The sequence below is a fragment of the Vibrio sp. MM46 genome (genome assembly GCF_027587135.1).
Taxonomy (GTDB): domain Bacteria; phylum Pseudomonadota; class Gammaproteobacteria; order Enterobacterales; family Vibrionaceae; genus Vibrio; species Vibrio harveyi.
On sequence record NZ_JAPPTO010000003.1, the window covers coordinates 115,344 to 230,686 of the forward strand.

The window sequence follows — 115,343 nt, forward strand, 5'->3', positions numbered from 1 at the left end:
ACTGGCCAAAAGGTGAACTGGTTGTATGGGAAGAAGATTTATAATCTCTTACTCACACTCCGAGAACCAACAATTCAAACGCTCCCATAAAGGGAGCGTTTTTCATTTTGGACGATGATCAATCACGCCAAAATGGTTTCTGAATTTCCTTTTGGACTTCAGTTTCGTTGTAGCCGATATCATCCAAAAGGTGGGGAGGTAACTCAGACAAATGACGGCGTGTACGGTAGTTTTTTCTCCATACGGCTAATTTAGAAAAGATATACTGAACTAAGCTCTTGCGTGGCTTCGATGCTAGGTGACCACAGGTTTGCGTTGCATTGTTCATATACCCTCCTTGATTCATTCACATTGACCACTTAATAATCAGTGACTACCCTGTTATTCTCAAACGATAGAATCTGACATTGAGTTAAGGAAAACTAATGTGAAAGAACGCATGCCTCCGCTACAAGGGCTGTATTATTTCTACATCGCGGCAAAGGAAGGCAGTTTTAAAGCGGCTGCCAAATACTTATTTGTCACACCAGCAGCGATTAGCCAACAGATACGTCAATTGGAAGAATTTCTGGGTACCGACTTGTTTGTGCGCCAACATCGAAAGATACTGCTCACCGCAGAAGGCGACTTGCTGTTTGCCCAAGCCGAACGAGGTTTCAATCACCTCCAACAGGGTGTGCGATTAATTAACCAAGATCCCAACCCAAATCATCTCTCCATCTCAACACTGCCTTCTTTTGCTCATCATTGGTTAGTACCAAGGATTGCTGCATTTCGACAACGACATCCAGATATCTCGCTACTCATGGAGCCAACGAATGAACTGGTTTCATTTCAAGATAGCCAGATAGATCTCTGTGTCCGTTATGGTCATGGATACTACCCGAATCTGGAATCACAATGGCTGATGGATGAAGTCTTCTACCCTGCCTGCCATCCCATCTACCAAAAAGAACATGGTATCTCCAGCGTCCAAGATTTAAATAAAGCGGAGTTGATCGAAGACTTATGGCCGGACTTAGACTGGAATATGTGGCTCAACACATTAGGTCATAAAGCGGCAAAACCAACACTCAAGTACAGTGGCTCGCATTTGGTTTTAGAAGGTGCTCTTTCGTTACAAGGCGTAGCGTTGGTCAAGCACAGCTTGGCTTATCGATACATCCAAGAAGGAAAACTGGTAAGAATTGGTGACATAGGCATTCAGCCTAAGTATGCCTATTACCTTTGCGCGCCGACAGGATATTTGAAGCGTCAAAAAACACAGTTATTTAGTCAATGGATAAAAGAAGAGATTGCTGAATTTGAACGCAGTACCGTTCGAGACTTTGAAACGATTCAATTAAAAGAAGAATGAAGTAAGCAATAAATTTTGGAAAACACCAGCTCCGTTCAGATAGACAAGTAAACAGATGCTAGATAGTAAAAAGCCCCGCACTAGGCGGGGCTTTGATGTCTTACAGAGTTAACTTAAGAATTACTTCTTAGCGTTACGCTCTTTAACGTCAGCAATTACTTGCTCAGCAACGTTGTTTGGACATGGCGAGTAGTGTGAGAACTCCATAGAGAACTGACCACGGCCAGAAGTCATAGTACGTAGAGTACCGATGTAACCGAACATTTCTGATAGAGGTACATCACCCTTGATACGTACGCCAGTAGTACCAGCTTGTTGGTCTTTGATCATACCACGACGACGGTTAAGGTCACCGATTACGTCACCAACGTGATCTTCTGGAGTGAACACGTCAACTTTCATGATTGGCTCAAGAAGTTGCGCGCCAGCTTTAGGCATAGACTGACGGAATGCGCCTTTAGCAGCGATTTCGTAAGCGATAGCTGAAGAGTCAACTGCGTGGAAGCCACCGTCGAATAGTTCAACTTCTACGTCTAGAGTTGGGAAGCCAGCTAGAACACCGTGTTCCATCATGCTAGCGAAGCCTTTCTCTACTGCAGGCCAGAATTCTTTAGGTACGTTACCACCAACAACTGTTGACTTGAACGTGAAGCCTGAACCAGTTTCGCCTGGTTTGATACGGTAGTCGATCTTACCGAACTGACCAGAACCACCAGACTGCTTCTTGTGCGTGTAGCTGTCTTCGATTGCTTGAGTGATTGTTTCACGGTAAGCAACTTGAGGAGCACCTACTTCTAGCTCAACGCCGTAAGTACGTTTTAGGATATCTACTTTGATATCTAGGTGAAGTTCACCCATACCACGTAGGATAGTTTCGCCAGATTCTTCATCAGTCTCTACTTGGAATGATGGATCTTCTGCAACCATCTTACCGATCGCGATACCCATCTTCTCGCTGCCGCCTTTATCTTTAGGCTTAACTGCGATAGAGATTACTGGATCTGGGAAGATCATTGGTTCTAGAGTACATTCGTGCTTAGGATCACATAGAGTGTGACCAGTTTGAACGTTCTTCATACCAACTACAGCGATGATGTCACCAGCTTGAGCTGAATCGATTTCGTTACGCTCGTCTGCGTGCATCTCAACCATACGGCCGATACGCTCAGTTTTACCAGTTGCAGAGTTAAGGATTGTGTCACCCTTCTTCATGCGGCCTGAGTAAACGCGGATAAACGTTAGAGCACCGAAGCGGTCGTCCATGATCTTGAACGCAAGCGCTTTTAGTGGCTCGTCTGCAGATACTTTTGCTACTTCGCCAGTTGGCTCACCAGTTTCTGAATCTGTTAGAGGCTGTGGATCAACTTCTGTTGGTGATGGTAGGTAATCTACTACCGCGTCAAGAATAAGTTGGATACCTTTGTTCTTGTACGCTGAACCACAGTAAGTTGGGAAGAATGCTAGGTCACGTGTACCTTTACGGATACAACGTTTGATGTCTTCTAGAGATGGCTCTTCGCCTTCTTCTAGGTAAGCCATCATTAGATCTTCGTCTTGCTCTAGAGCAGTTTCGATTAGCATTTCACGGTATTCAGCCGCTTTCTCAACTAGATCAGCAGGGATGTCTTGAACTTCGTAGTTCTCTGGCTGGCCAGACTCGTCCCATACGTAAGCTTGTTGGCTTAGTACGTCAACAACACCTACGAAATCTTCTTCGATACCGATAGGTAGAGTCATTACTAGTGGAGTAGCACCTAGAACGTTTTGTACTTGGTCAACAACTTTGTAGAAGTCTGCGCCCATACGGTCTAGTTTGTTAACGAAGATCAGACGAGATACGTGTGATTCGTCAGCGTAACGCCAGTTAGTTTCTGACTGAGGCTCAACACCACCAGAACCACAGAATACACCGATACCACCGTCAAGTACTTTTAGAGAACGGTAAACTTCGATAGTGAAGTCAACGTGTCCAGGAGTATCGATGATGTTTAGACGGTGATCGTTCCAGAAACAAGTTGTTGCTGCAGACTGGATTGTGATACCACGCTCAGCTTCCTGCTCCATGAAGTCAGTAGTAGTTGAACCGTCGTGAGTGTCACCGATCTTATGGATCTTACCAGTTAGCTTTAGGATACGCTCTGTAGAGGTAGTTTTACCCGCGTCTACGTGAGCAAAAATACCAATGTTTCTGTATTTTGATAAATCAGTCATTGTCTTACTCTGTTAATAAGGTATAAAGTGCGCGCAGAGTATATCACATTCTGTCAATACTGATACCCTTGCGTGCGGATGGAAGAAAAAAAATTTTAACGTCGATTTTCCGTCCTCAAATAATAGTCAAACTTCGCAATATGTGTGCTTAATTCGACAATAATGAGGACAGATTCAACATTATTGTTACCCCTAGAATTGGGGCACAAGATAGCGTTTACAACTCATCAAATGCTTCGATAGCTTCCGATAGTTTTTTCACGCCGTGGATTTGCATACCAGGAATACCGCCCTTGGGCATATTCGCTGCAGGAACGATTGCTTTCTTAAAGCCGTGCTTAAACGCTTCATTCAAACGCTCTTGCCCACTTGGTACAGGTCGAATCTCACCCGCCAAGCCCACTTCCCCAAACACCACCACATCTTTTGGTAGTGGACGGTCGCGGAAACTCGATAAAAGCGCCATAACTAACGCAAGGTCAGCACTGGTCTCTGTGACTTTGACGCCACCAACGACATTCACAAATACATCTTGGTCTGCCATTTGTAGACCACCATGCTTATGCAGTACCGCTAGTAATAAAGAGAGACGGTTTTGTTCTAAGCCAACCGCGACACGACGTGGGTTTGCCAGTTGTGAATAGTCTACTAGCGCTTGAATCTCTACTAATAGAGGGCGCGTACCTTCCCAAACAACCATCACGGAGGAACCCGACGTCTCCTCTTCACCACGAGAAAGGAAGATCGCCGATGGGTTGTTCACTTCTTTTAACCCTTGCCCTGTCATGGCAAAAACACCGAGCTCGTTCACTGCACCAAAACGGTTTTTGTGACTACGAAGCGTACGGAAACGGCTATCAGTCCCACCATCTAGCAACACGGAGCAGTCAATAATGTGCTCAAGTACTTTAGGTCCCGCAAGGGTACCATCTTTTGTTACGTGACCAACAATAAAGACAGCAACATTGTTTTGCTTTGCGTAACGCGTCAAGGCGGTTGCCGATTCACGTACTTGAGCGACACTCCCCGGTGAGGATTGAACATCAGAAACGTGCATAACCTGTATCGAGTCGATAACCATAATGCGTGGTTGCTCTTTCTCTGCAATTTGACAGATCTTATCGACATTCGTTTCTGACAGCATCTTTAAATGCTCTTTTGGCAAACCAAGACGGGAAGCACGCATCGCAACTTGCTGAAGTGATTCCTCACCCGTTACGTACAGCGTAGGCATTTGCGCCGACAACAAACACATGGTTTGTAGAAGTAACGTTGACTTACCTGCCCCTGGGTTACCACCAATCAAAATCGCCGCACCAGGAACCACACCACCGCCAAGTACACGATCGAGTTCTTTAAACCCACTGGTGAAACGCGGCACTTCTTGCAGATCAATCTCGGAAAGCGTCTGAACTTTTGATTCCGTCGCTGAGCCTGCATAACCAGATAAGCGTTCATTGCGCGCTACCGTTGGCGATGCAGCAATACGAACTTCAGTAATCGTGTTCCATGCACCACACGCATTACACTGCCCCTGCCAACGTGGGAAATCTGCGCCACAATCATTACAAACATACGCTCGTTTTGCTTTCGCCATGATGCCTCGATCTTTTCAACACTCGGTTTTTTCAACAAATGTGACCAAGCACTGCCATGTCTGACCTTATTGGACATGAACTCTTGATATACTCAAGTTTTGCTTTGCTTAGCCGATATAATTCGAATAACGACATACTTTAACAGAAATAATGCAGCAATCTGAAATTCTCTCGCTCGCAGAACGACTCATCCCAGTTTATGGCTCTGATGACTTTGACTTCGTCCTTGGTCAATTGACCGAGGGGGAACCGCCATCGGCCAAAATTCTTGTAAAGATGGAACTCAACCGTGTCATGGCACCTTGCAAGAAAAGCATTGATTTGCGAGGTCGAGTGAAAGGTGAATGTCGTGAATACTTATTAGGTGGCATCCCTCATTGGTTGGATGACGTCGCTTTCAACGCTTACCACAAAAACTTAAAAAAATTCGGTGCTTACACTGAAGGCATGTGGGAAGCCTTGGTCAATACACGTAACAACTTTCGTGTAATGAGTAAAAACAACGGTAAGAATGAAGAACAATCGCTGACCGACCCTAAAAGTCCATTCCTTGCCGAACCGGTTCATCTTGGTTACGACTTAAAGCGCCAAGAAAAGCGCTTAAAAGTACAGTCTCAGGTAGAAATCATTCGCTCAAAAAGCCAAGTGATCCACGGTCTGAGTATTGACCTTTCTAGCTCTGGAGCAAAATTCAAAGTCCCAAGTGCATTCAAATACAGCTTGGGCGAAGTCATTCAAGTTACCTTTACCGAGTTTGCCAGCAAATCTCAGGTTGCCGGCGTTGAAAAGCCAATCACTTATCGTGTGCTCGCAGTGGATGATTGCTACGAGAACGATGCTGTTCGTTATCTAAGAACCATTCGCTTGACCGAGACCAATGTCGTTGCTCGCTTGATTGATGAAGCTCTCAACAGCGCTGCAAAACGTGCTCGTCATGATAACCAAGATAAAATCATTCGCGCTCGCACGCGTGGTTACGAACATATAGCCCTGAAGCACACCAGCAACCTCCCTCTGTTTTTTGAAGGCAGCGAACTCAAGCTCGCAATGCTGACACCAAATAACCAAAAGATGTGGCAATACTGGCATGATGAGCGTAACCAGCAAGTATTTGGTTCGTTGTTCAATCCGAAAAGGATGGCTTCGTTAATTGCGCCGGGGGTCAAAGGGGCAACCAACGTGCTCTATTCCTTTACTCATGAGCATGACAACAAAACGTACTTCTATTCAATGCTGCGCCCAGAAGCGACCAGAGAGCAGCGTCAATTGTTCTGGCACCTGGGAGCCAAACGCGCCAGTTGGCGTGCTTTCCGCATTTCGATTTTTGAACTGTCTCAACAAGAAAAAGAAGACCTTGCTGCGTTTTCTTCTGAGTTAGCCGAAAGTTCGCAAAAACTGACCCACGTAGGCATTTTGCAAGAAATTGCCGATGAGAAGTCTGGACAGGATTATTTGCTTACTGAAAAACCTCGCGTGCCCGCGAATACACTTAATGCTTTTCGCCATCCACGTAAGATCATCGGCAATCCAAAAGGTATTTACTTTGACGCCCAATCTCGTCGAAAAGAGCCCCGTTATCGCTTCAAAACCCCTTTAGTGCTTAATACCGGAAGTGCGAAAGCTGCAGGCTTTACCATGGATATCTCTAAGCGAGGCTTGGGCTTACGCTTGGATGAGCCGACGGAATTACGCTCAGGGCAAGAAGTACGCATCAACTTCCGAGAGCTACAGTTATACGATAAGAAATTGCCTCTTTCAGAAGTCCCTTATCGGATTATTCGGGTGAGTCCCGATGGTCGTAGCGTGCAACTGGTCATAGATGAAGACAGCAAAACCATGCGTGTTATTGCTTTCTTCAATAGCATTATCGAGCACAACCAAGACAAACTCATCCCACAAAAAGAGATGCTGCCAAGTAACGCATTGTTGGAAAGGCTGCACAGTGTCCTACTCTCACGTATTTTGAGTACGCCAATCTTTATTAGTAAAAGCGCAGCCTCTTCGGTGAAAACTCCCGTTATTGGTGTCAACTTCCCATTAGCGAAGCACATCGAGTTATATGCACGCCTTGGTCACAATCAGCAGTTCTCTCTCGAACCATTATTTAAGGGACGATCTAGCACTCTGATCGCCGAACCAATTAAACGTATTGATGGCGCTCAGGCGAGACATCAAGATGTTTACATCAGCGTGGCGAAAGTTGGTAGCAAAATCACTGGGCTAGAGTCGAAGCTGCAACAAGATTTTACCAGTGTCAAAGAACGTATTCAGTTCATAAAGAAAGCCCGCATGATGGGTGAGTTTTACGCAACCCGTATTTCTACCGCGCCAATCTTTGATCCGATGACTTCTTTGCTGCGCCAAGATTTGAGTGATTTAACCCAATTTGGGGTTCATCAAGCCAGTAAACTAGAAAAAGAGCTGACCGCACTAGTTGGCTACAGCGAATTTGAAGACATTACTGAAGAAGTGATCGTGCGATTAGAACTGACTGAATAACAAAACACCGCCAAACTGGCGGTGTTTTTCTATCGTGTTTCGTCGTGAAAACCCAGATTATGGTTTCGCTTTCCAACTGATTTTCTGCTGCTTAACTAAAGCACCAGAAAGAATACACAGCACACCACCTAGACCTACGAATCGAACGGCAGTTTGCGCTTGCTCTTCAACTTTAGGTTTAGCGTGATAAGCCACACCCAGCCCTGCAGCAGACATCATCACCAGATCATTTGCACCGTCACCGACTGCGACGGTATTGTGTTGTTCAATCTCGTACTCTTCTGCAAGCTCTACCAAAATGTCAGCTTTGGTTTGGGCAGATACAACATCGCCAAGCACTTCACCCGTCAATTTGCCATCAACAATTTCTAGTTGGTTGGATTGAGCAAAATCCAATCCCACTTTGTCTTTAACAAAGTCGGAGAAGTAAGTGAATCCACCAGAGGCAATCGCAGTCTTCCAACCCAATGCATTGAAGGTTGTAATCAACGCTTCGAAGTCTGGCATGAATGGCAGTTGGCTTCGTACCTGCTCAAGAATGGCTTCATCAGCCCCTTTCAGCTTACCAACGCGCTGACGTAAACTTTGTTCAAAGTCCAGCTCACCTTGCATGGCTCGTTCGGTGACTTCGGCGACTTCTTCGCCTACACCGGCAAGTTTAGCAATCTCGTCGATACACTCGATTTGAATCGCAGTTGAATCCATATCAAACACAACCAAACCCGGCGCAGAAAGATCCGGTACTTCGTTTAAAGAAGCGTAATCCAGATTTAAGCTTTTCAGAATGGTTTCATGCTCTGGCGTAAGGTTACCCGCCATCAATGCCACTTCATACTGACCTACCTTCCAAGTATCTAAAATTGGGTTGTAGAAGCCGGTAAAAAAATCGATGTCTTCAAAATTGCGAGGCTCAAGGTGCTCACCAAATACAATCCAGTTAGCCTTGGCTTTATCGAGCTGAGTAGCAAAGCGAGTTTCGGGTAGTCGTTTTAAAAGAGTCGTATGCCTTCTGATAGGCAAGCTTTTTGACGCGTCCATGTATATAATCCCTTGTGACTTTGCTAAAACGTTACCTCAACAAGCTAAAAAGGCAAGTCTTTGTTTTGTTTTGAATGGACGAGTAAAGAGCATGAGTGAATCCTTATTCTCAGTAAGGAATGCCCTACGAATTCTGGCGCTGATACTGCTGTGTGTGATGCTATTTGTCACCATCAAAAACAGTGTCGTGATCAGTAAGGGTAATGAGAAGATACAAGCGCAGCAGCTTGAAACCCTGACCAAAGTTTTGATTTCACAGGCGTCGTTATCTGCCAGTGAAATGATCATAAATAAAGACCAAGAACGTCTGCTTAAACTGACGAATCAGTTAGCACAAGACCGTCTGGTATTCGATGCGACCATCTATGACGCGCAAGGTGTGCGTCTTGCATCCAGCAAAGAAGCGCTGTCTGTACGAGAGGTACTTGGATTAGATACGCCACTTGCGACAGCGTCGATTGGACGTCAGCAGCTCGTTGAACCGGTACTGGCAGATGGCGCAGTGATTGGCTTTGTACGAGTGACTTTTGAAACCGGTCGTGTAACGGCAATCTCTGATCATCACTACCGTAAAAGTGATCGTTACATGTACATGATGGTACTGATGAGCTTTGCATGTGGCATGCTGTTCATCATGATTTTACGCAGACAGCCGATCCGCCGTAAAAAAGGTGAAAACCTATTGCTAACCAAGTAGTTCAAAAACCAATTTATCAAAATAAAACAGCCCGCATGATGCGGGCTGTTTTTTTATGCTGATAAGCAAAAGAATAGAAGGCTGTTCGCCCTTACTCTTCATCACCTAGCAATACTGAGTCAAGTGCGATTAGCATCATGTCGTTGAACGTAGTTTGACGTTCGTCAGATGTGGTTTGCTCGCCAGTTTTGATGTGGTCAGAAACAGTACAGATAGTCAGAGCTTTCGCACCGTACTCAGCAGCAACGCCGTAGATACCAGCCGCTTCCATTTCAACACCTACGATACCGTACTTGTCCATTACGTCGAACATTTCTGGATCTGGCGTGTAGAACAGTTCTGCTGAGAACAGGTTACCTACTTTTACGTCTACGCCGCGAGCTTTCGCTGCTTCTTCTGCTGCGCGAACCATTTTGTAGTCAGCAATAGCGGCAAAGTCATGACCTTTAAAGCGGATGCGGTTAACTTTAGAATCAGTACAAGCGCCCATGCCGATAACAACATCACGTACTTTGATATCTTCGTTCACTGCGCCACAGCTACCTACACGAATCACTTTCTTCACACCGAAGTCTTTGATTAGCTCAGTCACGTAGATTGAACATGATGGAATACCCATACCGTGACCCATTACTGAGATCTTACGACCTTTGTAAGTGCCGGTGTAACCGAACATATTACGAACGTCACATACTTGAACTACATCTTCAAGGAAAGTCTCTGCAATGTATTTAGCACGTAGCGGGTCACCCGGCATTAGAACGACGTCTGCGAATGCACCCATTTCTGCGTTGATATGTGGAGTTGCCATGTTTCTTTTCCTTAACCTGTCTCTAGCGATCCGCACTGCTACTGGCGGTTTTGGCTAGAATATTCTCATTTCCGACAAGCAACATTTTCATGCTGCCAACATAAAACTAGGAGCAATCAAGCTCCTAGTTTTCAAAACCTACCTAATTATAGGAAGTTCTTACCGTAATCCATTGGTGATGTACCGAAGTAACTTGCCAATGTTTGACCGATATCTGCAAAGCTATCACGACGACCTAGTGAGCCCGCTGGTACTTTCTTACCATAAACAATTACTGGAATGTGCTCACGAGTATGGTCAGTACCAGGCCATGTTGGATCACAACCGTGGTCTGCCGTTAGGATAAGAACATCGTCTTCTTCCATTAGCTCTAGCACTTCGTTGATGCGACCATCGAAATACTCAAGTGCCGCAGCATAACCCGCTACGTCACGACGGTGACCGTACGCTGAGTCGAAGTCTACAAAGTTAGTGAATACGATAGTGTTGTCACCCGCTTCTTTGATTTGCTCTAGTGTTGCTTCGAACAATGCAGGGATACCTGTCGCTTTCACTTTCTTAGTGATGCCGCAGTTCGCGTAAATATCAGCGATCTTACCGATAGAAACCACATCACCTTGCTTCTCATCAACTAGCTTCTGAAGAACAGTTGCTGATGGTGGCTCAACAGAAAGGTCACGACGGTTACCTGTACGTTCAAATTGACCTTTACCAGGACCAATGAAAGGACGCGCAATAACACGACCGATGTTGTAATCTTCTAGCTCTTCACGTGCAATTTGGCAAAGCTCTAGTAGACGGTCTAGACCGAAAGTCTCTTCGTGACATGCAATTTGGAATACAGAGTCAGCAGACGTGTAAAAAATTGGCTGACCTGTCTTCATGTGCTCTTCACCAAGGTCATCCAATACTTGAGTACCTGATGCATGGCAGTTACCTAGGAAGCCGTCTAAACCCGCACGCTCAAGGATGCGGTCAGTCAGCTCTTTCGGGAAGCTGTTTGCTTTATCAGTGAAGTAGCCCCAATCAAACAGAACAGGCACACCAGCGATTTCCCAGTGACCAGATGGAGTATCTTTACCTGAAGAAAGCTCTGCTGCGTGACCGTACGCACCAATGATTTCTGCATCTGCGTCTAGGCCAGGTGCGAAGCGACCTGTTGACTCTTTATGTGCCATTGCCAAACCTAACTTAGATAGGTTTGGAAGACGAAGTGCACCTTTACGTTGATCGTTATCTGCTAAGCCTTGCTCACACTGGTCTGCAATATGACCTAATGTGTCTGAACCTACATCACCAAATTGTTCTGCATCTGCAGCTGCGCCGATGCCGAATGAGTCTAGTACTAAAATAAATGCTCTTTTCATTGCTCGTTCCTTAGGCCCACTCGGCTTCTTATTATGGTTGAGTAGGCCTTGTGTAATTACTTATTCGATTAAAGATCTTCTGCACGGATTTGACGGTAAACCTCTGGAGTTGGTGTGTACTCACCACCTACAGTGATTGCACTGCGAAGTGCTTTAGCGGCTTCTTCCCATTGCTCTTCAGTGCGAGCATGAATAACCGCAAGAGGTTTATCGCTATCTGCTACTTCACCTAGACGGATGAAGTTATCGAAACCAACTGCGTAGTCGATTTCATCTGTCGCAACGCGACGACCGCCGCCCATTGAAACAACAGCCATGCCGATAGCACGAGTGTCCATCGCAGATACAACGCCAGTTTCTGTTGCGTATACAGGTTTAATAATTTCTGCTTTTTCTAGGTAGTTATCGTAGTTTTCTACGAAGTCCGCAGGACCACCTAGACCAGCAACCATCTTACCGAAGCACTCAGCAGCTTTGCCGTTGTCTAGCGCTTCCATCAGTTTTGCACGTGCGTCTTCTGTGTTCTCAGCAAGTTTGCCAAGTACCAGCATTTCTGCACATGACGCCATTGTTACTTCAAGTAAACGTGGGTTACGGTATTCACCTGTTAGGAAGCGAACCGCTTCACGTACTTCCACTGCGTTACCCGCAGAAGACGCCAAGACTTGGTTCATGTCCGTGAGGATAGCGGTTGTCTTAGTGCCTGCACCGTTTGCTACCGCAACGATTGATTTTGCTAGCTCTTCAGACGCTTCATAAGTTGGCATGAATGCACCAGAGCCAACTTTTACGTCCATCACTAGAGATTCAAGACCAGCAGCAAGCTTCTTCGATAAAATCGACGCCGTGATTAGTGAAATGTTGTCTACAGTAGCCGTGATATCGCGAGTCGCGTAAACACGCTTATCCGCAGGAGCAAGATCACCCGTTTGACCGATGATAGCCACACCAGCATCTTTGGTCACTTGACCGAAAACATCGTTTGTTGGCGTGATGTTGTAGCCAGGGATAGACTCAAGCTTATCCAGCGTACCGCCAGTATGGCCAAGACCACGACCAGAGATCATTGGTACGAAACCACCACATGCAGCCACCATTGGACCAAGCATTAGAGAAGTTACGTCACCCACACCACCGGTAGAGTGCTTATCGACAATTGGACCACCAAAGTTCATGTGGCTCCAATCGATAACCATACCTGAATCACGCATTGCACACGTTAGTGCGATACGTTCTGGCATCGTCATTTCATTGAAGAAGATTGTCATAGCAAATGCAGCGATCTGACCTTCAGATACACTGTTGTTCGCTACGCCTTGAATGAAGAAGTTGATTTCGTCGGCTGTTAGAACTTCGCCGTCACGTTTTTTACGGATAATTTCTTGTGGTAAATACATTAGTGCCTCCCAAGCTCATTTTGAGCCATGGTATAAGTAGGATAGAAGAGGTTTGGTAGCACCAAAGTTGGTGCTACCGTTCAGACGTATTGTTGGAATTAGTACGCTGTTGGATCAGCGACTTCGTCCGATACTTCTAATGTATTTAGTAGGTTTGTAAGCAGGCTAGACGCACCGAAACGGTAATGACGAGCATCAACCCAGTTATCACCTAGGATTTCGTCAGCCATTGCTAGGTATGCCGCTGCATCTTCAGCAGTACGCACACCACCTGCTGGTTTGAAACCAACAGTTTCTGCAACCCCCATGTCACGAATAACTTCAAGCATCATACGAGCGTATTCAGGCGTTGCGTTTACTGGCACTTTACCAGTTGAAGTTTTAATGAAGTCAGCACCTGCTTCAATACAGATTTGAGATGCTTTCTTGATTAGCGCTTCTTCTTTAAGTTCACCAGTTTCGATGATCACTTTAAGAAGGATGTCACCACAAGCTTCTTTACATTGCTTAACTAGCTCGAAGCCCACTTTCTCATCACCCGCCATTAGAGCGCGGTATGGGAAAACTACGTCAACTTCGTCTGCACCGTAAGCGACAGCCGCTTTTGTTTCAGCAACAGCGATTTCAATATCGTCGTTACCGTGTGGGAAGTTCGTTACTGTTGCGATACGAACTTCTGGCGTGCCTTGCTCACGAAGTGTCTTCTTAGCAATAGGAATAAAGCGAGGGTAAATACAAATTGCAGCTGTGTTGCCTACTGCAGATTTCGCGTCATGACATAGTGAGATCACTTTTGCATCAGTGTCATCATCATTTAGCGTAGTAAGGTCCATAAGTTTCAGTGCACGTAGCGCTGCTGCTTTTAAATCGCTCATTTCTATCTCCGATCAATATTCAAAAAATTCACTACTCAGCCTCACATCACTTCTCTAACTATAATCAACAAGTCGAGACAGTGTGAGAAATTGGCTAAACAGTCTATTTATGAACGGACTTGGTTCCCTGAAGACTCGGCATATACTGCGAAAAAGTCATATGCCAATTGCTATCCTTGTCACCGCACAGTACCAGTTTGGCCTATGGCACAACAATCTATGATTGCGGTGTCTTTAATATCACATCAAACAATAAAACGCTTGTTTGATTTGATATTGAGGGCAATTCATTTGCCCATCGAGTATGTAATATTCACTCTATGATTAAGTGGTTATCATAACCACGATCTCGTGATTACTACATTATAGATATTCACCGCAAAACTGTAGCACCAAATAGAGCGCAAACGGTTTGTATCTCAAAATTTTCCAGCCCCTATTCCACCGACTGCGTAAGCCACTCACGTAGACCTACGTGCGGTTAAGTTTTCAGGTCCAAAAAACGAAAAATGCCCCGCAGCAATCTCTTGCTACAGGGCATGGTTTAAAACGGCGTCTATATATTAAGAACCGATTCTAATTAAAATGCTGCAAGGCTAAGGCAGAAGCCTGCGATAGTCGCTGCCATTAGGTTAGACAACGTACCAGCAAGAACTGCTTTAATACCCATGCGAGCGATATCTGAACGACGGTTTGGTGCAAGGCTACCTAGACCACCAAGTAGGATCGCGATAGAAGAAAGGTTCGCGAAGCCACATAGTGCGAATGAGATGATAGCTGTAGTCTTCTCAGACATTACTTCACCAGTTGCCGCAACTACTTGAGCGCTGTCACCTAGGTAAGGTGTGAAGTTCAAGTAAGCAACGAATTCGTTAATAACTAGTTTCTGACCGATGAATGAACCAGCAACAACTGCTTCGTCCCAAGGAACACCGATTAGGAATGCTAGTGGAGAGAACGCGTAACCTAGGATTAGTTCTAGAGTCAGTTCAGGCATACCGAACCAACCGCCGATGCCACCTAGCATACCGTTAACAAGCGCAATCAGACCTACGAACGCGATTAGCATTGCACCAACGTTTAGTGCTAGTTGTAGACCAGAAGCCGCACCGCCCGCTGCTGCGTCGATTACGTTAGCTGGTTTGTCGTCGCCACCGTCCATTGCTTCTTCGATGTCTTCGTGAGGCTGATCAGTCTCTGGGTGAAGAATCTTAGCGAATAGTAGACCACCTGGTGCTGCCATGAATGATGCTGCTACTAGGTACTCTAGAGGTACACCCATTGAAGCGTAACCTGCTAGTACACCACCAGCTACAGATGCTAGACCACCACACATTACCGCAAATAGCTCAGACTGAGTCATTTTTGGAACGAAAGGACGAACAACAAGAGGTGCTTCAGTTTGACCTACGAAAATGTTAGCTGCTGCAGACATTGATTCCGCACGAGAAGTGCCAAGCGCTTTTTGTAGTGCACCACCAAGAATCTTGATAACCCACTGCATTACACCAATGTAGTAAAGAACTGAAATCAGTGCTGAGAAGAAGATCAGTGTAGGAAGAACGCGGAATGCGAAGATGAAGCCGCCGCCGCCGAATACTTCGAACATCTTGTCAGAAACAAGACCACCGAATAGGAATGATGAACCGTTGTTACCGTAGTTGATAACGTTAGAAACACCAGTAGAGAAACCGTTTAGTAGATCACGGCCCCAAGGTACGTAAAGAACGAATGCACCTAGGATGAATTGGATAGCAAATGCGCCACCCACAGTTCTTAGATTGATAGCTTTACGGTTATTGGAAAATGCAAATGCGATAGCAAGAAGCACTACCATACCGACTAGGCTCATAAACAGGCTCATAGTTTATGACTTCCTTATAAGTTATTTGTTGGCGTGTTACAAAATGGAGCTATAAAGCGGGGGCAATTATACTCATGCAGAATCAATTAAAGTAATGCCACCCTCACACTTTCTTATAAGATTCATCATTGATTCACTCTCGTTTGTGAGTCAACTCACAATAAGCAGGAAAACGTTTTCGCTTTTAAACAGCTTCTTTAGATTTTATTCACATATAAAGAAAGCAGAATTGCTATTTTCCCACAGCTGAGAAGCAATCGATTGCTTACTTTTGCTATGTAAAGAAGTCAATTCATTGAGAACATGAATAAGTTGTGAGGGATGATTCGGCTCCCCCTGATAGCCAAGTATAGGCATATCTGGGGCATCCGTTTCTAAGACGAGATGTTCAAGGGGTAATCTTTGAATTGCGTCGCGAGTTTTGTTAGCTCTCGGATACGTAATGGTGCCTCCGACGCCAATCGAAAAGCCTAATCGAACCCATTCCATCGCCTGTTGGTAGCTGCCTGAGAACGCATGCAACACCCCACCTTTTGGTAAATGTGCCGCTTTAACCATCTGAATAAGTCGATTGTGCGCTTTGCGGCTGTGCAGGATCACCGGTAAATCAAACCGCTTTGCTAGCTCAAATTGCAACTCAAGCGCGCGCTCTTGTCGCTCAACTGGCACTTCGATGGCGAAATCCAAACCGCACTCTCCTATTGCAACGCATTGTTGGTTGGACGAAGAAAGCAATGATTCCAACTCTGGAGCAAATTGCTCAAACTCTTGTTGGAGAAAATAGGGATGAAAACCCAGTGCATAATAGAGATGAGAATATTGATTGGCGAGGTCTTGAATGCGAGTCCAATTACTTGGCCCGACAGACGGAATAAGGATGCGCTCTACTCCTTGCTCACGCGCAAGCTCAACTTGATATGCAAAGTCATCTTGGAAGACATCGAAGTCAAAGTGGCAATGAGTATCAAATAGTTTCATTACTTGGCTTCTCTTGCTCTTCTTTCTTTGTTGAAGATGGCTCATTAGCTGGGTCTTGTTTGTACGGCACGCAACTGCGCTTTTGATCGGGTGTTAGTCCCATCTCTTTGCACCAATCATCGTAGCGTTTAAGTCCTTTTTTAAACCAGTTCATTGCCCACCCTTTTTTAGCTCGTAGAGTTCTTTGTAAACCAAATAAAAAAACCGCCGTTAACTAAGTGTATAGCTAACGGCGGCTTATAATCTAGTACGCGATGTAAAGCGAGTTAGATTCGATTAGTGCTCACGTGTCGCACGGAAATCGATATCAGGGAAACGCTCTTGCGCTAGGTTTAGATTAACCATGGTCGGTGCAATGTAAGTTAGGTTATCGCCACCGTCCAATGCTAGGTTCGTTTGGTTCTTACGCTGGAACTCATCCAGTTTCTTCGCATCGCCACACTCAACCCAACGAGCAGTTGCCACGTTCACGCCTTCATAGATCGCTTCAACGTTGTATTCTGACTTCAAACGAGCTACAACCACGTCAAACTGAAGTACACCAACCGCACCTACGATAAGGTCGTTGTTTTGCAATGGACGGAATACCTGTACCGCACCTTCTTCAGACAGCTGAACCAGACCTTTTAGTAGCTGCTTCTGCTTCAATGGATCTTTTAGACGAATACGACGGAACAATTCCGGAGCAAAGTTTGGAATACCAGAGAACTTCAGCGCTTCACCTTGAGTGAAAGTGTCACCAATTTGGATAGTGCCGTGGTTGTGTAGACCAATGATGTCACCCGCGTAAGCGTGCTCTGCACGAGAACGGTCACCCGCCATAAAGGTTACCGCATCTGAAATACTCACTTGCTTGCCAAGACGAACGTGGTTCATCTTCATGCCTTGCGTGTAAGTGCCCGATACGATACGCATGAAGGCAATACGGTCACGGTGTTTTGGATCCATGTTTGCTTGGATCTTAAATACGAAACCAGAGAACTTGTCTTCTGTTGCTTCAACATCACGCTCAACTGCTTGACGCGTTTTCGGTGCAGGAGCCCACTCCGTCAGACCATCTAGCATGTGGTCAACACCAAAGTTACCCAGTGCCGTACCAAAGTAAACTGGCGTTAGTTCACCCGTTAGGAATAACTCTAAGTCAAACTCAGGGCATGCGCCCATGACAAGTTCAAGCTCTTCACGAACGCTTTCTGCTAGGCTTTCACCTACTTTTTCGTCTAGCTCTGGGTTGTCTAGACCTTTGATGATGCGAACTTCTTGGATCTCATGACCATGACCTGATTCGTACAGAATCGTTTCGTCACGGTGAATGTGGTAAACACCTTTAAACTCTTTACCACAGCCGATTGGCCATGTGATTGGCGCACACATCATGCCCAATTCGTTTTCTACTTCATCCAATACTTCCATTGGATCACGAACGTCGCGGTCAAGTTTGTTCATGAAGGTTACGATTGGCGTGTCACGTAGACGTGTAACTTCCATTAGTTTACGAGTACGGTCCTCAACACCTTTCGCTGCATCGATAACCATCAGACATGAGTCAACTGCCGTTAGAGTACGGTAAGTATCTTCCGAGAAGTCTTCGTGTCCAGGAGTATCAAGTAGGTTTACCAGACAATCGTTGTAAGGGAACTGCATTACAGAAGTAGTAACCGAGATACCACGTTCCTTTTCCATTTCCATCCAGTCTGATTTTGCGTGCTGTGCGTTACCACGACCTTTAACCGTACCTGCTTTTTGGATCGCGTTTCCGAATAACAGTACTTTTTCAGTAATGGTGGTTTTACCCGCATCCGGGTGAGAAATAATAGCGAACGTTCTACGCTTAGAAACTTCGCCTAGAAAAGGTGTATTTGACATGAAACTGGTCTTCTTTGATGTCTGATGACTTGCTCGAAATTCAAACAAGCTTTATTCGATTCAATATTGCGCGGTATTCTCGCTTATTATTGCTTTAGGGGCAACTTTCCTCGTGAGTTTGTCCTCGCGAGTTTATAGATAACTACGTTGCTGAGCTTCGTCCTGCCAGTCCAGCAATTCGACTTCAGCAGCAATGGTAGAAGCCACTACAATTTGGTCCCGCCCATTTTGCTTTGCATCGTACAAAGCAATGTCAGCACGCTTTAGCCAAAGATCTGGTGTGTCATCATCGAGCAAGCACTCAGAAATGCCCACACTCAAAGACACTTTTGCATGGCGAGGATAATGTTTGGCGCGCACCTTATCGCTGATGCTACTCATCATAAATTGCGCGGTTTGATCGGAAAGTCCTTCAAACAAGATCAAGAACTCATCTCCCCCCAATCGAAACAGCAAATCGTACTCTCTTGAATAGTCATTGAGCGTTGTAACGATCTGACTGATCACCTCATCCCCAACATCATGACCGTACAAATCATTTACCTGTTTAAAATGGTCAATATCAATGACTGCTATTGAAGAGGTGGTACCGCTTCTTTTTTCATCTAAGGCTCGTAGAAGAAAAGCTTCTAACTGCCCTCGATTAAGAGCACCTGTCATCGAGTCTCTAGTAGAAAGAAACTTCAACCTATCCTGCAACTCAACAATTTTATGCACTGCCACATGCGCAACTATGGCGCAGCAAATTACCGCAACAACAAAACGTAAAGTGATGCTCCATTCAAGTTGATACCAAGCCGAGAATGTACAGCCAGCTATGATCCACCCATTGGTAACCAACGCATCTTTACTCGGGATGATAAATACCAAAGCCACAATGACCGGAAATACCCAATACGTCGCGATGATGCCAAAGATATGCACACTTAAAACCACTGATAACCAAAGCAAAAACAGTGGAATACGATATCCAATTTTACTTTCACCAAGGATAAACAATGCAGCAAACTCAATAATGAAACTCAGTTGGAAAGCCAGTAAAACACACCCAAGGAATGTCTCCCCAATCAGGAGATTTTTAATACCAAGTGGCACAAATGTCGCCAAGGTCACCAACATTAAGACTGTTAGAACAGTTCCCCTACTCTGCTCATCAAACAACTGAGCAACAGGAGTATCGAATTTTTGCGGATACGGCATCGTAAATTCTTCCTCCCGACAAGATCTTGTTTCATATAATTTATAAACTTATAACCTACATGGTAATAAAGCGAACAAAAATAAGCTTGGCAAATCGGTCAAAAGGATGAAGTAAAATGCCAGAAAGTAAAAAGCCTCGGGAATTCCGAGGCTTATTAATGTGACGATGAACTTAAGGTGTGTGCAATTTATTTGCTATCCACAGACCTTACTCATTAAAAAACAGGTAGCTCATGATGATGGCATCTTCTTTCCCATTACCCGTTTTAGCTGGGTAATAGTTATAACGACGATCCACTTCATTAAAACCCGCTTGCTCATAAATATGGATTGCCGGGTGGTTGCTTTCACGTACCTCCAACCAAGCGCTTTCTGCTTTGGCTTGCTCGCAGTATTCGATAAACGCATCTAGTAATTTTTGCCCAAGCCCTTTGCCTTGATGAGATGGCGCAACAGCAATATTCAATAACGTCACTTCCCCAACAATATTCTGCCCATAGAAGTAACCCACCACCTGAGTACCTTCCAGCATCACATGATGACAAGCACCGCGACTGGATAAATCACGAACCAAAGATTCTGCCCAAGGGTGAGAATGCGCTTGCTGTTCGATTTGCCAAACTTGGTCAAGGTGCTCCGCACCCATCGGCATAATTTCAATTGTCACGCGTTAGCTCCGTTAAGAGTACGAACAGATTTGTTGCCACAATGCACGGCGTTGTTCGTTGTTGCCATCAATATCTTGTAATAGCGGTGAAGTCAGTTGCTTGGCATTGATGCTGGCATCTGCCTCACAGCCTGCGAACCACACCCACTCTAGTTGATGCTCCCCCAGCATGGATAAGCGTTCAGGCTCTAGGTGCAGCGCGTCGTCAAGCGTGAGCTTAATGCTTTTTAAAACACGCTCAAACATCAAAGCTGTCTCGTTTTCTGGACACATTGGCGATACCAATAGGAGTTTACAAGAACTTTGCAAATCCAATAATGGCGATTGATAGCCTTCCAGCCTTTCTGGGTGACTCAGCTCCCAAGTGCTGATCCCCATTTCATGTAAATATTGTTTCTCGTTAATTGACATCTTTTGTCACCTATTTGAACGAGGCAATCCTATCAAAATTTCGCATTTAAAGTCAGAGGTGTTATGAAGCTTTTCCAATCAATCGCTATTACGTTACTTATCGCCACCACCAGCTTTACCGCATTCGCTAAGGATAGCAACGATGGTTGGGAGCTGATCGCAGAGAAAACCGTGAACTTCCAAACAGAAACCGACACAGTAGAGCCAAACGGTCTGTTTCAAAACCGTAAATTCAGCAAGATCAAAATTAAGTGCACTCAAGGCACCATGAGTATTAAGAACATGAAAGTGACCATGACCGATGGCAGCGAGAAAAAACTCAAAACCATGGTTGGCACTCTGACCAAAGGCATGTCGACGCGCGCTTGGACACTGCCGGGTTCTGAAGATGCGAAATTCAAACGTTTAGAGATGGAATACAAAAGCTGGGGTAACATGACATTGAATGCTGCTGGCATGAGTAAAAAGGCAAAAATCGAAGTTTGGGGTAAAAAACGCGTCCAAGAACAGGATTAATCCACCTTTCCTCTTTTGCCAGTCAAAAAATCGGCTCAAAAACAAAGCCCGCTTTTTTCAGCGGGCTTTGTCATTCAATATTGGCGATTATAGCTCAGAAAACTCTGGCGAATAATCGATGCGACCAGAGCGTCCGTCACACTGACCTTCGACCAATTCTGCTACACGGAACGCACCTTGCGGTACTTCCCACGCACAGTCGAAGCCCATCTCTTCGCTGGCTGTAAAGCCTTGGCGCGCATAGTAATCCGGCTCACCCAATACCACACACACTGGGTAACCAAAATCACGCAGTGAATCAAAGCCTTCTTTGATTAACTCAGCGGCAATGCCTTGGCGGCGGTAATCTTCATGTACAGCCAAAGGCGCAAGACCTTGCCATGACAAATCTTCACCATTCAACGTCACAGGGCTAAACAACGCGTGACCAACCACTTCACCTTCATCGGTACATGCCACCAAAGACAGAGTGAGCTTACCGTTTTCACGTAAACGCATCACTAGGTTGGCTTCCGCATCCGTTGGGAAAGCGTGTTTTAATAAGCGGTCAATGGTGAGAATGTCCGCAGGGGCTTCAGTTCGAATAAGCATTCGCTACTCCGGTTTCTTGTGCAGGCGCTTGAACCCCTTTCTGAACAAAGTCAGCCAATTGGTTCAGTGCTACTTGCATCGCTTTTGGTAACTGCTCTAAGTCGACACTGTCCATCAGGTTTTTCACTTCTAAGCCAAGCTCAGTGTCGCCCTCGATAGAAAGACGACGTTGGAAGAACAGCGTATCAGGGTCTTCTTTGCGACCAGCAATAAGTACTAGGTCGTTAAGGTTACCACTAAAGCTTACATCTTCCTGAACCGGTTTCTCTGCTACCACTAATTTTTCATCTTGGTAGCTGATGTACCATGCTAAGTTCAAGTCTTTAATCGCAACTTTTAACCACTTGTCTTCAAGGAACTCAAAATCGCCATCTTCTAGGGCTTCTTTGAACACCATTTTCAAACCTTCCAATAAGGCTTTTTTCTGAACAGTTTGTGGCAATAACTGGACTGGAGATCGCAAAATTGATGCTGCGTTCTTTACTAGTTGACTGCGAATCTTGTTTAACACGCTAATTATCCGTTACTTTGTCATAAGGTTGTCTATCTTACGCAATAGAGTAATACCAGTACCTGTTATGTATCAATAAATCTGTTTGTTTTAGAAATAGGCAGTTTTACTCACCCAAGCGTCGTTTTTTTGACCTTACGTGTATTATTGACGCGAAGACGTGGATAAACGCTTTAATAACGGTATGTTCAAAGTTATAGTTATCAAAATAGCGTTTTTATTACACGGACGAATAATCAGGCTCATTGGAGATCGGTAACACCTTAATGCCTTCCCAGCAATTACAACATTGGTTTGCAACGCTTACCTCAAATAGCCCATTCTTTTTTGCCATTCTTGATAAGAAACACAATTATCGAATGGTAAGTGATCGCTATTGTGACATTGCAGGCTTAGGACACGACGACATCGTTGGTCTGAACGACAGCCAAGTACTGGGAGAGCAGTTCTATAAGAAGCTCGCGCCCTACTACCAACGCGCGTTCAAAGGCGATCATGTTGAAGCGGAAATCACGCTTGACGAAACGGACCTTGAAACCAGCCTCCACTTTAGCCTTTCTCCAGTTCATGAAGAAAATGAAATCCGCTTCGTGGTCTTCCACGCCATCGATACGTCTGAGAAACAAATTCTGGTTCGTTCTTTAGAAGAGTCAGAAAGTAAGTTCGCCAAATTAACCCAATTACTGCCTGACGGTTTGTTATTGGTAGAAGATGACATCATCATCTCTGCCAACCCAGCCTCCGCACGTTTACTCGGGTTGAACTCGCCTCATGAGCTACTTGGTGAAGAGCTGACTCGCTTGTTTATCGATGAAAACAGCAAAAAAGTCTTCACCCATCGCATCAGCACATTACTTTCTGAAAAACCTTTTGTGTGTCTGACCAGCGCCCGCTGTGGCTTCGAACGGAAAGTTCAGTTGCATGCTGATACCACGGCAATTCTTGGGAGTGAATCTCAAATCATTTTGATCCAAGATGCCGATGACGCACCCAAGCTGCTCTCTTCTAATTCCAATGAAGACGCACACATCGATTCACTGACCAAACTGTATAACCGCTTTGGCTTTACGAAACGATTAGAGCAACTTATTAAGAGCCAGACACCGTTGCTGGTTTTCTACCTCGACATCGATAACTTTAAGAACATTAACGACTCACTTGGTCACCACATCGGTGACAAAGTGATTCAAGAAGTCTCCGCCCGCTTAAAACGATCTTTACCTAATCAAGCCATCATTGGGCACTTGGGCGGCGATGAGTTTGGCATCATTCTGCCTGAGCCAGAAAACACTCGCATGGCGGAGATTCTCTCTGAGCGCATTATTTCTCTGATTAACCAACCTTTCGATCTCCATCACTTCAGTAAACGCCTTGCATGCTCTATCGGTAGTGTACGTTACCCAGAAGATGGGCAAGATGCACGCATTCTGCTGCAAAATGCTGACACTGCAATGTATGAAGCGAAAGATCGCGGTCGGAACCGTCTGATTAAATTCAACGATCAGATGAACAAAGAAGCGCGCATGCGTTTATGGCTAGAAATTGAACTGCAGAAAGCCTTGCAGCAAAACGGGTTGGAAGTCTGGTACCAGCCGAAGGTTAACGCGCGCGACTTCAGCATTAACGGCGCCGAAGCGCTTGTACGTTGGAAGCACCCAGTCGAAGGCTACATCAGCCCGGGCGCATTTATCCCTGTCGCCGAGCGTGCAGGCTTAATTGAACACCTTGGTCGCGTGGTCATGCGCGATGTGTTTAACACAGTAAAACGCTGGAAACTGCAAGGCATTCTACCGGGACGCGTGGCAATCAACCTCTCTCCAGAGCAGTTCGGTAATCCACAACTGATCGACTATATGGAGAAGTTACTGCGCACTACTGAACTTGACCCAAGCTGCATTACCTTTGAGCTCACCGAAAGTGCGGTAATGAGCGATAGCGAACACACTTTGCAAATGCTTAATGCGATCAAGAAGCTTGGTTTCGCGCTGTCTATCGATGATTTCGGTACTGGTTACTCTTCCCTTTCCTACTTAGCACGCTTCCCTATCGATGAATTAAAAATCGACCGTGCGTTTATCAACGACATCGATACACTACCGAAACAGGTGACGGTGATTGAGAACATCATCAATCTTGGTAAATCATTAGATTTGACCGTTGTTGCCGAAGGTGTCGAAACCCACCAGCAAGCAACACTGCTATCGAACCTACAATGTAACTCGATTCAGGGCTTCCATTTCTACCGTCCTCAACCTAAACACGAAGTGGAAGAGTTGTTTGCGCAAAACCGCCGTCATAAGAACTGATCTCAACAGCAACAAAATCTGAGATTTACCCCTTACTCTCAAGGGGTAAATCTCAACTTTATTGAGCTAAACCTAACTTAGGTCAATTTCGCTATTCATAATTCTTCATAAAATGCGGACACCTTTTTATTCTCTATGATTGTGAGCATATGGAACTCTTGTGTCCTGCGGGTAACCTGCCTGCGTTAAAAACTGCGATTGATTGCGGTGCAGATGCCGTATACATCGGCTTTAAAGACGATACCAACGCGCGTCACTTTGCTGGTCTGAACTTCAACGGCAAGAAGCTAGAAAAAGCGGTGCAATACGTTCATGACCGCAACAAAAAGATCCACGTTGCACTCAACACCTTTGCCCATCCAAATGGTTTCGAACGTTGGACAAACGCTGTCGACAATGCAGCAGCACTGGGTGTCGATGCACTGATCGTGGCTGACATTGCGGTACTTGAGTACGCTGCTCGCAAATACCCAGAGCTCGAGCTGCACCTTTCTGTGCAAGCTTCAGCAACCAACGTTGCAGCCGTTGATTTCTACAAACAAAACTTCAACGTAAAACGCGTAGTACTGCCTCGCGTACTGTCTATCCATCAGGTAAAACAGCTTTCTCGCAATATCACCAGTGATGTCGAGCTAGAAGTCTTTGCTTTTGGTAGCCTGTGCATCATGTCAGAAGGTCGTTGCTACCTATCGTCATACATGACAGGTGAATCACCAAACACCGTTGGTGCATGTTCTCCAGCAAAATACGTCCGCTGGCAAGAGACTGAGAATGGTCTGGAGTCTCGTCTTAACGACATTCTGATCGATCGCTACAGCGCAGGTGAAAACGCGGGCTACCCAACCTTATGTAAAGGTCGTTTTGAAGCTGAAATTGAAGGCGAGAAAAAACGTTATCACGCACTGGAAGAACCAACCAGTTTGAACACCCTGTCGATGCTGCCAGAGCTATTTGCCGCTAATGTCGCTTCAGTAAAAATTGAAGGTCGCCAACGGAGTCCTGCGTACGTAGAACAAGTAACGCGCACATGGCGTGCAGCGATTGATCGCTACCAAGCAAACCCAGAAGCTTACCAAGTAGAAGCGGCTTGGGATGCAGCGTTGGCAAACGTGTCTGAAGGCACGCAAACCACTCTTGGTGCTTACCACCGTAAATGGCAGTAGAGGTTAAAATGGATAACTCAATGAAATACGCGCTTGGTCCACTGTTGTACTTCTGGCCAAAGCAAGACGTTGAAGCGTTTTATGAACAAGCAAAATCAAGCTCTGCGGACATCATCTACCTTGGTGAAACCGTATGTTCGAAACGTCGTGAAATGAAGCCTGCACATTGGTTCGATATCGCGAAAGAACTCTCTGCATCTGGCAAACAAGTCGTGCTATCAACGATGGCACTATTAGAAGCGCCAAGTGAAGTGAACATCATGAAGAAGTACATCGACAATGGTGACTTCGCGATTGAAGCCAATGACGTGTCCGCGGTTCAACTGGCTTCTGAGCATAAAGTGCCTTTCGTCGTTGGCCCTGCAGTTAATACTTACAACGCTCACACGCTTAACTTGTTTCTAAAACAAGGCATGATCCGCTGGTGCATGCCAGTAGAACTATCACGCGAATGGCTCAGCAACACGCTGGTTCAATGTGATGAACTTGGTATTCGTAATAAGTTTGAAGTAGAAGTCTTCAGTCATGGTTATCTGCCTCTGGCTTACTCGGCGCGCTGCTTTACAGCTCGTGCAGAAAACAAAGCCAAAGATGACTGCGAAACCTGCTGTATTAAGTACCCAACGGGCATTAAAGTAAGCAGCCAAGAGGGTCAGGAAGTATTTAACCTAAACGGTATCCAAACTCAGTCTGGTTACTGCTACAACCTGATCAACGATCTACCAAGCATGGAAGGTCTGGTTGACGTGGTACGTTTGAGCCCACTTGGTCTTAGCACCTTCTCTGAACTGGATCAGTTCCGTTCCAATGAGAAAGGTACTAACCCAGGCAAGATCCAAGACCGCCAATGTAACGGTTATTGGCATCAGCTTGCGGGTCTGGAAGTGAAGAACATCTAACTCTTTCTCACGGGCTTCAAAGCAATAAAAAAGCGAGGTTATAACCTCGCTTTTTTATTTTTATTCGTCGTTAAGACGCTTGAATACTTGGCTCTACAGAGCTCTCGTTCATTAGCTTCTTTATATCGCGCCACAGCATTGTCATCACCACTAAGCTCAAAGCTATGTTAGACAATGGGAACGCAATCCAGATACCAGTAACACCGAATAGCTTTGGCATAATGAATAAGAACGGCAATTGAATCACCATATTACCAATGGTCACGAACATCGCTTTGCTGCCTTTGTTCACCGATTGGTAGTACGCTGCGGCAACCACCAAGAAGCCATCTAAGAACAGCGCAAACATATGGAGACGAATCCCCACTACCGTCGCATCAATAAGATGTTGGTCGGCGTTGTTAAACACGGACACAAACTCGTATGGGAAAATGTTCATCAGAATAACAAACGCAACCCCACCTAGCACCGAAGTCCCCATTGCAACCTTCAACAGCTTACGAATATTGTCTTGATTACGCGCACCATGGTTGTAGCTCACTAGAGGTTGCATACCATTGGCAATGCCTTCCGCAATCAAATAGTAAACCGTCACTATGTAGCCCAAGATAGCGTAAGCGCCAATAAGCAATGCACTGCCGTATTGGGCAAATAGCGCATTGTGAAGTGCCACCATCATTGAGCCATAGGCATACATAAAGAAGCTCGATGTGCCGATCATGACAATCTTAGGGATGACATCAAACTGCATTTTCAGATCGCCAGTCGACAGGCGCATCTTCGCTCTTGCAGTAAAGAAGTAACCAACACCAAGAATCGTCACCACCATCTGCGCTAACGCAGTTGCGATTGCCGCTCCTTTAAGCTCCCAGCCAAGCCAAGCAATAAAGATATAATCGAGCACGATATTGATGACGGCACCAATCACCATCAAGATGGTGGCTAAATTCGGGCTATCGTCATTGCGCAATAAGAACGGCACCGCAATTGACCCAAGCGAGAACACACACGCGACGCTTAAGATGTGCAGATACTGCAAACCAAGTTCATAAACACGACCTTCCGCGCCTTGCCAGCGAATAAAATCATCGGCGAAGAAGAACAATGTTGTTGCTACAACTGGCATCAAAGCGACTAAAAGCAATAAACCAGTAGAAAGGATGCGTTTCGCGCCCTCACGGTCTTTTTCACCCTGCTTGATAGAGGCTAGAGCGCCCGTACCCACGCCCACCATCATACCAATACCGAGTATCGAGCCAATGATCGGCCACGCAACGTTGATCCCCGCTAATCCATCAGCACCTACATAACGACCAATAAAGATACCATCAACGACTTGGTATAAACCGTTGACCAGCATGGCTGCGACGGTCGGAATTGTGTATTTCCAAAACTGTTTATAAATAGAGTTTTGCATGACTACCACCAATAGTTAGCAAGGCTAACTAAATAGATAAAAGAATAAAAAATAGGTTTAGTTTCCGAGCGCTTTATCTAATAGCGCTTTCAATTGCTGTGCTTCTTTCGCATCCAACTTACACATAAGCTGCTGTGAAATGTCTTTATATACCACCTGTTCCAATGACATTTCTTCGATCACTTCTTCTGTTAGCAGCACGCGCTTAGAACGAGCATCTTCATTACAAGCAATACGCTTCACCAAGCCCTTTCTCTCCAAACGAACCACCATGTTTGAAGCCGAAGGCTTGGTAACTTGAAGCTCTTCCGCCAAGTCAGTAATGCGTATACCTTCTGAATGAAGCTGGATCACTCGCAAGTAATCAAACTCATTAAAGCTCAGGTGCGAAAGCGGATCTTCTTTGGCATACACTCGCCACGCCTTTGCACAAAAGCGTTCTAAATCGATCAGGCTCTTTTCTAATGCCATTACGTTTCGCCCATTTAGTTAGCAAGGCTAACTATTTTAGAGAAGCTCACCAAATTCTTCAAGCACAAAAAAGCCGCTCTAGTTGAGCGGCTAATGGCTATTTTTCTTCTTGCTTCTGTTGCTCAGCTTTGAGCTTAGCAAGTTGTTCTTGCTGCAACTGATCGTAGATTTGCGCCAGTTCCAAGAAGGAGTAACGGTGCTCTACGTATTCATAAACGTTGAAAGAGATTGCTAGCTTGTACAGTGAAATCGCATCAGCAATATCACCTTCTAGTTGGTAACGCTTACCAAGGTAGAAGTAAGTTTCTGTTAGACGCTCAGCAAGACGGTAGTTTTCACGCGTACCATCCATGATGGCTTTTAACGCTGCGTCATCAGACACATCACGCAACATGATGGCAACTAGAACCCAGCCCCACTCTTCACTGCGATCGCGTTGGTAACGCTTTTCTAGGTTCGCTTTCGCTTGCTCTGGATTTTGTTCTGCTTCGATAATGTACAACCATAACGCGCGGAATGGGTCGCTCGGCATTTCTTGGTAATGCTTGGTCATGTCTTCTAAAGCCAGATCGATACGACCACCATAGTAAAGCGCAATCGCGCGGTTACGCTCTGCGTATGAATTCTCTGGTGCAAGCTCTAATGTCGAATCAAATGCTTCGTAAGCCGCATCAAACTCACCAACTTGAGTGAAATACACCCCTAGTAGGTTAAAGATATCTGGTTGAGCAGGGTTAAGTTGCAAAGACTGATTAAAATCCAAACGGGCAAGATCACGCAAACCAACGCTGTCGTAGTAGTTACCGCGCTCGTAATGCATCTTAGCGCGAACTTCGTCACTCAAATCTGGACGTTGTAATAACTGAGAAAGACGAGCAATCTGGACTTCTTGTTGCACGCTTGGTTGTAGCGGTACCGCCATCGGAGGATAGATCCACTTTTGTGCCGATTGTTGAGAGGTGTTAGCACAACCGGTCAGCGCGATAGCGACACATAAACTTGCGGTTTGAAACCATTTCACTAATTGGTACTCCTGTTTGGACCGCTCTGGGTCTGTTTCTCTTTATGCACTATAGGATATTTAACTTCGCTTGAAGCTAAACTTGACGAAACAGGCCAAAAAAAAGGGGAGCGAAAATGCTCCCCTTTTATAGCATGCTTTCAGGCTCTTAAGCTAATAAAAGACCAAAAGTCGAATCTTAGATTACTCGCCTTTAGCTTCAGATGCGTCAGACGCTTCTTCTGCTGGCTTCTCTACTGCTTCTTTCATGCTTAGACGTACGCGACCTTGACGGTCGATTTCAAGAACTTTAACTTGAACTTCTTGACCTTCAGTTAGGTAGTCAGACACTTTCTCAACGCGTTTTTCAGCGATTTGAGAGATGTGTACTAGACCATCTTTACCAGGAAGAACCGTTACGAATGCACCAAAGTCAGCTAGACGTGCAACTTTACCAGTGTAGATACGGCCTACTTCAACTTCAGCAGTGATCTCTTCGATGCGGCGGATAGCTTCTTTCGCTGCTGCACCTTCAGTTGCAGCAATCTTGATCGTACCGTCGTCTTCGATTTCGATAGTAGTACCAGTCTCTTCAGTTAGAGCACGGATAACTGCACCACCTTTACCGATAACGTCTTTGATCTTCTCTGCGCTGATCTTCATTGTGTGAATGCGAGGAGCGAATTCAGAGATGTCTTCACGAGCACCAGAGATAGCTTCATCCATTACAGATAGGATGTGCTTACGTGCGCCTTGAGCTTGGTTAAGCGCAATTTGCATGATCTCTTTAGTGATACCTTCGATCTTGATGTCCATTTGAAGTGCAGTGATACCAGTGTTAGTACCCGCTACTTTAAAGTCCATGTCACCTAGGTGGTCTTCGTCACCAAGGATGTCTGAAAGAACAACGAAGTCGTCGCCTTCTTTAACAAGACCCATTGCGATACCCGCAACAGAAGACTTGATTGGCACACCTGCATCCATAAGAGCAAGAGAAGTACCACATACAGAAGCCATTGATGATGAACCGTTAGATTCAGTGATTTCCGATACAACACGTACTGTGTATGGGAACTCATCAACAGAAGGCATTACTGCTGCGATACCGCGTTTAGCCAGTTTACCGTGACCGATTTCACGACGCTTAGGAGAGCCTACAAAACCAGTTTCGCCTACACAGTACGGAGGGAAGTTGTAGTGTAGTAGGAAGTGATCTTTACGCTCACCCGTTAGTTCGTCGATAATTTGAGCATCACGCTGCGTGCCTAGAGTCGCAGTTACTAGCGCCTGAGTTTCACCACGAGTAAATAGTGAAGAACCGTGTGTACGTGGAAGAACACCAGTACGTACGTCTAGCGCACGAACCATGTCTTTTTCACGACCATCAATACGTGGGTTACCAGCGATGATGCTACGACGTACAACTGTCTTCTCTAGATCGTGGAAGATAGTGTGGATTTCTTTTGTGTTTGCTTCTGGATCTTCAGCAAGAAGAACTTCGTTAACTTCACCAGCAATCTCGTGGATGCGGTCGTAACGAGCCATTTTCTCAGTGATTTGGTAAGCTTCAACCAGTTTAGCTTCAGCAAGTTCAGCAATCTTAGTTACAAGCGCTGTGTTTTCTTCTGGTGCAACCCAATCCCAAGCAGGAGTAGCGACTTCAGCTTTGAATTCGTTGATTGCTTTGATTACCGCTTGTTGTTGATCGTGACCGAATACAACAGCAGATAGCATTTCTTCTTCAGTTAGGTTGTCAGCTTCTGATTCAACCATTAGTACTGCAGATTCAGTACCCGCAACAACTAGGTCTAGCTTAGATGCTTCTAGCTCAGTGTTGCTTGGGTTAAGTACTAGCTGACCGTCGATGTGACCAACACGTGCAGCACCGATAGGACCGTTGAACGGGATACCAGAGATAGCTAGCGCAGCAGACGTACCAATCATCGTTGGGATGTCTGGTTGAACGTCTGGGTTCACAGATACTACTGTCGCGATAACTTGAACTTCGTTTTTGAATGCATCTGGGAATAGAGGACGGATTGGACGGTCGATTAGACGAGCCGTTAGCGTTTCGCCTTCAGAAGGACGACCTTCACGCTTGAAGAAACCACCAGGGATTTTACCTGCTGCGTAAGTACGCTCTTGGTAGTTAACTGTTAGAGGGAAGAAGTCTTGACCTTCAACCGCTTCTTTTTTACCAACTACAGAAACGAATACTGCTGTATCGTCCATAGTAACCATTACTGCAGCCGTAGCTTGACGTGCGATAACGCCAGTTTCTAGAGTAACTGTGTGGTTACCGTACTGGAACGTTTTAACAACTGGTTTTTCGAACATTGTTATTCCTTGTTTCCAAGCGCATCGATTGATTTGCTTAGAGAGTATTGATTGATACCCAAGGCATTACGAATCGCGACTAGTAAAAACAAACTAACTTAGTATTCAGTTCACTTTTAATAGTCGCGACCTTTTGGTCGACGAGGTTGACTGTAATGCAATGAGCTTAGTGAAAATCTCTAAACGAGATTAAGCCGCGTGTAGTATAACGGCATAAGTCTGATTTGGCTAAGCTATAGCAGTCAAAATAAGTAACAGGCAACAAAAAAGGGGCATAAAGCCCCTTTTAGACAAACTGCTATGCAGTCGCTTATTAGCGACGTAGGCCTAGACGCTTGATTAGGTCTTGGTAGCGAGCTAGATCTTTACCTTTTAGGTAATCTAGAAGCTTACGACGACGAGAAACCATACGTAGAAGACCACGACGGCTGTGGTGATCGCCTTTGTGTGCTTTGAAGTGACCTTGTAGGTGGTTGATAGAAGCTGTAAGTAGAGCTACTTGAACTTCTGGTGAACCAGTGTCGCCTTCGCCTTGTGCGTATTCTGCAACGATTGCTGCTTTAGTTTCTGCATTCAGAGACATAATTCTCTCCTAATAAGAGTAGGTTAATATTTGTGCCAGCCAATCTCTGATTCAGCCGACACGAGGAGCGCGAATTATAAGGAAGTTTCCTCACTCGCGCAATATAAAAATACCGGCAATGATGCCGGTATTTTTTAAGCTTTGCGAAGTTACTCTTCGTCGCGGAAAACCACTAAACGTTTTGGTGCTACTTTTCCATCGTCGTTGACTTCTGCTACACCGATAAACAGCTTCTCTTCACCAGAAGTCATACGAATTGGCGTACCCTCTGGCGCACCAAACACCTGCACGGGCATACCGTGTTGTACTAGGTTAGTCAGCTCTGCGTTTAGGTTTACCTCGGGTAAATCTTCAACGGCAGTGTCCATTGGCAGTAGCAGGGGATCAAGCAACTCTTTTGGTGCCACTTCATCACGATGCGCTTGCTCAAGCAGCTCATTAAGTTGCTCTAGCGTCACCATTTTTTCGTACGGGTATTTAGCAACACCAGTACGACGAAGCATAGTCACGTGTGCGCCACAACCAAGCATCTCACCTAGGTCATCAACAATTGTACGGATGTAAGTACCTTTTGAGCAGTGCACTTCCATCTCAACTTCATCACCTTCAAAACGGTGAAGTACGATTTCATATACCGTGATCTTGCGAGATTCACGTGGTACTTCAATGCCTTTGCGAGCGTACTCGTACAACGGCTTGCCTTGGTATTTCAATGCTGAGAACATTGAAGGTACTTGATCTGATTCACCACGGAACGTATCAATGCACGCTTCTAGCTTCTCCAGATTCACATCAATAGGACGTGTCTCTACCACTTCGCCATCAGAGTCAGACGTATCAGTGCGCTCACCCAGTTTTGCGATTACACGGTAGCGCTTGTCTGAATCCAACAAGAACTGAGAAAACTTGGTTGCTTCGCCTAAGCAGATTGGCAACATGCCCGTCGCTAATGGGTCCAATGCACCCGTATGACCCGCTTTCTCAGCAAAGTAGATACGCTTTACTTTTTGCAGTGCATCATTTGAAGAAATACCTGTTGGTTTATCCAACAAGATAACGCCATTAATTGGACGACCTTTACGACGACGAGCCATTACTCTTCCCCTGCCTGATCTTCTTCACGACCAGAATCTTGTTGTTTGCGTTTATCTTCGCTCACAACTTCAGAAACTAGGTTCGACATGCGCATACCTTCTACTAGCGTGTTATCGTAGTAGAAACGGATTTCAGGCGTTAGACGTAGGCGAATACGCTTACCTAGCATCATTCGGATGTGCACTTCGTGCTCACGTAGCGCTGCTAGGCATGATTCTGGCGTCTGCTCACCCACGCATAGGAAAGTAACGAATACTTTTGCGTAAGCAAGATCTCGTGATACTTCTACATCTGAAATCGTAACCATGCCTAGGCGAGAGTCACGAACTTCGCGTTGAAGGATCATCGCTAGTTCTTTTTGCAGCTGCTGTGATACGCGCTGCGTGCGGCTAAATTCTTTTGACATATTCATTCTCTTAGATAGAAAGAATGGGGGGATGGTCAAGCCAGCCCCCCATGGTGTATTCAACAACCAATTACTATTTGTCTTTCAGACAGTTAGTAATTTTAGTCAATTAGTCTAGAGTACGTTTTACTTCAACGATTTCGAATACTTCGATCTGGTCGCCCACGCGAACGTCGTTGTAGTTCTTAACGCCGATACCACACTCGTAGCCATTCTTAACTTCTTGAACGTCATCTTTAAAGCGACGAAGTGATTCTAGCTCACCTTCGTAGATAACAACGTTGTCGCGTAGAACGCGGATTGGGTTGTTACGCTTAATTAGACCTTCAGTAACCATACAACCAGCGATTGCGCCCAGTTTCGGTGACTTAAATACGTCACGTACTTCAGCAAGACCAATGATTTCTTGCTTGAATTCTGGAGCAAGCATACCGCCCATTGCTTGTTTAACTTCGTCAATCAATTGGTAAATGATTGAGTAGTAACGTAGATCAACGCTTGCTGCTTCAATCGCACGACGAGCAGATGCGTCAGCACGTACGTTAAAGCCAAGGATGATTGCGTTAGAAGCTTCTGCAAGAACTGCATCAGTTTCTGTAATACCACCAACACCAGAACCAACGATGTTTACTTTCACTTCGTCAGTAGACAGTTTCAGTAGTGAGTCAGCAATCGCTTCCACAGAACCTTGTACGTCTGCTTTAAGAACTACGTTTAGCTCAGCAACTTCACCAGCAGTCATGTTAGAGAACATGTTCTCTAGTTTAGATTTCTGCTGACGAGCAAGTTTCACTTCACGGAACTTACCAGCACGGTAGTTCGCTACTTCACGTGCTTTACGCTCGTCACGTACTACTGTTGCTTCGTCACCTGAAGATGGTACGCCTGAAAGACCTAGGATCTCTACAGGGATAGATGGACCAGCTTCTGTGATTTCTTTACCTAGTTCGTCACGCATTGCACGAACACGGCCGTATTCTTGACCACAAAGAACGATGTCGCCTTTGTTTAGCGTACCTGATTGAACAAGTACTGTTGCTACTGGACCACGACCTTTATCTAGACGAGATTCAACAACAACACCAGACGCCATGCCTTCTGCTACAGCTGTAAGCTCTAGAACTTCAGACTGAAGAAGGATTGCTTCTAGAAGACCGTCGATATTTGTACCCTGTTTAGCAGAGATGTGAACGAACATGTTCTCACCACCCCATTCCTCAGGGATTACGTCGTATTGAGCTAGCTCATTCTTAACGTTGTCTGGGTTCGCGTCTTCTTTATCGATCTTGTTCACAGCAACAATCAGAGGAACGCCTGCCGCTTTCGCGTGCTGGATCGCTTCAACTGTTTGTGGCATCACACCATCGTCTGCTGCTACTACAAGAACAACGATGTCTGTCGCTTGAGCACCACGAGCACGCATAGCGGTAAACGCCGCGTGTCCAGGAGTATCAAGGAACGTGATCATGCCGTTATCAGTTTCAACGTGGTAAGCACCGATGTGCTGCGTGATACCGCCCGCTTCGCCTGAAGCAACGTGAGTACGACGGATGTAGTCAAGTGTTGACGTTTTACCGTGGTCAACGTGACCCATGATTGTTACAACTGGAGCACGAGGCACTGCTTCTGCGTTTGTATCACGATCAGATAGTACTGCTTCTTCCAGTTCGTTCTCTTTACGAAGAACTACCTTGTGACCCATTTCTTCAGCAACAAGTTGTGCTGTTTCTTGGTCGATCACTTGGTTGATAGTCGCCATAGCGCCCATCTTCATCATTACTTTGATAACTTCTGTCGCTTTAACCGACATCTTGTTAGCAAGTTCAGAAAGAACGATTGTCTCACCAATTACTACATCTTGTTTCGCTACAGTCGCAGACTTGTCGAAACCGTGTTGCATAGAAGTTGGTTTAGCAAGTTTGCCTTTGTTACGGCCTTTGCCACCACGTTGGTTACGACCACCGCGTGATTGTTCTTCTTTGCCAGCTGGTTTCTTCTTCTTACGACGTGCACCGCCTTCTTGTTGACGGTCAGCTGCATCTTCAGCTTCACGTGCGTAACGAGAAGTAGTTACGTGGTAGTCAGAGTTCTCTAGCTCTTTCTTCTTAGTCTCTTCTTCAGACCAACGAGCTTCGTTCTCTTCTGCAAGCTTACGAGCTTCTTCAACGAGTTTTGCAGCTTCTTGCTCTGCTTTACGTTGAGCTTCTTGTTCCTGACGTGCTTTTAGCTCATCAGCTTCTTTCTTAGCTTGCGCATTAGCATCCGCATTTTTTGCATTCATTTCTTTCTTAGCCTTATCAGCTTGTGCGCGTTTTGCCTTTTCTTCAGCTTCACGTTTTGCATCCGCTTCACGTTTCGCTTTCTCATCGGCTTCGCGCTGTGCTTTCTCTGCAGCTTCACGTTTGGCTTGTTCTTCAGCCTCACGCTTCGCAAGCTCTTCAGCTTCACGTTTTGCTGCTTCCTCAGCCTCACGTTTTGCGTCGTCTTCGATAGTGCTGCGCTTCACATATGTGCGCTTCTTACGCACTTCTACTTGAACATCCTTACTTTTGCCGCCACCTGCTGCAACACTTAGCGTGCTACGAGTCTTACGTTGAAGCGTCAGTCTAGTAGGTTCAGATTCGCCCGACTTATCGCCGTGCTCTTTCTTCAGGTGAGAGAGAAGCTTCTGCTTCTCCTCATCCGATACATGGTCAGAACTCGCTTTGTTCATGCCAGCGTCAGCAAGTTGTTCCATTAAGCGGTCGACTGGAGTACCAATCTCTTCACTCAGAGCTTTAACTGTTAATTGTGTCATGCCGCTTCCTCCTTGCTGATATTATGCTTCTTCGCCGAACCAACAGATGTTACGTGCAGCCATGATAAGCTCGCCTGCACGCTCTTCTGTCAGACCTTCAATACCTTCTAAATCGTCGATACCTTGGTCAGCTAGGTCTTCTAGTGTTGCCACGCCTTTAGCTGCCAGTTTAAACGCCATTTCGCGCTCTAGACCTTCAAGACCTAGCAGATCTTCAGCAGGCTCTAGACCTTCGAATGACTCTTCTTGTGCTAGAGCGATTGTCGTTAGTGCGTCTTTCGCACGGCTACGAAGCTCTTCTACAAGCTCTTCGTTCAGACCATCAACTTCTAGTAGTTCGTTAACAGGAACGTACGCAACTTCTTCTAGTGTTGAGAAACCTTCTTCAACAAGCAATTGAGCGAAGTCTTCTTCAATGTCTAGGTACTTCATGAAGTTTTCGATAGACGCTTGAGACTCTTCAGCGTGTTTCTTCTGAAGATCTGCCACAGTCATTACGTTCAGTTCCCAACCAGTTAGTTGAGACGCTAGACGTACGTTCTGACCGTTACGACCGATAGCTTGCGCTAGGTTGTCCGCTTCAACAGCGATGTCCATTGAGTGAGCATCTTCATCAACGATGATAGAAGCAACGTCAGCAGGAGCCATTGCGTTGATAACGAATTGAGCTGGGTTATCGTCCCAAAGAACGATATCAATACGCTCACCACCAAGTTCGCCAGATACTGCTTGAACACGAGCACCACGCATACCAACACACGCACCTACAGGGTCGATACGTTTGTCGTTTGTTTTAACAGCGATCTTAGCGCGAGAACCTGGATCACGTGCAGCGCCTTTCAGTTCGATGATTTCTTCAGCGATTTCTGGTACTTCTACGCGGAATAGCTCAGCCAACATTTCTGGCTTAGAGCGAGTGATGAACAGTTGGAAACCACGCGCTTCAGGAGCAACTTTGTACAGAAGACCACGAACACGGTCACCTGGACGGAAGTTTTCACGAGGAAGTTGGTCATCACGTAGGATTACCGCTTCAGCGTTGTTACCTAGATCAAGTACAACTGTATCGCGGTTCACTTTTTTAACAACACCAGTGATCAGATCACCTTCGTTGTCGATGAACTGTTCTACGATTTGTGCACGCTCTGCTTCACGTACTTTTTGTACGATAACTTGCTTAGCAGTTTGAGTCGTAATACGGTCGAATGTAACTGACGGGATATCGTCTTCTACGAAATCACCTAGTTGAATGTCTGCATCTTCGTATTGTGCAGCTTCTAGAGAGATTTCTTTTGTTGGGTTTTCAACGTCTTCTACAACCAACCAACGGCGGAATGTTTCAAACTCACCTGTTTTACGGTCGATAGCTACACGTACATCGATTTCGATTTCGTATTTTTTCTTTGTAGAAGTCGCTAGAGCAATCTCAAGAGCTTCAAAGATACGCTCACGAGGTACCGCTTTTTCGTTCGATACCGCTTCTGCTACCGCTAAAATTTCTTTACTCATTGTATTTAGCCTCTAAGCTTCAAATTTTTTAGGGAACTAAAATTTAGGGATCAGGTTAGCTTTTGAAATGTTACTTAGAGCAAACTCTTCTTGTTGCCCTTCACAAGTAACTGCGATTGTCTCACCATCTACGCTGTGGATAATACCTTTCCACTTACGACGGTTTGCAACAGCCATTTTCAATACGATGCTGACCTCGTGACCAATAAATTGCTCGTAATGTGCTGCTTTGAAAAGTGGTCTTTCTAAGCCTGGAGAAGAAACTTCTAGGCTGTAAGCAACAGAAATTGGATCTTCAACGTCTAGTACTGCGCTAACCTGATGGCTTACTTCTGCACAAGCATCTACGTTGATACCATTTTCATGGTCGATGTAGATGCGTAACGTTGAGTGCGCACCCGCACGAATAAATTCTAATCCAACCAACTCGTAGCCTGATGCCTCTACTGGAGCTTCAAGCATTTCAGTAAGTTGTCTTTCTAAACCAGTCATTTGAACCACTCCAGAAACAAAAAAAGGGCTCAGAGCCCAATCAAAAAACCAAGCAGTATCTGAGTTCATTTACAAAAACTCAGATAACAAAAAACCCCGAAAGTCGGGGTTTTATGCTGCTGGACCCTGATACGTTAAGAATAGCCAAGAAATGCTTTTCTTAACTCACAGTGTGGTTAGCACTGTGCAAACTTGCCAATCGAATCATCCTTTCCAACTGAAAGAAGAGATTGGTTGCGGGGGCCGGATTTGAACCGACGACCTTCGGGTTATGAGCCCGACGAGCTACCAAGCTGCTCCACCCCGCGTCCGACTTGATGAGCATTATACGCTCACACAAGTGATTTACAAGTTTGTAAATTCATGGTGCCGAGAGAGGGACTCGAACCCTCACACCTAAGGCACTAGCACCTCATGCTAGCGTGTCTACCAATTTCACCATCTCGGCTACATAAACCTTTACAGCTTATTGTGGAATCTCATCACCTGCTGGTGCTGGAACTTCACTTGCTGCATCTTTAACTTGTTCTACAACTGGTTGACCTAGTGTTGGGTCTACCCATTGTGACTCAGTCTTGTGCGTAGACATACGACCAAGTAGCAAGCTAACGATAAAAAATACGGTTGCTAAAATAGCAGTTGTTCGGGTTAAGAAATTACCTGAGCCGCTTGCACCAAACACTGTGTTTGAAGCACCTGCACCGAACGAGGCTCCCATATCTGCGCCTTTACCTTGTTGAATCAACACAAGGCCAATCACACCAAGCGCCGCCAACAGGTAAATCACAAGTAGAACTGAAAACATTTTTTTCCACCTATGTTCCAAATTGTTGAGCCAGCGCCGTTCAAAAACAATCGTGTTTATTCATGAACAAGGCTAGCGACCTCCTAACGGGAGGCGGAGCAATACTAGCGAAAGCCAGTAACGCTGACAAGGGAAAATTAGTAAAAAGTCACCACTAACGCATTAAGCGCTCAAAAAAAGGGCAAAAGATGCCCTTTTCTCTCGCAAAACAGGTTAAAGCAATGATTAACAACTTGCTTTTACAGCTTCTGCAATCTTAAGCGCAGAGCTTTGTACAAGTTCAGCATCTTCACCTTCTACCATGACTCGGATTAGAGGCTCAGTACCAGATTTACGTAGCAATACGCGACCTTTGTCACCAAGCTCAGCTTCCACTTCCGCTACTGAGTCTAGTACAACCTGCGCTTCAAGTGGGTTACTTTGACCTGCAAAACGCACGTTTTCTAGTACCTGAGGATAAAGCGTCATGCCTTGTGACAAGTCGTGTAGTGTCATATCACTGCCAACTACAGAAGCAAGAACTTGCAGTGCAGCAACAATTGCATCACCCGTAGTGACTTTGTCTAGTAAGATAACGTGACCTGAGTTTTCAGCGCCAATCTTCCAGCCTTTAGCAAGTAGTTGCTCCATCACGTAACGGTCACCAACTGCGGCACGAACAAATGGGATACCCAGTTGTTTTAGACCATTTTCCATACCTAGGTTGGTCATTAGCGTACCAACAACACCGCCTTTTAGTTCGCCACGACGCAGAGCATCACGAGCGATAATGTAGGCAATTTGGTCGCCGTCAATCTTGTTGCCCAAATGGTCAACCATCATGATGCGGTCGCCATCACCATCGAATGCAAGACCAAGGTGAGCTTGCTCTTCCACAACACGCTTTTGTAGGGCACGAACGTCTGTCGCACCGACTTCTGCATTGATGTTAGTGCCGTTTGGCTCAACACCCATAGCAATCACTTCTGCACCTAACTCTTTGAATACGTTAGGAGCGATGTGGTAAGTAGCACCATGTGCACAGTCAACAACGATCTTAAGGTTTGCTAGGCTAAGTTCTGACGGGAAGGTGCTCTTACAAAATTCAATATAACGACCCGCGGCGTCATTAAGGCGAGTTGCTTTACCAAGTTCAGCAGACTCTACACATTCGATATCTTTATCTAGCTCAGCTTCAATAGCCAGTTCGATGTCATCAGGAAGTTTAGTCCCCTCAGATGAGAAGAACTTAATGCCGTTATCGTAGTATGGGTTATGTGACGCTGAAATAACGATACCAGCTTCCGCTCGGAAAGTTTGTGTTAGGTATGCAACTGCTGGCGTTGGCATCGGACCAGTAAAGGTAGCCTTTAGACCTGCAGCAGCAAGACCAGCTTCAAGTGCAGACTCAAGCATGTAACCTGAAATACGGGTATCTTTACCGATGATAACTTTCTTAGTGCCTTGTTTTGCTAGTACACGACCAGCCGCCCAGCCAAGCTTTAGTACAAAGTCCGGAGTAATTGGGTATTGTCCTACTTTCCCGCGTACACCGTCAGTACCAAAATAACGTCTTTTATCAGACATAAAATTTCCTTAATTCTTTTAGATATTATTGTTCGTCATCTCAACAACTTTCATTGCCTCAATGGTTTCTTCAAAGTCATGTACTCGAATGATCTGCGCACCTTTCATCGCAGCAATTGTCGCGCAGACAACGCTAGCATTTGCGCATTCTGCTGCTGGTTTTTCCAACAATTTAAAGATCATTGATTTACGTGACATACCGGCCAAAATTGGCAGACCGAATTCATGAAACTTATCGAGGTGTGCCAGCATATGATAATTGTGTTCAATGGTTTTGCCAAAGCCAAAACCTGGATCAAGAATAAGTTGAGACTTATCGATGCCCACGGACTCACAGGCAGCAATGCGTTCTTGAAGAAATGCAGAGACATCATCCATCAGATCATCGTATTGAGGATTAGTCTGCATAGTGCGCGGTTGACCTTTCATATGCATCAAGCAAATAGGAAGGTTTGCTTTCGCGGCAACTTCTAACGCCCCCGGCTCTTGGAGAGCACGCACATCGTTAATCAAGTCTGCCCCAGCTTCAATAGCTTGACGCATGACTTCCGCTTTACTGGTATCAATAGAAATCCACACATCATGTTTTGCGCGAATCGCTTTGATTACAGGGACCACACGCTGCAACTCATCTTCTAATGCAACATCTGGAGCCCCTGGACGCGTAGACTCCCCGCCAACATCAATAATGCTAACGCCAGCAGCAATCATTTTTTCGACTTGAGCAAGTGCACGCTCTAACGAGTTGAATTTACCACCATCAGAAAACGAGTCTGGAGTGACATTGAGGATCGCCATAACATGCGGGTGGGAAAGGTCGAGAGATTTGTTGTTTGCTTTAATAATCATAGCTTTAATAATCACAACAGAAACAAAAACCCCGAGCCTAACTCGGGGTTTTTTATTAACGCTACTCTTTATTCAGAGTCTTTCTTTTCTGGAGCTTCACTTGAAGTCGCTTCTTGAGATGTTGGTTGTTCTACCGGTTTAGTCGGTTCAACTGGTTTCTCTTCCGCTTTCACTTCAGGTTTAGCCTGAGGCTTATCGTTATCTTCTGGTTTGTTTGCAGGCTTATCACCCCAACCAGCAGGTTCACGAATCTCAGTCTTACGCTCCATCAGGTCATCAATCTGGCCAGCATCAATGGTTTCATATTTCATTAGCGCATCTTTCATCGCATGCATGATGTCCATGTTGTCTTCCAGAATTTGCTTCGCACGGTCGTAGTTGCGGTCGATGATCTTACGAACTTCATCATCGATTAGCTTCGCTGTGTCATCAGACATATGTTTAGTCTGTGTCACGCTACGTCCTAGGAACACTTCACCTTCTTCTTCCGCATATAGAAGCGGACCAAGTTTTTCAGAGAAGCCCCATTGCGTCACCATCTTACGAGCAATATCAGTTGCACGCTCGATATCGTTCGATGCACCCGTCGATACTTTATCAGCACCGTAGATTAGCTCTTCAGCAAGACGACCACCGTACAAACTAGAAACCATAGATTCTAGGTGTTGGCGAGACATGCTCACACGGTCTTGCTCTGGTAGGTACATAGTCACACCAAGCGCACGACCACGTGGAATGATAGAGACTTTGTACACAGGGTCATGTTCTGGTACTAGGCGACCAACAATCGCGTGACCTGCTTCGTGGTAAGCTGTTGACTCTTTTACTTCTTCAGACATCACCATTGAACGGCGCTCTGCACCCATCATGATTTTGTCTTTCGCTAGTTCAAATTCAACCATAGAAACGTTGCGCTTGTTGCCACGCGCAGCAAATAGGGCAGCTTCGTTTACTAGGTTTGCTAAGTCAGCACCAGAGAAGCCAGGTGTACCACGTGCGATTAGAGAAGGCTCTACGTCACCTGCTAGAGGTACTTTGCGCATGTGTACTTTAAGAATCTGTTCACGACCACGTACGTCTGGAAGACCAACAACAACTTGACGGTCAAAACGACCAGGACGCAGTAGTGCTGGGTCCAACACGTCTGGACGGTTAGTCGCTGCGATAACAATGATACCTTCGTTACCTTCGAAACCATCCATTTCAACGAGCATTTGGTTTAGAGTTTGTTCACGTTCATCGTGACCACCACCTACACCAGCACCACGCTGACGACCTACTGCATCAATCTCATCGATAAAGATGATACAAGGTGCCGCTTTCTTCGCTTGTTCGAACATGTCACGCACACGAGACGCACCAACACCAACAAACATTTCTACGAAGTCAGAACCAGAGATAGTAAAGAAAGGCACTTTTGCTTCACCAGCAATGGCTTTCGCTAGAAGCGTTTTACCAGTACCTGGAGGACCAACCATAAGTACACCTGTCGGGATCTTACCGCCCAATTTTTGGAATCGGCTTGGATCGCGTAGGTAGTCAACCAGTTCTTTAACGTCTTCTTTTGCTTCATCACAACCTGCGACATCTGCAAAAGTCGTCTTGATCTGCTCTTCGCTCATCATACGAGCTTTGCTCTTACCGAAAGACATGGCGCCTTTACCGCCGCCGCCTTGCATTTGACGCATGAAGAAAATCCACACACCAATCAGTAAGATCATAGGGAACCAAGAAATGAAGATTGTGCCAAGTAGGCTTTGCTCTTCAGGAGGTGTACCTTGCACTTTCACGTTTTGGTTAATTAGGTCATCTAGAAGCTTTTGATCGTACACAGGCATGTAAGTGACCATTTTGGCACCGCCGCCACGACGAACAAAACTAATTTCACCGTCTTTAAAAGTTGCTTCTTGAATCTGGCCTTGGCCAACTTCCTGTACAAACGTGGTGTAATCCACGGTTCTGCCATTGCTCTCTCCAGGGCCAAAGCTCTGGAATACCGACATCAACACGACAGCGATAACAAGCCACAGAATTAAATTTTTTGCCATGTCACTCAAGGTGTCAGCCTCTCGATAACTAATTGTAATTAAAGGTAGGGTACTACAGTTTATTAGCTGTAGCTATAGTGTTAACCATGCTCTAAACGAGCGAAATAGTTAACCTTTGTAACCAGTGGCTACAACAAAGACTTCTCGTGAGCGAGCTCGCGATGAGTCTGGTTTTCTGATTTTTACGACTTTAAACATGTCTCGGACTTCTTTCACAAATTGATCGAAGCCTTCACCCTGGAAAACCTTTACGACAAAGCTACCATTAGGTGCTAGAACTTGTCGACACATATCTAAAGCCAATTCAACTAAATACATAGCTCGTGGCTGATCTACGGAATTGTTACCAGCGATGTTTGGAGCCATATCAGACATTACTACGTCCACCATCGAAGGTTGGATTCTTTCCAATAGAGCGTCTAAAACCGCCTCGTCACGAAAGTCACCTTGCAAAAAGCTTACACCAGCGATTGGATCCATAGGTAATAAGTCACATGCGATGATTTGACCTTCTTCACCTATTATCTTAGCAGCATATTGAGACCATCCACCTGGAGCGGCGCCTAAATCGACGACTGTCATCCCAGATTTCAACAATTTATCTTTTGTTTGGATCTCTTCAATTTTGAAGTAAGCACGAGAACGATAGCCTTTTTTACGAGCTTCGTTCGCATATTTATCGTCAAAGTGTTCTTTCAACCAACGACCAGAACTAGCCGAATGTTTTTGTTTACTCATCTTAATCCCAACAAGGCGTAATTAGGAGCTATTGTTTTAATAGGCTCAACCTATTACTCAATAAATTATAGTCTTCAGCAATAGATGGCGTTAAAATAGCTTTTTTCAACCCTTATTTTAAAGAAAATTGGCCGCGTAATGAACCTAAGCACCAAACAAAAGCAGCACCTAAAAGGCCTGGCTCACAGTTTAAAACCTGTTGTGCTAATGGGCGCAAATGGACTTACAGAAGCCGTGCTAGCAGAAATTGAAATCGCTCTTGACCACCACGAACTGATCAAAATTAAAGTTGCATCAGAAGACCGTGAGACAAAACAGCTGATCATCGACGCTATCGTACGTGAGACGGGCGCTGAAAAAGTTCAGACAATCGGTAAGGTACTTGTGCTATACCGCCAGTCTGAAGAGCGTAAAATCGAAATCCCACGTAAGTAATACCTACTTGCGCAGCGGAAGAAGAAAAGGTCGCCATAGGCGACCTTTTTTGCATCTAGAGTTTATTTCAACTAACCGTTAGAACACGAAGTTAGATGTACTCAACGCTGTCGATTTCGAAGTCTTTCGCTCCGCCAGGAGTTTGAATAACAACTTCGTCACCTTCCATTTTACCGATCAAGCCACGAGCAATTGGCGAGCTAATCGAAATACGACCCGCTTTAATATCTGCTTCGTCATCACCAACGATTTGGTAGGTTTTCTCTTCTTCTGTATCACAGTCAATCAGAGTAACGGTTGAACCAAAAATCACCTTACCAGTGTTGTCCATCGTTGTTACGTCAATGACTTGAGCAACAGATAGCTTGTATTCAATGTCACGAATTTGTGCTTCACAGATCCCCTGCTCTTCACGAGCAGCGTGGTATTCTGCGTTTTCCTTCAAGTCGCCTAGTTCACGCGCTTCTGCGATTGCTTCTGAAATTTGCGGGCGAAGCTTTAGTAGACGATCGAGTTCTGTACGTAGCAACTGTTCGCCACGTAGTGTCATTGGAACTTTTTCCATTATATAACCTCAAGGCCAAAGGTGTCTTTGGACAAAAAAATCCCACCCAATCATAGGGACTGGGTAGTACGTTCAAAGATTCTGTTTTGGTTAGTTTAAACAAACTAGGGTGTGAAATCACCTTAATTCGATTTCGCGACTCAGTTGTGTGGTTAATACCACGCCATCAATCGTTTTTAGATTTACGCATCATCGCAATTTATTGAAAAACAACACTGTTCATTACACTAAAAACATCAAAAAAGATAAAAACAAATCAATGTCAGACCAATGTTAGGCAAGATATAATCATTTAAAAACAACACTTTAAGATGAAATAACAACTAATTGAACAGTGTTCATTGGTTGGATTTATATCATTTTACTAACTCATAAGGAAACTTTAGCAGTAAAACATGTCCGGCAAGTTATTTCGTTATGGCTTTTTCGAGTGTGGGCATTTGCCGCGAATGAAACTATACGAACAACAATAGCTTGTGAGAGATAACCTCTCCCCCATAAAACAATGATTATGGACAGCTAACTAGGACAAATAAGATGAAAAAGACTCTAATTGCTCTTTCTGTATCTGCAGCAGCTATGGCAACTGGCGTTAACGCAGCTGAACTTTACAACCAAGACGGCACTTCTCTAGAAATGGGCGGTCGTGCTGAAGCACGTCTATCTATGAAAGATGGCGACGTAGCGGACAACTCTCGTATCCGTCTAAACTTCCTTGGCACACAAGCAATCAACGACAACCTATACGGTGTTGGTTTCTGGGAAGGTGAATTTACTACTGCTGAAGAAGGCGGCGTAGACGGCAACAGCAACCTTGACACTCGTTACGCATACGCTGGTCTAGGCGGTGCATTCGGTGAAGTTACTTACGGTAAAAACGACGGTGCGCTAGGCGTTATCACTGACTTCACAGATATCATGGCGTACGCTGGTAACTCTGCTGCTGACAAACTAGCTGCAGCTGACCGTTCAGACAACATGCTGTCTTACAAAGGTCAATTCGAAAACCTAGCAGTTAAAGCTAGCTACCGTTTCGCTGACCGCGTAGAAAACGCAGCTGGTACTGAGTACACTGATAACGGCGAAGATGGCTACTCTCTATCTGCTATCTACACTCTAGGCGACACTGGTCTTGACCTAGGTGCTGGTTACGCAGACCAATCTGACGCTAACGAATACATGCTTGCTGCTTCTTACACAATGAACGACCTATACTTTGCAGGTCTATTCACTGACGGTGAAAAAGAAGCAACATTCAAGAAAACAGTAGATTACACTGGTTACGAACTAGCAGGTGCTTACACTCTAGGTCAAACAGTGTTCACAACGACGTACAACAACGCAGAAACTAACAACGAAACTTCTGCAAACAACTTCGCGGTTGACGCGTCTTACTACTTCAAGCCTAACTTCCGTGGTTACGTATCGTACAACTTCAACCTAATTGATGCTGGCGATGCTATGGGCTCAACGACTTCTGCTAACTACAAAGCAACGAAGATCGATTCTGAAGACGAGCTAGCTCTAGGTCTACGTTACGACTTCTAATTCAGTCTTACGACTTGAAGATAAAATGCTCGCTTATGCGGGCATTTTTTATATCCAGAATTCTGCGATTTTTCGGTATATACTCAATTGCATAACTAACCTCACGAACTATTACTATGCGCTTACGTTGGTCATTGTTACTACTCTCTAGCCTTACTCCACTTCTCTCTTTTGCTTATCCCCACCAAGAGGTGCTGCCAGACGGAGCACGTATCAGTCTGGTTGCTGAAAAGCTTAATGGGCAAAGTGAGCTAAAAGGCATTCATCCTACTGAGCAGTATTTCCCCCCAGCAAGTACATTAAAAGTTGTCACAGCCTTGGCTGCAAAGCTTGAGCTGGGCAATGGCTTTACTTTTCGTACAACGTTAGAAAGCTCCAACTCTGACGCCGTCTTTACTTTTTCCGGCGATCCTACGCTTGTAACGCAAGATCTTAAAACCATGCTGACACGAGCGAAGAAAAACGGTCTAAACCGAATCAATGGGGATCTTTGGTTAGATAACAGCGCTTTTACTGGCTACAACCGTGCCGTTGGATGGCCATGGGATATTCTAGGCGTTTGCTATAGCGCACCAGCATCTGCTGTGACACTGAATGAAAATTGCGTTCAAGCATCGATATACACACAAAAAAACGGTACAACTCGTGTTTATGTTCCTGAGCATCAACCAATTAATGTCGCCACCAGCGCTCAAACCGTGTCAAAAAGCGTCCAGAAGAGCCGTCATTGTGATTTGGAGCTCATCGCTAACCCAAACAACCAATATCAACTAACCGGCTGCTTAGTAGACCGTGGCGATAAACCACTCCCCCTCAAGTTTGCAGTGCAAGATCCTGAAGGCTACACAAGCCAAAAAGTAGAGAAATTGCTCAAGCAAGTCGGCATTTCATTAAAAGGAAAAATTCGAGTCGGCAAAGCACCTGAAAAGTCACGCAAGTTATTGGCAGTACACAAATCAAAACCATTACCACAGTTGCTTGATGAGATGTTAAAACGCTCAGATAACTTAATTGCCGATACTCTTACTAAAACACTTGGCGCTAAGTTCTTTGTGCAACCTGGCAGTTTTACTAACGGCACTGAAGCAATCAAACAAATCATTTTCTCCAATACGGGGATCGACATTCGCAATGCCCGATTAGAAGATGGGTCAGGTTTATCACGCAATAACCGCATTTCAGCGAAGTCGATGGCTGCTATCTTGCGCTACATTTGGCAACACGAACAAGAACTCAACTTGATAGCAATTATGCCAAAGTCCGGTGAATCAGGAACATTGCAGTACCGCCAGAGTATGCGTAAAGCTCCTATTAAAGGACAGTTGATTGCAAAAAGCGGGTCCTTGTACGGCACGTACAATATGGCGGGGTATGGGCTTGATAAAAACGGCAAACCAAACACGCTATTTGTTCAGTTTGTGTCGGACTATTTCCCAGAAAAAAGGGACGATAACAAGCCTGTCGTCGCCCCGATTACTCGTTTTGAGAAATTGTTTTACCAAGACATTGTGAGTTTTAGTCAGGCAATGCCTAAGAAGTAGTTCACCACGGTAAAGTAGATCCACATACCTGAGATATCGACGATCGATGCTAATACAGGGCTCACCAATACGGCGGGGTCCAGTTTACATGCACGCGCTATGATAGGAAGTAATCCTCCAAGTGTGGTTGAGATAGTCACCTGAATAAATAACGCAACCGCAATGGCTAATGCGATATCTTCCAGTGCAAAGCCCCCTGTTGATTGCCCACCACTAAATAGCATGATTCGACCAATCATCACGATCGCAATCGCCAAGGCAATAAACAGCGCTACGCGACTTTCTTTCCACAAAACTTCTAACCATTGGCGTTTCTTTAACTCTCCAGTGGCGAGTGCGCGAATGACTAAGGTCGCAGCCTGAGTTCCGGTATTACCACCAGCAGCAGCGATTACGGGCATATATACGGCAAGCAATACAAGTTGACTTAAAGTGTCCTCATACTGAGCAATGATCAAACCCGACACTATCCCTAAAAGGGCAAGAGCAATGATCCAACCAATACGCTGCTTCACATGTTCCAACACACTAGTCGATAAGTAGCCATCTGGTGTATCGACTTCCGACATATGTAAACCTAATTGGTGAGCATAGTGACGAGCACGTTTATCATATCCAGCTTGTTCAAGTTGAGCGATAAGGCTATTCACATAGCCAACCGAGCAGTGCTGCAAAATACCAACCGCCTCATCAATAGGCATGATCGTTAGTAGGTGCAATTGTTGCTCTTGTTCGTATTGCAAAAAGGCATTACGAGCGGCACCAATCTCCACTTCTGAGAAGTTTGGTGTTGTTTCAATAAAAGTGTTGTTCATTACCGTCATGGCGAATCTCCCGATTGGCATTGGTAACGACCATCGACAACGCACGCAAAAAGCTTTCTGCACACCCGACTTGTATAAATACAAATGCAGGACGCGCGAAAACATCAATGCCAAAGCACTGTCTATTCAGAATTTATGAAAGGAAATAATAAAAAGAAAACTAGAAGAAAAGATGCCTCACCACTAAGGTAAGGCGGAGATCGCCAATACCGAAGCGGGTTATTTCGCTCCCTTAATCTTACTCACCCAACAACTGGGAGGATGGTCGGTATTGTTCATGTAAATCTCCGATAAAGCTGCTCACGTAGCAGCGCGCGTATAGTAACAAAGTTCGACCATTTTTACAGTCAATCTCGCGTGTATTCACCAAATTTTAATACAAAAAAAGCGCCTATAAGGCGCTTTCATTTTGAACAGTTATTGATTACTTAATAGTAATACGTGCGAATTTACGTTTACCTACTTGGAATACGTAAGTGCCTGCTTCAGGAACAAACTTCGCATCAGCAACTTTCTCGCCTTCGATCTTAGCTGCGCCTTGCTTAACCATGCGCATAGCTTCAGAAGTTGAAGCACATAGACCCGCTTCTTTCAATAGATTTGCTACTGGCGTGCCAGTCTCAAAATCAAACTCTGGCATTTCGTCAGGAATTTGATTTTTCGCGAAACGGTTAACGAACTCTTGCTCTGCCGCATCTGCATCTGCTTCACTGTGGAAGCGTGCAATGATTTCTTTTGCTAGCAGTACTTTGATATCACGAGGGTTCTTGCCTGCTTCTACATCCGCTTTAAATTGTGCAATTTCTTCTAGAGGACGGAAAGACAACAGCTCGTAGTAGCTCCACATTAGATCATCAGAGATTGACATGATCTTACCAAACATTTCGCTTGGTGCTTCGCTGATACCAATGTAGTTACCAGAAGATTTAGACATCTTCTTCTCGCCATCTAGACCGACTAGAAGTGGCATCATAAGAACAACTTGTGGTTTTTGACCGTGAGATTTTTGCAACTCGCGACCCATCAGTAGGTTGAACTTCTGGTCAGTGCCACCCAGTTCAACGTCAGTTTCCATTGCTACTGAGTCCCAACCTTGAAGTAGTGGGTACATGAACTCATGGATAGCAATTGGCTGACCACCAGCGTAACGCTTTTTAAAATCATCACGCTCTAGCATACGAGCAACAGTTTGGTTTGCAGCAAGGCGGATCATGCCTTCTGCACCAAGCTCAGATAGCCACTCAGAGTTGAACTGAATTTTTGTCTTAGCTGGGTCTAGGATTTTGAACACCTGTTCTTTGTACGTTTCTGCGTTACGTAGCACGTCTTCACGGCTTAGCGGAGGACGAGTTGTGTTCTTACCTGTTGGGTCACCAACCATTGCAGTGAAATCACCGATAAGGAATGTCACTTCATGACCTAGTTCTTGGAACAAGCGAAGCTTATTGAAAATAACCGTATGACCTAGGTGAATGTCAGGTGCTGTTGGATCGGCGCCCAATTTAATACGTAGAGGACGACCTTCTTTAAGTTTTGCGATCAGCTCTTCTTCTGGAATCAGCTCTTCAACACCGCGCTTAATCTCGGCTAGTGCAGCTTCAATGCTCGCCATTCTTGTTCACTCCCACAGATTTGGCAAAAATATAATAGCTGAACATCTTACTTGAATAGCGATGCATTTTGAAACACGTTAGACTAGGTAGTTGTCAATTTTTACGTTTAATTTAGTAATCAAGTACCTCATGCATTCGATTTTTGTCCGACTCCCACTCTTGCACAAAGTACTGATCGGCTTTTTTAGTGCGCTTATCATCGTCGCGCTATTTTTCTTACCCGATCCGCAAGACCTCGATCCGCAGCAAAGCCGCCTTAAAGTTGGCGAGCATTATCCAGTGTCGATATCTGTCGAATCACCAGAGCGCAGCGCTTCTTCTAATCTTCCTTCTGTCTTGCGTTGGGAAACATATAAGGTCAAAAATGGGGAAAGTGCAGCGGTACTTTTTAACCGCGTCGGCTTATCCCCTCGTCTTTTGCATGAACTGATCACTTCAGATAAAGAAATCAAACAGCAGCTCTCTCGTCTTCGTCCAGGAGATAAGCTGAAATTTGGGTTTGATGAAAACAACGACTTTGTTCAACTTCAACGTACGCTGAATGCGTTTGAAACTTTCCGCATTAAGCTGCAAGGCAACAAATACGTCTCAGAGATCGATAAAAAAGAAGTCGATTATCAGTACAACTACGCTGAAGCGACGATTAAATCTAACTTCTGGAATGCCGGTATTTCATCTGGGTTGAATGCAAACCAAATTATGGAACTGGCAGGCATTTTTGGTTGGGACATCGACTTTGCATTGGATATTCGTAAAAACGATACTTTCCGTGTGCTTTACCAAGAAGAAGTCGTCGAAGGTGAAGTCATTGGGCGAGGAAAAATTATTGCTGCAGTGTTTAAGAACCAAGGTGATACCTTTACTGCAATTTTGGATGAAAAGAGCGGCAAGTATTACGATGAAAATGGTCGAGCCATGAAGAAAGCCTTTTTGCGTGCGCCATTAGACTTCCGTCGCGTAACGTCTAATTTCAACCCTCGTCGTTTACACCCTGTCACTGGTAAGGTTCGTCCTCACCGAGGCACCGACTACGCTGCGCCTGTTGGCACACCGATCTGGGCTGCTGGTGATGGTGTGGTACAAAAGTCTGCCTACAATAAGTTTAACGGCAACTATGTGTTCATCAAACACAGCAACACTTACATTACCAAATACCTGCATTTAACTAAACGCATGGTTAAGACAGGACAACGAGTGAAACAAGGACAAACCATTGGTACGCTCGGCGGCACTGGGCGGGTTACGGGACCTCACTTGCACTACGAATTCTTGGTAAACGGCGTACACAAGAACGCTAGAACAGTTAAGCTTCCGCAGTCAAAATCTTTAACGGGTAAAGCAAAACAAACCTTCATGGCGAACGCAAAAGTGAGCATGGCAAAACTAGAACGCTACAGTAAGTTGCTCGCAATGAAATAAATAAGTCGTGATTCACGACAATACCTAAGAGGCAGCTTACGCTGCCTCTTTTGTTTCAGGTTCAGGTTCGTCAATATTGTGCTCTCTACCTAGCATCAATAAACATGGAGTAAGCACTAGAGTTAACACGGTTGCAAATGCGAGCCCACCTGCAACTGCAGTTGCTAATTGAGACCACCACTGCGTACTCGGTGCACCAAATTCAATCTTCTGGTTAACTAAGTCGATGTTCATCTCTAGCACCATTGGCAGCAAGCCAAGTATCGTCGTTACTGTGGTCAACAATACAGGTCGCAGACGCTGTACTCCGGTACGCAAAATTGCCTCTGACTTTTCTAGCCCTCGTTTACGCATCTGATTGTAAGTATCTATCAATACAATATTGTTGTTCACAACAATCCCGGCCAGTGCGATCACCCCAATGCCCGACATAATAATGCCGAATGGCTTTTGGAAAATCAGCAATCCAGCAAACACACCGACCGTAGAGAAAAGCACTGCACTTAGGATCAAAAAGGCTTGATAGAAGCTATTAAACTGAGTAATCAAAATAAGCGCCATCACACCAAGAGCAACCATAAAAGCATTTTGCAAGAAAGCGGAAGAGTTCTCTTGCTCTTCGTTTTGCCCACGAATTTTAAACTCAATCCCAGCAGGTAAACCCAATTGCGCCACTTCCGCCGTTATCTTTGGTAGCTCCAGTGCGAGGTTATACCCCTCAACCATATCCGCTTTGATATTTACCACTCGGCGCCCATCAACTCGGCGAATCGTATCCTGCTTATGATCCGGTTTAATTTGAGCAAAGTTAGTAATCGGTACTAAGCCCGCAGCCGTTTTCACTCTCAGCTGTTCAAAACGCCCAATATCACGCTTATCTTGCGGATAACGTACTAAGATATCGACTTCTTCATCGGCATCATCAGGAAGATAATCACCAATCTTCAAACCGTTGGTAACAAACTGAACGGTGTTTCCAACCAAAGTTGCATCGGCCGCAAAGCGAGAAGCATCGTCTCTGCGGATATCAATCTGCCAATCAATTCCTTCTTTATTCGTTGTATCACTTAAGTTAGTTAACGCAGGGTTACGATCAGCCCAGTAACGAACCATTTTGGCGGCACTGTCCAATTGATCGATACTTGAGTTTTGCGCCGACATTTCAATCACGAGATCATGCTCAACTGGTGGTCCTGCATCGGGGAATTTGTATTCCAACTCAACACCGGAGAATTGATTGGTGGTTTGCTTAAGTTCCTCAATAATATCTTTGACTTTACGACGATATTGCCAATCCACCGGCGTGATCTGAATTTGACCAATCTCATCACCATCATTTGAATCGGAACCAGTACGTGTGTAGACGCTTTCAAACTCATCATGCCCTAGCATTACTTTCTCAATTTCTTTCATTACGATGTCTTTCTCATTGATCGACAAATCACCATAAGAACGAACTTTGACCGTAAAGAAGGCGGGATCCACTTCAGGAAAGAACTCCGCACCTAAGCCGGCTTTGTTGTAAGTAAAGCCAACACCACCCGCGAGCAAAATTGCGCTGAGTAACACTTTCAATGGATGTCGGATCGCGATAGACAGGGTTTGGTAATAAAGCTTGGTAATGCCTGTCGCTTTATCAAATTCACCATTATGCAGGTCAACCATCTCTTGCTGACGCTGTGCATCGACGACTTGAGGCTTACCAATGATTCCACCAATCACAGGGACGAAAAGTAATGCCATCATTAGCGAAGCACTGAGGGTTGCAATGAGAGTTAATGGTAAGTATTTCATGAACTCACCAGTAATATCCGGCCAAAATAGCAGTGGTGCAAACGCTGCCAAAGTGGTTGCTGTAGAAGCAGTAATCGGCCATGCCATACGTTTTGCTGCATCCCTATATGCTTCTTTACGTGGTGTGCCCTCTTGCATCCGCCTATCAGCAAATTCCGTAACAACAATGGCACCATCGACTAACATGCCTACAGCCATAATCAGTGCGAATAGCACCACGATGTTGACGGTCAAACCAAAAACCGACAACACCAATAAGCCAGTTAAGAAAGAGCCCGGAATAGAAATACCAACTAACAGTGCCGTTCGAACACCCAGAATGGCAATGATGACAATAACGACCAGAATAATTGCAGACAGAATGTTGTTTTGCAGATCGCTAAGCATCAGCTTAACGTCATCAGACTGATCCCAAGTGTATTTAACTTGCAGGTTATTCGGCCAACCAGTCTGCTTTTGCGCTTCAATCAGAACTTGTTTAACGAGCTCAACCGTTTCTATGATGTTTTCACCGGCACGCTTTTTCACATTGAGCACCACCGCTGGTTCACCATCTAAACGAGCAAAACTTTCAGGGTCACGGAAGGCTCGGCGCACTGTCGCGACATCACCAAAAGTGATCACCTCTTTGCCATTTACCTTGATCGGCAGCTCTAATACATCTTTTAACGAATCGAATACGGAAGGGACTTTAACCGAGAAGCGACCATAACCAGTATCGACAAAGCCAGCAGCAACCACTCGGTTGTTTAAAGCAATCAAATTGTAGATATCGGCTTGATCCAAACCGTAACTTTCCATCAATAACGGATCGACCACGATCTCAACGATATCTTCGCGATCCCCCGCAATATCGACTTCCAATACCTGACGATAGCTTTCTAACTTATCACGTAAAGCTCGTGCGATTTGTACTGTTGTACGCTCAGGGACTGTGCCATACAGAACCAGAGTGAGGACAGGCTCTTCAGATGCGAATGTTACTTCGTTAACTGTTGGCTCATCACTGTCTTCAGGCAATTTAGGTTTAGCAAGATCCACCGCATCACGAACATCAGCCATAGCTTCAGCTAAGTCAACGCCGACACTGAACTCTAGAGTAACCGACGCATGTCCCTCTGAAGCAATCGCGGTCATCTCCTTAACGCCTTCTATTGAACGAAGTTCTTGCTCTATCGGACGAACCAATAAGCGCTCCGCATCGGTCGGGGAAATACCTTGGTGACTAACCGAAACATAGATAATAGGGATGGTAATGTCGGGGCTCGACTCTTTCGGAATCGTAATGTAGGTGATCACTCCGGCAATCAAAATCATCACCAACAATGTAAGCATGGTACGTGCACGCGATAACGCAGCATCAATCAAAGCAAACATATTGCCTCCTTATTGCTGGTTCGCAGCTTCAATGGCATCGTCGACTTTTGTCGCCATCACTAAATCACCATCACGTGCAAAGCCTTGTCCAAGCACAATGATGTCAACTTGGTCTCCTAAGCCGGATAACCAGACACCGTCTTTCTCAGCTTTGACCAGTTGGATAGGCACAAAATGAACATGCTGATCACGAAGCGTTTTGATACCAAGATTGCCTTCTTCATCTAACGCCAACATGGCTGCGGTCACTTTCACTGCCAGAACTTCACTTAGCGACAGTACCACTTCAGCACTGACACCCGCAGGCATCGCACTCTCTCGATTATCAATCTCGATTTCTATAGGGAATGTATTGGTCGAAGTTGAAGATACGCGCCCAATATAACGAATGGTGCCTTGATGATGGATGTTATCAATGGTTCTAACATCGGCTTGCTGACCTTGTTTTAAATACTGAATATGACGTTCACTCACATCCGCTTCAATGACTAACTTCTCTAAGTCAATTACAGTGGCTATTGGGTCGCCGACGCCAACGAAATCTCCCACTTCAACGAATCGATGGTCCAGAATGCCGTCAAAAGGGGCTCTTACTTTGGTATTTTTAAGTGCAGTTTCAACATTGCTTAAGTTTGCTCGGGCATCGACAAGTGCCGCTTGAGCAGTGGCAAAAGCAACTTCACCTTGCAACCCTCTATTCTTCAAAGATTCTGCGGCTTTAAATTCTTTTTCTTTTACTCGCAGCATTGCTTTGGCGCGTTTAAGTTGAATATCTAGATCGCGCTCATCAATGTTGGCTATCACCTGCCCTTGTTTAACACTTTGTCCTTTTTGCACGTTCAAGCTCACAATCTTACCTGCGACTTCTGCCCCTAAACGAGCTTGCCGATTCGGCGCAGTTCGACCGTAAAGTTCAATCGTTTTACTGGTTGGTTGTGCTTCAAAAGAGTTGAACATCACCTTTGCGACAGGCGTATCATCTGATTGAGAAGATGGAGAAGAGACCGATTCGTCTTGTGCATTGAGTTGACCCATTGCGAGCCAAGCAGCCAAAGCGATAACAAGCGTTAGAGAGACTAGCCATGGACGTTCGACAAAACGACGTCCGAAAGAAGTTCCAGACATATAAAGTCCTTTTTATTTTTACCCCCACTTCATCATGAAAGCGAGAGGGCGTTTACGTGACTTCCTGCTACGTAAAACTCAGGCAGCCGATTGGCTGCCTGTTGTCGTATTAATTACACACTGAATGATGCACCACAACCACAGGTTGTCGTCGCATTTGGGTTATTAACGAAGAAGCGAGCTCCTTCTAAACCTTCTGTGTAATCAACCACGCCACCGATTAAGTATTGCAGGCTCATTGGGTCTACAACCAGTGTTACACCACTGTTTTCGATCGTAGTATCACCTTCATTTACGCTCTCATCAAATGTGAAACCATATTGGAAACCGCTACAGCCGCCGCCAGTAATGTATACGCGTAACTTCAGTGCTGGGTTTTCTTCTTCCGCAATCAGCGCTTTAACGCGTGATGCTGCTGCATCAGAAAAAGACAATGGTACGTTTACTTCGCTCACGAAGACCTCTCTCACTCGTGTAATGCGTCAAGCCTGTAGCGAGACGTCAAATTTGTGCTAATTAGAGCGATTATCCAATACCTGACCAACTCGTTCAAGTATTCACCGACGATTCTTTAGATCAGATGCTGATATGTAAGATTACACCGCCAGACAACACATAAATTACCCAAAACGTTTCTAACTTGAGATTAGCTAGGTACAATGCGCTCCACTTGGTCCGAGCAATCAAAAGAGGATAACCCCATGACCAAATCATCAGAGCTATATCAAAAGGCTCAGCAAACCATTCCTGGCGGTGTGAACTCACCAGTTCGTGCATTCAACGGCGTTGGCGGTTCTCCGCTATTTATCGAACGAGCAGACGGTGCCCTGATTTTTGATGCCGATGGTAAAGCGTACATTGATTACGTTGGCTCTTGGGGTCCTATGATTCTAGGTCACAACCACGCAGTTATCCGTGAAGCAGTTATCGATGCTGCACAACGCGGCCTAAGTTTCGGTGCGCCAACTGAAATGGAAATTGCCATGGCCGAGCTTGTATCTGAGCTAGTGCCATCTATGGAACAAATCCGCATGGTAAGTTCTGGTACGGAAGCAACAATGAGTGCTATCCGTCTTGCTCGTGGCTTTACTGGTCGTGACAAGATCATGAAGTTCGAAGGCTGTTACCATGGTCACGCAGACAGCTTGCTAGTAAAAGCAGGTTCAGGTGCACTAACTCTAGGTCAACCAAGTTCTCCTGGCGTTCCTGCCGATTTTGCGAAGCACACACTAACGGCAACATTCAACGACTTAGATTCAGTACGTGAACTATTCGCCGCAAACAAAGGCGAAATCGCATGTATCATCGTTGAGCCAGTAGCGGGCAACATGAACTGTATCCCTCCAGTAGAAGGCTTCCACGAAGGTCTACGCGAAATCTGTGACCAAGAAGGCGCTCTACTGATTTTTGATGAAGTAATGACAGGCTTCCGTGTAGCTCTAGGTGGCGCGCAAGCACACTACAACATCAAACCAGATCTAACGACACTAGGTAAAGTGATCGGTGGCGGTATGCCAGTGGGTGCTTTTGGTGGTCGTAAAGAAGTCATGCAATATGTTGCGCCAACAGGTCCTGTATACCAAGCGGGCACACTTTCCGGTAACCCAGTAGCAATGGCGGCAGGCTTTGCATGTTTGAACCTGCTAAAAGAAGAAGGTAACGAGAAACGTCTTGCTGCAAAAACCAAACAACTTGCTGAAGGCTTCAAAGCTCTTGCTGAAAAACACGGCATCCCAATGGTAGTAAACCAAGTGGGTGGCATGTTTGGTTTCTTCTTCACTGACCAAGAAACCGTAACGTGCTACGAAGACGTGACTAAGTGCGATGTCGAGCGCTTTAAGCGTTTCTTCCACCTAATGCTAAAACACGGTGTATACCTTGCACCATCAGCATTCGAAGCAAGCTTTACTTCTCTTGCTCACGGTTCAAAAGAAATCGACGCAACACTAGAAGCTGCGGATCGTTGTTTCGCAATTCTGGCAGAAGAATCAAAATAAGCGTTCCTTCCCAGAACATAAATTCCCAAAAAAGGACCTTCGAGGTCCTTTTTTATTATTTGAATTATGCTTGCCAATTAAAGATGACTAAGATGGCAAGAATCCCAAGAACAATCCCAAACCAAGGAATGCGTCTGGTCTTCTTTTCGCTCTGGCATTTCTTATCGCTGTTACAACAACCCATTTTTCCATCTCTTGATTGATAACCACCTGATTTGTGGTCATTATAACAAGGTCAACTGCACCTTCCCAATTCAGCTATGTCATAAGCTTGAAAGAATCGTCGGTGCAAAGTAATAAAGATTTTGCGCTGTGGTATAAGGCGTAAACGTAAATATTCCGTAATTTGGATTAATCACATGCCGAATAATGTAAAAATCACGTCGAGTCATCGAGTGCTAGTTGTTGCGCTGCTCGCCGCTGCTTTTGCCTGCTATTTGTTGGTCGAACCTTACATCAACTCGATCGTCATGGCGTTTATCATTTCACTGCTCATGTTCCCAATACATGAATGGTTTGAACGAAAACTACCTAATCACAAAAACTTGGTCTCACTGCTCTCTTGTGTGGTTTTAACCTTTATTATCGTGATTCCATTACTATTTGTTTTTGCCGCTATCGTGCAGCAAGGTTCGGTATTTTCGCAAAATACCTACAAGTGGGTAACCAATGGTGGCATCCAAGATATTTTCCAACATCCTTGGGTAGTCAAAGGTTTAGCGTTGGTTAATGAGTACTTACCTTTCGACAAAATCGAACCACAAGCCATCGCAGAAAAGATCGGGCAATTCGCAACATCATTTGGTTCAAACCTTGTAGCTATAAGCGCAAAAATCCTAGGTGATGCAACGAACTTCCTAATGGATTTTTTCCTAATGTTGTTCGTTTTGTTCTTCCTGTTACGTGACCACGACAAGATCATTTCAGCAATGCGTCATATTCTGCCCCTCTCACGCAGCCAAGAAGACAAAATTCTGACCGAGATTGAACAAGTCTCGAAATCCGCTGTAATGGGGTCATTCTTAACCGCGATTGCTCAAGGCTTTGCTGGTGGTATCGGTATGTGGCTTGCAGGCTTCCCTGGTTTATTCTGGGGAACCATGATGGGCTTTGCATCATTTATCCCTGTAGTTGGCACGGCACTAATTTGGATTCCAGCCGCAGCGTACTTGTTCTTAACCGGTGACACCACTTGGGCAATCTTCTTGACGGTATGGAGTGTCGTGGTAGTCGGCTCTATCGACAACCTATTACGCCCTCTGCTAATGCAAGGCAGCGCGGGTATGAACACGCTAATGATATTTTTCTCTCTATTGGGTGGTTTGCATCTATTTGGTTTGATCGGTCTTATCTACGGTCCACTGATTTTTGCCGTCACCATGGTGTTGTTTAACATCTACGAAGAAGAGTTTAAGGATTTCCTCAACCAACAAGACAACAGTTAGTCGCTGCTTAATCACTTCAAGCTTGGGGCAGATTGTGCGAAAATCTGCCCCTAATTATTTCTGATGAACCAAATTTATGTCTGCTTATATTGCTCCTAGCCAAATAGCTCAGCGCCAACTTGAGTACTTTAACGGAAAACACGTTTTAGTCGCTGGTGAAGTTGAAGATCTATTTCCTCTCGAGTTAGTGGCTCATTGTGAGTCAGTGGAGGTTTTTACTTCTAACTACAGCTACTACCGTCAAATTCGCACATCGAACAAGGTGAAGAGCCACTTTGGCTCAGAGTTTGATATTGAGACACAAGCAGACATGGTGCTTCTGTACTGGCCAAAAGCTAAATCTGAGGCAGAATACTTGCTGGCAATGTTGATGGCGAAACTTGGCACCAATACAGAAATCGTCGTCGTTGGTGAGAACCGTTCAGGTATCAAGAGCATTGAGAAAATGTTCAAAGAGTACGGTCCAGTGAACAAGTACGACTCAGCTCGCCGTTGCTCATTCTACTGGGGTACTTGCCTTAACCAGCCAAAGCCTTTCAATCAAGCAGATTGGTTTAAATCCTACACCGTCACTTTGGGTGAGCAATCACTTACAGTTAAGAGCCTTCCTGGTGTATTTAGCCATGGTGAGTTTGATTTAGGCAGTCAATTACTGCTTGAGACTTTACCTAAACTATCTGGCAAGGTGCTCGATTTTGGCTGTGGTGCAGGAGTGCTGGGTGCATTCATGGCAAAAGCCAACCCAGATATCGCGATTGAGATGTGTGATATTAACGCTTATGCCATCACATCAAGCCAAGCAACATTAGAAGCGAATGGCATAACTGGACGTGTGTTTGCTTCAGACATCTATTCCGATACGGCAAAAGATTATCGCTTTATCGTCAGTAATCCGCCGTTTCACAGTGGTCTAGATACAAACTACAACGCTGCGGAAACACTCTTGGGTCAAGCACCACAATACATGACTAAACAGGGTGAAATGGTGATTGTGGCAAACAGCTTCTTAAAATACCCACCAATTATTGAGCAAGCATTCAATAATTGCGAGACGCTAAATAAGACCAATAAATTCTCGATATACTACGCGAAAAAATCCTAATTTCTCTTTGCGCAGGTGAAATCCTGCGCAAACCTTTGCCAAAATTCATTCAACTCAACGAAAAACTGCGTCTCTCCCCACGCTTTCCAATCAACTTTCTTGTCAAAGAAAAAAAACTCGTTAATTTTGTTAATTCTATCGAATTTAACTTCTTGTCCGTTTTTAACGAGAACCTTGGCAAGCCCCAGTAAATTGGTCGCTGCCCTTTTATGAGTTGTAATCTTATCCATGTTTAAATTCTACAAAAAGCAGAAATTTAAGCGCCTGCAAAGCACGCTAATGACCGCGTTTTTGGTTCTTAGTATCACGCCACTGACGATCACTGCGATTTTCTTCCTGCAATCACACAGTAAAGATCTTCAAGAACAAAGCACATCGCACCTTCTTTCAGTTCGTGATACCAAACAACAACAGATCATCGACTACTTTGCAGCTCAAGAGACTGAAGTCATGGGCTTCGTACGCTCCGAACTTGCTTACGCCAGCGGCGGACGATTCTACGGTTTGGTCAATGCGTTTAGTCGCTTGGGTCACGATATTGATGAAGCCAGAGAAAACGCACAGCAGCGCTATATCAAAGGCAGTGGCGATCAAATCAAAACCTCGATTTTACCGGAATCATCTAACTACGTTGGCAGCGAACGTTACCGCCTATTGCACAAACGTTACCACTGGGCATACCTAGAGCTGTTAAAGCGATCTGATTTTAATGACATTTTATTGGTTGATATCGATGGTAATGTCACTTACTCAATCAATAAAGACGACAACTATGGCACTAACCTACTGACAGGACGCTACAAAGATACGGCGCTAGGGCGCACCTTTAAACGTTTGTCTGAAGATGTGAGTGCACGTCGTAAGGTCAATGAAGATTACACGCCAGTTGTCGTGTCTGACTTTGATATCGAAAATGGTAAACAGGTCGCTTGGCTCGGCGCACCGATTGTCCAACAAGGCTACCTGCACAGCTATGCGATGTTCCGCTTACCAAACAACGGCATTACTAAGCTTATTGCTGAAATCAACCGCGATTCCTCGATTGAAACCTTACTAGTGGGCAGCGATCATAAACCTCGCACCATTAACACCAAACAGGAAGAAATCCAAAACAGCTTAGAGATTGTCGATAAAGCACTCGCAGGCGACACAGAAGTAGGTACTTACAGCAACCGCTTGGGTGAAGAGATGATTGCGGCATTTGCGCCAATTGAAACTCGCGGTCTAACTTGGGCGATTGTCGTACAACTTCCAGAAAAAGAAGCCTTTGCTCGAGTCCACCAGCTCGAGAAGCTGTTTGTTATTGCGATGCTGATTGCGATCATCTTGGTTGTGATCGCCTCACACTACTTATCTAATTTCATCACCTCCCCGCTTCTTAAGCTGACTTGGGCAGCAGAGAAAGTATCTGCTGGTGATCTGGACGAAACGACCTTTAATACAGAGCGTAAAGATGAAATCGGTCGACTCGCGATCAGCTTTGAGCGCATGCAACGCTCAATTCGAGAAAAGATCCAAACCATTAAGCAGCAAAATGAAGAGCTAGAAAGCAACATCAAATTGATCCAAAAGCAAAACGAAGAATTGCAGTTGGCAGATAAGCTGAAAGATGAGTTCCTAGCGACAACCTCTCACGAGTTACGTACACCATTACACGGTATGGTCGGCATTGCAGAGACTTTAGTATCTGGTGCTAATGGTGCAATTCCTGCGAGTCAAAAATACCAATTGGATATCATCATCAAAAGTGGTCAACGTTTGGCAAATCTTGTTGACGATTTATTGGATTACCACAAGATGCGCTATGGCAGCATGGATATCCAAAAATCGGCAGTGAGCCTAGCAAGTGCGACTCGCTTAGTGCTTGAGCTTTCAAGTCACCTACTAGGCAACAAGACGATTCGTATCATTAACCAGGTCCCTGCCGATCTAAAAGCGGTGTCTGCCGATCCACAACGCTTGGAACAAGTACTGTACAACCTAATTGGTAATGCAATTAAATATACTTCTGAAGGTAAGATCGTAATTTCTGCCACCGTCGTGGACGATCAAGTCCGCGTACAAGTGGTTGATACTGGCCAGGGTATCCCGGCTGAACATCTTGAGCATATCTTTGAACCTTTAATTCAAGCCGGCCAAGACGCTAGTCGCTACCGTCAAGGCGCTGGTTTGGGTTTATCAATCAGCCGTCAACTTATCGAATTGATGGGTGGATCGTTATATGTAAGTAGTCAACCAATGGTCGGCACTACATTTAGCTTTACTCTGCCACTTGCTAATGAAGAAGAGATTCAAGCAACACAGAGCCTTGCGGCGCGTGGACACTTCCAAATTCCAGAAGCGAACTTTGAAAACAACGACGACTTATCATTACCAGAGAACCCTGATGGTCCGCTGTTGTATGTTGCTGATGACGAACCGGTTAACTTACGCGTTCTTGAAAGCTTCCTAAGGCTTGAAGGCTACCGCGTACGCACTATTTCTGATGGTCCTGAAACACTTGCTTTAATCGAGCAAGAAAAACCAGAGTTGCTTCTACTCGATATCATGATGCCAGGCATGAGCGGCTACCAAGTATGTAGTGAGCTTAGAGAGACCTATGATCACGCAGAGCTTCCAATCATTATGTTGACGGCCTTAAGTCAGACAGAAGATCGAGTAAGAGGCTTCGAAGCAGGTGCGAATGACTACTTAACCAAGCCATTCAATAAGCAGGAACTCGCCGCACGTATTCAAGCGCACTTAACCGCAAGTAAAGCAGAAATGCGCCACATCGAGAACAAGTTACTGGAATCGGAGCTGCGCCAGCGTGCTGAAGTAGAAGCTAGCTTGCTTGAGACTCAAGGTCGATTATTAGAACAACTAGAATCAGCACCTGAAGCCATTATTTGCCTTCGCGAGGATCAACGTATTCGCTTTGCGAACGAAGCGGCATGCAAGCTATTTAAACGCAGCTTAGAGCAGTTAAAACGCTCTTCGGCAGATGAACTTATTGCACCTAAATTCCTGACAGTTAAACAACCACATTACTGTGGCAAGATTGATATTTACATCGAAGATATTCGTCAAAACATTGAAGCAGACATTCTCAAATTACCTGAAGGATCTGGTCTAGATGTTATGTACATCTTTAACGTAGGTGGTGGTGCAAACGCAGCTCGTATCCATAATCTAGAAACCGCGGTTGAAGTTCTATCAAGTTATGCGTTTGATGGTGATAAAGACCAATTGCAGAAGCTGAAAGAACTTGGCGGTGAGTTTACTCGCCTTGCAGATAAAGCATTGGGGAACAAGAAAGATAAACAAGAGCTGATGCGCGAAGTATTAGTCGATACGATGACTCATGCATTGGAATACTGGGAATCAGTGACTGGAGAAACTAAGTTTGCTTTTGCGGAGCAAAGTGGTTTATGGCGTGTCTACCTCGACCGCAGTACGTTGCAAACTCGGACACTCGATAAATACATGCGCATTGAGACATTACCAAAAACACCGCGCTGGAGAACGGTTCTAAGCTCAATCGAGTTCATTCTTGAGCACTGTAAAGAACAAAGCCCTGAACGAGCTTACATTGAAGCGCAACGCGATAAAATGCAAAGGCTCCTTACAAGTTAATACCAAACAGCAAATACTAGCCCCGCCACTTAGGCGGGGCTTTTTTATCCCTGCCATTATCCATTGCGCAGTAATGCTTCTCCATACTCGCAGTAAGAAGCAAGCAATGGAGCTTACAGAGCAGCGATGGGACTGAGCAATTAACGTATAAGAAGCTGGAAGCAAGCTATCAAAACCAAAAGCAACGGCATTTGTAGAAACAATTCAAGTCGTGTTATTCCTTGCTCATTCCTTACCGTAAATTTTCTTAAAAAGTACCTTTAAAACACTTCCTTTCCTGAATAAAAAAAGCATAATCAACAGCCCATTTTTGCTGTTAAAACGCACTTATTTTTCCTCAACAAGGGAAAATTGAGCAACATTTGATACAGATTGCGAAGTCAATCACAACAGAACGGCAGATTAAATTTCACCTAGTTAATTAACAAAAATTTCAGGTGTGAGCCAGATCCCCAATGCAATACAACCACAGAAAAGCCTCTACATGACTACATAATTAAGTAAGTGAACACTAACACACAATATTAAAGCGGATATAAACTGCGACGCATATCAACGTTTATTTTTTAGCCTTGGGTGACTTAAAAACGAGCAAAATGACGTTTATGACGGAGTTGGTATGGTTTTTAACGTTTTTAACGGGAATCGAGTTTGATTATTTTGTGGATAAGGTGTTTTCTTACTCCTGCCTAAGGCCTACAGGCCACTCTTAGAGCGACGCAAATTACAGTGAAGCGAAGAGGTGGGCCTTGGAGAGTGTTTATCAATTGATGACATTCAATTCCATTAGTGAAATGAAAGCAAATAGTAAGGAACAGCTATGCTTGCCAATATTAAAAAAACAGCACTAGCAACAGCAATTATTGCAACGGCTACTACAGGTTTCGCATCAGTAGCTACAGCCGCTGAGCGCAGTGAACTGACTATCCACCCTAAAGAGTTTACAACTTTTGTTCGTAACTTTAACCCTTTCTTGGGTGCAACAAACCTGCACACAACTACTGACTTTATCTACGAGCCACTAGTTGTTTTCAACGAAATGCACGGCAACACGCCAGTATTCCGTCTAGCAGAAAACTTCCAAATGTCTGACGACCTAATGAGCGTAACTTTCGACATTCGTAAAGGCGTAAAATGGTCTGACGGTCAAGCGTTTACCGCTGATGACGTTGTTTACTCTTTCAACCTAGTAAAAGAGAAGCCAGAACTAGACCAATCTGGTATCAACTCTTGGGTTACTGGCGTAGAGAAAGTTAACGATTACAAAGTTAAGTTCCGTCTAAGCGAAGCAAACTCAAACGTTCCTTACGAAATTGCTAAAGTACCAGTCGTACCTAAGCACGTATGGAGCAAAGTAAAAGATCCTTCAACGTTCACGAACGAGAACCCAGTAGGTACTGGTCCGTTTACAGAGATCGACACTTTCACTCCGCAACTATACATCCAGTGTGAAAACCCGAACTACTGGGATGCAGCTAACCTAGACGTTGACTGTTTGCGTGTTCCTCAAATCGCGAACAACGACCAGTTCCTAGGTAAGATTGTTAACGGCGAAATGGACTGGACTTCTTCATTCGTTCCAGACATCGACCGCACTTACGCAGCAGCAAGCCCTAAACACCACTACTGGTACCCGCCAGCAGGTACTCAAGCGTTCGTAGTTAACTTCAAGAACCCAGATGCAGCGAAGCACGAAGCACTAACTAACGTTGACTTCCGTCGCGCATTCTCTATGGCTCTTGATCGTCAAACTATCATTGACATCGCATTCTACGGCGGCGGTACAGTGAACGACTTCGCATCAGGTCTTGGCTATGCATTCGAAGCTTGGTCTGACGAGAAGACTCACGACAAGTACAAAGGTTACAACTCGTACAACGCTGAAGGTGCTAAGAAGCTTCTAGCGAAAGCTGGCTTTAAAGATGTAAACAAAGACGGTTTCGTTGATACGCCATCTGGTAAGTCTTTCGAGCTACTGATCCAATCTCCAAACGGTTGGACTGACTTCAACAACACTGTACAGCTTGCTGTTGAGCAACTTGCAGAAGTAGGCATCAAAGCACGTGCTCGTACACCAGACTTCTCTGTGTACAACCAAGCAATGCTTGAAGGTACTTACGACGTTGCGTACACCAACTACTTCCACGGTGCAGACCCATACACTTACTGGAACAGTGCTTACAACTCAGCACTACAATCTGGTGACGGTATGCCTCGCTTCGCGATGCACTTCTACAAGAACGACAAGCTAGATGGTCTTCTAAACAGCTTCTACAAGACAGCTGACAAGCAAGAGCAGCTAGAAATCGCTCACGGTATTCAGCAAATCATCGCTCAAGACCAAGTTACTATCCCTGTGATGTCTGGTGCTTACATGTACCAATACAACACAACTCGCTTCACTGGTTGGTGGAACGAAGAAAATCCTAAGGGCCGTCCAAACATTTGGGCTGGTATCCCAGAGCGTCTACTTCACGTACTGGACCTAAAACCAGTTAAATAAGTAGAAGTTCATTTCTAGCGGCACACATCCCGTGTGCCGCCTATAAAAATCCCCTTGTGACCAAACCAACATATGGCGCTCGTCGTCAGGGGATTTTTCGCTCTAAATTTCGCTAGGAGCGACCTGAAACCAGAAACAGGGAAAAAATCTGGGTGAGTAAGGTGTGAGTTATGGGTTATTTTTTAAGACGTTTGTCGTTCTATCTTGTCGCGCTCTTGGTTGCAGCGACGTTAAACTTCATTATTCCGCGAGCAATGCCTGGTGACCCAGTTACCATGATGTTTGCTAACGCATCAGTACAGGTAACGCCAGAGCGAATCGCAGCAATGAAAGAGCTGCTAGGTTTCGTAGATGGTCCAATTTACATTCAGTACCTGTCATACATCAAAAACATTCTAAGCTGGGAGCTAGGTACTTCTATCCAGTTCTACCCGCTTTCAGTTAACTCTCTACTAGGTGGTGCATTCGGTTGGTCATTGTTCCTAGCAGGTACTGCAGTAGTGCTATCGTTCTCGATTGCTTCTGTACTAGGTATCTTCGCAGCTTGGAAACGTGGTAGCCGATACGACGCATTCGTAACACCGGGCACACTTATTGTTCAGGCGATTCCACAAATGGTAATCGCGATGCTAGCACTGTTCATCTTTGCCATCGGTCTTAAGTGGTTCCCATCAGGCTACGCATACACCCCGGGTACTGTGCCAGATTGGACAAGCTGGGAGTTCCTAAAAGACGTTGGTTACCACGCTATTCTTCCATTGTTCTGTGCGACGATTGTTCAGATCGGTGGCTTCCTAGTAAACATGCGTAACAACATGATCAACCTTCTTGCTGAAGACTACATCACGATGGCAAAAGGTAAGGGTCTGAGTGAAAACCGTGTGGTATTCAACTACGCAGCTCGTAACGCACTACTACCAAGTGTAACCGCACTTTCAATGTCTCTAGGTATGGCAATCGGTGGTCAGCTAATCATCGAAATGATCTTCAACTACCCAGGTCTAGGTACGGTTCTTCTTAACGCAATTCACGCACGTGACTACCAAGTACTTCAAGGTCAGCTAATCATCATGACGATGTTCATGCTTTGCTTCAACCTAATGGCTGACATGCTGTACATGATTCTAGACCCTCGCCTACGTAAGGGAGGCAAATAATCATGAAAGAACTATTTAAACTGATTTTAGGTAACGCGTTCGCACGTGTTGGTTTGGCAATTATCTCGGTATTCATCTTTGTAGCAGTAGCTGCACCTTTGATTACTCAACATGCACCAGATAAGCGCACTGGTAACCCACATGAATACCCTGGTTTTGTTGTAAAACAAGCACAAAATAACCCTGATGGCTGGGTTGCAAAAAACCTAGCAGATGATCGTCGCACGCTGCTGATGTCGAAAAAAGCAGACCACGTTCTAGGTACATCTCGTATGGGGCGTGATATCTGGTCTCAAGTTGCTTACGGCGCTCGAGTATCGCTGGGTGTTGGTTTCGGCGCGGGTATTATCGTGTGTTTCTTAGCAACAGTTATTGGTATCTCAGCGGGTTACTTCGGCGGTCGTGTCGATGACGTATTGAGTGCTGCAATGAACATTATGCTGGTAATCCCACAATTACCATTGCTCTTTGTACTCGCAGCCTTCATCGGGGAGGCTGGACCGCTCACCATTGCATTGATTATCGCCGGTACCTCCTGGGCTTGGGGTGCACGTGTTGTGCGAGCTCAAACCATGGCACTACGCGAGAAAGAATTCGTTAAAGCAGCAGAGGTTCTTGGTGAATCATCCATTCGCATCATCTTCGTTGAGATTTTGCCAAACCTTATCCCAATCGTAGGTGCAAGCTTCATCGGTTCGGTAATGCTAGCAATCAACACAGAAGCCGTCATCTCGTTCCTAGGTCTAGGCGATGCCAATACCATCAGTTGGGGCATCATGCTGTACAACGTACAAACTTCATCAGCAATGCTTATCGGAGCATGGTGGGAAGTGCTAGCTCCTTGTATTGCACTGACTCTATTGGTTACTGGTCTTGCTCTACTGAACTTTGCAGTAGATGAAATTGCTAACCCACAACTTCGTTCTCACAAAGGCATGAAGCGCTGGAAGAAAATGGCAGCACAAGACAAGAAAGAGCGTGAGCCAGAATTGGCACCACAAAATGCACTATGGAGCGGAGATAAATAATCATGACTGCACCACTAATTTCTATCCGTAACCTATGCGTAGACTACATTACAGACGCGGGCGATGTCCGCGCATGTAACAACGTTAGCTTCGACATTGCACCAGGCGAAGTATTCGGTCTGGCTGGTGAATCTGGCTGTGGTAAATCCACTGTTGCTTTCTCGCTAATGCGCCTTCATAAGCCGCCAGCGTTTATCACAGGTGGTGAGGTGATTTTCAATGGTGAAGATATCCTCAAATACAGCGATGAACGCATGCAAGCGTTCCGCTGGAGCGAAATGTCGATGGTATTCCAAAGTGCGATGAACGCTTTGAACCCAGTACTAACGATGGAAGAGCAGTTCTGTGACGTCATTATGCGCCACACCAACATGACTCGCGCTCAAGCAAAAGTACGTGCAGAAGGTCTGTTGGAAATCGTAGATATCCACCCTAGTCGTCTGAGCGATTACCCGCACCAGTTCTCTGGTGGTATGCGTCAGCGTCTGGTTATCGCTATCGCTTTGGCTCTGAATCCAAAAATGATCATCATGGATGAACCAACAACAGCGCTAGACGTTGTGGTTCAACGCGAAATCCTGCAAAAGATTTACGCACTTAAAGAAGAATTCGGCTTCTCGATTCTGTTCATCACCCATGACTTGTCATTGATGGTCGAGTTCTCTGACCGCATCGGCATCATGTACTCGGGCGAGTTGATTGAAGTCGCGCCTTCTAAGCAAATTTTGGAAAGTCCTTACCACCCTTACACCAAAGGTTTGGGTAGCTCTTTCCCTCCACTAACTGGTCCTAAGACCAAATTAACTGGTATTCCGGGCAACCCTCTGAACTTATTAGAAGTTCCACAAGGCTGCCGTTTCCAAGCTCGCTGTGACCGCGTCCATGAAGCTTGTACAAGAGTACCAACTCAGCTACGTCAAATAGAACCTGGTCGTCTCTCAAACTGCCACTTGTACGGCGACACCATTGCTCAAGCTAAGGTTTAACAACAAAAAATAACGCTAGCTAAGAAGAAAATTACACTGGAGAGAATTATGAGCAAACAATTCGGCGAACTGCTGATTGAAGGTAAAAATGTCGTTAAAGACTTCCCTTTAAACAGTAACTCAATCAAACAATCTAAGATGCGTGCAATCAACGACGTATCTTTCAAAATGTACAAAAGCCGCGGTTTGTCAGTAGTAGGTGAATCTGGTTCAGGTAAATCTACTACCGCAAAAATGATTGCGAAAATGTATGCACCAACGGATGGCATCATCGAATACAAAGGGCGTGACATCCAAGACATCACCTCTCGACACGATTTGATGACCTACCGTGAAGGCGTACAAATGGTATGGCAAGACCCGTTTGGCTCGCTAAACCCAACACACAACATCTTCCACCATATTGCTCGCCCACTGCTGATCCACAAAAAGATCGCACCGGGCAACAAGAAAGAGTTGGAAGAGCGCGTGTATGATTTGTTGGAACAAGTTGGTCTGATTCCACCAAAAGAGACGGCACAAAAGTTCCCGCACCAGCTTTCTGGTGGTCAGCGTCAACGCGTGAACTTGGCTCGCAACATTGCGGTTGGTGCAGAAGTGGTATTGGCTGACGAACCAACATCAATGCTTGATGTATCGATCCGCGCTGGTGTTCTCAACCTAATGGAAGAGATGAAGTTTGAGAAGCAAATGTCTCTGCTTTATATCACTCACGATATCGCGACAGCACGTTACATTGCTGAAGATCTTGCAGTTATGTACGTGGGTCACATGGTTGAATGGGGAGACACTGAAGAAATCATCCACGATCCGCAACACCCATACACACAACTACTGGTTTCAGCGGTACCCGATCCATCGAAGTCAATTCACGAGAAATTGAAAGGTAACAAAGGTGAAATCCCACTGTGGACACCAGAATCAGTCGGTTGCCCATTTGCAGGACGCTGCGTTCATGCCACAGAAAAATGTCGTGAGCGACTGCCAGGTGTGACTCAATTGTCCGATAACCATTTTGTTCGTTGTTACTTATTCGAAGATTAATCATAACGAGGGTCAGGTATCAATCTGACCCCTTTTTCCCTTTGTATTTTATTGTTTCCCGGAGAAATTGAATGCTGCTACTGACTAACCATATTGGTTACGAGCGTCTGGGTCCTAAGAAAGCGATCATCCAGACGAGTCAACCGCGTCTGTCTTCTTATACTGCTTTATTGGTTTGTGCCGACAGCCACCAAACTGTTGCGACACTGACAGTAGAAAAGCAAGGCAAAGTGGCAAACTGGCATCAAGGTCATTTTTACCTTGTCGACTTTTCTTCATTTAACACTCCCGGTAACTACTACCTTCGCTTCGATCATTTGCGCTCATCTCACTTTGAGATTGGAGAGCATATTCTTCTCGATCGTACGTTGTCTGATGTGATCCATTATTTTAAATCTCAACGCTGCGGCGGCATTTTCGATCAACAAGATCGCCAGGCACCGCTACTTAACTCTAGCGAAACCGCAGATGTTCACGGCGGTTGGTATGACGCATCAGGCGACGTCAGTAAATATCTAAGCCATTTGTCATACGCAAACTACCTAAATCCACAACAGACACCGATGGTAGTTTGGAACATGTTGAAAGGATTATCTCTGCTCGAAGGTAACGACAAACTGGCTAAGTTCACGGCCACTCGTCTTGTTGAAGAAGCGTTATTTGGCGCAGACTTCCTTGTTCGTATGCAAAATGAAAAAGGCTTCTTCTACATGACCGTGTTCGACAAATGGAGTAAAGATACAGCGCAACGCGAGATTTGCGCGTATGAAACTCAACTTGGTCATAAGTTCGATGACTATCAAGCAGGCTATCGACAAGGTGCAGGCATCAGCATTGCAGCATTAGCTTCAACAGCACGCCTAGATGTTCATGGCGAATTCGACCAACAAAAATACCGTAATGCGGCAGAAAACGGCTACTGGCACCTAAAAGAACACAACACCCAATACTTGAACGATGGTGAAGAAAACATCATCGATGAATACTGTGCGCTTCTTGCCGTTGTAGAGCTATTTAAGACCACCAAAGAGGTACGCTACCTAGAAGAAAGCCGCGTATGGGCAAAACGTCTTTCAACTCGCCAAACAAGTGATGAGTACATTCAACACTTTTGGAGTGCTAATCAAGATGGCAGTCGACCTTACTTCCATGCAGCAGAAGCAGGACTTCCAGTGATCGCACTATGTGAATACTTAACCATCGAAGACGACTCTGAGCGCGCATCGGTAGCAAAGCAAATCATCACTCAAGCGTGTGAATTTGAAGTCTCTATCACCAACAAAGTTAAGAACCCATTTGGCTACCCACGCCAGTACGTTAAAGGCGTAGATGAAGCGAAACGTGATGCGTTCTTTGTCGCACACAACAACGAATCAGGTTACTGGTGGCAAGGTGAAAATGCTCGCTTAGGTTCACTGGCAACCATGGCTTATGGGGCACTCCCTTTCATTGAGTCAAAAGCACTAAAACAGCAGCTTTCTAAACTCGCACAAGATTCTATTAACTGGATTGTGGGGCTGAACCCATACGACATGTGTATGTTGGATGGTCATGGTCGTAACAATCCGGACTATCTTCCTCAATACGGTTTCTTCAATGCAAAAGGTGGCGTGTGTAATGGCATTACCGGCGGTTTCGAAGATGAGGAAGACATTGCATTTAATCCACCAGCGCAGAAAGACGACATGCTTCAGAACTGGCGCTGGGGTGAACAATGGATCCCACATGGTGCTTGGTTCCTACTCGCGGTGATGAGTCAGGCTCAGCACATCTCGACTTTAGCCAACTCTCAAGCCTTCAAGGAGCAATAAACATGGGGATGTATTTTGTAGGTATTGATGGAGGCGGCACGTCATGCCGCGCTCGAATCAAAGATGCACAAGGCAACTTCATTGGTGAAGCCAAAAGCGGCAGTGCAAACATCATGCTGGGCGCAGACATCGCGATGGCGTCGATTCTTGAATCTATTGCTTCAGCGGCAGCACAAGGCGGGCTAACTCAACAAGATTTCGCTTCTATGCACGTAGGTCTGGCTCTAGCAGGTGCGGAACATAAAACCTCTTGGCAAGCATTCATGGCTTTGGAACACCCATTTGCCAGTATGACACTCAATACCGATGCTTACGGAGCATGTATTGGTGCGCATAACGGTGAAGATGGCGCAATCATGATCGCAGGAACAGGTTCATGCGGCATTTTCCTCAAAGGTCTCGAGCAACATGTCGTTGGCGGTCGTGAGTTCCCAATCTCCGATCAAGGTGGCGGCGCAGTCATGGGGTTGCGTCTGATCCAACAAGTCTTGCTGGCAGAAGACGGCATTCGCGAAAAAACACCTCTAGCAGCACACGTAATGGCACATTTTGAAAATGATATCGACAACGTAGTGGCATGGTCTAAGCAGGCTCTACCTCGCGATTACGGTCAATTCTCTCCAGCAATTTTCCAACATGCTGAACAAGGTGATGCACTGGCGATTGAAATGCTAAAGCAAACCGCAGCCGATATAGAAATGTTCTTAGTCGCGCTGAATAAGCGTGGGGCTACTCGTATCTGCCTAATGGGCAGTATCGCAGAGCGAATCCTGAACTGGTTATCTCCACCAGTTCAACAGTGGGTGGTTGAACCTCAGTTTGATGCGATTGAAGGAGCCATTATGTTTGCTGGTAAGCCAGAACATAACCTTTACTCGGTGAGTGTTGAGTAGGAGTGAACATGGAATATCGTGTTGATTTAGTGGTCCTTTCTGAACAAAAACAAAACTGTCGCTTTGGACTCACCTTTCATAATTTGAGCGACCAAGACCTAAACAGCTGGGGCTTAACTTTTGCTTTCGATCGTTACATTCTTCCAGATAGCGTTTCAAATGGTCAACTTACTCAGATTGGTAGTTTTTGCACACTCAAACCAGAAGGTATAGTGCTGGCTGCCAACCACCACTATTACTGTGAATTCAGCATTGGCTCTAACCCATTCCGTTATTATTCGGATGGCTTTAATGAAGCGATGATCGACTTTGTTGTTGATGGTCAACCTCAACGTGCTCAGGTCGATGTTACCCCTATTGTTTTGGCTTCACCATATCGGGAACGCAGCGATATTCCAGCAAGCTTAACGCACGCTCAACCGTTATTGCCAAAACCAAACCATATTGAAGTCAGCGACCACTCGTTCACTTTTGACGAACAAGCTGGCGTTGCAATTTATACCGACTTAGCTAACTCAGCAAAAGCGTGGTTACTAGAAGAGCTCCAGCGTATTCACCAATTTACACTTTCTTCTTCTAACAGCGGCAAAATCATTTTCAAAAGCAACCCAACACTGGATGAGGGGGCATATAAGCTCAAAGTATCAGAAGAGTCGATCAAGATTGAAGCAGGCTCTTCATCTGGCTTTACCCATGCTTGTGCAACTTTATTGCAGCTACTAAAACGAGATGAAGCAACCAAAACCATGGAAGCAGTGTGCTGTTCGATTATAGATAGCCCACGCTTTCGTTATCGCGGCATGATGTTGGACTGTGCTCGCCATTTCCATTCCGTAGAGCAAGTAAAACGCCTGATCAACTTGCTGGCGCATTACAAGTTCAACACGTTCCATTGGCATCTCACTGACGATGAAGGCTGGCGTGTCGAGATCAAATCACTGCCTCAGCTTACGGAAATTGGCGCATGGCGTGGTATCGATGAAACCATCGAGCCGCAATACACCCATTTATCTCAACGCTACGGTGGCTTCTACACGCAAGAAGAAATCCGAGACGTTATCGCATTTGCAGAGCAACGTGGTATCACCATCATTCCTGAAATTGATGTACCTGGTCATTGCCGCGCCGCAATTAAGTCTCTGCCTCACCTGTTAATTGAAGCAGAAGACACCACTGAGTACCGCAGCATTCAGCATTACAACGATAATGTCATTAACCCAGCTCTTCCGGGCAGTTACGAGTTTATCGACAAAGTACTTGAAGAGATCGCAGATCTATTCCCTGCTCCTTATGTTCACATTGGTGCGGACGAAGTGCCTAACGGCGTGTGGTCGAAAAGTCCTGCTTGCCAAGCCCTAATGGAGCAATTGGGTTACACCGATTACAAAGAGCTGCAAGGTCACTTCCTGCGTCATGCAGAAGACAAACTGCGCAAACTGGGTAAACGCATGCTGGGTTGGGAAGAAGCTCAACACGGCAACAAGGTCAGCAAAGATACCGTGATTTACTCATGGTTAAGCGAAGAAGCAGCATTGAACTGTGCTCGCCAAGGCTTTGATGTGGTGCTGCAACCTGCACAAACTACTTATTTGGATATGACCCAAGACTACGCACCAGAAGAGCCTGGAGTGGACTGGGCTAACCCGCTGCCATTAGAGAAAGCTTACAACTACGAGCCGTTAGCAGAAGTGCCTGCTGACGATCCAATCAGAAAACGCATTTGGGGCATTCAAACCGCTCTATGGTGCGAAATAATCAACAACCCATCGCGCATGGACTACATGATTTTCCCTCGCCTGACTGCCATGGCAGAAGCATGTTGGACTGAAAAACAACACCGCGATTGGACCGACTATTTATCACGGTTGAAAGGACACCTACCTCTGCTTGACTTGCAGGGAGTGAATTACCGTAAACCGTGGAAGTAATACCAAGCCAGATGCCAACGCATCACGCTTAAAGAGTTTTTAAATTTTTGGCTGCAGGCGCAGCTTAGTAAAAAGGAAATACACAAATGAAATACGGCTATTTCGATAACGAGAATCGCGAATACGTCATCACTCGCCCTGACGTACCAGCACCATGGACAAACTACCTAGGTACTGAGAAGTTCTGTACAGTTATCTCGCACAACGCGGGTGGCTACTCGTTCTACAACTCTCCAGAATACAACCGTGTTACTAAATTCCGTCCAAACGCGACATTCGATCGCCCAGGACACTACGTTTACCTGCGTGATGATGAGACAGGTGATTACTGGTCAATCTCTTGGCAACCTGTTGCGAAAAGCCTAGATGAAGCAAACTACGAAGTTCGTCACGGCTTGTCTTACTCTAAGTTCAAATGTGAATACAGCGGTATTACCGCGACGAAAACATTGTTCGTTCCAAAAGGTGAAGACGCTGAAATCTGGGATGTAGTGATTAAAAACACCTCTGACAAACCACGCACGATCAGCGCATTCTCATTTGTTGAGTTCTCATTCAGCCACATTCAATCTGATAACCAAAACCATCAGATGTCTCTTTACTCAGCAGGTACGGCTTACAACGAAGGCGTGATTGAGTACGACCTGTACTACAACACGAACGATTTCGAAGGTTTCTACTACCTAGCTTCAACATTTGACCCAGATTCATACGACGGTCAACGTGACAGCTTCCTTGGTCTATACCGTGACGAAGCAAATCCGTTAGCAGTGGAACAAGGTAAGTGTTTCAACACCGCACAAACTTGTTACAACCACTGTGGCTCTCTGCACAAGCAATTTACCATCCAACCAGGTGAGGAAGTTCGCTTTGCTTACATTCTAGGTATCGGTAAAGGCAACGGTGAGCGTCTGCGTGCTAAGTACCAAGATCTTGCAGAAGTTGACAACGCATTTGCTGGTATCAAAGCACACTGGGATGAGCGTTGTGGCAAGTTCCAAGTGAAATCACCAAACGAAGGTCTAGACACCATGATCAACGCTTGGACGCTATACCAAGCGGAAACTTGTGTCGTTTGGTCTCGCTTTGCTTCATTCATCGAAGTGGGTGGTCGTACTGGTCTGGGTTACCGCGATACAGCGCAAGATGCGATCTCAGTTCCTCATGCTAACCCTGCAATGACGCGTAAACGTATCGTTGACCTGCTACGCGGTCAGGTGAAAGCGGGTTACGGTCTACACCTATTTGATCCAGATTGGTTCGATCCAGAAAAAGCTGACGTTAAACCATCGAAATCACCAACAGTTGTTCCTACTCCGTCTGATGAAGACAAGATTCACGGTATCGAAGACACATGTTCGGATGACCATCTATGGTTAGTCCCAACCATCTGTAAGTACGTGATGGAAACGGGTGAACATAGCTTCTTCGACGAAGTGATCCCTTATGCTGACGGGGGTGATGCCACGGTTTATGACCACATGAAGGCAGCACTAGACTTCTCGGCTGAATACGTAGGTCAAACCGGTATCTGTAAAGGTCTGCGTGCAGACTGGAACGACTGTCTAAACCTCGGTGGTGGTGAATCTTCAATGGTGTCGTTCCTACACTTCTGGGCACTGCAAGAGTTCATCGACCTAGCGAAATACTTAGGTAAACAAGCTGACGTTGAAAAATACACGGAAATGGCAGCAAACGTTCGTGAAGCATGTGAAACACACCTTTGGGATGACGAAGGTGGTTGGTACATCCGTGGTCTAACGAAAAATGGTGACAAGATCGGTACAGCGCAACAAGCGGAAGGTCGAGTACACCTTGAGTCAAACACGCTTGCGGTACTTTCAGGTGCGGTATCTCAAGAGCGTGGTGAAAAAGCGATGGACGCAGTCGATGAGAACCTGTTCTCTGAATATGGCTTACACCTAAATTCACCATCATTCGCAACACCAAACGATGACATCGGCTTTGTGACTCGCGTTTATCAAGGCGTAAAAGAAAACGGGGCAATCTTCTCACATCCAAACCCATGGGCTTGGGTAGCTGAGGCTAAATTAGGTCGTGGTGACCGTGCAATGAAGTTCTACGATGCACTAAACCCATACAACCAGAACGACATCATCGAAAAACGTATTGCAGAACCTTACTCGTACGTACAGTTCATCATGGGTCGTGACCACCAAGACCACGGTCGTGCAAACCACCCATGGTTAACAGGTACATCTGGTTGGGCTTACTTCGCCGTAACCAACTTTATCCTCGGTGTGCGTACAGGCTTCGATGGCCTGACCATCGATCCTTGTATCCCAACGAACTGGCCAGGTTTCGAAGTGACTCGTCAATGGTTAGGTGCAACGTACAACATCAAAGTCGTTAACCCTGATTCAGTGAGCAAAGGTGTTAAGTCGATTACCGTAAACGGTGAAGCGGTAAGTGGTGCATCGGTGCCAGTTCAAGCGCAAGGTTCAGTAAACGAAGTTATCGTTACTCTAGGTTAATCATCTTTTAGGGGAGTCCTTCTCCCCTTTGGTTTATCCGGTGCACTTGAGTTTGATAAGCGCATCGGTTCGCTAGCAAAGATTTAAGAAGCGGTGGGATGCCGCTCTTATCGAGGATCGAATTATGATCAAATTTGGTACAGGTGGTTGGCGTGCATTTATCGGTGAGGAGTTCACCAAAGATAATGTACGTTTAGTTGCTCAAGCAGTCGCAAACATTACGAATAACGAATCCGTGGCTGATCGTGGTTTTGTCATTGGTTATGACCGCCGCTTTCTTTCTGATAAAGCTGGTCGTTGGTTCGCTGAAGTACTAGCAGCAAACGGCATTGTGGTTAGCTTTATCGACAAGTTTGTTCCAACGCCTATTGTGATGTTCAAAGCGAAGGAAATGGGTTGTGCTTACTCAGCATGTATTACCGCATCACACAACCCTGCCGATTACAACGGCATCAAAGTCTTCATTGAAGGCGGTCGCGACGCTGATGAAATCATCACACAAAAAATCGAATCACAAATATCAACGCTAACGACACAAGATGTAAAAAGCGTCGACTTTGAACAAGCGGTTGAAGATAAGCTGATTCAAATCATCAACCCGATGAACGAGTTTGTTGACTCAATCATTGACTTTATCGACATCGAGGCGATCAAAAAGGCAAATCTACGCGTATTGATCGACCCTATGTTTGGTGTTGCAAAAAACGCACTTCAAACGGTACTGATTAATGGTCGCTGTGAAGTCGACGTGATCAACGATGGCAAGAACCCAGACTTTGGTGGATTGATGCCATCGCCAAGTGCAGCAACGCTTTATCGCTTGATGCACCTTGTTGAGCAGGAAGGCTATGACATTGGTATCGGTACCGATGGCGATGCAGACCGTCTTGGCATTATCGACGAGAAAGGTAATTTCATTCATCCAAATGAAGTGTTACTGCTGCTTTACTACTACTTGCTTGAATACAAAGGCTGGACAGGCTCAGTAGTGCGTAATATCGCAACTACACACTTACTCGACAAAGTCGCGGAAGACCACGGAGAAAAGTGCTTTGAGGTTCCTGTCGGCTTTAAGCATATCAGTTCTCAAATGGAAGCTGACGATTCACTGATTGGCGGTGAAAGTTCTGGCGGTCTAACCATTCGCGGTCACATCAAAGGTAAGGATGGCGTATTCGCATCAAGCCTATTGGTGGAAATGATTTCAGTAACCGGTAAAAAACTGTCTGAGTTACTCGATGAAATCTACGGTAAGTACGGCTATGCGTATATGGCTGAAGGCGATTGCAAATTCAAACCTGCGCAAAAAGACGCGTTGTTCAACAAGATTTATATTGAGAAGCAGTTACCTGAGTTTGAGTTTGAGATCGAAAAAGTCAGCTACGAAGATGGTGCGAAAGTTTACTTCAAAAACGGTGGTTGGATTATCGCTCGTTTCTCTGGTACCGAACCGTTGCTACGTATTTTTGCAGAGATGCAAGATAAGGACACTGCGGAACGTGTTCTTCAACAGTTTAAAGACTTCTTGTCTTTATAACTGACACCTTGTGCCCGCTTCGAGCACATAACCTATAGGTGAAGAACACTTGCCCGGCTTTAGCGCCGGGCTTTTTTATGGTGCTGAATTTGGGCTTAACTGATTACGCAAAAGCCAACACGCCTTGTGTTTCCACTTTCACTGCTACGCTATCACCGACATTCAACGCTTGCGTTGACGTCGCTAATAAACGGTCGCCGTTAACATCAATCACATAACGGCAATGATCACCCATAAAGTGTTGTTCAAGCACTTTGACCGCACTTTCTTCATCAGCGGCAATCTGTACATGCTGAGGACGAAGTAACAGCGCACAGTCTCCATTCATCTTAATGTCTTGCTGAGCGTTCGCTTCCACCACGCCAAGGTGTGTATCAAATTCGTTCTCAGAGATTCGCTTTGCAGCAAGGTAGCTACCACCACCTAGGAAGTCAGCAACAAACTTACTCGACGGTTGATAGTAAAGTTCAGAGGCAGTGCCGTACTGTTCAATCACACCATGGTTCATCACTGCCATCTTATCGGCAAAAGCAAAAGCTTCTTCACGACTGTGAGTTACAAAGATCGCAGTAACTCCCTGCTCCTTAAAAATCTTGCGAATTTCACGGATCAGCTCGTGACGCACCTGAGTATCGATGTTAGAAAATGGTTCATCTAGCAACAGAAGATCCGGCTTATAAGCCAGTGAACGAGCAATCGCAACACGCTGTTGCTGACCACCCGACAGCTGATGCGGGTAACGGTCACCAAAGCCTTTAAGATGAACTAAGCCCAACATTTCCTCTACTTTCAGCAGCTTTTGTTGCGCTGTTTCATTCTTTAAACCAAATGCAATGTTCTCGGCAACCGTCAGGTGCGGAAACAAGGCGTAATCTTGAAAGATCATGCCAATATTACGCTGCTCTGGTGGTAACCAATTTTTACCGTCATCAATAGTGAGGCAGTTCAGGCTCATTTGACCTGAACTTAGCGGAAGGAGACCTGCAATGGCTTTCAGAAGCGTTGTCTTACCACAACCACTTGCGCCTAATAGACAAACAATTTGCCCCTGTTCCACTTCTAAGGACAAAGACTCAAGAACAGTTTGTGACTCATACTGGCAAGTAAGATTTTGAATGGATAATGCACAGCTCATTAATGACTTTGCTCCAGTGAACGGTTAACAACAACAAGCGGGATTAACCCAACAAGAACCAGTAATACTGCGGGTAATGCAGCAAGTTCTAAATGCTCATCCGAGGCAAAGTTATACACGTACGTCGCCAAGGTTTCGAAGTTAAATGGGCGCAGCAATAACGCGGCATTGAGTTCTTTCATCGACTCAATGAACACCAACAGACCAGCAATTAAGGCACCACGCTTAACCAATGGAAAATGCACACGCCACAACATAGTGTTTGGTGTACAACCCATCGTACGCGAAGCCATATCCAACGATGGCGAAATCTTATTTAGGTTACTCTCAACGCTACCGATCGCGACAGCAGAGAAACGAACAACCATCGCGAAAATCAGAGCAAACATAGATCCTGAGAAGATCAGTCCCGGTCTACCCCACTCCATCGCTTTAGCAATATCGTTCACGCGATGATCCATAAACAGCACCGCCACCATCACACCTATGGCGAGCACAGTACCAGGTACCGCATATCCCATTGAAGATAGGCGCATAAAGGCTAAACTTGAACGTCCACCATTGACTCGCTGACTAAAGTTTACCGTTAAAGCAATCGCAACACCGATGATTGCAGCCACGACTGACACCACCAAACTATTCCATGCATATTCACGAAACTCCGGTGTCCAGCTTTGCGCAAAGTAAGTAATAGCGTAATCAATCAACTGTAGCAGAGGGAAAATAAATGCGATCGCAACCAAGCCCCAACACCAAACTAATGCGCCCCACTTTTGCCAACCTTGAAGTTCATAGCGAAAATCTTCATGACTATTAAACTGGCTTTGGAACAGCTTCTGCTTGCGGCGACTGTAGCGCTCAGCACTTAACAGCAACACAACTATCACCAACATCATGGCTGAAATTTTCGCTGCGGCATTCAGGTTCGAATACCCAAGCCAAGTATCATAAACCGCAGTGGTAAGTGTGTTCACTGCAAAATAGCTGACGGTGCCGAAGTCACCAATGGTTTCCATCGCGACCAGAGACAAACCAACGGCGATAGAAGGTCTAACAAGCGGTAAAGAGATACGCCAAAAGCTCTCCCAAGGAGAACACTTCAGTAAGCGTGCACTTTGTAACAAAGAGACGTTCTGTTCCATAAATGCCGCTCGGCAGAGTAAGTAAACATATGGATAAAGAACCAGAGAAAGAACAAAGGTCGCACCACTCAAGGTACGAATATCAGGAAACCAGTACTCACCAGGTCCCCATCCGGTTATATCACGTAAGAAGATCTGGATCGGTCCGGCAAAATCAAACCAATCCGTAAAAATGTAACCAATGATATAACCCGGCATAGCAAGAGGCAGAACCAATGCCCATTGTAACCATTTCTCGGTTGGCAGTTTGCACATAGCCATAAACCAAGCGCTTGGGATACCGAGAATCAAAGAAAGAATCATCACACCAGAGGTCAGAGCAACGGTGTTATAGATGTAGGTTGGCATGACCGTCGACATCAAATGCGTAAACAAGTCATCCGTCTCGCCAATGGCGGTATAGAAGATCGCTAAGATCGGCAAAACCAGTAACAGGGTGATCACCCCACTACTGGTTTTCCATAGAGAATGTTTATTCTTCATTGCCTAAATACTGCAAGGCTTTATGAAATACAAATGCAGTTGCAAATACATCTCATATCCTTTAATCAAATGGGGGTATAGTTATACCCCCACATGGAATTAAAGGTCAAATTTCACTTCATCTAGTAGCTTAATTGCAGCTTCGTGGTGAGAAGCAATGTCATCTAGAGAGATAGTATCTGCTTTGAAGTCACCCCAAGATTCCACAAGTTCAGAACGCTTAACGCCTTCTTTTACTGGGTACTCGTAGTTTACTTCTGCATACATTTGCTGCGCTTTGTCACCCGTTAGGAATTCCATTAGCTTCACAGCGTTGTCTTTGTTTGGAGAGAACTTCGCCATTGCCATACCAGAGATATTTACGTGAGTACCTGTTGTCTCTTGGTTAGGGAAGTTGATGTATACCGCGTCAGCCCAAGCTTTTTGCTCTTTGTCGTTAACCATCTTACCTAGGTAGTAGCTGTTACCTAGAGAAACGTCACATAGACCTTCTTTGATTGCTTTAACTTGAGCGCGGTCGTTACCTTGAGGCTTACGAGCTAGGTTCGCTTTAACGCCTTCTAGCCACTCTTTTGTTTCAGCTTCACCGTGGTGCGCGATCATAGAAGACACTAGAGATACGTTGTAAGGGTGCTTACCGCTGCGTGTACAGATTTTGCCTTTGAATTCAGGCTTTGCTAGGTCTGCATAGTTGAAATCGTTACCTAGCTTACCAACACGGTCACGTGAAGAGTAAACGTTACGAGTACGTAGAGTTAGAGCAAACCACTCGTTTTCTTTATCTTGGTACTGTGCAGGTACGTTTTCTTCGATGATTTTGCTGTCTACCTTTTGAACCAGACCTTTGTTTGTCAGTTCAGCTAGACGGCTGATATCTGTAGTAAGGATTACATCAGCAGGGCTGTATTCGCCTTCCTGAGCCAACTTCTCTGCTAGACCTTTTTTCGCAAACTTAACGTTTACTTTGATACCAGTTTCTTTAGTGAACTCGTTGAACATAGGTTCAACTAGGAAAGGTTGACGGTAAGAGTAGACGTTCACTTCTTCAGCAGCCATTGCTGTTGGAGCTAGAGTTGCGCAAGTAATCGCTGAAAGAGTTAGCAGTTTTTTCATTGTTTAATCCTTTACCATGCTAATGATAACGTTTATCAGTTGCGTTATTATATGCATGTTCAATAAGAAAACAATTAATCCATAAAAAAAACCTACTCGTCAGAGCAGGTTTTTGATGATTTACTTTGTAACGAATTGTGTCGTTATGACTGTTATTTCACAGTCACGAATTCTGGGTAAGCGCCAACACCACAGTCGTGCATATCCATACCTTCCAACTCTTCGTCTTCCGACACTCGGATACCAATTGTTGCCTTCAGAATTGCCCATACCACAAGGCTTGCACCGAATACCCAAGCGAAGATAACAGCAGCACCTAGAAGCTGTGCACCAAATGTGGCATCACCATTACTTAGCGGCACAACCATAAGACCAAAGAAGCCACACACACCATGAACTGAGATAGCACCTACAGGATCATCAATCTTCACTTTATCCAGACCAATGATACTGAACACAACTAGCGCACCAGATACCGCACCGATAGCCACAGCATAAAGTGGTGATGGTGATAGAGGATCGGCAGTGATTGCTACAAGACCTGCCAAGGCACCGTTCAGAATCATCGTTAGGTCAGCTTTACCCCAAGTGGTTTTACACACTAGTAGAGCTGCAATTGCGCCTGCCGCTGCCGCTGCGTTAGTGTTCAAGAAAATTTGACCTACCGCTGTCGCGTTCTCAAAGTCAGAAACCATTAGTTGAGAACCGCCGTTGAAACCGAACCAACCAAACCAAAGGATGAATGTACCTAATGTCGCTAGAGGCATGTTTGAACCTGGAATTGGGTAGATTTCACCATTTTTGCCATATTTACCTTTACGAGCACCCAGTAGTAATACGCCAGCTAACGCTGCTGCTGCACCCGCCATGTGTACAATGCCTGAACCAGCAAAGTCACTAAAGCCAGCTTCTGATAAGAAACCACCGCCCCAAGTCCAGTAACCTTCCATAGGGTAGATAAATGCCGTCAGTACCGCAGAGAAGATAAGGAAAGACCAAAGCTTCATGCGCTCAGCAACTGCACCAGATACGACTGACATTGCTGTAGCTACGAATACAACTTGGAAGAAGAAGTCCGACTCTAGAGAATGATCTGCCCCTTCACCTTGTGTGCCAATTAGCGCACCAAATGATGGTAGCCAGCCGCCTTCGCCATTATCAACATACATAATGTTGTAGCCGACCAATAAGAACATGGTACAGGCAATCGCATATAGACAGATATTTTTGGTTAGAATTTCGGTGGTGTTTTTAGAGCGAACTAAGCCCGCTTCCAGCATGGCAAAGCCTGCTGCCATCCACATTACCAACGCACCGGAAATGAGGAAGAAAAAGGTGTCGAGTGCGTAACGTAATTCCGTTACCGTTGTTGTTAATTCCATGATAGTTCTCCAATCCCTTGAATTCTTAAAGTGCTTCTGCGTCCATTTCACCAGTACGAATACGCACGGCTTGGTTTAGGTCGTAGACAAAAATCTTGCCGTCACCAATTTTTCCGGTTTGAGCCGCTTTAGTGATGGCTTCTACCACACGTTCCACATTGTCTGCATGGGTCGCGATTTCTAGTTTTACTTTTGGTAGAAAGTCGACTTGGTATTCAGCACCACGATATAGTTCCGTGTGCCCTTTTTGGCGACCAAAACCTTTAACCTCTGATACTGTCATCCCTTCAATACCGACATCAGCCAATGCTTCGCGCACATCGTCTAATTTAAAAGGCTTTATAATGGCATTAATGATTTTCATTGAATCTTCTCCGCAGCTTTCATCCTGAAACACTTGTATTAATCCAAGCTGCGTGCCAACTTTTTATCTATTTGATTTATATAAACTTATTAAAAATAATAATCTTGTAAACAAAAAGGGCGCACCACATCGGTGCGCCCTTTTCACAAATATAAGGCAACCCTAATTAGACTACCCAAAATTGTGCATTAAATGTTCAAAAAGTCTTTCCACTGCTCTATCAAGGCACAAAAGTCCTCAATACCACAACTCGCAGTACTCTCAGCATCATAGAAATCGAACTCACTTTCCATCTCGACTTCATAGTCGTGACCCAGTACGTTTTCTTGAACCAGAACTTCATCGCCGACGATCATTAAACTTATCTCAGATCCAGTTAATCTATGCTCTTGAGATGGCGAAGAAAATGCCTGTTCAACCAAGCTTTCAACTTGCGCAATCTTAGCCGGATCTTTGCCAATTTCTTCTTGTAGCCAGCGACCTACAATCTCATGCCCCATACTGCATTTGACATAATATTCGCCCATCAATGTATTGCGGATGAATTCAAACTCCATCGAGATCGCCTTTTCGTATCAATTTGGTGCGGAGTATACAGGGAGATATGGGATGGGAGAAGCGCGAGACGCGGAGCTCTCTCAATCGCTTGTTTAAAAGAGATTCCCGACAGCACTCCTTTGTCGTTTTCGGGAATGACATCGTTTTTACTCTTGGCTATTTAATCGTCATCCTCAAGAGCGAGGTACGAGCGAGCTGGGGATCTCTCGCAATGCGTTATCTAAAAAAACGCCCACCAAATGGTGGGCGCTTATCAAGTATTAGCAAAGCTCACTAAGAATTATGCAGGCTCTTGGAAAATCACTTCTGCCGCTTTCTTGGTGTACTGATCCATCTTGTGGAAGTTCAAGTAGCGGTATGTGTCTGCTGCTGTCGCATCAATTTGCTTCGCGTATTCTAAGTACTCTTCTTTGGTTGGAATCTTACCTAGAATTGCACCTACCGCTGCTAGCTCCGCAGACGCAAGGTAAACATTAGCACCCGTACCAAGACGGTTCGGGAAGTTACGCGTTGAAGTCGACATTACCGTCGCTTTATCTGCTACGCGTGCTTGGTTACCCATGCATAGAGAACACCCTGGCGTTTCAATACGTACACCAGCACGACCATAGATACCGTAGTAACCTTCCTCTGTCAGTTGGTCACGGTCCATCTTGGTTGGCGGTGCCACCCATAGACGAGTATCTAATTGACCACCGTATTGCTCTAGCAATTTACCTGCTGCACGGAAGTGACCAATGTTAGTCATACAAGAACCGATAAACACTTCATCAATCTGTGTACCTTGAACTTCAGATAGAAGACGAGCGTCATCTGGATCGTTCGGTGCACATAGGATTGGCTCGTGAATATCTGCTAGGTCGATTTCAATAATGTGCGCATATTCTGCATCTGCATCTGCTTCCATCAACTCTGGGTTTGCTAACCACTCTTCCATCGCTGTGATACGACGCTCGATAGTACGACGATCGCCGTAACCTTCCGAGATCATCCACTTAAGCATAGTGATGTTTGAGTTTAGGTATTCCTCGATAGACTCTTGAGATAGCTTAACTGTACAACCTGCCGCAGAACGCTCTGCTGATGCATCAGACAGCTCGAATGCCTGCTCTACAGTTAGGTGCTCAACGCCTTCAATTTCTAGTACACGACCAGAGAATTCGTTGATCTTACCTGCTTTCTCAACCGTCAGTAGACCTTGTTGGATTGCGTAGTAAGGAATGGCATGTACCAAGTCACGTAGCGTGATACCTGGCTGCATTTCACCTTTAAAGCGTACCAAGATTGACTCTGGCATATCCAGTGGCATGACACCTGTCGCAGCTGCGAATGCTACGAGACCTGAACCTGCTGGGAATGAAATACCAAGAGGGAAACGTGTATGTGAATCACCACCCGTACCAACGGTATCAGGTAGAAGCATACGGTTTAACCATGAGTGAATTACACCATCACCAGGACGAAGCGATACACCACCACGGTTCATAATGAAATCAGGTAGTGTATGGTGCGTATTTACATCGACTGGTTTTGGATAAGCAGACGTGTGACAAAATGACTGCATCACGAGATCAGCAGAGAAGCCCAGACACGCAAGGTCTTTTAGTTCGTCACGTGTCATTGGACCGGTAGTATCCTGAGAACCTACCGTTGTCATCTTCGGTTCACAGTATTGACCTGCACGTACACCTTCTACGCCACATGCTTTACCCACCATCTTCTGAGCTAGGGTGTAACCTTTATCAGAAGCTGAAGGGTCAACAGGCTTAGCAAAAAGATCGGTTTCTTCTAGACCAAGTGATGCACGAGCACGGCTTGTTAAGCCACGACCAATAATCAGTGGAATACGGCCACCAGCACGAACTTCATCAAGCAACACTTTGCTCAGGTCAAAGCTAGAGATCTCTTCACCGTTTTTACGCACAACACCTTCGTATGGGAAGATATCAATCACATCACCCATGTTCATGTTTTGCACGTCTAGTTCAATTGGTAGTGCACCAGAATCTTCCATCGTGTTGTAGAAAATTGGGGCGATCTTACCACCTAGACAGATACCACCCGTGCGCTTGTTTGGTACAAATGGGATATCTTCACCCATAAACCAAAGCACTGAGTTAGTTGCTGATTTACGCGAAGAACCGGTACCAACAACATCACCTACGTATGCTAGTGGAATGCCGTCTTTTTGCAGTTCTTCAATTTGATTGATAGGACCAACGCTGCCTGGTTGATCCGGTACAATGCCATCTCGTTCCATTTTCAGCATCGCTTTTGCGTGTACTGGAATATCTGGACGAGACCAAGCATCTGGAGCTGGAGACAAGTCATCGGTGTTGGTTTCACCGGTTACTTTAAATACTTTAACAGTAATCTGATCCGCGACTTTCTTCTTCGATGTGAACCATTCAGCATCAGCCCACGATTGTAGAACTTGTTTCGCGAATGCATTACCTGCTTTAGCTTTCTCTTCAACATCATAGAAAGCGTCAAACATCAGTAGAGTATGAGACAGCGCTTTTACAGCAATAGGCGCTAGTAGATCATCTTCTAGGAATTCAACTAGAGGAGCGATGTTGTAACCGCCTTGCATTGTACCTAGTAGCTCAGCTGCCTTTTCACGGCTCACAAGTGGTGATTCCACTTCACCTTTTGCTACCGCCGTCAGGAAACCCGCTTTTACATAAGCAGCTTCATCTACACCTGGTGGGATACGGTTCTCTAGTAGGTCAAGAATAAAAGCTTCTTCACCTTGCGGGGGATTTTTCAGAAGTTCAACAAGTCCAGCAACTTGTTCAGCGTCTAGCGGTTTAGGAACAACTCCTTCGGCAGCACGCTCTTCGACGTGTTTACGGTAGGCTTCAAGCACGACTTTTTTCCTCTCATTGCGGTTCCTCCTTTTTAATTACTATTTTTCAAAGTAAAGGAGTGAACATCCTTGGAAACTTGGCTCTCCATTGCCCTTGTTTTCATTCAATTCTGATTGAGAAACAGCGCCGTAGAGGCCAAACTGTGGGCGAAAGGATAGCAAATTTAACGTTAAATTAAAATCTCATCATTTTGACCAACATAGCAACTTACGACTAAAGTCCTGTGAATTTCGGCTAAATATGCGGAGATTTTGCTGTCCTATTCCCGGTTATTTAAATGATGTTCCAACGATCAAGTACACAGCATCTAAATTCTGCTCTGTACGACCGTATGCCAACATAACGGGTCCTATTGGCGAATCAACACCAAAGAAAATTGATGCGGCATTGTACAGCGGTGCCTCATTCAGCTTGAGATCGTTATCCGACCAAACACCACCATGTTCAAGGGATGCACCAAGGTAAACTGGCGCTTCAAACAGCCCAAAGTCGTTATCCATCCATTTATAACGATACACCAAACTGGTATAGAATAAGTTTTGTCCAATCAGACTGTTACGAGGGATACCGGACAAATTTAAGAAACCACCTAGCTCTCTAGGATCCAAAGGTACAAAAGAGTTTTTACTCTCAACAAAGCTGTATTCCGCTTGACCGACTAAAGTATGACGACTGTGAGTCACCGCCCCCTTAAAACGAGCGGTAATTTCATAAACCGTATCTTCAATACTGTTTTTTGCGTTTTCACCTCGGAGACCTTCTGGAGTTTTGTCGTGAGAAACAAGGTAGTCCAAGTCAATCAGCATGCCACGAGTCGGAAATGCAAAATCATCCAGTGTATCTAAGCGATAGTTGGCAAATAACCCCAGTCGCTCGTAATCTAGATTGCCCGCAGACTGAATGGTGGAGGCCTCTATCGTCCCTTTGGTATAACGACCACCAACTCGGAACTCTTGCCACAAGGTTGGTTGCACACCCGCTGCTAGCTCAGTAATAAACTCGGTGTAAGAAAATGGTAGGTAATCGTAAACTGAGCCGATATCCGGATTTTCAAACTCGTCATCGAGAGGTAAGTTCCGGTTTTCAGTGTTGTAATTGAGTTTTCCAGAAACAAACAATTCCTGACTCGAAAGCACTGGAGAGTACAACTCCGCTTCAATCAGTTTATCAGTGCCCATATCAACATTTAGAGTCAGTTCCGCACCGTGAGAGTTCAGATTGGTGAAGTTTGCTGACACGCCGATTCCGTACTGGCTGTCAGTGTTAAAGTCATCTTCTAGGAAGAAGCGAAAATTGAGGTAGTTCGGTCCCCATGACTTTTCGTTTACCTCAAAGACCAATAGATTAACGTCATCGATCTCTTCGAAGTGGTAAGTGATCAATTCAAAGCGATCCAGCGCATAAAGGTTTTCGACCGCTTTTTCGATTTCGTCTGTTTTTAATGGTCGCCCAGTATCAAGCTCTAGACGGTTAGTCAGCAACACATCGCTATAGTGCGTATTGTTCACCAATACAATCTGATCAACCACGCGCTGATCACCATATTCCAGATTTTTACGCGCATCTTGCTTGTGCTCAATGTACTTTTGGTACTCGGCATTCGACACACTCAAGCCTTTCAATTTGGACTCAAGACTCTTGGTGATCTCATAACCAGCCTGAAACGCATCGGGCATTTTATTGAACTCAACCGTCTCCATTTGCCCTACATTAGGACGAATATAAACATCATCTCCGCTTAGTGTTTCGGCTTGCTCTTGGGTACTACGACGAACAAGATAGTTAGAAAGCTGATCAGCAACGGTAAACAAACCGGTAAAGTCTTCTTTGCTTTTGTAGTCAGTACTGATATCCACCGCAATAACGATGTTGGCCCCCATAGCACGAGCGACATCTACGGGCATGTTATTGACCACACCGCCATCCACCAGCATATGACCATTTAGTTCATAAGGAGGGAGTGCGCCTGGAACAGACATACTTGCCATCATTGCATCAACAAGATAGCCGTTATCAAGCACCACTTCTTCCAATTCAACAATGTCAGTGGCGACTGAGCGGTATGGGATAGCAAGGTCATCGAAAGAGTCAAAACGACCAAGGTTACCTGTCGTTTCACGCAAAATACGAAGCATATTCTGCCCTTGAACGACACCAGTCGGTGAACGAACTTCACCAAACCTTAAGCCTAGATCTGTCGTGATTTGATAACGGTCTTCATATTCTTTGTCGCGGACGCGACGTTGGCTGCGGTCAACACGGTCTCGATAGCCGCTGTTCCAATCCACACTGTAGATAAAGCTTTCAATTTCATCCGCGCTCATGCCAGTTGCATATAAACCACCGACATAAGCGCCCATGCTAGTGCCGGTAATGATATCAACCGGAATATGCATCTCTTCAAGCGCCTTTAAAACCCCGATATGGGCGGCACCTTTTGCACCACCACCAGCAAGCACGACGGCAATTTTAGGGCGAGGATGATCATCACTGATGTGTTTGGCAAAGGAAGGAGTGGCAATCAAAAAGGAGCAGACCCACAGTGCAATAAAACGCAACCATGAGCTTGAGATCGACTTTTTGAACATTCACTTCTTCCTTTATTGAATATTTAACACCTACTTGTACTAAGAATTGAACAACTGCACAAGTCAGTGATGGTGTTTTTGATGGTCTTACCAATCAAATAAATTATTCAACCAGTTCGACTTTTTCTCGCATTGTTGTTTGATTTGCCCAGTTTTGTCCCACACTGGCAATTTGTACTCACTACGACAATTGATTTCTAACGCGCCGTTCGCTGCTTTTTGGAAGCCAAGTGTCGTCACCTCTTTTGGCCAAGGTAGCTCCAACCTTTCAGGAATACGCTGTTTCAAGTATTCCGCGTAAACACGCAATGCACCGCTTGAACCTGTCAACTTTGTAGACTTATTGTCATCGCGCCCAAGCCAAATCGTGGTAACTTCACGCCCATCAATACCCACAAACCAACTGTCACGACTGTCGTTACTCGTACCCGTTTTTCCTGCTAGTGCTGCCCAAGCAAACTGACTTTGTAGGAATCGTCCTGTCCCTTGTGCGACACCTTGCTTCATAGCATAGGTCGTTAACCAAGCCGCTTGTTCATCTACTGCTGGGGCTGACCGAGGGAGAGATTGATAAAGCGCATTGCCGTCCATATCGACAACCGAACGCAGCGCCGACAGCTTGGCACGCTTACCAGAGTTAGTCAGCGTTTGATACATTTGCGCTACTTCAAACGGTGTTAATGAAAATGAGCCCAAGAACATGGATGGCACAGGGCGAATTTCATTCTTATCAACACCAAGGCGTTCTAAGGTATTAGACACCTCTGGGATACCAAGCTGCATCCCCAAACGAACGGTTGGTACATTCAATGATTTTGCCAAGGCTAAATACAACGGAACATCACCACGAAACTTACGGTCAAAGTTGCGTGGCGACCAAACGGAGCCTTTGCTCCCCTTCAAACTCAGAGGCGTGTCATGAAGCGTTGTCCCAAGATTGTACTTCTCGGGTTGCTCCAATGCCGTCAGATAGATAGCAGGTTTAACTAATGACCCAATTGGACGACTGGCATTCAGTGCACGGTTAAAGCCTTCATACCCGACACGTTTACCACCCACCATTGCGCGGATTTCACCGCTATGACGATCCACGGCAACAGCAGCCGCTTCAAGCTCCTTACCCGCACGTTTTGCCAGTTCAGGGACTTTCTTCGCAATGGCTTTTTCGAGTTTACTTTGCGATACAGGATCAAGAGAGGTAAATAAGCGTAATCCGGTTTCTGCTTTGAAGTTGTCACCCACCTTCTCTTTCAGTTCGATATTCAGTTGTTGGAAATACGCAGGCTGTCGACTAGCGATACGTGGCTTGCTTTGTGTATCAAGTGGACGACTCACCGCTTGTTCGTATTGCTGCGCAGTCAGCATGTCTTGTTGCATCAGTAGACGCAGTACTAAGTCACGACGCGTCTTAGTACGTTCTGGGTAGCGAATAGGGTTGTAGTAAGATGGTCCTTTTACCATTCCCACTAGCATTGCAAGCTGATCGATACGTAGCTCTTGGATAGGCTGACCGAAGTAATAGCGTGATGCCAAAGCGAAACCATGAATCGCATCACCACCGCTCTGACCCAAATATACCTCGTTGAGGTAAGCTTCCAGAATACGGTCTTTGCTGTAACGATAATCGAGAATTAATGCGATATACGCTTCACGTACCTTACGCCACAAGGTTTTATCACGAGTCAGGAACAAGTTTTTCGCCAACTGTTGAGTTAGCGTACTGCCGCCTTGTACGGTACGACCCGCTTTGATGTTCGCCACTAAAGCACGTGCAATGGCAAGTGGTGATACACCATCGTGTTGATAAAAGTCGCGATCTTCCGTCGCTAATAATGCATCAACTAAGATCTCCGGGAATTGATCGCGGCGTAAGAACAAACGTTGCTCATTTTGGTCTTTTTCCAGCATTCCCAACATCTTAGGTTCAATGCGTAAGTAGCCAAGATCACCTTTCGACTCTAAAGATTGAATACGTTGTAAGCCGCTGCTTGAGAAATGCAACATCACATGACGATCAGGCTCTGGTCCGTCAGCAAATTCAAACGGACGACGAATCAGTTCAATACGCGTTGAAGAAGATGAATACTCACCTGGGTAACGAGGCTGGCTGACTTTACGGTAGTTCAGCACATCGAGTTCATTACGCATCTCTTTAATCGTAATGTTCTGTCCTGGGCTTAAATTGAGAATGCGGGCATAAACCACCGTAGGCAGATCAAACAACTGACCATCAAAGCGATCTTTAACCACACTATCTAGGTAAATACCGACAAACAATAACACCGCAGCCAAGGCAACGCCGGCTTTCCAACTGAACGACCAAATGACTTTAAGCCAAGAACGTTTACCATTGTTTGTTTTTTTCGCTGGTGATTTTCTTGGGCGTTTTGCGCCACTTTTCTTAGTCGTCGTTTTACTTGACGCGGTCTTCTTGGCTGGCGCTCGCTTTGCACCGGGCTTTTTAGTATCAGTCATTGTTCAATTGTCTTTTTGTTTTGGTTGTCGCTACATGCGTCGCTGGATCGTCAGGCCAAACATGCTTAGGGTAACGACCTTTCATTTCTTTCTGTACTTCTTTGTAGCTTCCCACCCAGAATGCGGCGAGATCTGTCGTCACCTGAAGAGGGCGTTGTGCTGGAGAGAGTAATTCAAGCACCAGGCGCTTTCGTCCCTGTGCCACAGTTGGTGAAGTACTTTCACCAAACACCTCTTGCATACGGACAGAAAGCACAGGCTCATGACCACACTGATAACGAATTCGCTTTTTCGAACCAGTTGGCAGGCGGTACTCTTCAGGCAACCACTCATCAATATGCTGATTCAACGGCCATCCCAATCGAGCATTTAGTGCTTCCACTAAATTTACCTTTGCCAAGTCTTTCACTGAGGCAACCGTACTCATGTATGGCTCTAACCACTCTTCTAAGCTCGCCAGCAAATCAACGTCATCAAAACTTGGCCAAGCCTGCTCTGGTAACCATTCCACTGCACAGCGAATACGTTCTAGTAAATTCTCCGCTGCTGGTGTCCAGTTTAGACTTTGTAAGCCCTGACGGCGGACATAGGTGAGTAAAGCTTGTGTCATTTTTTCTTTGCCTGGGCTTGGCAAGGCATCCCGCTTGATAATCAAACGCCCAAGCTTAACTTGACGCTCAGCCATCAATCGACCTTTTTTCTCATCCCAATCAACCACATCATCTGTTGTAAAGAGATGCTCAAACACTTCTTCTAACTCATTGATATCTAGTTCACAAGCCAGATTAATTTGACTAGAGTTGGAATGCGATCGCATTAAATCAATCGCGATTAAGTAATCACAATCGCCTAAAGTTTCTTCTGGTCGGCACTCAGCACCATGTCCGTTGGACAATGTAAAACGCCCATGTTGATTCGAACGTTGCTGCGCGACACGATCAGGAAATGCAAGGCTTAATACTAACGGCAGTGCTCGCTCATCAACCTCTGATAGACTGAACATCGTATCCAGTTTAAGGGCGACGGTTTGAGATCGCTTATGCAATATCGATTTTTTCGGATGTGTACCACTCACCCAACGATGTAAGCTGTGTGCGATATTCGTGATATTACGCTCTGGCTCTTCAATAAGAGCGACCGCAGCCAGTGCAGTGTTTAGCATTTTTACGTCATGTTGCTGTGCTTGAATTAGCATAGCTGCCGAGCGAGGTTCTACACCAAGCTCATGAGCAATTTTGCCCTCAGGAGTCAGTTGACCTTGCTCAGAAAGCAGCCCTAACACAATTAACAACTGCTTAGCTTGAGCAAGAGATGCCGCCGAAGGAGTGTTGAGCCATTTGAGCTCGGAAATATCTCCCGCTCCCCAAAAGGCTAACTCCATCACTAGGCTCGCTAAGTCTGAGTGCAGTATTTCTGGCTGTGGTACTTGTGGTTGCTGCTTAAATTGGCTTTCAGAGTAAAGGCGAACGCAAATCCCCTCTTCAATACGCCCTGCACGACCAGAACGTTGAATCGCAGACGATTGTGCCACTCGTACTTGCTCTAATCGCGTAAGCCCATTCTTCAAATCAAAACGCGCCACACGCTTTAATCCAGAATCAACAACTAGTCGAATACCTTCAATGGTCAAAGAAGTTTCGGCAATGTTAGTCGCGAGCACGACTTTGCGTTTATCTCCAGAAGCAGGAGCGATGGCTTTTTGCTGCTCGGCAAAGCTAAGTTGACCGTATAACGGACACACTTCTACGTTATCAGGTAGGTGTACTAAACGCTCTTGCACTTGCTTGATGGCACCAACACCCGGAAGAAAAGCAAGCAAAGAACCAGACTCTTTCTGAATTAAACTTTCTATTGTTTTTGCCATTGATGTCGGTAGGTGATCGTTGACTCCTAGCGGCAAGTAACGAGTCTCTACCTCAAAACTGCGACCTTGAGACTCTATATATGCCGCCTCTGGCAGCAAGGTTTGCAACGCACCTTGATCGAGCGTTGCCGACATCACAACAAGCTTTAAATCATCTCGTAATGCCTCTTGAACCTCTAAACTGAAAGCCAACGCGGTGTCTGCGTGAATGCTGCGCTCATGAAATTCATCAAAGATCAGTAAATCGATGCCGTTTAATTCAGGGTCACTTTGGATCATACGGGTCATGATCCCTTCAGTCACAATTTCAAGTTGCGTGTTTTTACTCACCTTCGTTTCACCGCGAACTCGGTACCCAACACGTTCTCCGACTTGTTCACCTAACTGCTGTGCGAGATAACGAGCGATATTACGCGCCGCCAGACGTCGAGGCTCCAGCATCACGATTTTGCCTGTCACAGATTGTTTTTGTAGAAGTTGCAGTGGGAAGTACGTGGATTTACCAGCACCTGGTGCGGCTTTGAGGATCACTTGATGTTGATTTTTGACCGCCGTAAGTAATTGTGGCATCACGGCTTCAATCGGCAATTGTGACAAAGGAAATACCCTGTGGTGTAATGTTGGCAACATTGTACATAAAAACACTCTTGGCTAAATAAGCAAATGCAATTCGAACCCGCTCTAGAGTCAGCGACTCTGCTCAAACGCTACAAACGCTTTCTTGCCGATATCGAACTGGATAACGGTGAGATTCGAACAATTCACTGTGCGAACACTGGCGCAATGACAGGCTGTGCCACTCCGGGCAACAAAGTTTGGTACTCCACTTCCGATAACCCAAAGCGCAAATATCCGAACAGCTGGGAACTCAGTGAAACCGCACAAGGGCATCGGATCTGCATTAATACCGCTCGCGCAAACCAATTAGCCGTAGAAGCAATTGAAAATAATGTCATTTCAGAATTGTTGGGATATGACCAACTTCAAACTGAGGTGAAATATGGCAATGAAAATAGCCGAATTGATATCTTGCTCAGCGCAAGCGACAAATCAAAGTGTTATATAGAAGTGAAGAGCGTCACCCTACTTGATGAAGAAAGCTCATCAGGACAAGGTTATTTCCCTGATGCCGTGACTACCAGAGGGCAAAAGCACCTGAGAGAGCTCACAGAAATGGCACAAAATGGAAGTAGAGCCATACTTTTATTCACTGTTTTACATTCAGGTATTGAAAAAGTATCCGCGGCGCACCATATAGACGCGAAATATTCAACGTTACTAAAACAAGCACAAGACGCTGGAGTGGAAGTTCTCTGCTATAAAGCTGAGTTAAGCAACACTGAAATCAAACTAATCTCGGCGATTGAATTTATCAATTAAGAGAAAAAATGATGTCATCTTCACAATGATGATAAGTTTGCAATTCAGTAATTGCCTGCACCGCCTCTTTTTGCTATAGATACCCGCCTTAAATTGACTGCAAAGCAGTTGACTAGGTGTAAGTAGGAGATGCTGTATGCCAGAATCAAAGAAGAAAACGATAGGCATCCTAGCCATTGCCGGTGTGGAGCCATATCAGGAAAAGCCTGGTGAAGAATACATGTCACCAGAGCAGGTTGAACACTTTACAAAGATCTTAACAGCTTGGCGTAATCAGCTCAGGGAAGAAGTCGATCGCACTGTACACCACATGCAGGACGAAGCAGCAAACTTCCCAGATCCAGTTGACCGTGCTTCTCAAGAGGAAGAGTTCAGCTTAGAACTGCGTAACCGTGACCGTGAGCGTCGTCTGATCAAGAAGATCGAAAAGACTCTAGATAAAATCACTGAAGACGACTTTGGCTTCTGTGAATCTTGTGGCGTAGAGATCGGCGTTCGTCGCCTAGAAGCGCGTCCAACTGCAGACCTTTGTATTGACTGTAAAACACTTGCAGAGATCAAAGAGAAACAGATGCAAGGTTAATCAATCTGGCATTATGATTATTGAAAGGGAGCTCAGGCTCCCTTTTTGTTTTAGCTAACTTCGCAACGTCGAGTTTGTCGCTTTTTATACCCGTATAATTTCGAGATATACGCATGACACGCTATGTAGGTCGATTCGCCCCATCCCCTTCTGGTCCATTACATTTTGGTTCCCTCGTTGCTGCATTGGGCAGCTATTTCCAAGCGAAAGCTAACCAGGGTACTTGGCTCGTTCGTATTGAAGACCTTGATCCACCAAGAGAGATGCCAGGAGCGGCTGAGGCTATATTAAATGCGCTAAAAGCATATCAACTGCATTGGGATGGCGAAGTGGTCTACCAAAGTGACCGTCACGACCTTTATCAGACGCAAATTGATACTTGGTTAGAGAATGGTGATGCTTACTATTGCCAATGCACGCGCAAGCAAATCAAAGAGCATGGTGGTTATTATCCCGGCACTTGTCGCGACAAAGGCTTGAAAGAAGGCGCGATTCGCCTAAAAATGACCAAGCCCATCGCTAATTTTCTCGATCAGAAGCATGGCTTGATGACCATGCCTCCTGCGTTAGTAAATGAAGATTTCATTATTAAACGTCGAGATGGATTATTTGCCTATAATCTTGCGGTAGTATTAGATGACATTGACCAAGGGGTGACTGAAGTCGTCCGTGGAGCCGATTTAATTGAACCTACAGGTCGTCAAATCAGCTTGTACCAAATCCTTGGAAAACCAGAAGTTAGCTACTTACATTTGCCATTAGCGATGGATACTAATGGCAACAAGCTGTCGAAACAAAATCATGCGACAGCGATTGATGTCGATAATCCGAAGCCTGCTCTGCTGCACGCCATGACGTTTTTAGGCTTCCATATTCCAGAAGCCATTCAAGCCGCTAATGTAGATGAAATACTGCGTTGGGGATGTAAAAATTGGTGTTTAGAGCAGCTTCCAGCAGAGATCGAGATCACACCGAGATTCTCAAACGGCACTGCGTAGGCTATTATTAGCCGCAAAATTGGCCCTAGAGGCGTAAAAAACTAACCAAAGCAAGATTGGATTAAACCCAGTTATTGCCAGATGCACATGAATACAAACGACTATACAACAAGCGAATCTGCCATGATCCCAGAACTCGCTCTCAATGTAATTACTCGTGAAGAGCACAACATTTCGCGTAAGCAGATCAGTGACAATGCACTGAAGGTGCTATACCGACTAAACGGTGCCGGTTTCGATGCTTTTCTTGTGGGTGGCGGGGTTCGAGACTTACTGCTTGGACAGAAACCAAAAGACTTTGATATCGCAACCAACGCGACTCCAGAACAAATCAAGCAACTATTTAGAAACTGCCGTTTGATTGGTCGTCGCTTCCGTCTCGCCCACATTATGTTTGGACGTGACATCATCGAAGTTGCGACTTTCCGCGGTCACCACCAAGAGCAAAAAAACAAGAACGTTTCACAGCAGTCTAAAGAAGGCATGCTGCTTCGTGACAATGTTTACGGCACGATTGATGAAGATGCAGAGCGCCGTGACTTCACGATTAACTCGATGTACTACAACATCGCAGACTACTCAATTCACGACTACGCGCGTGGTATTGAAGACCTAGAAGACCGCCTTGTTCGCCTGATCGGTGATCCAGAAACCCGCTATCGCGAAGACCCTGTACGTATGCTGCGTGCGATTCGCTTTGCCGTGAAACTCGACTTCGACATCGAAGAAGACACCGCCGCACCAATTGAAGAGATGTCAACGCTACTACGCGACATCCCATCTGCGCGCCTGTTCGAAGAATCGTTAAAGCTGCTTCAATCAGGTCATGGTCTAGAGACCTATCACCTCCTGCGTGAGTACAACCTATTCCAACAGTTGTTCCCAGCAATTGCTGAGCACTTCACGGAAGAATACGAATCTCACACCGAGCAAATGCTCGATTTAGTGCTTGATTCAACCGACATGCGTATTGAAGAAGGCAAGCGCATTAACCCAGCATTCATGTTTGCTGCAATGCTGTGGTACCCGCTATGTGCGATGGCAGATAAGTTAATGGAACAGCGTAATCTGTGCCATTACGATGCCATCATGGAAGCGAGCAACATCATTCTTGATGACCAAGTTCGTACGATTGCTATTCCACGCCGTCATACCGCCACTATCCGTGAAATTTGGCAACTGCAATTACGTCTTCCTCGACGTAATGGTAAGCGTGCATTCCGCCTAATGGAGCTCAACAAATTTAGAGCTGGCTTTGATTTTCTTGAAATGCGCGGTGAAATTGAGGGTGGCGAGACTCAGAAGCTTGCCAAGTGGTGGGAAACTTTCCAAAATGCAGGCCGAGAAATGCGCCAAGCAATGGCAGGTGACCTTGATAGCCAAGCACCTAAAACCGGTCAACGCCGCCGCAAAACCTATCGCAAGAAAAAGAGTAAGCCAAAATCATGATCACAGCATACATTGCGGTAGGCAGTAACTTGGCTGATCCCGTCAGCCAAGCGAAACAAGCGATTGAGGCTCTAAAATCAATCCCAAACTCTGAGTTTGTGCAAGCCTCTTCGCTCTACAGCAGTACGCCGATGGGACCACAAAACCAACCGGATTACATCAATGCGGTTGTGGCGATAAAAACCAATTTGACGCCTCTTGAGCTACTCGATTGCACCCAAGCGATTGAGCAAGAACAAGGGCGTGTCCGTAAAGATGAACGTTGGGGACCAAGAACCTTGGATCTCGATATGATTCTCTACGGCAATGAGGTGATTGATTCCGAAAGACTGACAGTTCCACACTATGGAATGAGAGAGCGCGAGTTCGTACTCTACCCTCTTGCGGAAATTGCACCAAGTTTACAACTCCCAGACGGGACCGAGGTATCGTCACTACTTGAGCAAGTAGATCGTAACGGCCTCAGCATTTGGCAGTCATAGCCAACTCCTAGTGAGGAAAAAACAATGAAAAAAATGACCATTAACGACCTGATTAAGTGGAAGCAAGAAGGTCGTAAATTTGCTACTTCAACTGCATACGATGCGAGCTTTGCCCAACTTTTTGAAAGCCAAGAAATGCCTGTTTTATTAGTAGGTGACTCTCTAGGTATGGTTCTGCAAGGTAAATCAGACACGTTACCCGTTACTGTTGAAGATATCGCTTATCACACCCGCTGTGTACGCGCAGGCAGCCCAAACTGTCTATTGATGGCTGATATGCCATTCATGAGCTACGCAACGCCAGAGCAAGCGTGTGAGAACGCAGCAACGCTAATGCGTGCTGGTGCAAATATGGTAAAAATCGAGGGCGGCGACTGGTTAGTTGATACCGTTAAGATGCTAACTGAACGTGCTGTACCAGTATGTGCTCACCTTGGTCTAACCCCTCAATCAGTCAATATCTTTGGTGGTTACAAGGTGCAAGGTCGCGATCAAGAAAAAGCCGATCGTATGGTAAAAGACGCACTGGCACTGCAAGAATCTGGTGCTCAAATTGTTTTACTAGAGTGTGTTCCTGCTGAATTAGCGGCTCGTATTACGCAAGTTCTTGATGTTCCAGTAATTGGTATTGGTGCAGGTAATGTGACAGATGGTCAAATTCTTGTAATGCACGATATGTTTGGAATTTCGGCGAACTACATGCCAAAATTCTCGAAAAACTTCCTTGCTGAAACAGGCGATATGCGCAAAGCCGTGGCTCAATATATGGCTGATGTTGAAAGCGGTGCATTCCCAGACGAAGCTCATACCATTGCCTAGAGGATAAATGCATGCAAACTTTTGCGGAAATCTCAGCGATTCGTGAACAAGTAAAAACCTTTAAGCGTGAAGGTCGTAAAGTGGCGTTTGTTCCAACTATGGGCAACCTCCATGAAGGTCACTTAACACTTGTTCGTAAAGCTCGCGAATACGCGGATGTCGTTGTTGTAAGCATCTTTGTAAACCCGATGCAGTTTGACCGTGCAGACGATTTAAACAACTACCCTCGAACTCTAGAAGAAGATTTGAGCAAGCTAGGTGGTGAAGGCGTAGAAATCGTGTTCACACCAACACCTGAAATCATCTACCCAGAAGGCTTGGATAAACAAACGTTTATTGATGTTCCTGGTCTGTCTACCATTCTTGAAGGTGCTTCTCGCCCAGGTCATTTCCGTGGCGTTACTACCATCGTCAACAAGCTTTTCAACATCGTTCAACCTGATGTTGCGTGCTTTGGTGAAAAAGACTTCCAACAACTTGCCGTGATTCGCAAGATGGTTGAAGACTTGGCAATGGACATCGAGATTATTGGCGTACCAACAGTACGTGAGATGGACGGCCTTGCAATGAGCTCACGCAATGGTCTTTTGACGATTGATGAGCGTCAACGTGCACCAGTGCTAGCTCGTACAATGCGTTGGATCAGCAGCGCAATACGTGGCGGTCGTGATGATTACGCATCAGTGATTGAAGACGCAAGCGATCAGCTTCGTGCAGCAGGTCTTCAACCAGATGAAATCTTCATCCGTGATGCTCGTACACTTCAAGCAATCACTGCAGAGACAACCCAAGCGGTAATCTTGATGTCAGCATTCCTAGGAAAAGCCCGCCTAATCGACAACCAAACGGTTGATATGGCAGTAGAAACCAAAGAAGATGAATCAAGCGAAGAAAGCTCAGCGAGCGCAGAGTAAATCTAAATCTTAAATAAAAAAGGTCGGCACTAAGCCGACCTTTTTTGTATCTGGTAATGAGATTTATGAGTAGACGCATTGAAGTCCTTCAGGGCGAGTCTTAAATCGCTTGTGCAACCACATCCACGCGGGAATATCTCGTTTTATCATCCCTTCAATCTCTTGATTCAAAATACTCGCGGCTTTAACTGGATTTCGTCGTTCAAACTGCCCACTCAGATCCTCACCAATGTAAAGCGTATATCGGTTATCGTTCATGACCGTCACTCCGGACATCACCGCACACTTGGTTGCATCAATTAATACACTCGACCCCGCCGTACTTGCCGCCTGTTCAACAGCAAAGAAAGGAGCAAACACCGAATTGTTCACCCCGTAATCGTGATCTGGTAGGTACCACAGTCGCTGACCATTTTTCAGAACTTTAAGCATCGACTTTACGTCTTTTCGGTCTATCATTTGATGCCCACAGCGCGTTCGACCGCGATGCTGAATAAACTCATAAGCAGGGTTTGAGTTCGGGCGATACACACCGTACCCTTTCGCAAATTGGCTAAAAATACGCGCCGTCATCTCTAAGTTAAGATGGTGGCTGCATATCACCAGCACACCACGTCCATTTCTTTCTTGTTCAAGAATGCGCTCTTTACCAACCACCGTCACCAAACGTTTTACCCGCCAATCGGGCCAAAACCAAGCCATGCCCGTTTCAATCAGTGCCATGCCGGTGTATTTAAAGTTTGCCTTCACCAACTCCTCACACTGTTGTTCATTATATTCAGGGAAGCAGAGCTTGAGATTACGCTTAGCAATTTTCCGGCGGCGCTTCATTGGCAGCATTGCAAGGGAGCCAATACCTCTTCCCAGTGCTCGCAGCAGCGGATACGGTAGCGCATTAACAACAAACGCGAGCAAGCCAAATGCAAACCAGACAGACCAGTATTTAGGGAGAAGCAATTTCAAGGTGAAAGGTGGGGACGGAACGGTATTCATGGCTTGACTCATTTACAACAAATGCATTTACAGAAATGAGTAAAACCTAGCATGTAAAAAGTCGAAAAATTGTATGGGAATGTATAGAAATGCATAAAGAAAGAGCAGCTCTCATCGCTGCTCTTTCAACATCTGTTTATGTTAGCTTCTCAAGCCAATTCCTTTGGTCACGAGGTAATGTGCCACGGCATAAAGCGCAACAACGAATACCGTCAGCACGCTAAATGACGTCACAATGCCAACATCAGAAACCCCAAGAAAACCGTAACGGAATGCGTTCACCATGTAGACGATAGGGTTCAGCTTCGACACACCTTGCCAGAACTCAGGCACCAGGCTGATAGAGTAGAACACGCCACCTAAGTAGGTCAGAGGTGTCAATACAAACGTCGGGATTATAGAGATATCGTCAAACGTTCTTGCATAAACTGCGTTGATTAAGCCACCTAGTGAGAACACAACTGATGTCATAAATACCGTCGCGATAATGATGCCCCAGTGGTCGACTTGCAGATCCACAAAAAACAGAGACACAAACGTCACAATGGTTCCCACCAATAAACCACGCACAACGCCTCCCATGACAAAACCGAGGATGATCACGTAGTTTGGTACCGGTGCAACCAGAAGCTCTTCAATATTACGCTGAAATTTCGAGCTAAAGAACGATGAGGCCACATTGGAATACGAGTTGGTGATCACCGACATCATAATCAGACCAGGCACAATGTACTCCATGTAACTAAAACCGTTCATGTCGCCAATGCGAGAGCCAATCAAACTACCAAAAATGATGAAGTACAGCGTCATTGTAATCGCTGGCGGAACTAGCGTTTGTACCCAAATACGAGTAAAGCGATTGATTTCTTTGGTGAGCAGGCTGCAAAAAGCCGTCCAATATAACTTGTACATTATTGGTTACCTCCGCGAACGATGCTGACAAACAACTCTTCCAAGCGGTTCGCTTTGTTACGCATAGACAGCACTTTTACGCCATGTTCGGAAAGCTGACTGAATACTGAGTTCAACCCCTGGCTCTTATCCAGTTCAATTTCTAGCGAGCCATTTATCATAACCTGACTATTCACCCCTTTAAGCTCTGGCATCTCACCGTCAAACTCAACATCGAGAATGAAGGTTTCAACACGAAGCTTACCAAGCAGCGCTTTCATCGTCGTATTCTCAATAAGCTCACCTTTGTTGATGATACCGATATTGCGACACAACATTTCTGCTTCTTCAAGGTAGTGAGTCGTTAGAATGATAGTAATACCCTGCTCTTGGTTAATCTCTTTTAAGAAATCCCACATCGAGCGACGCAATTCGATATCGACACCAGCGGTTGGTTCATCAAGGATCAACAACTGTGGTTCATGCATTAAAGCGCGAGCAATCATAAGACGGCGCTTCATACCACCAGATAGATTACGCGCACGTTCTTTGCGTTTTTCCCACAAATCGAGCTTTGTCAGATACTTCTCGGCACGTTCTTTCGCCTGAATCTTTGACACGCCATAATAGCCAGCTTGCTGCATCACAATCTGTTCAACCGTCTCAAATTGGTTGAAGTTGAATTCTTGTGGCACCAAACCTAGGTTTTGCTTTGCTAATTCAAGATGCGTATCAATGTCGTAACCAAAGACCTTGGTCGTACCTGAGGTTTTGTTTACCAAAGAAGAGATAATGCCAATCGTAGTGGATTTACCTGCACCATTTGGTCCTAGAAGCGCGTAGAAGTCACCTTTTTCTACTGTTAGGCTAATACCCTTCAACGCTTCAAATCCGCCCGCATAGGTCTTGCGAAGCTGTTCAATTTCTAATGCGTACATTGCGTAATAATTGCCATCTGTTGATGAATCGTGAATGCCAATACCGATAGAGAGTTGATATGACTCAGCGGTCAAAGCGGTATTGCACTGAAGTTGAATTAGTTTATCGTTGAATAACGATGAATACAAATAAACCTTTCTATAAAATTAGAAATAACTATAAATCCCCGACTCCGTATACTAAAAAGCGCCGCCAAACAACTTTGGCAGCGCTTTTAAAAAACAAAACAAGATTACATTGTTAGCATTTGATGCTCATCTGTTTCTACATGCTTTATCGCAGCATTCAATGCCTCATAACGGAACTTGTAAGTGTTCTCATCAGGGACTAAATCAATCACGTGGAACTTCTCTAATTGCTCACGTGTGCGTTGGTTTGGACACAGCAAGTAAACTTCACACTCCGCATCCAACGCATCTTTGATCGCATTCTCAAGCGCTAAGCCTACCGTAACATCAATCATCGGCACATCAGTCAGATCGAGGATCATCACTTCGTAATCCGAAATACTGGAGTGTTGACGAGAAATGGCTTTCGAAACACTGAAGATCATTGGTCCAGACAAGTAGAAGAACAAGACTTTACCATTGGCTCGATCAAGCAGTCCTCGTTCACTGTCCGTAAGCGGAACATCATCTTCATCGGCATCACTGATGGCCTTAACTTGGCGTGCTTGCTCACGACTCAAACGCTCAATGATGATGATATTAGAAATAAATACCCCTAACCCCACAGCAACAATCAAATCAACAAAGACCGTCAGCAGCATGACGCCATACATAACCGCCATACCTGGGAAGCTCACCTTATGAGCACGTTGGATAAAACTCCAATCAAGAATATTGAAGCCAACATACACTGCAATACCCGCCAGCACAGCCATCGGGATAGGTTCGGTCAAGCCACTTGCAACCAAAACCACCAGCGCGAGAATCAGCGCACGAATAACACCAGACAAAGGGGAACGAGCCCCTACTTGGATATTGGTTACTGTACCCATTGTGGCACCAGCACCTGGTAAAGCGCCAAACAAACCAGAAATCATGTTTGCCAAGCCTTGACCACGTAGCTCCTTGTCTGAGTCATGCTCTTTACGTGTTAATGAATCACCGATTACCGCAGTTAATAGCGTATCAATACAACCCAACGTACCCAGAACTAATGCATCAATGACCATCTCGGTGAACATCGCAGGATCGATATGTGGCACGACCAAAGAAGGTAAGCCTGCGGGGATTTCACCAATTCGACGAATGTCTTCTGCATCAAACAAAATCACCGATAACAACGTAACCGCTACTAGCGCGACAAGTTGGGCGGGTACGTACTTACGATACTGCTTCGGAAAGAAGAATAAGATGCCTAACGTCAGCAAACCCAAAAACAACTCGCTAAACTTCAGGTTAGAAATGGTATCAGGCAATGCCGATAATGTGCCTATAACCCCACCAGAAGGCGCAGCATGACCGAGTAAAGGCGACAACTGCAAGATAATCAGAATCACGCCAATCCCTGACATGAATCCCGAGATGACACTATAAGGCATGAGTGTCACGTATTTACCGAGTTTCAATGTACCAAGCACAATTTGAAACGCCCCCGCCATCATCACAACGGTGAATGTCATTGCCATTCCCGTCTCTGGGTACTTCGCCATCATACTAGTCAACACGGCGGTCATGATCACTGTCATAGGACCGGTAGGCTCAGAAATCAGAGTGTTGGAACCACCAAACAGTGACGCGAAAAGCCCCACCATGATCGCACCCCATAAACCTGCTTCTGCGCCAGCGCCAGATGCGACACCAAAGGCTAACGCAAGAGGAAGTGAAATAATGGCCGTGGTGACGCCACCAAACAGATCCCCTTTCAAGTTGATATCCTTAAAGCGACTACCGAACATTGAATTTGCTCCCTGCATTAAAAAGACAAAATGCCATCAATCTAACAAATATTTCGTCAAAGAAAAAAACACAATAAAACCACGAATTCGCTAGGCTTATTCGCATACTGAATGATGTCTGCATATTTTATGATTTTCACAGCGAGAACTAGTCAGATGAGTCATCTTGAATGAATATTTAACGGGATCGAAATTGTAACATTGTGTATAGTTACAGCGCTGATCGCTTTATAAGCACTGGTGAGTGGTTGGTTTTTTTAATTTTTAGGGAAGTAGATGTCAGATGCCGGAAATTAAACAATTATTCGAAAATAACTCTAAGTGGTCAGAAGAAATTAAATCTGATCGTCCAGAATACTTTGCAAAGCTTGCAGAAGGTCAGAAACCAGACTTTCTTTGGATTGGATGCTCAGACAGTCGCGTTCCTGCAGAGCGATTGACCGGTCTTTTCTCTGGCGAGTTATTTGTTCACCGAAACGTTGCGAACCAGGTCATCCACACAGACCTAAACTGCCTCTCTGTGGTGCAATACGCCGTGGACGTATTGAAAGTAAAACACATCATCGTATGTGGTCACTATGGCTGTGGTGGCGTTAACGCCGCTATTGATAATCCTCAGCTAGGTCTTATCAATAACTGGTTACTTCATATCCGTGACCTTTACTTTAAACATCGCCCCTACCTAGACCAGATGCCTCTTGAAGACCGCGCTGACAAACTGGGTGAAATCAACGTAGCTGAGCAAGTCTATAACTTAGGCAACTCCACCATCATGCAAAATGCGTGGGAGCGTGGTCAGGACGTTGAGATTCATGGCGTAGTTTACGGGATTGAAGATGGTCGCCTTGAATACTTGGGCATTCGTTCAAACTCAAAAGAGACCGTGGAAGCCTCTTACCAAAAAGCGCTCTCAACCATTCTTAACTCAGACAACAAATTGCTTTGTCGCTGAGTTAAAAACATAAGCCGAACCAAATAAAAGAAAACGCCCGTTAATTGCTTAACGGGCGTTTTTTGTATTCTTCTATCAAGACTAATGACTACTCTTGAGGCACCACTTTACCAATGAACGGTAGATGACGGTATTTTTGAGCGTAGTCGATACCCACACCAACTACGAATTCATCAGGAATAGCAAAACCAACATAATCAACTGGCACTTCAACTTCACGACGTGATGGCTTGTCTAGCAGCGTACAAATCGCAATAGACTTCGGCTCACGTAGAGACAGGATTTCACGGATCTTGTTCAGTGTGTTACCTGTATCAATGATGTCTTCCACGATCAGTACGTCTTTGCCTTTGATGTCGTCATCAAGGTCTTTCAGGATACGTACGTCACGAGAGCTTTCCATCGTGTTACCGTAGCTAGAAGCGGTCATAAAGTCGACTTGGTGAGTCAGTTCGATTGCACGAGCCAAATCGGCCATAAATACAAATGAACCGCGTAGCAAACCAACCAGAACCAGATCTTCGCTACCTTGGTAACGTTCTGTAATTTGCTTGCCTAATTCACGAATACGTTCCTGAACTTCTTGCTCAGAAATCATGACTTCTACTGTATGTTTCATACTGTGCTCAATTTTCTTTGTGGGTTGAGGTAGGTCGTACGCAAACGATCACCTTATCTTGCGGCGTGTAGTGTAACACCCCACTCAATAGGTGGAAAGTCGCATCCCATTTCGTTGAATTCTTGGATGAAAGTCTTAATTTTAGAACTTATATCATTGAATGAAACATCAATAATGACATTACTGTCTATAAATTACGCATCAGATGTTGACCTTGCACATATGCACCATTACACTCATCAATGCTTTAAGCAACTATTAAAATAATCAATTAGGGGACTATCCCCAAAATATCAACTCAAATGGCAAGGAAAATGGATTATGGACTCAATTGCAAAGAGACCTCGTACTAGGCTTTCCCCTCTAAAACGTAAACAGCAACTAATGGAAATCGCTCTTGAAGTGTTTGCTCGCCGCGGCATTGGTCGTGGTGGTCACGCTGATATTGCAGAGATTGCTCAAGTTTCTGTTGCGACAGTATTTAACTACTTCCCAACTCGCGAAGACTTGGTGGATGAAGTTCTGAATCACGTGGTTCGTCAATTCTCGAACTTCTTATCAGATAACATCGACTTAGACATTCATGCACGCGAGAACATCGCTAACATCACTAACGCAATGATTGAACTAGTAAGCCAAGATTGCCATTGGTTGAAAGTTTGGTTCGAGTGGAGTGCATCAACACGTGATGAAGTGTGGCCGCTATTCGTAACGACAAACCGCACCAACCAACTGCTGGTGCAAAACATGTTCATCAAAGCTATCGAACGTGGGGAAGTTTGTGACCAACATGAACCGGAACACTTGGCGAATCTGTTCCATGGTATTTGTTACTCTATCTTCGTACAAGCAAATCGCTCTAAGAGCGAAGCCGAGCTATCAACACTCGTTAGTGCTTACCTAGATATGTTGTGCATCTACAACCGCGATCACTAAGCTAAAACGCGAGTTTAACTAAATGAAAGGCTGACACTGGAGTGTTGGCCTTTTTCGTTTTAGACAGCTGCGAAGCTGGATTTTATTTTGCTTTTCTACGAACAAGTTCAGCCAACCCCTTCTTAATCGAAACTCCTTTCATGATTATCCAAATACATACCTCTCGATTCCTTGGTGTTAAACCAAGAGATTTCCAACTATCAAGCACAATCGCCTAAAAGGAGACCTCATTCCCTCTTCAAGTTCCGCGCATAAAAAAACCGCTGACGAATCAGCGGTTTTTATCATTCAAGTTTTAAGACTCTCGGTCTTCAAAAGAAGTTATTTTTTCTTTTTAACTGCTTTTTTGTTTGGAAGGTCAGTGATTGAACCTTCAAATACTTCAGCAGCTAGACCCACTGACTCGTGTAGAGTTGGGTGAGCATGGATAGTTAATGCGATATCTTCAGCATCACAACCCATCTCAATAGCTAGACCGATTTCACCAAGCAGTTCGCCACCGTTAGTACCAACGATTGCACCACCAATAACACGGTGAGTCTCTTTATCGAAGATTAGCTTAGTCATACCGTCTGCACAGTCAGATGCGATTGCACGACCTGATGCAGCCCATGGGAATGTTGCCACTTCGTAGTTGATGCCTTCAGTTTTCGCTTCTTTCTCAGTCTTACCAACCCATGCCACTTCTGGCTCAGTGTAAGCAATTGAAGGAATAACTTTAGGGTCGAAGTAGTGCTTCTTGCCAGAGATAACTTCTGCAGCAACGTGACCTTCATGCACACCTTTGTGAGCAAGCATTGGTTGACCAACTACGTCACCGATCGCGTGGATGTGAGGAACGTTAGTGCGCATTTGCTTATCAACGTTGATAAAGCCACGCTCGTCCACCTCAATGCCCGCTTTTTCAGCGTCGATAAGCGCACCGTTTGGAACACGACCGATAGCAACAAGAACCGCATCGTAGCGCTCAGCTTCTGCTGGTGCTTTTTTGCCTTCCATTGAAACGTAGATACCATCTTCTTTCGCTTCAACTGCTGTTACTTTCGTCTCAAGCATTAGCTTGAACTTGTCTTTAATACGCTTAGTGAAGACTTTAACGATATCTTTATCCGCAGCAGGGATAACTTGGTCAAACATCTCGACTACGTCTACTTTAGAACCTAGTGAGTGGTAAACCGTACCCATTTCTAGACCGATGATACCACCGCCCATGATAAGCAGCTTTTCAGGTACTTCTTTCAGTTCTAGAGCATCCGTTGAATCCCAAATACGTGGGTCTTCATGCGGGATGAATGGCAGTTTGATTGGGCGAGAACCCGCAGCAATGATAGCGTTATCGAAGTTAACCGTCGTTGACTCGCCTTCGCCTTCTACAAGGATAGAGTTAGGACTTGTGAACTTACCGTAGCCGTTTACTACAGTAACATTACGCATCTTCGCCATACCGCTAAGACCGCCAGTCAGTTGATTTACAACTTTCTCTTTCCAGATACGGATTTTGCTGATGTCTGTTTGCGGTTCGCCAAACACAACACCGTGCTCAGCCATCGCTTTCGCTTCTTCGATAACTTTTGAAACGTGAAGAAGTGCTTTAGATGGAATACAACCAACGTTTAGACATACACCACCAAGAGTGCTGTAACGTTCAACTAGTACTGTTTCTAGACCTAAGTCCGCACAACGGAATGCAGCTGAGTAACCAGCAGGACCAGAACCAAGTACAACAACTTGGGCTTTAATTTCTTTGCTCATTGTGACCTCTTGTAGTCATTATCCCTAACAGGCTGAGTAGATGTTCTTAAATTATTAGGCTTTCAAACGATCAATATTTTACAGAGATGTTAACAGTGTGAAAGCAGCTTTAAGTTAGCCTGTGAGCTAGACAACAATTCATCTTTCAGATTCTGAACGATGTGAGAAATTGTCGTCTAAAAATAGTCTTTTATATAAAGAAGTAAGGTGACCCGAAAGCCACCTTAACTATTACTTTCTATATTACAGTACTAGGCGACGAATGTCTGATAGTGCACCGTTTAGGAAAGTAATGAAGCGTGCACCTTCTGCACCATCAATCACACGGTGGTCGTATGATAGAGACAGTGGAAGCTGTAGACGTGGTTCGAACTCTTTGCCGTTCCACACTGGCTTCATTTCAGATTTAGATACACCTAGGATACCTACTTCTGGCGCGTTTACGATTGGCGTAAACGCTGTACCGCCGATACCGCCAAGGCTAGAGATTGTGAAACAACCGCCTTGCATGTCAGCTGCCGTTAGCTTACCTGCACGTGCTTTCTTAGAAACTGCCATTAGCTCTTCAGATAGCTCGTAAATGCCTTTCTTGTTCACGTCTTTAAATACAGGAACAACAAGACCGTTTGGCGTATCTACTGCGATACCTACGTTCACGTACTTCTTAAGAATGATGCTTTCGCCATCTTCAGAAAGTGAAGAGTTAAACGCAGGGAACGCTTCTAGTGCTTTCGCTACTGCTTTCATGATGAACACAAGAGGAGTGATCTTCATGCCAGTGTCTTTCTTCGCTTCGATTGCATTCTGCTCTTTACGGAACGCTTCTAGCTCAGTGATGTCAGCGTTGTCCCACTGTGTAACGTGAGGGATCATTACCCAGTTACGGTGTAGGTTTGCACCAGAAATCTTCTTGATCTTAGAAAGCTTCTGAACTTCCGTCTCACCGAACTTGCTGAAGTCAACTTTTGGCCAAGGTAGTAGACCAAGCGCTGCGCCGTCGCCCTTACCAGATGCTGCCGCACCAGCGCCAGACTCAAGACGCTTAAGCGCATCTTTAACGTAAGCTTGAACGTCTTCTTTTAGGATACGGCTCTTACGACCAGTACCTTTAACCTTAGATAGGTTAACGCCAAATTCACGAGCAAGACGACGGACAACTGGAGACGCGTGTGCGTAGTCGTTGTTCTCTTGGAAATCGTTCGCTGCAGGTGCAGCTTCAACTTTTGCTGCTGGAGCAGGAGCCGCTGCAGGTGCTGGAGCTGCTGCTTGTGCAGGTGCTGCAACAGGAGCTGGAGCTGCGCCAGCTACTTCGAATACCATGATTAGAGAGCCAGTCGTTACTTTATCGCCAGCTGCAATCTTGATTTCTTTTACCGTACCAGCGAATGGAGCTGGAACTTCCATTGAAGCTTTGTCACCTTCAACAGTGATTAGAGATTGCTCTTCTTCTACTGTGTCGCCAACTTTAACCATGATCTCAGTAACTTCAACTTCGTCACCGCCGATATCTGGAACATTCACTTCTTTGTCAGCTGCTGCCGCTGGAGCTGCTGGAGCTTCTACTCGGTCCGACGCCTCGGCTGCTGGAGCCGCTGCTGCGCCTGAACCGGCAGTTTCGAATACCATGATTAGAGAACCAGTTGTTACTTTATCACCAGCAGCAACTTTGATCTCTTTTAGAGTACCGGCGAATGGTGCTGGTACTTCCATTGATGCTTTGTCGCCTTCAACCGTTAGAAGAGATTGCTCTTCTTCGATGCTGTCGCCAACTGCAACCATGATTTCAGTAACTTCTACTTCGTCGCCACCGATATCTGGAACGTGAACTTCTTTCAGTTCTGCCGCTGCAGGAGCTGCAACTGGTGCAGCTTCAACTGCTGGAGCTGCCGCAGGAGCCGCTTCTGCAGCGGCACCTTCAGCTTCGAAAATCATGATTAGAGAACCAGTCGTAACAGAATCACCTTCCGCTACTTTGATTTCTTTAACGATACCTGCTTGAGACGCTGGAACTTCCATAGAAGCTTTGTCGCCTTCTACAGTGATAAGAGACTGCTCTTCTTCAACCTTGTCGCCAACGCTTACAAGAATCTCAGTAACTTCAACCTCATCCGCACCGATGTCAGGTACATTAATTTCGATTGCCATTGCTTATTTACCTTCTAGTTAAGCGCTGTATTAAGCGTAAAGTGGGTTTGTTTTTTCAGTGTCGATGTTGAACTTAGCAATCGCTTCAACGACGACTGACTTCTCAACATCACCACGTTTCGCTAGCTCAGTAAGAGCTGCAACAACTACGTAGCCCGCATTAACTTCGAAGTGACGACGTAGGTTCTCACGGCTGTCAGAACGACCGTAACCATCAGTACCAAGTACTTTGTAAGACTCAGAAGGCATGAACGCACGAACTTGCTCAGAGTAGTTCTTCATGTAGTCAGTCGCTGCGATTGCTGGCTCAGTACCCATTACTTGTGCAATGTAAGGTACTTTTGCTTCTGCTTCTGGGTGAAGCATGTTGTAACGCTCTGCGTCTTGACCGTCACGAGTTAGCTCGTTGAACGATGTTACAGAGAACACGTCAGATGCGATGCCGTACTCTTCGCTTAGGATAGTCGCTGCTTTACGTACTTCGTTCATGATAGTACCAGAGCCCATTAGCTGAACTTTAGACTTGTCACCTGCGTAAGACTCAAGCTTGTAGATACCCTTACGGATACCTTCTTCAGCGCCTTCTGGCATTGCTGGCATTGCGTAGTTTTCGTTCATTACCGTTAGGTAGTAGAACACGTTCTCTTGGTTCTCACCGTACATGCGACGGATACCGTCTTGCATGATTACTGCAACTTCGTAAGCGAATGTTGGGTCGTAAGAGATACAGTTAGGAACTGTATTCGCCATGATGTGCGAGTGACCATCTTCGTGCTGTAGACCTTCACCGTTTAGCGTTGTACGACCAGCAGTAGCACCTAGTAGGAAACCACGAGCTTGTTGGTCACCAGCCATCCACGCCATATCACCTACACGTTGGAAACCAAACATTGAGTA

Annotated in this window: 92 protein-coding genes and 2 tRNA genes (2 of these 94 cut by a window edge); 35 read left to right on the forward strand and 59 right to left on the reverse strand. The window is 45.3% G+C overall.

Annotated elements, in window-relative coordinates; translation table 11 throughout:
- On the forward strand, positions 1-44 hold the 3' end of the coding sequence (locus tag OH459_RS04370; RefSeq protein ID WP_005449101.1) for an AMP-binding protein. Its footprint begins 1,648 nt before the window's first position; the window shows 44 of its 1,692 coding nt (coding positions 1,649-1,692); its start codon lies off the left edge, out of view; the stop codon is at positions 42-44.
- Between the two features lie 74 nt (positions 45-118).
- Here OH459_RS04370 and OH459_RS04375 read toward each other — a convergent pair whose 3' ends face one another.
- Positions 119-328: a DUF1127 domain-containing protein gene (locus OH459_RS04375; RefSeq protein WP_050923260.1), complete on the reverse strand. Its 210-nt coding sequence runs from the start codon at positions 326-328 to the stop codon at positions 119-121.
- 99 nt (positions 329-427) lie between these two features.
- Here OH459_RS04375 and OH459_RS04380 point away from each other — a divergent pair, with 99 nt between their 5' ends.
- Positions 428-1,357: a LysR substrate-binding domain-containing protein gene (locus OH459_RS04380; RefSeq protein ID WP_269985986.1), complete on the forward strand. Its 930-nt coding sequence runs from the start codon at positions 428-430 to the stop codon at positions 1,355-1,357.
- Between the two features lie 120 nt (positions 1,358-1,477).
- Here the strand turns inward: OH459_RS04380 and fusA are convergent, their stop codons facing one another.
- Both fusA and radA read right to left on the reverse strand, forming a co-directional pair.
- Positions 1,478-3,568, reverse strand: a complete 2,091-nt coding sequence (gene fusA, locus OH459_RS04385; RefSeq protein WP_005449112.1) for an elongation factor G — start codon at positions 3,566-3,568, stop codon at positions 1,478-1,480.
- Positions 3,569-3,785: 217 nt separating this feature from the next.
- Complete coding sequence (gene radA / locus OH459_RS04390) at positions 3,786-5,165, reverse strand: DNA repair protein RadA (RefSeq protein WP_005439523.1); 1,380 nt, start codon at positions 5,163-5,165, stop codon at positions 3,786-3,788.
- Between the two features lie 151 nt (positions 5,166-5,316).
- Between radA and OH459_RS04395 the strand changes: the two genes are divergently transcribed.
- Positions 5,317-7,665: a PilZ domain-containing protein gene (locus tag OH459_RS04395; protein ID WP_269985987.1), complete on the forward strand. Its 2,349-nt coding sequence runs from the start codon at positions 5,317-5,319 to the stop codon at positions 7,663-7,665.
- 57 nt (positions 7,666-7,722) lie between these two features.
- Here the strand turns inward: OH459_RS04395 and serB are convergent, their stop codons facing one another.
- A complete protein-coding gene (gene serB, locus OH459_RS04400; RefSeq protein ID WP_172580188.1) occupies positions 7,723-8,703 on the reverse strand; it encodes a phosphoserine phosphatase in 981 nt (326 codons plus the stop codon).
- Between the two features lie 91 nt (positions 8,704-8,794).
- Here serB and OH459_RS04405 point away from each other — a divergent pair, with 91 nt between their 5' ends.
- The gene (locus tag OH459_RS04405) at positions 8,795-9,400 is read left to right on the forward strand and encodes a YtjB family periplasmic protein (RefSeq protein WP_009698713.1); all 606 of its coding nucleotides are present in this window, start codon (positions 8,795-8,797) and stop codon (positions 9,398-9,400) included.
- A gap of 91 nt (positions 9,401-9,491) precedes the next feature.
- Here OH459_RS04405 and deoD read toward each other — a convergent pair whose 3' ends face one another.
- The 11 genes from deoD to OH459_RS04460 all read right to left on the reverse strand — a co-directional run bounded on the left by deoD (position 9,492) and on the right by OH459_RS04460 (position 20,836).
- Positions 9,492-10,211 carry a purine-nucleoside phosphorylase gene (deoD, locus tag OH459_RS04410; RefSeq protein ID WP_005449118.1) on the reverse strand — a complete coding sequence of 240 codons (720 nt, stop codon included), beginning with the start codon at positions 10,209-10,211 and terminating at the stop codon, positions 9,492-9,494.
- 146 nt (positions 10,212-10,357) lie between these two features.
- Positions 10,358-11,578: a phosphopentomutase gene (locus OH459_RS04415; RefSeq protein ID WP_005449119.1), complete on the reverse strand. Its 1,221-nt coding sequence runs from the start codon at positions 11,576-11,578 to the stop codon at positions 10,358-10,360.
- A 68-nt stretch (positions 11,579-11,646) separates the two neighbouring features.
- Positions 11,647-12,975 (reverse strand): thymidine phosphorylase, encoded by a 1,329-nt coding sequence (gene deoA / locus OH459_RS04420; protein WP_005449121.1) that lies wholly within the window; start codon positions 12,973-12,975, stop codon positions 11,647-11,649.
- A 98-nt stretch (positions 12,976-13,073) separates the two neighbouring features.
- Positions 13,074-13,850 carry a deoxyribose-phosphate aldolase gene (deoC, locus tag OH459_RS04425; RefSeq protein WP_005449122.1) on the reverse strand — a complete coding sequence of 259 codons (777 nt, stop codon included), beginning with the start codon at positions 13,848-13,850 and terminating at the stop codon, positions 13,074-13,076.
- A 580-nt stretch (positions 13,851-14,430) separates the two neighbouring features.
- Entirely contained in the window at positions 14,431-15,714 is a 1,284-nt protein-coding gene (locus tag OH459_RS04430; RefSeq protein ID WP_005449124.1) for a NupC/NupG family nucleoside CNT transporter, read from the reverse strand.
- A 204-nt stretch (positions 15,715-15,918) separates the two neighbouring features.
- Entirely contained in the window at positions 15,919-16,692 is a 774-nt protein-coding gene (locus OH459_RS04435) for a TatD family hydrolase (protein WP_050902391.1), read from the reverse strand.
- Positions 16,679-16,846, reverse strand: coding sequence for a DUF5363 family protein (locus OH459_RS04440; RefSeq protein ID WP_005449128.1), 168 nt, complete (start codon positions 16,844-16,846; stop codon positions 16,679-16,681). The genes OH459_RS04435 and OH459_RS04440 overlap by 14 nt, the downstream gene beginning before the upstream one ends.
- Positions 16,847-16,968: 122 nt before the next feature.
- Positions 16,969-18,558 (reverse strand): peptide chain release factor 3, encoded by a 1,590-nt coding sequence (gene prfC / locus OH459_RS04445; protein ID WP_005449129.1) that lies wholly within the window; start codon positions 18,556-18,558, stop codon positions 16,969-16,971.
- Between the two features lie 132 nt (positions 18,559-18,690).
- Complete coding sequence (locus OH459_RS04450) at positions 18,691-19,758, reverse strand: GGDEF domain-containing protein (RefSeq protein ID WP_009698716.1); 1,068 nt, start codon at positions 19,756-19,758, stop codon at positions 18,691-18,693.
- Between the two features lie 208 nt (positions 19,759-19,966).
- Complete coding sequence (gene rimI / locus OH459_RS04455; RefSeq protein WP_269985988.1) at positions 19,967-20,425, reverse strand: ribosomal protein S18-alanine N-acetyltransferase; 459 nt, start codon at positions 20,423-20,425, stop codon at positions 19,967-19,969.
- A 12-nt stretch (positions 20,426-20,437) separates the two neighbouring features.
- On the reverse strand, positions 20,438-20,836 hold the full coding sequence (locus tag OH459_RS04460) for a DNA polymerase III subunit psi (RefSeq protein WP_005431900.1): 399 nt from the start codon (positions 20,834-20,836) through the stop codon (positions 20,438-20,440).
- Positions 20,837-20,899: 63 nt separating this feature from the next.
- Here OH459_RS04460 and OH459_RS04465 point away from each other — a divergent pair, with 63 nt between their 5' ends.
- On the forward strand, positions 20,900-21,352 hold the full coding sequence (locus tag OH459_RS04465; RefSeq protein WP_005449133.1) for a hypothetical protein: 453 nt from the start codon (positions 20,900-20,902) through the stop codon (positions 21,350-21,352).
- An 87-nt stretch (positions 21,353-21,439) separates the two neighbouring features.
- On the opposite strand, the gene OH459_RS04470 is transcribed toward OH459_RS04465, so the two are convergent.
- Positions 21,440-21,943 (reverse strand): GNAT family N-acetyltransferase, encoded by a 504-nt coding sequence (locus OH459_RS04470; RefSeq protein WP_038898002.1) that lies wholly within the window; start codon positions 21,941-21,943, stop codon positions 21,440-21,442.
- Positions 21,927-22,454: a ubiquinone anaerobic biosynthesis accessory factor UbiT gene (gene ubiT, locus OH459_RS04475; protein WP_005431915.1), complete on the reverse strand. Its 528-nt coding sequence runs from the start codon at positions 22,452-22,454 to the stop codon at positions 21,927-21,929. Before ubiT ends, OH459_RS04470 begins: the two co-directional genes overlap by 17 nt.
- Positions 22,455-22,720: 266 nt before the next feature.
- Here ubiT and OH459_RS04480 point away from each other — a divergent pair, with 266 nt between their 5' ends.
- From OH459_RS04480 to OH459_RS04490, 3 genes are all read left to right on the forward strand, one after another.
- Positions 22,721-24,760, forward strand: a complete 2,040-nt coding sequence (locus OH459_RS04480) for a sensor domain-containing protein (RefSeq protein WP_005449136.1) — start codon at positions 22,721-22,723, stop codon at positions 24,758-24,760.
- Positions 24,761-24,909: 149 nt separating this feature from the next.
- Complete coding sequence (ubiU, locus tag OH459_RS04485) at positions 24,910-25,923, forward strand: ubiquinone anaerobic biosynthesis protein UbiU (protein ID WP_005431919.1); 1,014 nt, start codon at positions 24,910-24,912, stop codon at positions 25,921-25,923.
- Positions 25,924-25,943: 20 nt separating this feature from the next.
- Positions 25,944-26,822: a U32 family peptidase gene (locus OH459_RS04490; RefSeq protein WP_005449138.1), complete on the forward strand. Its 879-nt coding sequence runs from the start codon at positions 25,944-25,946 to the stop codon at positions 26,820-26,822.
- Positions 26,823-26,892: 70 nt separating this feature from the next.
- On the opposite strand, the gene vmrA is transcribed toward OH459_RS04490, so the two are convergent.
- The 17 genes from vmrA to rlmE all read right to left on the reverse strand — a co-directional run bounded on the left by vmrA (position 26,893) and on the right by rlmE (position 44,935).
- On the reverse strand, positions 26,893-28,239 hold the full coding sequence (vmrA, locus tag OH459_RS04495) for a sodium-coupled multidrug efflux MATE transporter VmrA (RefSeq protein ID WP_009698720.1): 1,347 nt from the start codon (positions 28,237-28,239) through the stop codon (positions 26,893-26,895).
- A gap of 57 nt (positions 28,240-28,296) precedes the next feature.
- Positions 28,297-28,710 (reverse strand): MarR family winged helix-turn-helix transcriptional regulator, encoded by a 414-nt coding sequence (locus OH459_RS04500; RefSeq protein WP_050907048.1) that lies wholly within the window; start codon positions 28,708-28,710, stop codon positions 28,297-28,299.
- A 97-nt stretch (positions 28,711-28,807) separates the two neighbouring features.
- Positions 28,808-29,731, reverse strand: a complete 924-nt coding sequence (nlpI, locus tag OH459_RS04505; RefSeq protein WP_005449143.1) for a lipoprotein NlpI — start codon at positions 29,729-29,731, stop codon at positions 28,808-28,810.
- Between the two features lie 183 nt (positions 29,732-29,914).
- Positions 29,915-32,047, reverse strand: coding sequence for a polyribonucleotide nucleotidyltransferase (pnp, locus tag OH459_RS04510; RefSeq protein ID WP_005449145.1), 2,133 nt, complete (start codon positions 32,045-32,047; stop codon positions 29,915-29,917).
- 313 nt (positions 32,048-32,360) lie between these two features.
- Positions 32,361-32,630 carry a 30S ribosomal protein S15 gene (gene rpsO, locus OH459_RS04515; RefSeq protein WP_005449146.1) on the reverse strand — a complete coding sequence of 90 codons (270 nt, stop codon included), beginning with the start codon at positions 32,628-32,630 and terminating at the stop codon, positions 32,361-32,363.
- Between the two features lie 149 nt (positions 32,631-32,779).
- The gene (gene truB / locus OH459_RS04520; protein ID WP_038898000.1) at positions 32,780-33,724 is read right to left on the reverse strand and encodes a tRNA pseudouridine(55) synthase TruB; all 945 of its coding nucleotides are present in this window, start codon (positions 33,722-33,724) and stop codon (positions 32,780-32,782) included.
- Positions 33,724-34,131 carry a 30S ribosome-binding factor RbfA gene (rbfA, locus tag OH459_RS04525; RefSeq protein ID WP_005449148.1) on the reverse strand — a complete coding sequence of 136 codons (408 nt, stop codon included), beginning with the start codon at positions 34,129-34,131 and terminating at the stop codon, positions 33,724-33,726. Before rbfA ends, truB begins: the two co-directional genes overlap by 1 nt.
- A gap of 109 nt (positions 34,132-34,240) precedes the next feature.
- Positions 34,241-36,928, reverse strand: a complete 2,688-nt coding sequence (gene infB, locus OH459_RS04530; RefSeq protein WP_005449149.1) for a translation initiation factor IF-2 — start codon at positions 36,926-36,928, stop codon at positions 34,241-34,243.
- 21 nt (positions 36,929-36,949) lie between these two features.
- Complete coding sequence (gene nusA, locus OH459_RS04535; protein WP_005449151.1) at positions 36,950-38,437, reverse strand: transcription termination factor NusA; 1,488 nt, start codon at positions 38,435-38,437, stop codon at positions 36,950-36,952.
- Between the two features lie 36 nt (positions 38,438-38,473).
- A complete protein-coding gene (rimP, locus tag OH459_RS04540; RefSeq protein ID WP_005449153.1) occupies positions 38,474-38,929 on the reverse strand; it encodes a ribosome maturation factor RimP in 456 nt (151 codons plus the stop codon).
- A gap of 231 nt (positions 38,930-39,160) precedes the next feature.
- Positions 39,161-39,237 (reverse strand) — tRNA-Met (locus tag OH459_RS04545).
- Positions 39,238-39,293: 56 nt separating this feature from the next.
- A tRNA-Leu gene (locus OH459_RS04550) sits at positions 39,294-39,377 on the reverse strand.
- An 18-nt stretch (positions 39,378-39,395) separates the two neighbouring features.
- Positions 39,396-39,734: a preprotein translocase subunit SecG gene (secG, locus tag OH459_RS04555; protein ID WP_005449155.1), complete on the reverse strand. Its 339-nt coding sequence runs from the start codon at positions 39,732-39,734 to the stop codon at positions 39,396-39,398.
- Between the two features lie 225 nt (positions 39,735-39,959).
- Entirely contained in the window at positions 39,960-41,300 is a 1,341-nt protein-coding gene (glmM, locus tag OH459_RS04560) for a phosphoglucosamine mutase (protein ID WP_005449157.1), read from the reverse strand.
- Positions 41,301-41,318: 18 nt separating this feature from the next.
- Positions 41,319-42,149 (reverse strand): dihydropteroate synthase, encoded by an 831-nt coding sequence (gene folP, locus OH459_RS04565; RefSeq protein ID WP_029790371.1) that lies wholly within the window; start codon positions 42,147-42,149, stop codon positions 41,319-41,321.
- 68 nt (positions 42,150-42,217) lie between these two features.
- Entirely contained in the window at positions 42,218-44,197 is a 1,980-nt protein-coding gene (gene ftsH / locus OH459_RS04570) for an ATP-dependent zinc metalloprotease FtsH (RefSeq protein ID WP_009698724.1), read from the reverse strand.
- Positions 44,198-44,305: 108 nt separating this feature from the next.
- Complete coding sequence (gene rlmE / locus OH459_RS04575) at positions 44,306-44,935, reverse strand: 23S rRNA (uridine(2552)-2'-O)-methyltransferase RlmE (protein ID WP_005439450.1); 630 nt, start codon at positions 44,933-44,935, stop codon at positions 44,306-44,308.
- 138 nt (positions 44,936-45,073) lie between these two features.
- Between rlmE and yhbY the strand changes: the two genes are divergently transcribed.
- Positions 45,074-45,370, forward strand: a complete 297-nt coding sequence (gene yhbY / locus OH459_RS04580; protein WP_005425257.1) for a ribosome assembly RNA-binding protein YhbY — start codon at positions 45,074-45,076, stop codon at positions 45,368-45,370.
- Between the two features lie 91 nt (positions 45,371-45,461).
- Here the strand turns inward: yhbY and greA are convergent, their stop codons facing one another.
- Entirely contained in the window at positions 45,462-45,935 is a 474-nt protein-coding gene (gene greA, locus OH459_RS04585) for a transcription elongation factor GreA (RefSeq protein WP_005439449.1), read from the reverse strand.
- Between the two features lie 537 nt (positions 45,936-46,472).
- Between greA and OH459_RS04590 the strand changes: the two genes are divergently transcribed.
- Complete coding sequence (locus tag OH459_RS04590) at positions 46,473-47,483, forward strand: porin (protein WP_017817695.1); 1,011 nt, start codon at positions 46,473-46,475, stop codon at positions 47,481-47,483.
- Positions 47,484-47,599: 116 nt separating this feature from the next.
- Positions 47,600-49,024, forward strand: coding sequence for a serine-type D-Ala-D-Ala carboxypeptidase (dacB, locus tag OH459_RS04595; RefSeq protein WP_009698726.1), 1,425 nt, complete (start codon positions 47,600-47,602; stop codon positions 49,022-49,024).
- On the opposite strand, the gene OH459_RS04600 is transcribed toward dacB, so the two are convergent.
- Positions 49,003-49,848 carry a magnesium transporter gene (locus OH459_RS04600; protein ID WP_005449167.1) on the reverse strand — a complete coding sequence of 282 codons (846 nt, stop codon included), beginning with the start codon at positions 49,846-49,848 and terminating at the stop codon, positions 49,003-49,005. The genes dacB and OH459_RS04600 overlap by 22 nt on opposite strands.
- Before the next feature lie 424 nt (positions 49,849-50,272).
- Entirely contained in the window at positions 50,273-51,460 is a 1,188-nt protein-coding gene (gene tyrS / locus OH459_RS04605; RefSeq protein ID WP_005449169.1) for a tyrosine--tRNA ligase, read from the reverse strand.
- Between the two features lie 130 nt (positions 51,461-51,590).
- Here tyrS and OH459_RS04610 point away from each other — a divergent pair, with 130 nt between their 5' ends.
- Positions 51,591-52,880, forward strand: coding sequence for a peptidoglycan DD-metalloendopeptidase family protein (locus OH459_RS04610; RefSeq protein ID WP_005449171.1), 1,290 nt, complete (start codon positions 51,591-51,593; stop codon positions 52,878-52,880).
- 36 nt (positions 52,881-52,916) lie between these two features.
- Here OH459_RS04610 and OH459_RS04615 read toward each other — a convergent pair whose 3' ends face one another.
- From OH459_RS04615 to erpA, 3 genes are all read right to left on the reverse strand, one after another.
- Positions 52,917-56,051, reverse strand: a complete 3,135-nt coding sequence (locus OH459_RS04615; RefSeq protein ID WP_269985989.1) for an efflux RND transporter permease subunit — start codon at positions 56,049-56,051, stop codon at positions 52,917-52,919.
- A gap of 9 nt (positions 56,052-56,060) precedes the next feature.
- Entirely contained in the window at positions 56,061-57,176 is a 1,116-nt protein-coding gene (locus tag OH459_RS04620; protein ID WP_005449173.1) for an efflux RND transporter periplasmic adaptor subunit, read from the reverse strand.
- Between the two features lie 113 nt (positions 57,177-57,289).
- On the reverse strand, positions 57,290-57,631 hold the full coding sequence (erpA, locus tag OH459_RS04625; RefSeq protein ID WP_005449174.1) for an iron-sulfur cluster insertion protein ErpA: 342 nt from the start codon (positions 57,629-57,631) through the stop codon (positions 57,290-57,292).
- Positions 57,632-57,877: 246 nt separating this feature from the next.
- Between erpA and hemL the strand changes: the two genes are divergently transcribed.
- From hemL to rsmC, 3 genes are all read left to right on the forward strand, one after another.
- Positions 57,878-59,173: a glutamate-1-semialdehyde 2,1-aminomutase gene (gene hemL / locus OH459_RS04630; RefSeq protein WP_005449175.1), complete on the forward strand. Its 1,296-nt coding sequence runs from the start codon at positions 57,878-57,880 to the stop codon at positions 59,171-59,173.
- 359 nt (positions 59,174-59,532) lie between these two features.
- A complete protein-coding gene (locus tag OH459_RS04635) occupies positions 59,533-60,618 on the forward strand; it encodes an AI-2E family transporter (protein ID WP_005449176.1) in 1,086 nt (361 codons plus the stop codon).
- 76 nt (positions 60,619-60,694) lie between these two features.
- On the forward strand, positions 60,695-61,720 hold the full coding sequence (gene rsmC / locus OH459_RS04640; protein WP_050936987.1) for a 16S rRNA (guanine(1207)-N(2))-methyltransferase RsmC: 1,026 nt from the start codon (positions 60,695-60,697) through the stop codon (positions 61,718-61,720).
- Here rsmC and OH459_RS04645 read toward each other — a convergent pair.
- Complete coding sequence (locus OH459_RS04645; RefSeq protein ID WP_017189151.1) at positions 61,717-61,950, reverse strand: hypothetical protein; 234 nt, start codon at positions 61,948-61,950, stop codon at positions 61,717-61,719. The genes rsmC and OH459_RS04645 overlap by 4 nt on opposite strands.
- On the opposite strand from OH459_RS04645, the gene OH459_RS04650 reads away from it, so the two are divergent.
- The 11 genes from OH459_RS04650 (at position 61,949) to OH459_RS04700 (ending at position 80,717) form a co-directional block, all read left to right on the forward strand.
- Positions 61,949-65,335, forward strand: coding sequence for a response regulator (locus tag OH459_RS04650; RefSeq protein WP_009698734.1), 3,387 nt, complete (start codon positions 61,949-61,951; stop codon positions 65,333-65,335). The two genes, OH459_RS04645 and OH459_RS04650, sit on opposite strands and share 2 nt — an antisense overlap.
- An 820-nt stretch (positions 65,336-66,155) precedes the next feature.
- Positions 66,156-67,838 carry an ABC transporter substrate-binding protein gene (locus tag OH459_RS04655; protein ID WP_005446317.1) on the forward strand — a complete coding sequence of 561 codons (1,683 nt, stop codon included), beginning with the start codon at positions 66,156-66,158 and terminating at the stop codon, positions 67,836-67,838.
- 170 nt (positions 67,839-68,008) lie between these two features.
- Positions 68,009-68,995: an ABC transporter permease gene (locus OH459_RS04660; protein ID WP_005446316.1), complete on the forward strand. Its 987-nt coding sequence runs from the start codon at positions 68,009-68,011 to the stop codon at positions 68,993-68,995.
- Between the two features lie 2 nt (positions 68,996-68,997).
- A complete protein-coding gene (locus OH459_RS04665; protein ID WP_005446315.1) occupies positions 68,998-70,023 on the forward strand; it encodes an ABC transporter permease in 1,026 nt (341 codons plus the stop codon).
- 2 nt (positions 70,024-70,025) lie between these two features.
- Positions 70,026-71,009 carry an ABC transporter ATP-binding protein gene (locus OH459_RS04670; RefSeq protein WP_005446313.1) on the forward strand — a complete coding sequence of 328 codons (984 nt, stop codon included), beginning with the start codon at positions 70,026-70,028 and terminating at the stop codon, positions 71,007-71,009.
- A 48-nt stretch (positions 71,010-71,057) separates the two neighbouring features.
- Positions 71,058-72,053, forward strand: coding sequence for an ABC transporter ATP-binding protein (locus OH459_RS04675; RefSeq protein WP_005446311.1), 996 nt, complete (start codon positions 71,058-71,060; stop codon positions 72,051-72,053).
- 71 nt (positions 72,054-72,124) lie between these two features.
- Complete coding sequence (locus OH459_RS04680; RefSeq protein WP_269985990.1) at positions 72,125-73,864, forward strand: glycoside hydrolase family 9 protein; 1,740 nt, start codon at positions 72,125-72,127, stop codon at positions 73,862-73,864.
- Positions 73,865-73,866: 2 nt separating this feature from the next.
- The gene (locus OH459_RS04685; protein ID WP_009698737.1) at positions 73,867-74,757 is read left to right on the forward strand and encodes an N-acetylglucosamine kinase; all 891 of its coding nucleotides are present in this window, start codon (positions 73,867-73,869) and stop codon (positions 74,755-74,757) included.
- Between the two features lie 8 nt (positions 74,758-74,765).
- Complete coding sequence (locus OH459_RS04690) at positions 74,766-76,685, forward strand: beta-N-acetylhexosaminidase (RefSeq protein ID WP_269985991.1); 1,920 nt, start codon at positions 74,766-74,768, stop codon at positions 76,683-76,685.
- An 86-nt stretch (positions 76,686-76,771) separates the two neighbouring features.
- The gene (locus OH459_RS04695; protein WP_009703764.1) at positions 76,772-79,180 is read left to right on the forward strand and encodes a GH36-type glycosyl hydrolase domain-containing protein; all 2,409 of its coding nucleotides are present in this window, start codon (positions 76,772-76,774) and stop codon (positions 79,178-79,180) included.
- A gap of 124 nt (positions 79,181-79,304) precedes the next feature.
- Positions 79,305-80,717: a phosphoglucomutase/phosphomannomutase family protein gene (locus OH459_RS04700; protein WP_009698740.1), complete on the forward strand. Its 1,413-nt coding sequence runs from the start codon at positions 79,305-79,307 to the stop codon at positions 80,715-80,717.
- A 103-nt stretch (positions 80,718-80,820) separates the two neighbouring features.
- Here OH459_RS04700 and OH459_RS04705 read toward each other — a convergent pair whose 3' ends face one another.
- From OH459_RS04705 to hrpB, 10 genes are all read right to left on the reverse strand, one after another.
- A complete protein-coding gene (locus OH459_RS04705; RefSeq protein WP_101904500.1) occupies positions 80,821-81,852 on the reverse strand; it encodes an ABC transporter ATP-binding protein in 1,032 nt (343 codons plus the stop codon).
- Positions 81,852-83,477 (reverse strand): ABC transporter permease, encoded by a 1,626-nt coding sequence (locus tag OH459_RS04710; RefSeq protein ID WP_017189149.1) that lies wholly within the window; start codon positions 83,475-83,477, stop codon positions 81,852-81,854. Before OH459_RS04710 ends, OH459_RS04705 begins: the two co-directional genes overlap by 1 nt.
- 99 nt (positions 83,478-83,576) lie before the next feature.
- Positions 83,577-84,590 carry a Fe(3+) ABC transporter substrate-binding protein gene (locus OH459_RS04715; protein WP_005446300.1) on the reverse strand — a complete coding sequence of 338 codons (1,014 nt, stop codon included), beginning with the start codon at positions 84,588-84,590 and terminating at the stop codon, positions 83,577-83,579.
- Between the two features lie 152 nt (positions 84,591-84,742).
- Positions 84,743-85,972 (reverse strand): ammonium transporter, encoded by a 1,230-nt coding sequence (locus tag OH459_RS04720; protein WP_005446299.1) that lies wholly within the window; start codon positions 85,970-85,972, stop codon positions 84,743-84,745.
- 25 nt (positions 85,973-85,997) lie between these two features.
- Positions 85,998-86,336, reverse strand: coding sequence for a P-II family nitrogen regulator (locus OH459_RS04725; protein WP_005439398.1), 339 nt, complete (start codon positions 86,334-86,336; stop codon positions 85,998-86,000).
- A gap of 188 nt (positions 86,337-86,524) precedes the next feature.
- Positions 86,525-86,893, reverse strand: coding sequence for a YacL family protein (locus OH459_RS04730; RefSeq protein ID WP_009698742.1), 369 nt, complete (start codon positions 86,891-86,893; stop codon positions 86,525-86,527).
- 281 nt (positions 86,894-87,174) lie between these two features.
- On the reverse strand, positions 87,175-89,763 hold the full coding sequence (gene acnB / locus OH459_RS04735; RefSeq protein WP_269985992.1) for a bifunctional aconitate hydratase 2/2-methylisocitrate dehydratase: 2,589 nt from the start codon (positions 89,761-89,763) through the stop codon (positions 87,175-87,177).
- A 270-nt stretch (positions 89,764-90,033) separates the two neighbouring features.
- Positions 90,034-92,352, reverse strand: a complete 2,319-nt coding sequence (locus OH459_RS04740; RefSeq protein WP_017817684.1) for a patatin-like phospholipase family protein — start codon at positions 92,350-92,352, stop codon at positions 90,034-90,036.
- 87 nt (positions 92,353-92,439) lie between these two features.
- Positions 92,440-94,827 (reverse strand): penicillin-binding protein 1B, encoded by a 2,388-nt coding sequence (mrcB, locus tag OH459_RS04745; protein ID WP_050936037.1) that lies wholly within the window; start codon positions 94,825-94,827, stop codon positions 92,440-92,442.
- A complete protein-coding gene (gene hrpB, locus OH459_RS04750; RefSeq protein ID WP_269985993.1) occupies positions 94,820-97,288 on the reverse strand; it encodes an ATP-dependent helicase HrpB in 2,469 nt (822 codons plus the stop codon). The genes mrcB and hrpB overlap by 8 nt, the downstream gene beginning before the upstream one ends.
- A 66-nt stretch (positions 97,289-97,354) precedes the next feature.
- Here hrpB and sfsA point away from each other — a divergent pair, with 66 nt between their 5' ends.
- From sfsA to panC, 7 genes are all read left to right on the forward strand, one after another.
- Positions 97,355-98,071: a DNA/RNA nuclease SfsA gene (gene sfsA / locus OH459_RS04755; RefSeq protein ID WP_005446293.1), complete on the forward strand. Its 717-nt coding sequence runs from the start codon at positions 97,355-97,357 to the stop codon at positions 98,069-98,071.
- A 136-nt stretch (positions 98,072-98,207) separates the two neighbouring features.
- Positions 98,208-98,654, forward strand: a complete 447-nt coding sequence (dksA, locus tag OH459_RS04760; RefSeq protein ID WP_005439389.1) for an RNA polymerase-binding protein DksA — start codon at positions 98,208-98,210, stop codon at positions 98,652-98,654.
- 113 nt (positions 98,655-98,767) lie between these two features.
- On the forward strand, positions 98,768-99,652 hold the full coding sequence (gene gluQRS, locus OH459_RS04765; RefSeq protein WP_005446291.1) for a tRNA glutamyl-Q(34) synthetase GluQRS: 885 nt from the start codon (positions 98,768-98,770) through the stop codon (positions 99,650-99,652).
- Between the two features lie 81 nt (positions 99,653-99,733).
- Positions 99,734-101,101 carry a polynucleotide adenylyltransferase PcnB gene (pcnB, locus tag OH459_RS04770; RefSeq protein WP_005446289.1) on the forward strand — a complete coding sequence of 456 codons (1,368 nt, stop codon included), beginning with the start codon at positions 99,734-99,736 and terminating at the stop codon, positions 101,099-101,101.
- Positions 101,098-101,583: a 2-amino-4-hydroxy-6-hydroxymethyldihydropteridine diphosphokinase gene (gene folK, locus OH459_RS04775; protein ID WP_005446287.1), complete on the forward strand. Its 486-nt coding sequence runs from the start codon at positions 101,098-101,100 to the stop codon at positions 101,581-101,583. The genes pcnB and folK overlap by 4 nt, the downstream gene beginning before the upstream one ends.
- Before the next feature lie 24 nt (positions 101,584-101,607).
- The gene (gene panB / locus OH459_RS04780) at positions 101,608-102,402 is read left to right on the forward strand and encodes a 3-methyl-2-oxobutanoate hydroxymethyltransferase (protein WP_269985994.1); all 795 of its coding nucleotides are present in this window, start codon (positions 101,608-101,610) and stop codon (positions 102,400-102,402) included.
- 11 nt (positions 102,403-102,413) lie between these two features.
- Positions 102,414-103,316, forward strand: coding sequence for a pantoate--beta-alanine ligase (panC, locus tag OH459_RS04785; protein WP_269985995.1), 903 nt, complete (start codon positions 102,414-102,416; stop codon positions 103,314-103,316).
- A 63-nt stretch (positions 103,317-103,379) separates the two neighbouring features.
- Here panC and OH459_RS04790 read toward each other — a convergent pair whose 3' ends face one another.
- The 4 genes from OH459_RS04790 to OH459_RS04805 all read right to left on the reverse strand — a co-directional run bounded on the left by OH459_RS04790 (position 103,380) and on the right by OH459_RS04805 (position 108,042).
- Positions 103,380-104,309, reverse strand: coding sequence for a Kdo(2)-lipid IV(A) acyltransferase (locus OH459_RS04790; RefSeq protein ID WP_005446281.1), 930 nt, complete (start codon positions 104,307-104,309; stop codon positions 103,380-103,382).
- A gap of 141 nt (positions 104,310-104,450) precedes the next feature.
- Positions 104,451-105,221 carry an ABC transporter permease gene (locus OH459_RS04795; RefSeq protein ID WP_269985996.1) on the reverse strand — a complete coding sequence of 257 codons (771 nt, stop codon included), beginning with the start codon at positions 105,219-105,221 and terminating at the stop codon, positions 104,451-104,453.
- Entirely contained in the window at positions 105,221-106,138 is a 918-nt protein-coding gene (locus OH459_RS04800) for an ABC transporter ATP-binding protein (RefSeq protein WP_005446278.1), read from the reverse strand. The genes OH459_RS04795 and OH459_RS04800 overlap by 1 nt, the downstream gene beginning before the upstream one ends.
- A gap of 233 nt (positions 106,139-106,371) precedes the next feature.
- Positions 106,372-108,042, reverse strand: coding sequence for a SulP family inorganic anion transporter (locus OH459_RS04805; RefSeq protein WP_009698752.1), 1,671 nt, complete (start codon positions 108,040-108,042; stop codon positions 106,372-106,374).
- A gap of 283 nt (positions 108,043-108,325) precedes the next feature.
- On the opposite strand from OH459_RS04805, the gene can reads away from it, so the two are divergent.
- The gene (can, locus tag OH459_RS04810) at positions 108,326-108,994 is read left to right on the forward strand and encodes a carbonate dehydratase (protein ID WP_005446273.1); all 669 of its coding nucleotides are present in this window, start codon (positions 108,326-108,328) and stop codon (positions 108,992-108,994) included.
- Positions 108,995-109,082: 88 nt separating this feature from the next.
- Here can and hpt read toward each other — a convergent pair whose 3' ends face one another.
- Entirely contained in the window at positions 109,083-109,613 is a 531-nt protein-coding gene (gene hpt, locus OH459_RS04815; protein ID WP_005446271.1) for a hypoxanthine phosphoribosyltransferase, read from the reverse strand.
- A 321-nt stretch (positions 109,614-109,934) separates the two neighbouring features.
- On the opposite strand from hpt, the gene opaR reads away from it, so the two are divergent.
- Entirely contained in the window at positions 109,935-110,549 is a 615-nt protein-coding gene (opaR, locus tag OH459_RS04820) for a transcriptional regulator OpaR (protein ID WP_005446268.1), read from the forward strand.
- Between the two features lie 321 nt (positions 110,550-110,870).
- Here the strand turns inward: opaR and lpdA are convergent, their stop codons facing one another.
- The 3 genes from lpdA to aceE form a co-directional block, all read right to left on the reverse strand.
- Entirely contained in the window at positions 110,871-112,301 is a 1,431-nt protein-coding gene (lpdA, locus tag OH459_RS04825; RefSeq protein ID WP_269985997.1) for a dihydrolipoyl dehydrogenase, read from the reverse strand.
- Positions 112,302-112,544: 243 nt separating this feature from the next.
- Positions 112,545-114,446: a pyruvate dehydrogenase complex dihydrolipoyllysine-residue acetyltransferase gene (aceF, locus tag OH459_RS04830; protein WP_017817680.1), complete on the reverse strand. Its 1,902-nt coding sequence runs from the start codon at positions 114,444-114,446 to the stop codon at positions 112,545-112,547.
- 30 nt (positions 114,447-114,476) lie between these two features.
- On the reverse strand, positions 114,477-115,343 hold the end of the coding sequence (gene aceE / locus OH459_RS04835) for a pyruvate dehydrogenase (acetyl-transferring), homodimeric type (RefSeq protein ID WP_005446262.1). It continues 1,797 nt past the right edge of the window; the window shows 867 of its 2,664 coding nt (coding positions 1,798-2,664); its start codon lies beyond the right edge, outside the window; it ends in the stop codon at positions 114,477-114,479.

Excerpts from the sequence above, each read along its gene's own strand:
- rimP (WP_005449153.1), bottom strand. The coding sequence starts at position 38,929 with ATGACTGGTTTAGAAAGACAACTTACTGAAATGCTTGAAGCTCCAGTA.
- OH459_RS04700 (WP_009698740.1), top strand. The coding sequence starts at position 79,305 with ATGATCAAATTTGGTACAGGTGGTTGGCGTGCATTTATCGGTGAGGAG.
- deoC (WP_005449122.1), bottom strand. The coding sequence starts at position 13,850 with ATGAGCGATTTAAAAGCAGCAGCGCTACGTGCACTGAAACTTATGGAC.
- OH459_RS04635 (WP_005449176.1), top strand. The coding sequence starts at position 59,533 with ATGCCGAATAATGTAAAAATCACGTCGAGTCATCGAGTGCTAGTTGTT.
- ftsH (WP_009698724.1), bottom strand. The coding sequence starts at position 44,197 with ATGGCAAAAAATTTAATTCTGTGGCTTGTTATCGCTGTCGTGTTGATG.
- gluQRS (WP_005446291.1), top strand. The coding sequence starts at position 98,768 with ATGACACGCTATGTAGGTCGATTCGCCCCATCCCCTTCTGGTCCATTA.
- OH459_RS04660 (WP_005446316.1), top strand. The coding sequence starts at position 68,009 with ATGGGTTATTTTTTAAGACGTTTGTCGTTCTATCTTGTCGCGCTCTTG.
- OH459_RS04665 (WP_005446315.1), top strand. The coding sequence starts at position 68,998 with ATGAAAGAACTATTTAAACTGATTTTAGGTAACGCGTTCGCACGTGTT.
- hemL (WP_005449175.1), top strand. The coding sequence starts at position 57,878 with ATGACCAAATCATCAGAGCTATATCAAAAGGCTCAGCAAACCATTCCT.
- fusA (WP_005449112.1), bottom strand. The coding sequence starts at position 3,568 with ATGACTGATTTATCAAAATACAGAAACATTGGTATTTTTGCTCACGTA.
- OH459_RS04375 (WP_050923260.1), bottom strand. The coding sequence starts at position 328 with ATGAACAATGCAACGCAAACCTGTGGTCACCTAGCATCGAAGCCACGC.
- OH459_RS04460 (WP_005431900.1), bottom strand. The coding sequence starts at position 20,836 with ATGTCAATTAACGAGAAACAATATTTACATGAAATGGGGATCAGCACT.
- OH459_RS04600 (WP_005449167.1), bottom strand. The coding sequence starts at position 49,848 with ATGACGGTAATGAACAACACTTTTATTGAAACAACACCAAACTTCTCA.
- infB (WP_005449149.1), bottom strand. The coding sequence starts at position 36,928 with ATGACACAATTAACAGTTAAAGCTCTGAGTGAAGAGATTGGTACTCCA.
- secG (WP_005449155.1), bottom strand. The coding sequence starts at position 39,734 with ATGTTTTCAGTTCTACTTGTGATTTACCTGTTGGCGGCGCTTGGTGTG.
- OH459_RS04645 (WP_017189151.1), bottom strand. The coding sequence starts at position 61,950 with ATGGATAAGATTACAACTCATAAAAGGGCAGCGACCAATTTACTGGGG.
- OH459_RS04710 (WP_017189149.1), bottom strand. The coding sequence starts at position 83,477 with ATGAAGAATAAACATTCTCTATGGAAAACCAGTAGTGGGGTGATCACC.
- OH459_RS04480 (WP_005449136.1), top strand. The coding sequence starts at position 22,721 with ATGCCTTCCCAGCAATTACAACATTGGTTTGCAACGCTTACCTCAAAT.
- OH459_RS04500 (WP_050907048.1), bottom strand. The coding sequence starts at position 28,710 with ATGGCATTAGAAAAGAGCCTGATCGATTTAGAACGCTTTTGTGCAAAG.
- opaR (WP_005446268.1), top strand. The coding sequence starts at position 109,935 with ATGGACTCAATTGCAAAGAGACCTCGTACTAGGCTTTCCCCTCTAAAA.
- OH459_RS04800 (WP_005446278.1), bottom strand. The coding sequence starts at position 106,138 with ATGTACGCATTAGAAATTGAACAGCTTCGCAAGACCTATGCGGGCGGA.
- panC (WP_269985995.1), top strand. The coding sequence starts at position 102,414 with ATGCAAACTTTTGCGGAAATCTCAGCGATTCGTGAACAAGTAAAAACC.
- OH459_RS04620 (WP_005449173.1), bottom strand. The coding sequence starts at position 57,176 with ATGTCTGGAACTTCTTTCGGACGTCGTTTTGTCGAACGTCCATGGCTA.
- vmrA (WP_009698720.1), bottom strand. The coding sequence starts at position 28,239 with ATGCAAAACTCTATTTATAAACAGTTTTGGAAATACACAATTCCGACC.
- OH459_RS04440 (WP_005449128.1), bottom strand. The coding sequence starts at position 16,846 with ATGAACTGGTTTAAAAAAGGACTTAAACGCTACGATGATTGGTGCAAA.
- sfsA (WP_005446293.1), top strand. The coding sequence starts at position 97,355 with ATGCAATTCGAACCCGCTCTAGAGTCAGCGACTCTGCTCAAACGCTAC.
- glmM (WP_005449157.1), bottom strand. The coding sequence starts at position 41,300 with ATGTCTGATAAAAGACGTTATTTTGGTACTGACGGTGTACGCGGGAAA.
- OH459_RS04670 (WP_005446313.1), top strand. The coding sequence starts at position 70,026 with ATGACTGCACCACTAATTTCTATCCGTAACCTATGCGTAGACTACATT.
- rpsO (WP_005449146.1), bottom strand. The coding sequence starts at position 32,630 with ATGTCTCTGAATGCAGAAACTAAAGCAGCAATCGTTGCAGAATACGCA.
- OH459_RS04695 (WP_009703764.1), top strand. The coding sequence starts at position 76,772 with ATGAAATACGGCTATTTCGATAACGAGAATCGCGAATACGTCATCACT.
- OH459_RS04705 (WP_101904500.1), bottom strand. The coding sequence starts at position 81,852 with ATGAGCTGTGCATTATCCATTCAAAATCTTACTTGCCAGTATGAGTCA.
- OH459_RS04435 (WP_050902391.1), bottom strand. The coding sequence starts at position 16,692 with ATGAAACTATTTGATACTCATTGCCACTTTGACTTCGATGTCTTCCAA.
- OH459_RS04740 (WP_017817684.1), bottom strand. The coding sequence starts at position 92,352 with ATGTTCAAAAAGTCGATCTCAAGCTCATGGTTGCGTTTTATTGCACTG.
- OH459_RS04720 (WP_005446299.1), bottom strand. The coding sequence starts at position 85,972 with ATGGAATTAACAACAACGGTAACGGAATTACGTTACGCACTCGACACC.
- hpt (WP_005446271.1), bottom strand. The coding sequence starts at position 109,613 with ATGAAACATACAGTAGAAGTCATGATTTCTGAGCAAGAAGTTCAGGAA.
- OH459_RS04655 (WP_005446317.1), top strand. The coding sequence starts at position 66,156 with ATGCTTGCCAATATTAAAAAAACAGCACTAGCAACAGCAATTATTGCA.
- OH459_RS04805 (WP_009698752.1), bottom strand. The coding sequence starts at position 108,042 with ATGTTCGGTAGTCGCTTTAAGGATATCAACTTGAAAGGGGATCTGTTT.
- pnp (WP_005449145.1), bottom strand. The coding sequence starts at position 32,047 with ATGTTCGAAAAACCAGTTGTTAAAACGTTCCAGTACGGTAACCACACA.
- folP (WP_029790371.1), bottom strand. The coding sequence starts at position 42,149 with ATGATTATTAAAGCAAACAACAAATCTCTCGACCTTTCCCACCCGCAT.
- panB (WP_269985994.1), top strand. The coding sequence starts at position 101,608 with ATGAAAAAAATGACCATTAACGACCTGATTAAGTGGAAGCAAGAAGGT.
- OH459_RS04465 (WP_005449133.1), top strand. The coding sequence starts at position 20,900 with ATGAAGCTTTTCCAATCAATCGCTATTACGTTACTTATCGCCACCACC.
- OH459_RS04680 (WP_269985990.1), top strand. The coding sequence starts at position 72,125 with ATGCTGCTACTGACTAACCATATTGGTTACGAGCGTCTGGGTCCTAAG.
- dksA (WP_005439389.1), top strand. The coding sequence starts at position 98,208 with ATGCCAGAATCAAAGAAGAAAACGATAGGCATCCTAGCCATTGCCGGT.
- OH459_RS04415 (WP_005449119.1), bottom strand. The coding sequence starts at position 11,578 with ATGAAAAGAGCATTTATTTTAGTACTAGACTCATTCGGCATCGGCGCA.
- OH459_RS04685 (WP_009698737.1), top strand. The coding sequence starts at position 73,867 with ATGGGGATGTATTTTGTAGGTATTGATGGAGGCGGCACGTCATGCCGC.
- OH459_RS04790 (WP_005446281.1), bottom strand. The coding sequence starts at position 104,309 with ATGAATACCGTTCCGTCCCCACCTTTCACCTTGAAATTGCTTCTCCCT.
- yhbY (WP_005425257.1), top strand. The coding sequence starts at position 45,074 with ATGAACCTAAGCACCAAACAAAAGCAGCACCTAAAAGGCCTGGCTCAC.
- OH459_RS04795 (WP_269985996.1), bottom strand. The coding sequence starts at position 105,221 with ATGTACAAGTTATATTGGACGGCTTTTTGCAGCCTGCTCACCAAAGAA.
- can (WP_005446273.1), top strand. The coding sequence starts at position 108,326 with ATGCCGGAAATTAAACAATTATTCGAAAATAACTCTAAGTGGTCAGAA.
- ubiU (WP_005431919.1), top strand. The coding sequence starts at position 24,910 with ATGGAACTCTTGTGTCCTGCGGGTAACCTGCCTGCGTTAAAAACTGCG.
- OH459_RS04590 (WP_017817695.1), top strand. The coding sequence starts at position 46,473 with ATGAAAAAGACTCTAATTGCTCTTTCTGTATCTGCAGCAGCTATGGCA.
- OH459_RS04715 (WP_005446300.1), bottom strand. The coding sequence starts at position 84,590 with ATGAAAAAACTGCTAACTCTTTCAGCGATTACTTGCGCAACTCTAGCT.
- OH459_RS04690 (WP_269985991.1), top strand. The coding sequence starts at position 74,766 with ATGGAATATCGTGTTGATTTAGTGGTCCTTTCTGAACAAAAACAAAAC.
- OH459_RS04730 (WP_009698742.1), bottom strand. The coding sequence starts at position 86,893 with ATGGAGTTTGAATTCATCCGCAATACATTGATGGGCGAATATTATGTC.
- OH459_RS04675 (WP_005446311.1), top strand. The coding sequence starts at position 71,058 with ATGAGCAAACAATTCGGCGAACTGCTGATTGAAGGTAAAAATGTCGTT.
- mrcB (WP_050936037.1), bottom strand. The coding sequence starts at position 94,827 with ATGACTGATACTAAAAAGCCCGGTGCAAAGCGAGCGCCAGCCAAGAAG.
- dacB (WP_009698726.1), top strand. The coding sequence starts at position 47,600 with ATGCGCTTACGTTGGTCATTGTTACTACTCTCTAGCCTTACTCCACTT.
- rbfA (WP_005449148.1), bottom strand. The coding sequence starts at position 34,131 with ATGTCAAAAGAATTTAGCCGCACGCAGCGCGTATCACAGCAGCTGCAA.
- tyrS (WP_005449169.1), bottom strand. The coding sequence starts at position 51,460 with ATGGCGAGCATTGAAGCTGCACTAGCCGAGATTAAGCGCGGTGTTGAA.
- OH459_RS04470 (WP_038898002.1), bottom strand. The coding sequence starts at position 21,943 with ATGCTTATTCGAACTGAAGCCCCTGCGGACATTCTCACCATTGACCGC.
- OH459_RS04405 (WP_009698713.1), top strand. The coding sequence starts at position 8,795 with ATGAGTGAATCCTTATTCTCAGTAAGGAATGCCCTACGAATTCTGGCG.
- OH459_RS04490 (WP_005449138.1), top strand. The coding sequence starts at position 25,944 with ATGAAATACGCGCTTGGTCCACTGTTGTACTTCTGGCCAAAGCAAGAC.
- deoA (WP_005449121.1), bottom strand. The coding sequence starts at position 12,975 with ATGTATTTACCACAAGAAATTATCCGTAAAAAACGTGACGGCGAAGTT.
- OH459_RS04430 (WP_005449124.1), bottom strand. The coding sequence starts at position 15,714 with ATGAGCCTGTTTATGAGCCTAGTCGGTATGGTAGTGCTTCTTGCTATC.
- lpdA (WP_269985997.1), bottom strand. The coding sequence starts at position 112,301 with ATGAGCAAAGAAATTAAAGCCCAAGTTGTTGTACTTGGTTCTGGTCCT.
- rlmE (WP_005439450.1), bottom strand. The coding sequence starts at position 44,935 with ATGAGTAAACAAAAACATTCGGCTAGTTCTGGTCGTTGGTTGAAAGAA.
- OH459_RS04395 (WP_269985987.1), top strand. The coding sequence starts at position 5,317 with ATGCAGCAATCTGAAATTCTCTCGCTCGCAGAACGACTCATCCCAGTT.
- prfC (WP_005449129.1), bottom strand. The coding sequence starts at position 18,558 with ATGTCAAATACACCTTTTCTAGGCGAAGTTTCTAAGCGTAGAACGTTC.
- OH459_RS04615 (WP_269985989.1), bottom strand. The coding sequence starts at position 56,051 with ATGTTTGCTTTGATTGATGCTGCGTTATCGCGTGCACGTACCATGCTT.
- OH459_RS04725 (WP_005439398.1), bottom strand. The coding sequence starts at position 86,336 with ATGAAAATCATTAATGCCATTATAAAGCCTTTTAAATTAGACGATGTG.
- OH459_RS04450 (WP_009698716.1), bottom strand. The coding sequence starts at position 19,758 with ATGCCGTATCCGCAAAAATTCGATACTCCTGTTGCTCAGTTGTTTGAT.
- radA (WP_005439523.1), bottom strand. The coding sequence starts at position 5,165 with ATGGCGAAAGCAAAACGAGCGTATGTTTGTAATGATTGTGGCGCAGAT.
- deoD (WP_005449118.1), bottom strand. The coding sequence starts at position 10,211 with ATGGCAACTCCACATATCAACGCAGAAATGGGTGCATTCGCAGACGTC.
- OH459_RS04610 (WP_005449171.1), top strand. The coding sequence starts at position 51,591 with ATGCATTCGATTTTTGTCCGACTCCCACTCTTGCACAAAGTACTGATC.
- truB (WP_038898000.1), bottom strand. The coding sequence starts at position 33,724 with ATGGCTCGTCGTCGTAAAGGTCGTCCAATTAATGGCGTTATCTTGTTG.
- nusA (WP_005449151.1), bottom strand. The coding sequence starts at position 38,437 with ATGAGTAAAGAAATTTTAGCGGTAGCAGAAGCGGTATCGAACGAAAAA.
- aceF (WP_017817680.1), bottom strand. The coding sequence starts at position 114,446 with ATGGCAATCGAAATTAATGTACCTGACATCGGTGCGGATGAGGTTGAA.
- serB (WP_172580188.1), bottom strand. The coding sequence starts at position 8,703 with ATGGACGCGTCAAAAAGCTTGCCTATCAGAAGGCATACGACTCTTTTA.
- greA (WP_005439449.1), bottom strand. The coding sequence starts at position 45,935 with ATGGAAAAAGTTCCAATGACACTACGTGGCGAACAGTTGCTACGTACA.
- folK (WP_005446287.1), top strand. The coding sequence starts at position 101,098 with ATGATCACAGCATACATTGCGGTAGGCAGTAACTTGGCTGATCCCGTC.
- rsmC (WP_050936987.1), top strand. The coding sequence starts at position 60,695 with ATGTCTGCTTATATTGCTCCTAGCCAAATAGCTCAGCGCCAACTTGAG.
- pcnB (WP_005446289.1), top strand. The coding sequence starts at position 99,734 with ATGCACATGAATACAAACGACTATACAACAAGCGAATCTGCCATGATC.
- OH459_RS04650 (WP_009698734.1), top strand. The coding sequence starts at position 61,949 with ATGTTTAAATTCTACAAAAAGCAGAAATTTAAGCGCCTGCAAAGCACG.